Here is a 109071-nt window from a genome sequence, read left to right as displayed (position 1 = left end):
ACGACCCGGACTACGGCGGCGGCCACCTGCCGGACTACCTGGTCTATGCGCCGGTCTATGACGACGCCGGCGAGCTGATCCTTGTGCAGGTGCTGCAGGCCCACCAGGGCGACACCGGCGGCAAGGATCCGGGCGGCTTCACGCTGGAGGCCACCGACATCTTCACCGAGGGCCTGGCGATCCCCTGCCTGAAGCTGATCCACCGCGGCGCGAAGCGGATGGACAGCATCAAGCTGCTGGAGCGCAACAACCGCTTCGCCACCTTCGCCGGCGACCTGGCGGCGATGATCACCGGCGTCCAGCTCGGCGTGCGGATGCTGCAGGACATCATCCGCAAGTGGGGCGCGGACAAGGTCAAGGCGGCGGTCAACTACAACATCGACCAGACCGAGCGCCGCTTCCGCGAGGAGATCGGCCGCTGGCCGGACGGCACCTACGAGGCCGACGTCTTCATTGACCACGACACCCAGGGCACCAAGGACGTGAAGGTCCACGTGGCCTGCACCGTGAAAGGCGAGCAGCTCACCGTCGACCTCACCGGCACCGACGACCGGCCGAACCTGGTCGGGGTCTGGAACACCTTCGGCAACAGCCGCAGCTACATCATGACCCAGGTGGCGGCCTCGATCGATCCGTCGGTCATCAAGAACGAGGGGCTGTTCAACGGCGTCGAGATGATCATCCCGGAAGGGACCATCGCCCAGCCGCCGCCGAACAAGCCGGCGGCGCTCGGCTCCTTCCACCCGGCCTGCGAGATCACCGAGGCGGTCTGCGTGGCGCTGTCGCAGGTGGTGCCGGAGCGCTCCTCGCCGCAGGTCTACAAGATGGGCATGCCCAACGCGGTGATCGGCTTCGACGAGAAGGGCCGGATGTGGATGGACCAGGGGGTCGACTCGCGCACCCACGACGTCTCAGCGGTGCCCGGCATCGACGGCTGGGGCGCCTCGCCGGTGTCGCTCGGCAACCTGTTGCTGTCGCAGGCCGAGGACCTGGAGAGCCGCTTCCCGACCCTCAATCTCAGCCGGGAGATGGTCACCGACTCCGAAGGCGCCGGCCGCTGGCGCGGCCAGCCTGGCAGCCTGGCGGTGAAGCAGGTGCTGAAGCCGGTGATGGCGATGACCTGGATGGTCACCTCGCGCCACCCGCTGCGCGGCATGTGCGGCGGCGACGACGCCAGCCCCTACTCCAACCGCTTCCTGGTCGGCACGCCGGAGGAGCATCTGATCGAGCTGTCCGAGACCGCCCAACTGCCGGAGGGCGCGGTCATGGCCTACCAGTACGGCGGCGGCGCGGGCTTCGAGCCGGCGATCCTGCGCGACCCGGAGGCCGTGAAGGAGGACGTGCTCGACGAGATCGTCAGCGTCCAGCGGGCGCGGGACAGGTACGGCGTCGTCCTGCGGGGGACGCTCGAAGACTACGACCTCGAGGTCGACGTCGAGGCGACGGAAGCGCTGCGGGCGCAGCTGCGCGCCAAGGCCGCGTAAGTCGGGCCGGCTAAGTAAAGGGCGGAAATTCTATGGGTTATCGCGTCGGCATCGACATCGGCGGCACGTTCACGGACTTCGCCCTGCTGAAGGGATCAGAGGTCATCCTGCACAAGAACCTGAGCACGCCGGAGGACCGCTCCCTCGGCGTGATGACCGGCCTGGAGAAGCTCGCCGAGAAGGAGTCCCTGACGCTGCGGGACTTCCTCGGCCAGTGCGACGCGATCGTCCACGGCACCACCGTGGCCGACAACACCCTGATCGAGATGAACGGGGCGGTCACCGGCCTGATCACCACCGAAGGGTTCCGCGACGAGCTGGAGTACCGCCGGGGCTTCAAGGAAAGCATCTGGGACACCCGGCTGGAGCCGCCGAAGCAGATCACGCCGCGCCGTCGCCGGCTGACGGTGCCGGGGCGGATCCTGTCCGACGGCACCGAACACCAGCCGCTGGACGAGGCGGCGGTGCGCGAGGCCTGCCGCCGGCTGAAGAAGCAGAACGTCGAGTCGGTGGCGATCTCGCTGATCTTCTCCTTCGTCAATCCGGCGCACGAGAAGCGGGTGGCGGAGATCGTCGCGGCGGAGATGCCCGGCGTGCACCTGTCGGTCTCGCACCAGGTGCTGCCGCGCGGCCCGGAGTACGACCGGACCTCGACCGCGGTGGTGAACGCCTTCGTCGCGCCGCGCGTGACCTCCTATGTCGAGAAGCTGGTCGTCCGGCTGCAGGAGGGCGGCTACCGCAACCGGCTGATGGTCATGCAGGCCTCGGGCGGGGTGATGACCAAGGAGTATATCGAAGGCTCGCCGATCCGCGTGCTCGCCTCCGGGCCGGCCGGCGGGGTGATCGGCTCGGCCCACAGCGGGGTGGCCAAGGGCTATCCGAACCTGCTGTGCGTCGACATGGGCGGCACCTCCTACGACATGTCGATGGTGCTGAACGGGGCGGCTCCGGCGATCGCCGGCTGGAACATGCACCACCGCTACCTGGTGGGCGTGCCGATGGTCCAGGTGGAGACCCTGGGCGCCGGCGGCGGCTCGATCTGCCACGTGGCCGGCGGCGAGGTCCGGGTCGGTCCGAAGTCGGCCGGCTCCGCGCCGGGCCCGATCTGCTACGGCCGCGGCGGGACAGAGCCGACCATCACCGACGCCCTGCTGATGCTGGGCATCCTGTCGGCGGACTCCGAGTTCGCCGGCGGCAGCTTCTCGCTGACCCGGGCCGGGGTGGTCGAAGCCTTCCAGGCGATCGGCGACCAGATGGGCTACAGCGCCGAAGAGGCGGCCTTCGACTGCTGGCGGGTGGTCAACGCCAACATGAGCCAGGCGGTCCGGCGGACCACCGCGGGCAAGGGCGTCGACCCGCAGGACATGGTCATGCTGGCCTACGGCGGCAACGGCCCGGCCTTCGCCGGCGTCCAGGCCGACGACCTCGGCATCGAGAAGGTGCTGGTGCCGAAGGCCTCGCCGACCTTCTCGGCGCTGGGCACCTTGGTGGCCAAGCCGAGCATCGACGAGGAGCGCTCCTACATCGCCCCGGCCGATGTGCTGGACGGCGAGCGGATGAAGACGCTGTGGAGCGAACTCGACGCGCGGGCGGACCGCTATTTCGGCGAGGCCGGCTTCAGCCGCAACGAGATGACCGCCCGCTACCAGCTCAACATGCGCTACCCGGGCCAGAACTGGGCGATCAGCTTCGAGGTCGCCGTCCGCAAGGGGCCGCAGGACCTGTCCTTCGTCGATGCGACGCTGGGCCAGCGGGCGATCGAGCTGTTCAACGAGCGGCACATGGCCGACTTCGGCCACATCCGCGAGGACGAGGTCCCGGAAGTGGTCAGCCTGCGCCTGGCGACCTCGGTGGACACGCCCGCGCCGCCGGCCGGCCATGGCTTCACCGCCCCGGCGGCGGCCGCGACGCCGGCCAAGACCCGGCGCGCCAACCTCGGCGCCGGCTACCAGGAGACCAACATCTTCCGCGGCGTCGAGCTGACGCCCGGCGCGGAGGTCACCGGCCCGGCGATCATCGAGGAGACCTTCACCACCATCGTCGTCTATCCCGGCTGGAAGGCCCAGGTGGACGACGCCGGCGATTACGAACTGACCAAGGTGAAGTGATCGGGGGGCCGGGCGGCGAGCCCGGCCGTCGGCTCAGCGGGCTTCGAGCACGCGCTTGATGGCCTGGCAGCCCGCCTCGACGAGCGGCTCGACGGTGGACGCGGCGTCATCCGGCAGGAAGTCGCTGGTCCATACGAAGCGGACGCCGCCAGCTTCAGGCAGCAGCTGCATGGCTGCGCTGTGCTGGGTGAAGCCGCCGTCGACCACGGTGTAGGCGAGACGCCGCCGGGCCTCGTCCCGGCCGACCAGCCGCTCCTGGACCACCAGGTCGCTGGCGAAGGTGACGGTGCGCAGGCCCGCCGCTTCCTGGCAGTCGGTGAGCACGCCGGCGAACAGGCGGGCGGCCGCGCCGAAGTCTCGGAGCTCGCTCCAGGCCCGGTCCGGGTCGCAGGCGATGTGGATCTCGCGATGGATCGTGGCCATGGGGGTCTCCGTCGATGCGGGGCTGGATTTTCGCATGTCTCGCCATCGGCGGGCCAGCGCGCGGCTCAGACGCAGACGCCGCCCCAGCCGCTCTCCAGATGCAGATGATCCGCGTGGGCGGCGTTGTAGTCCGGCGACAGGGTCGTGCCGAACACCTGGCAGGCGTCGTCGCGGATGCGGCGAAGGAACCGCGCCTCCGGCGTGTCGCCCGGCCAGTGCCGCGCCACGCTCACCCGCCGCCCGTCGCTGAGCTGGAAGCCTGCGATGTCGATCGCCGCGGCGCGGGCGTGGGCGCTCGCCCGGCCCGCGCTCTGATTGTAGATGCGCCGGCAGGCGTAGACGCCGAGATGATCCATTCGGCGCACGTCGGCGCCGAGCAGCTCGCGCGCCGCCGGCTCCACCGATCCGCGCCGCCACACCGCCATCGCCGCCGCCAGCTGGCAGGTCATCATCGGCCGCCGCGGGGAGAGCCGGACGTCGGTTCCGGCGATCTCGTCGCCGAGGGTTCCGGCGTCGCTGACCACGCAGAAGCTGTCCTCCGCGCGGTCGGTGACCGGCGTGAACGCGACGCCGGCGTCCTCCAGCCAGGCGCGGCAGGCCTGCGGTTCGTCGACGTTGCGCAGCAGTCGCCAGCGCGTCAGCGGGCCGATCGGGGTGTCGACCGTCAGCGGTCGCCCATCCAGCCCCATGTCGGCCAGCCGCGAACATCCCGCCGCGCCAAGCACCGCAGCGGCGGCGGCCAGCGCTGTCCCCAGGCGGCGAGCTTTGGCGCAGCGATCGGGCATGCGGGTCCCGAACGAGAAGCGGCGCCGGCTGTTCCCCGCGGCGCCTAAAGCGCAGGCGTTTCGGTCGACGAAAGCGGCGCCTGCTCGGGATTCGAGCGGCCGGGCGGCGGTCCGAAACGGTTGGCAAGAAAGCGTTTACCGAGCCCGGCACGGGTGGTCGCTCACGTGTGCGAGGGCGGCCTCCGAATGATGACGGGACGATGGGGAAGGGGGCTTGCGGCGCTACGGCGCCGCCTGGGCCTTGGGCTACGGCGGGAACTCTCTCCGGCCGAGGCGCGCGCGGCCGTGGCCGAAGCGCGGCTGCGCGCGGTGCTGGAGGCGATCCCCGAAGGCCTGGTGCTGCTGGACGCCGAGGGCCGCTACGTCCTGTGGAACCAGGCCTACGCCGACATCTACCACCGCTCGGCCGATCTGTTCGCCCCGGGCCGGCGGCTGGTCGAGGTGCTGCGGATCGGCGTCGCCCGCGGCGACTATCCCGAGGCGGTCGGCCGCGAGACCGAGTGGGTCGCCGAGCGCGAGCGGCAACTGCTGGAGACCGGCGCGCGGCACGAGCAGCATCTGGCCGACGGCCGCTGGCTGCTGATCGAGGACCGCCGCACCGCGGACGGCGGCACGCTGGGGCTGCGCGTCGACATCACCGACATCAAGGAGCAGACGCTGGCCTTGGCCCGCGCGGTCGCCGCGGCCGAGGCCGCCAACCGCGCCAAGTCGGAGTTCCTGGCCAACGTCAGTCACGAGATCCGCACGCCGCTGCACGGCATTCTCGGCATGACCCAGGTGCTGGCCCGCGACGACCAGCTGACCCCCGACCAGTGCGCGCGGGTCGGTCTGGTCCGGCAGTCCGGCCAGCAGCTGCTGGAGCTGCTCAACGACCTACTGGACCTGGCGAAGATCGAGGCCGGCAAGCTCACCCTGCAGGCGGTGGACTTCTGTCCGGCGGCGATCGCCGAGGCGGCCTGCGCGCCGTTCGAGAGCCTGGCGGCGGACAAGGGGCTGACGCTGGAGCTGGACCTCGGCGAGCTGGCGGGCGCGAGGTGGACCGGCGACCCGCTGCGGCTACAGCAGGTGCTGGCCAATCTGGTGTCCAACGCGGTCAAGTTCACCGGCCAGGGCCGGGTGGCGGTGCGGGCCGAACTGCTCCCCTGCGGCGCGGCGGTCGAGTTTCGCGTCACCGACACCGGCATCGGCATCCCGCCCGAGCGGATGGCCGAGGTGTTCGAGAAGTTCGCCCAGCTGGAGAGCGCCAAGGATCGGCGCTTCGGCGGCACCGGGCTGGGGCTTGCGGTCTCGCGCGAGCTCGCCGAGCTGATGGGCGGGGCGCTGGAGGCGGAGAGCGCGCCGGGCGTCGGCAGCATCTTCCGCCTGCGCCTGCCGGTGACGGCCGCAGTCGCGCCGGCGCTGGAGCAGCCGGTGGCGATGGCTGAGCCGTCGGGGCCGCTCGACGTGCGCATCCTGGCGGCGGAGGACAATGCGACCAACCAGGTGATCCTGCGGGCGCTGCTGGAGCCGCTGGGCGCGCAGCTGACGCTGGTCGGCGACGGGCGCGAGGCGATCGAGGCCTACCGGGCCGGCGGCTTCGACCTGGTGCTGATGGACATCCAGATGCCGGTGACCGACGGGGTCGCCGCCTCGCGCGAGATCCGCAGCCTGGAGGCGCGCGAGGGCCGCCCGCGCACGCCGATCATCGCCCTGTCCGCCAACGTCATGGCCCACCAGGTCGCCGAGTACCGCGCCGCGGGCATGGACGCGGTGGTCGGCAAACCGTTCGAGGCCGAGGCGCTGTGGTCGGCGGTCGCCGACCTGGTGCTGCCGGTGACAGAGGCCGAGGCGCAAGTCGTCGCCGGCTGAGCACAACTTCCGCCCCGTCCGGTGGCGGAGTAGAAAACGGCATGGACCCAGCCGCCCGCGCCGCCGCGAACGCCGCCCAGATCGCCTCGCCCTCCTACCGCCTGGCCGCCCTCGACGAAGAGTTCCTGCTCGGCTCGTCGATGCGCGGGGTGCGCTTCCTGCTGGAGTTCGCCAAGGTCGACGAGGCGCTGCGCGCCTGGGGCGTGCGCTCGACGATCGTGGTGTTCGGCAGCGCCCGGATCCACGAGAACGGCCCGGGCCGGCAGCGCGCCTGGTATGCGGCGGCGCGCGAGTTCGGCGCGATCGCCTCGCAGCGCGGCGGGGCCTTCCTGGAGTCCACCGGCACCCGCGACAACGTCATCGCCACCGGCGGCGGCCCAGGCGCGATGGAGGCCGCCAACCGCGGGGCCGCCGACGCCGGCGCGCCGTCGATCGGCTTCAACATCACCCTGCCGCACGAGCAGGAGCCCAATCCCTATTCGACCCCGGAGCTGACCTTCCGCTTCCACTACTTCGCCATGCGCAAGATGCACCTGGCGATGCGGGCCAACGCGCTGGTTGTGTTCCCGGGCGGCTTCGGCACCTTCGACGAGCTGTTCGAGATCCTGACCCTGCGGCAGACCGACAAGATGCCGCAGATCCCGGTGGTGCTGTTCGACGAGACCTATTGGCGCTCCGTGGTCAACTTCGAGGCGCTGCTGGAGGCCGGCATGATCTCGCCGCAGGACCTGGACCTGTTCAGTTTCGCCGACAGCGCCGAGGACGTCTGGACCCAGCTCGTCGCGGGCGGGCTGGCGATCGGCGAGCCGGCGCTGGGCGCCGCGCCGGACGTGCGCGGGAGCTCCGTCGGACGGCCGTGACCGGTCCGGTCAGCGCGGGCCTGGTAGTCTGGCGGCCGGGGCCTTCCGGGCCGGAGATCCTGCTGGCGCATCCGGGCGGCCCCTATTGGCGCGGCAAGGACGCCGCCGCCTGGTCGATCCCCAAGGGCCTGGTCGAGGCGGGCGAGGACCTGCTGGCCGCCGCGCGGCGGGAGTTCGCCGAGGAGCTCGGCCAGGAGCTCGACCTCGAACTCGACGGCCCCTTCGTCCCGCTGACGCCGTGCAAGCTGCCCGGCGGCAAGTGGGTGCACGCCTGGCTGGTCGCCGCCGACCTCGACCTGTCGCAGCTGCAGAGCAATCTGTTCGAGATCGAGTGGCCGCCGCGCTCCGGCCGCACCCAGACCTTCCCGGAGGTCGACCAGGCGGCCTACGTCGCCGCCGAGGCGGCGCTGGAGAAGATCCACCGCGGGCAGCGGCCGATCCTCGAGGAGGCGCTGCTGCGGATTGGGGGCGAGCCCGGTCAAGATGGCGGTTGAGCCCAAGCCAGCTAGAGCGGCCGGACGGTCCGCGCTGGGGCTGAATCTGGGTCCCGGCCTTCGCCGGGATGAACGGGTTTTAGTCCGGTCTACGCCCGCTTCGGCAGCAGCCGTTCGTAGTTGCGGTGGATGACGCCGTAGCATTCGCAGGCGAGCGCCTCGAGCGCGGCGCGGTCGATGATCGCGAGCACGCCGCGGCGGTACTGGATCGCGCCCTTCTCCTGCAGGCTGCGGGCGACGGCGGTCACCGTGGTCCGCTGCACGCCGAGCATGTCGGCGAGGAATTCCTGGGTCAGGGCGATGGTGTTGGTCGAGATCCGGTCGTCGCAGGTCAGCAGCCAGCGGCAGAACCGCGCCTCCACCGAATGCAGGGCGTTGCAGCCGACCGACTGCAGGGCATGGCCGAACAGCGCCTCGGTGTGGCGCTCGACAAGCTCGCGCAGCCGCGCGCTCTTGCTCCAGGCGTCGTGCAGATGGGCGGCGCTGATGCGGCTGGCCTTCACCGGAGTCTGCACGATGGCGCGCGACAGCGACACGCGCGGCGTGACGGCGGTGTGCAGGCCCAGCGCGCCCTCGTGGCCGATGGTCGCGCTCTCGATCGCCGCGCCGTTCTCCATCAGGGTCATCATCGAGATGACCCCGTCGTGCGGGAAATAGACCGAATCGATGCGGTCGCCGGGCTCATACAGCAGCCGGCCGCGCTCGAGCTCGACCTGGGCGAGGTGCGGGGCCACTAACGCAAAGTCGTCGGCGGGCAGAGACACAAGCAGGCGATTTTGCAACGCGAGTAAGGGCCCTTGAAACCGCGAATCAAACGTCGCCGTCCGACGTTGGTTTCAAGTTATCGATCTGGCGACGCAAAGACTGTCGAGAACTCGACATTCATTGGTGGGTGCAGATAAAAATTTGCCACATGCAGTTGAGGTTCAGATGACCTGGTGATCTGCGGCGATCAGCCGGCAAGTCTCGCGCTGAAGAACTTTCAATAGTTGGTCAGGGTTGTGTCGCGGTCGTTACCACCCTGCCGCGATTTCCGGGCGCGCGACTGGTGACAGCGCCGCAACACCAGAACGCGGCTAATAGGCACGCGCTGCGTGCAATCGAAGATTGATCTTGGGCCGAGGCTCGGCTGTCGCGGTTGACGCTAGGTCAGCCAGCGGCGGGGGTAGCGCCAGCCCAGTTCGCGAACCTCGCCGCTCGCCAGGCCCAGCGTCGTCATGCGCAGGCGGGTCAGCGGCCGCAGCGCCGCGACCGGCTCGTCGCCGCCGATCGGGCTCGCGGCGACCTCGCCGGCGGTGACGGCGTAGTCGACCGCGGTCCATTCCGCCTTGGCGCGGTCGGCATGGCCGACGGCGTAATAGTGCCGCTGCATCGGCTGGCCGCCGGCGGCCAGCATCACGCCGATCACCCAGCCGGCCGGCGCGGTCTTGGCGGGGTCGCTCTCGCTCATGGACGGTGCTCTAGCCGCAGCATGGGGCGACGGTCTAGCGCCGCGCGCACCTTTCCGACCCGACCCGCGCGGGACCGCGCGCCTAGGCCCCGTTTACAGGCGACCTCCCCGGCCTTAGGGCTGCGCCCCAACTGGGCTGGAGAGGCGAGGTTGTCCGTATGCTGAGGTGGTTCCAGGCGCTGATGCCGCGCGAGGAAGCCTTCTTCGATATGTTCGAGGCGCATGCGCGGACGCTGTGCGCCGGCGCACGCTCGCTGCGCGAACTGCTCGAACAAGGCGGAGAGGGCGTGCCGGCGCGCTGCGCCGACATCGCCCGGCATGAAACCGAGGCCGATTCGATCACCCGCGAAGTGATGCTGGCGGTGCGCCGGACCTTCATCACGCCGTTCGACCGCGCCGACATCCGCGATCTGATCAGTTCGATGGACGACGCCATCGACCAGATGCACAAGACCGCCAAGGTGATCACCCTGTTCGATCAGCGGCAGTTTGCGCCGGACATGGTCACCCTCGGCGAGGTGATCGTGAAGACCGCCGACCTGACCGCCGAGGCGGTGCCGCTGCTGCGCGCGCTGCGGGTCAACGCCACCCGGCTGAACACCATCACCGAGGAGGTCACCCGCCTCGAAGAGGATTCCGACGGCCTCTACGACAAGGGCATGGCGGCGCTGCTCCAGGGGCCGGCGCGCGGCGATCCGATGGCGTTCATCGTCGGCTCGGAGATCTACGACCACCTCGAAAAGGTGGTCGACCGGTTCGAGGACGTGGCCAACCGGATCAGCGGCGTGCTGATCGAGCACCTCTAAGGGTCTCGTTCACGTGGAAATCGCCGGAATGGGGCTGATGCTCCTCTTTCTGATCGCCATCGCGCTGATCTTCGACTTCCTGAACGGCCTGCACGACGCGGCCAATTCGATCGCCACCATCGTCTCGACCCGGGTGCTGCCGGCGAACTACGCGGTCATCTGGGCGGCGTTCTTCAATTTCATCGCCTTCATGTTCTTCGGGCTCCACGTCGCCAACACCGTGGGCAAGGGGATCATCCACCCGGACATCATCTCCGACGCGGTGATCTTCGGCGCGCTGGGCGGGGCGATCACCTGGAACGTGGTGACCTGGCTGGCCGGGATTCCGTCGTCGTCGTCGCACGCCTTGATCGGCGGCCTGCTGGGCGCCGGCTTCGCCAAGGCCGGCCTCGACCCGATCGTCTGGTCGGGCGTGCTGAAGACGGTTTCCGGGATCGTCGTTTCGCCGGCGATCGGCTTCTCGCTGGCCTTGCTCCTGGTGCTGATCGTCTCCTGGGTGTTCCGCAGGAGCACCCCGGCGCTGGCCGACTCTACCTTCCGCAAGCTGCAGTTCGTCTCAGCCTCGCTCTATTCGCTCGGGCACGGCGGCAACGACGCGCAGAAAACCATGGGCATCATCGCCGTGCTGCTGTTCGCCCACGGCAAGCTGGGCGGCGAGTTCCATGTGCCGTTGTGGGTGGTGCTGAGCTGCCAGGCGGCGATGGCGATGGGAACGCTGATGGGCGGTTGGCGTATCGTGCACACCATGGGCTCGAAAATCACCCGTCTGTCGCCTCAGCAGGGCTTCTGCGCTGAGACCGGCGGCGCCATCACGCTGTTCCTGGCCACTCACATCGGCGTGCCGGTCTCGACGACCCACACCATCACCGGCGCGATCGTCGGCGTGGGCGCGGCGCGGCGGGTGTCGGCGGTGCGCTGGAACCTCGCCACCGGCATCGTCTGGGCCTGGGTGATCACCATGCCGATCGCCGCCGTGATGGGCGCAATGTTCTACGGCCTGGCGCGGCTGGCCGACCGGTTCTTCGGCTGATGGCCAAGCCGGGCCAAATTCCCGCCGAACCCGATCGGGAACCGCGCGCCCAGGCCGCCGCCCTGCCGTGGCGTCGCGACGCCGGCGGCGCGCTCGAGGTGCTGCTGATCACCTCGCGCGAGACCCGCCGCTGGGTGATCCCCAAGGGCTGGCCGATCAAGGGGCTGAAGGCGCCGAAGACGGCGGCGCGCGAAGCGCTCGAAGAGGCCGGCGTCGAGGGCGCGGTGGCGAAGAAGATCGGCGTCTACCACTACGACAAGCGGCTGAGCAGCGGCCGGCTGCAGAAGGTCCGCGTCGGGGTCTATCCGCTGAAGGTCGAGACCGAGCGGGAGAACTGGGACGAGGCGCATCAGCGCGTGCGGCGCTGGACCAGCCCGCAGGAGGCCGCCGAGCTCGTCCACGAGCCGGAGCTGGCGGAACTGCTGCGCGGCTTCGCGCCGGAATAGCCGCCGGCCGGCGCCTGACGCTATTGCGGCAGGACGTCGTCGTCCGCGACGATCAGGCTGTGTTCGTAGATCGCCGCGGCCATGCCGCGCAGGGTGCGGTTGGCCGTGCTCAGGGCGGTGCCGCCGATCAGGCTCGGGCCACGGGCCGTCATCTGGTCGAACTCGTCCGCAATCGCGACGAACCGCTGGTAGATTTCAAGGTCGCTGATGCCGCTCATCCGCGCTTGCTTATCGGATTCGCGGGCCGCGTCGCGCCTGCTGCGGCGCCGCAGTCCGCCGCGCCGGTCAGGAAACCGGCGACCGGCGCCTGGAACGACGGGAAATCAGCTATAAGCGGGCTCCCTGCCACGGGAGAGGCCCTCCGCCGCAATGCCGTTCTGGAAAGACCTGAAGCCGGCGCTGTACGCCGCCGCGCCGGCGACGGCGGCGGTGCTGACCCTGGCTGCGGGGATCATGCTGGTGGCCTCCGCGGCGACGCCCTCCGAGCCCTACCGCTTCATGCGGCTGCTGGCGATCACGCCGGTCTTCCTGATCGAGGTCAGCCACTTCGCCTCCAGCGTGATGGGCCTGGTGCTGGTGCTGCTCGCCTTCGGGCTGCGGGCGCGGCTGGGCGCGGCGTGGGCGGCGACCATGGCGGCGCTGCTGATCGCCGCGCCGCTGGCGCTGCTCAAAGGCTTCAACTGGGAGGAGACGGCGGCCCTGGTGGCGCTCGCCGTGCTGCTGGCGCCGTTCCGCGCGGCCTTCCCGCGCACCGCGCGGCTGTCGCGCATGGAGATCACCCCGGGCTGGCTGTTCTCCGCCGCCTGCGCGGTGCTGGGCGCGGGGCTGCTCGGGCTCTGGTCGTTCCAGCACGCCGACTACGCCGGCCAGCCCTGGTGGCGGGTGATGGCCGACGCCGACGCCGCGCGGGCGATCCGCGCCTGGGCGGGCGCGGCGCTGGCCCTGTTCATCTTCGGGCTCTGGCGGATGTTCGTCTCGGCAGCGACCCCGCCGGTGACCGGCGAGGCCGACCCGAAGTTCGCCCGGGTCCGCGCGATCCTGGCCAAGGCCGAGGCCGCCGAGCCGAGCTCCAACCTGGCGCTGCTGGGCGACAAGCGGTTCCTGTTCTCCAACTCCGGCGACAGCTTCCTGATGTTCGGCGTGCGCGGCCGCAGCTGGATCGCCCTGGGCGGGCCGGTCGGGCGTCGCGACGAGCGGCTGGAGCTGCTCTGGCGGTTCCGCGAGCTCGCCGACAGCCACGCCGCGCGGCCGGGCCTCTACGCCCTGACCGGCGAGGACCTGCCGGACATCGTCGAGCTGGGCTTCTCGATCCAGAAGGTCGGCGAATCCGCCGCCGTGCCGCTCGAGACCTTCTCGATCGAGGGCCGCAAGCGCGGCAACCTGCGGCGGGCCTGGCGCAAGGCGGCCGAGGAAGGCGCCACCTTCGAGGTGCTCGAGGGCGATGCGCTGGTCGCGGTCATGCCCGAGCTGCAGGCGATCTCCGACCAGTGGCTGAGCCACCACGCCGGCGGCGAGAAGGCGTTCTCGATGGGCGCCTTCCGGTCGAGCTATGTGGCGGAGTTTCCGGTGGCGGTGGTGCGCGACCACGGCAAGCCGGTGGCGTTCGCCAACATCTGGGCCACGGCGGGGCGCGGGGCGTTCTCGATGGACCTGATGCGCTACGCCGACGACGCGCCGAAGAACATCATGGACTACCTGTTCGTCGAGCTGATCGCCTGGGGCCGCGAGCAGGGCTACGAGGCCTTTGAGTTCGGCATGGCGCCGCTGGCCGGGCTCGACGACCGGCCGCTGGCCCCGATCATGTCCCGGGTCGGCAAGCTGCTCTTCGAGCGCGGCGAGGAGATCTACAATTTCCAGGGCGTGCGCCGGTACAAGGACAAGTACGACCCGCTTTGGCAGCCGCGCTATGTGGCGGCCCCGCACAAATGGACCATGCCGCTGCTGCTGGCCGACGTCGGCCTGCTGTCCTCGGGCGGGATGGCCGGCCTGACCAAGCGGCCGAAGCGCGAGGAGCCGAAGCCGGTGAAGGCGGCGGCTTAGCGACTATCGATCCGCCCATCCCGGCGAAGGCCGGGACCCAGATGGCGGGCTCAGAGTGGCGCGCGATTGGCGCCGCCTCCCATCCGTCGTTCGCTGCGGCTGGACCTGGGTCCTCCCCGGCCTTCGCCGGGATGAGCGGAGGAGTTAGCTCCCGGTCTTCACGCCGAGCAGATTGACCACGTGCACCAGCAGCACTACCGCGGCGCAGGCGGCCAGCGTCATCAGCAGGCTCCACGGCATCAGCCGGGGACCGCGCATCAGGTCGGGCGGGCGGGCGCCGCGCCAGCCGGCGAAGACCGCGAGCGCCACGCAGCCGGCGAGCAGCGAAAGGGTGAGCGTCAGGCCCATGGCCATCGCGGTAGCGCAGCACGCGCCGCGGTTGAAGCCCGCGCGGCGGATCCGCGGTCGGATCATCCACAGCTCTGTGGGTGAACCGCTAGATGTGGTGTTAAGGTCTCGTTTACACCCCTACCCATCGGCGCCTAGCCTCAAGGTGGCTGGGGAGATCGATTCGATGACGGCGGGGGCGCCCTGGAGCGTTAAGGGGATAGACCCCAAGGCTCGTGAGGTCGCGAAGGACCATGCCCGCCGTTCGGGCATGACCCTGGGCGAGTGGCTTAATCGCGTAATCCTTGAGGACGACGGGGCCGAAACCGCCGCGTCGGAGCCTGCGCCGTACGCCGCGCCCGAACCGCCGGCGCGCTTCCCGGATCCGCCGCCGCGGCCGCGGCTGGTGGCCGAGACGCCGGCCCCGCGCGGCGACGACCTGGGCCGCGTCGCCCACGCCCTGGACCGCCTGACCGACCGGCTGGAGGCGTCGGAGACCCGCACCGGCCTGGCGGTCTCCAGCATCGAGCATTCCGTGCGCCAGGCGGTGGCGCGGATCGAGGCTTCCGAGCGCGAGAGCCTGGCGGTCGCGACCCGCGTCGACGGCGCCGTCGACCGGATCAGCAGCGAAGGCGCGCGGCTCGCCGAACGGCTGCGCCGGCTGGAGAGCGAGGCGGCCGCCGGGCCGCGTTCGACCGAGGCGCTACGCGCGCTGGAGCAGTCGGTCGGCCGGGTCTCCGCACAGATCTATGAATCCGAGGGGCGGGCGCGCGACAGCGTCGCGGCCCTGGAGGCGCGGCTGGCGCGCACCGAGGCGCGCGATCCAGCGAAGTTCATGGACGAAGTCGTCCAGCGGCTGGGCGACCGACTGGCCAACGCCGAGCGCCACACCGCCGAGGCGCTCGACGCGCTGCGCCGCTCGCTGGCGACGCTCGACACGCGGGTCGGCGCGGTCGAAGGCGGCCGCGGCGGCGACGCCCAGAAATTCGAAGCCCTCGCCCAGGCGCTGACCGAACAGGTCGAGGCCGCCCGCACCCAGGTGTCGGAGCGGCTGAAGGCGGTGGACGGCGGCCGGGTCGACCGCCGCTTCGCCGAGCTGGCGGCCGAGGTGAAGGCCGCCGAGCAGCGCTCCGCCCGCGCGATCCAGCAGATGGGCCGCGACGTGTTGGGCATGGCCGACAGCCTGAACCGCCGGCTGCAGGATTCCGAGGACCGCAACGCCGCAGCGATCGCCCAGGTCGGCGGCGAGATGGCCCGCGTCGCCGGCGCCATGGAGGCCCGGCTGGGCCGCGCCGAACAGACCCAGACCGAAGGGCTCGAGCGGCTCAGCACCGAGCTCGGCCGGATCACTGACAAGCTCAGCGACCGGCTGCTGGTCTCCGAGCGTCGCGCCGCCGAGGCGATCGACGACGTCGGCGAGCAGGTCAGCCGGGTGAGCGAGCGCATGGCCCAGAGCCAGGAGCGCGCCGCCCAGGACCTCGCCGACAAGATCCGCGAGAGCGAGGAGCGCACCGCCCGCCTGCTGGAGGAGACCGGCGCCCGGCTGGAGCAGCGCTTGGGCGAAGCGCCGCGCGCCGTCGCGGAGCCCGTGCCCGCGCCGTCGATCGCGATCCAGCCGCCACCGGCGCCGTCGCCCGCGGCGTTCGGGCCGGAGCTGTTCTCGCGCGCCGAGGACGTGGCCGAGGACGAGGAGCTCGACCTCACCGACACCATGCCGCCGGCGCTGCCGCCTTTCGCGGCGGCGCGCTTCGAGCCGACCGACGATTTCGCGCCGATCCCGGAGCCGGAAGAGGACCTGTTCGGCCTCGAGCAGCCGGAGCCGCCGGCCGACGCCGAGGTGAAGCCTTCGCTGTCGACCCGCGAAGTGATCGAACAGGCCCGCGCCGCGGCCCGCGCCGCCGCACCGGCCGAGAAGCCCGAGCGGCTGCAGGCCAAGGCCAAGGCCAGCTGGCGCACCAGCCGGCCGGCGACGCTGGGCGGCGGCTTCTTCAGCGTGCGGCCGCGCCGCGCGCCGAGCTCGACCTTACAGACCGCGATCATGGTCGCCGGCGGCGCCGCTTTCCTGAGCGTCGGCGCGGCGGGCGTGGTGTTGATGCAGGGGCCGTCGCCGGCCCCCGCAGCCGAGATCGCCGCGGCCGACCAGGCCCAGCCGGCCCGCGCGGCGGTGGCCCTGGGCCCGCAGGCGCTGGGCGGACTGGAGCCGGCGTCGACCGCCAGCGGCCGCCCGCCGGCGCAGCTGGCCGACGCCTTGCTGGCCGCCTTCGGCAAGGCCGCACGCGGCGTCGAGGCCGGCGAGCCCGGCGCGCTGGCGAAGCTGAAGGCGATCGCCGAGGCCGGCCATCCGCCGGCGCAGTTCTATCTCGGCAAGCTCTACGAGACCGGTGAGCACGGCGTGACCCAAAACCTCGCCGAGGCGCGGCGCTGGACCGAACGGGCGGCGGAAGGCGGCGACGCGGCGGCCATGCACAATCTGGCGCTGTTCGACTTCCGCGGCGAAGGCGGGGCGCAGGACCTGACCGCGGCGGCCCGCTGGTTCCGGGCGGCGGCGGAGCAGGGGATCGTCGACTCCCAGTTCAACCTCGGCCTGCTCTACCAGTCCGGCAGCGGCGTCGCCCGGGACCCGGTGCAGGCCTACACATGGTTCACCATCGCCGCGGCCGGCGGCGACGCCCAGGCCCGCAGCAACGCCCAGGTCCTGCAGGCGCAGCTGACGCCGGCGCAGCGCGCCGCCGCCGAGCAGGCGGCGCACGCTTTCGCCGTCCGCAGCCACGCCGGCGCGGTGCAGCAGGTGGCGGCCCGTTAAGGGCCGTCTCAGGCTTGGGCCGCTGGGCGGAACAGGCTAGCTTCGCCGCACCCGGGGGAGGGATCGAGCTTGGTCACCGACGACAGCGCCATCGGCGCAATCCGCACGCGCGAGTCCGCGCCGATGTCGCTGTGGCTCATGGCCGGGCTGGCGCTGGCGCCGTTCCCGGTTTCTGCGGTGGTCTACGGCTTTGGCCCGGAAACGGTGGCGCGTCCGGCGATCAGCGTGCTGCTGACCTGGTCGGCGGTGGTGCTGTCCTTCCTGGCCGGCGTGCGCTGGGGGCTGGAGAGCGGCCGCCGCGTGCCGCGTCGCGGCCGCTTGGCCGGGGCGGTGCTGTTCGGCGTCGTCGCCTGGGGGCTGCTGCTGCTGCGCTGGCGGCTGGAGCTGCCGTGGACCCTGGTCGCCTACCTGGCGGCCTTCATGACCCAGTGGCTGTCCGACCACGCCGCGCCGCAAACCGCAGCGCGCTTCCCGCTGCTGTCGACGGCGATCACCGGCGCGGCCTGCGTCTCGCTGGCGGTGGCGCTGGAGCACGCGCTGCGCAGCTGAGGCGGCAACGCTTCATTACATTCGTCATCACCCGGCGTGTCCGGGTGATCCATCCCAGTGGCGTTCTGCAGCAACTGAGGCTGGCGGTTTGGGCTGGGTGGCCCGGACAAGCCGGGCCATGACGGGATGAAAACGGGCTGGAGCACGCGCTGCGCAGCTGAGGTAAACCCACCCGCTCATCCCGGCGAAGGCCGGGACCCAGGTCCAGCCTGAGCGTGTGGGAAGAGGCGAGGGTCCGGTCGCGCCGGCGCTTGCCATCTGGGTCCCGGCCTTCGCCGGGATGAGCGGAGTAAGGTTCAATCCGCCGCGAGCGAGCGCCAGCCGATGGCGTGGACGCGGTCGCGGCCGAGCGCGCCGGCCAGCAGCGGGCGGCGGAACAGGCCGGCGAAGGCCGCATCGCGCACATTGAGGCCGCCGGCGTAGGCGCCGAAGGCCGGCAGGATCAGCCGCTCGCCGTCGGTCGCGAAGCAGCGCCGCCGCACCGCGCCGCGCGGGCTGCGGACCTTGGCGGCCGGGTGCAGGTGGCCCGAGACCTCGCCGGCCTGTGGGCCGGCCCGTGGCTCGTGGCGCAGCTGCAGGCCGGCGAGGCTGAGGTCGTCGGCGCGCTCGCCCGGCAGCGCGCGCGGGCCGTCGGCGTCGTGGTTGCCGACCACCCAGACCAGCTGGCGGCCGCGCGCCAGCCCGACGAGCCGCGCGGCATCGGCGACGTGCAGGCGGGCCTCGGAGTCGCCGTCGTGAAAGCTGTCGCCGAGCAGCACGAGCACGCGCGGCGCGAGGCGGGCGACCTCCGCCTCCAGGCGGCCGAGCGTCTCGGCGGTGTCGTAGGGCGGCAGCATCTGGCCGCGCCGGGCGTAAGACGAGCCCTTCTCCAGGTGCAGGTCGGCGACGATCAGCGCGCCTTCCGCCTCGAGCCACAGCGCGCCGGACGCCCTCAGCGTCACCGTCGCGCCGGCCACGCCGGTGCGCAGCGAGCCGCAGGTCGCGAGGGCGAAGTCGTAGGCGAAGGTCTCAGCCGGTTCTTGCAGCATGGCCCCGTTCACAACGTCAAAGCCTCGGCGATCAGCTCGTCTTCCGCCTCAGCCAGGATGGCCTCGCCCGCCGCGCCTGGCGACCGTTCCTTGCCGATCTCCAGCAGGATCGGCACCGAGAACGGCGACAGGTGGTCGAGGGGCGCGTGCCGGATCCGGCCGCGGATCCGCGCCAGCATCTGCGCCAGCCGCGCCACGTCGATGAGGCCGGTCGCCGCATCGGCCCGCGCGCAGCGCAGCAGCAGGTGGTCGGGCTGGTGGCGGCGCAGGACGTCGTAGATGAGGTCGGTGGAGAAGGTGATCTGCCGGCCGGTCTTCTGCTGATCGCCGGGGAAGCGGCGCTCGATCAGGCCGGCGATCACAGCGCAGCCCTTGAAGGCGCGCTTCATCATGAAGCTTTCCGCCAGCCAGGCTTCGAGGTCGTCGCCCAGCATGTCCTCGGCGAACAGCTGGTCGAAGTCGAGCCCGTCGAGCGGCTTCAGCGCCCAGATCGCCAGCGCATAGTCGTTGCAGACGAAGCCCAGCGGCCCGGCGCCGGCGCGCTCTAGCCGCCGGGTCAGCAGCATCGCCAGGGTGGTGTGCGCCAGCCGGCCCTCGAACGGGTAGCAGACCATGAAGAAGCGCTTCCCGTGCGGGAAGGTCTCCAGCAGCATCTCGTCCTCGGCGACGATGCGCGAGCGGTCGCGCTGGGCCTCCAGCCACTCGCGCACGTCCGGCGGCAGCACCGTCCAGTGCCGCTCGTCGAACATCAGCTGCCGCACCCGGCGGGCGAGGAAGGTCGACAAGGCGAACTTCGAGCCGCCCCATGACGGCATCTTGGGGTCGGAGTTGGGGGCCGGGCTGACCAGCACGTCGAGATTGGTCACCCCCATCAGCCGCCAGACCTGGCCGGCGAAGATGAACGTGTCGCCGGGGTCGAGCATCTCCAGCATGCCCTCCTCGACCTCGCCGATCTTGCGGCCGACGCCGCCGCGGCGGCCGGCAAGCCGCACCGACAGCATGGCCGGCGAGACGATCGCGCCAACGTTCAGCCGGTGGCGCTGGGCGGTCTGGGCGTTGCGCACCCGCCAGAGCCCGTCCTCGCCCTTGATGATCCGGCGGAAGCGGTCGTAGGTCTTCAGCGCGTAGCCGCCGGTCGAGACGAAATCGACGACCTGCTCGAAGTCCTCCCAGGCGAGATCGCGGTAGGGGCCGGCGGAACGGACCTCGTCGAAGAGCGCCAGCAAGTCGAACGGCTCGGAGCAGGCGCAGCCCATGACGTGCTGGGCCAGCACGTCGAGCGCGCCGCCCCGCGCCGGCTCGCCGTCAAGCGCGTTCTCGGCGATCGCCTCGCGGGCGGCCTGGCACTCCAGCATCTCGAAGCGGTTGGCCGGCACGAACAGGGCGCGGCTGGGCTCGTCCAGCCGGTGGTTGGCGCGGCCGATCCGCTGGACCATGCGCGAAGCGCCTTTCGGCGAGGCGAGCTGGATCACTAGGTCGACGTCGCCCCAGTCGATGCCGAGGTCGAGGGTGGAGGTGCAGACCACCGCCCTAAGCTCGCCGCGGGCCATCGCCGCCTCCACCTTGCGCCGCTGCTCGGCGGCCAGCGAGCCGTGGTGCAGGGCGATCGGCAGAGCGTCGTCGTTCAGCCGCCAGAGCTCCTGGAAGGCGAACTCCGCCTGGAACCGGGTGTTGACGAACACCAGCGCCGTGCGGGCGCGGCGGATGACCTCGTAGACCTCGGCCATGGCGTGCTGGGCGGTGTGGCCGGACCACGGCACACGGCCCTCGGACAGCAGCACCTCGACGATCGGCGCCGCGCCGGCCGGGCCGGTGACGAGGTCGATGGTGGCGGGGTCTTCTGCAGCGCCGGGAGCGGCTCGGTGCTCAGCTAACGCCCCCTCAGTCGGCTTCGCCGACACCTCCCCCGCTTTGCGGTGGAGCATCTCCGACCCAGATCCTCCACCGCGCAGCGGGGGAGGTGGATCGGCGCGCAGCGCCGAGATGGAGGGGGCGTTCGCATGATGCCCCATCCAGCGCTTGATCACCGCCGGGTCGTCGACGGTCGCCGAGAGGCCGACGCGGCGCAGGGACGGGGCGAACTGCTGCAGCCGGGCGAGGTCGAGCGCCAGCAGGTCGCCGCGCTTGGAGGCGTGCAGGGTGTGGATCTCGTCGAGGATGACGCAGCGCAGATCCTCGAAGAACAGCCGCGCGCCCTCCCAGGCGCAGAGCAGGGCGAGCTGCTCCGGCGTGGTCAGCAGGATGTCCGGCGGCTTCACTCGCTGGCGCTGGCGGCGCGAGAGGCCGGTGTCGCCGGTGCGGGATTCCGCCGTCACCGACAGGCCCATCTCGAGGATCGGCGCCATCAGGTTGCGCTCGACGTCGACGGCCAGCGCCTTCAGCGGCGAGATGTAGAGGGTGTGCAGGCCGGGCCGGGTGTTGGCGGCTGGGCGCTCGGAGAGTTCGATCAGGCTGGGCAGGAAGCCGGCCAGCGTCTTGCCGCCGCCGGTCGGGGCGATCAGCAGGGCGTCGCGGCCCTCGCGGCCCTTCTCGACCATGGCCAGCTGGTGGGCGCGCGGCGTCCAGCCGCGGCGCTCGAACCAGGCGCGGAAGCGGGGTGGCAGGAGGTCTGCGGCGGGACCTGCGGCGTCAGCCATGGTCCGCGGCTATAGCACGTTCCCGTTCCGTTTCGCCGGGTCTTCTGGAGCGCTGCGGTCAGCAGGCGTAGCGCGACTTCACCAGCACGCGGCGGCCGATGTAGGGGTCGTACACCCAGTTGCGGCCGACGCAGGTGCGATAGCCGTAGCCCTGGCCATAGCCGTACCCGGGGGCGTAGCCGCGGTAGTAGCCCGAGCGCGGATAGGCGTAGGGCGCGCCGCCATAGTAGCCTCCGTTGTAGGGCTGGCCGTAGTAGCCGCGACCGTTATAGCCGCCGCCGTAGTAGCCGCGGCCCCCGTAGTACGAGCCCCCGTTGTAGTAGCCGCGATTGTTGTAGCCGCTGGCCAGTGCCGCGCCCAAGGCTAGGCCGACGACGCCGGCGGCGACCGCGACGCCCGCGTCGTTGTCGTGGTGACCGTGGTGATAGCCGCGGCCATAGCCGTAGCCGCCATAGCCGCCCTGGCCGTAACCGCCGTAGCCATAGCCGCCTCGGCCGCCATGGGGCCGCGCGTCGGCCGGGGTCGCCGTCGCGGCGAGGGCGCCGCCGAAGACCAGGGCGGCGGCGAGCGCGGTGAATGTCTTGCGCATCGTTCGACCTCCTGGGCCGCCTCTCGCCCCTCACAGAAACGACCGAACTAACAGATAGTTAATGCTCGCTCCCTGAACCCTCGCTGAACGGCTCTGTCATCTTCCCAATGTGCGAGGCCGGTTTCCGTTTCGTTCACCGGGGAATGGCGCTAGCAGTGGGGCGTGAACGCCCCTGCCGCCAGCATCGACCTCGCGCCCGCGCTCGTGGTGCTGCCCGGGCCGCGGGCGGCGGTGGCCGACGCCGCCGGCGCCCAGCCGCTGCGGCCGCCGGACGCCCGCGACCTGTTCGAGCGTGGGCCGGTGTTGCTGGCGCATGCGGCGATGACCGCGCGCCGGCTCGGCCTGCATGCGCCGCCGCGCGGCCCCGGCCTGTTCGACGCCATGGAGCTGTTCGCCTTCGTGCGGCCGGCGCGGTTCTGCGCCCCCTCGGCGGCGGGACTGGCCCAGGCGCTCGGGCTGCCGGAGCCGAAGGGCGCGCCGGCCCAGGCCGCGGCGCTGCGCGAGGCCTGCCGGGTGCTGCTGGCGGAGCTCGCCGCGGCGCCGGAGCCCTCGCGGGAGGAGGCGCTGGCGACCGCCGAGACCCTGGCCAGAGGCGGTTGGGCCTGGGGCCCGGCGACGATCGGCGCCCTGCGCTCGGCCCCCGTCGGCAACATGTTCCGCACCTCCGGCCTCGACGTCTGGACCCGGCTGGTCGAGTGGGAGGCCGAAGCGCCGCCGGGCGAGGCGGGCTCGCGGCCGATCGAGGCGGCGGACGCGGCCGAGCGGCTGAAGGCGCTGCTGGCCCAGGCCGGACTCGCCGAGGCCCGGCCGGCCCAGGCGACCTTCGCGGCCGAGGCCGCCTTCGCCTTCCAGCCGCGCGAGCGCGAGGGCGAGCCGCGGATGATGCTGGCCGAGGCCGGCACCGGCGTCGGCAAGACCCTGGGCTACCTGGCCCCGGCCTCGCTGTGGGCCGAGGCCAACGGCCCGGCGGTGTGGGTCTCGACCTACACCCGCGCCCTGCAGCGGCAGATCGAGCGCGAGAGCCAGGCGATCTTCCCCGACCCGAAGGTGCGGGCGAAGAAGGCGGTGGTCCGCAAGGGCCGCGAGAACTACCTGTGCCTGCTGAACTTCCAGGACGCGACCAACGCCGCGCAACTGGGCAATGGCGACCTCGTCGGCATGGGGCTGGCGGCGCGCTGGGCGCGGGTGACCCGCGACGGCGACATGACCGGCGGCGACTTCCCGGCCTGGCTGCCGACCCTGTTCCACGTGGCCCCGGCGGCCCAGGCCAGCGCGGCGAACCTCGTCGACCGGCGCGGCGAGTGCATCCACGCCGGCTGCGCCCACTACCGCACCTGTTTCGTCGAGAAGGCGATCCGCGGCTCGCGCCGGGCCGACATCGTCATCGCCAACCACGCCCTGGTGTTGACCCAGGCGGCGTTCGACGGCGCGCGGGCGGCGCGCGGCTCCAAGGCCGACAACGAGACCAGCCAGCTGAAGCGGATCGTCTTTGACGAGGGCCACCACCTGTTCGACGCCGCCGACAGCGCGTTTTCCGCGGCCCTGTCCGGCGCCGAGGCCGCCGAGCTGCGCCGCTGGATCCGCGGGCCGGAAGGCCGCGGGCGGCGGGGGCGCGGGCTGGAGGCCCGGCTGCTCGACGTGCTGGGCGGCGAGGAGGACGGCAAGCAGGTGCTGCTGGACGCCACCCGGGCGGCGGCCGCCCTGCCGGGCGAGGGCTGGTCCGGCCGGATCGCGCCGCCGAACGGAGAGGTGAACCCGAGCGGGCCGATCGAGAGCTTCCTGGTGGCGGTGATCGACCAGCTGCGCGCCCGGGCCACGTCCTCCGACGTCGGCATGGAGTGCGCGGCGCGGCCGGCGCTCGACCTGGTGCGGAGCACAGCGCGCGAGGCCGCCGCGGCGATCGCCAAGATCGAGGCCCCGATGCTGGCGCTGGTCCGTCATCTGGAAGACGTGCTCGACGCCGAGGCCGCGACCCTGGGCCCCTCCGAGCGGGCCAGGATCGAGGGCGCCTTGCGGGGGCTTGATAAGCGCGCGCGGATGACGCTGCCGGCGTGGCGCTCGATGCTGCGGGCGATCGACGAGGACAGCGAGGACGACCCCGACTTCGTCGACTGGTTCGAGGCGACCTTCCTCTATGGCCGGGTGGTCGACGCCGCCTGCCGCCGGCACTGGGTCGATCCGACCGAACCGCTGACCAATGCGGTGATCGCCCCGGCGCACGGGGTGCTGGTGACCAGCGCCACGCTCGCCGACCCGGCGCTGGACGATCCCTTCGCTCTGGCCGAGATGCGCACCGGCGCGGCCCGGCTGCCGGACCGGCCGAAGACGCTGAAGCTCGCCTCGCCGTTTGACTACGCCAACCAGGCGAAGGCGCTGGTCGTGACCGACGTCTCCCGCGACGACGCCCGGCAGGTGGCGGCGGCGATGCGCGAGCTGTTCCTGGCGGCCGGCGGCGGCGGCCTGGGCCTGTTCACTGCGATCCGCCGGCTGAAGGCGGTGCACGAGCGGATCGCCGCGCCGCTGGCCGACAAGGGCCTGGCGCTCTACGCCCAGCACGTCGACCCGCTGGAGGTCGGCGCGCTGGTCGACATCTTCCGCGCCGAGCAGGACGCCTGCCTGCTGGGCACCGACGCGGTGCGCGACGGCGTCGACGTGCCGGGCCGTTCGCTGCGGCTCCTGGTGTTCGACCGGGTGCCGTGGCCCCGGCCCGACATCCTGCACAAGGCCCGCCGGGCGCGGTTCGGCGGCAAGGGCTATGACGACGCCGTCGCCCGCGGACGGATCGCCCAGGCGTTCGGCCGGCTGATCCGTCGGGCCGACGACCAGGGCTGTTTCGTCATGCTCGACGCCCAGGCTCCGACGCGGCTGTTCTCGGCGCTCCCCGAGGGGGTGGAGATCCAGCGGGTCAGCCTGGTCGAGGCGATCGAGGCGGTGGAGGCGTTTTTGGGACCGCCGCAGCAATCCTAGCTGGTAGGTGCGCGGGGTTCTCCCCATCCCGCGCGTCCCCGCGAAAGCGGGGATCCTGGCGTCTTGCGTCATGCGCCGCCGCCGTCTCAGCAGAACAAAAGAACCTGGGTCCCCGCTTTCGCGGGGATGAGCGGCTTGAGAATTAAGCGCCGTGTTCATGGGGCCCGGTCTTTCGCTGCGCGAAAACCGGGATGACAGTGGGGTGGGGATTCACACCGTCGGCGGCTGCGGGGCCGGGGTGAGCTGGATCTCGTGCGTCCAGCAGCATGGATCCTGGGTGTGCAGCCACCAGAAGGCGTCGGCGATCTTCGCCGGGTCCATCACCGGGACGGCGCCGTAGACGCCGCGGATGCCGGGCGCGTCGATCACGCCGTCGATGATCACATTGGCCACGTGCACCCCGTGCGCGGTGTATTCCTCGGTCAGCACCTGGGCGAGGGTGCGCAGCATCACCCGCGGATAGTAGAGCGACTGGCCGGTCCCGCGCTTGCGGCCGCGGAGCGACTGCGGATTGTTCGAGAACAGCACCGAGCCGCGGCCGTTCTGACGCATGGCCGGCAGCACCTCCTTGGCGACCAGGAACGGCCCGCGGCAGGCGACGTCGATGGCGGTCTCGAACATCTCCGGCGGGAAGAACTCCAGGAGCTCCTGCTCCTTCGGCAACTGACGGCCCTCGAGGTAGCCGGCGTTGTAGACCAACACCTCCGGGTCGCCGGCGTCGCGCCGGATCTCGGCGAAGGCGGCGGTGATCGAAGCCGGCGAGGCCAGGTCCAGCTCGACGATCATGCCTTCGCCGCCCTGCTCGGCGATCGCCTGGGTGAGCGGCTCGGCGTTGGCCCGGCTCCGGGTGGTCATGACCACGAAGCAGCCTTCCCGGGCGAACTTCTGGGCGATGGCCCCGCCGGCCCCCCAGCGGGCGCTGACCGGCACGTCGCCGTCGTCGACCGCCGCGCCGCCACGGACGAGGCGGGTGTTGGCGCCGTCCGCCTGCCACTTCGAGGTGGCGCCGATCACCACCGCGACGGGGCGTCCGTTCGGGTTTTTTGCGCTCATCTGATCCTCCCGGTTGCCCAACCATAGCCGTCATCCCGGAAAGCCGCGCGAGCGGCTTGTCCGGGACCCAAGCACACGGCGGGGACGGAGAGGGCGCGACGACGCGTGAGGGATCTGCTGCGCCGTGTTCTCGGGTCCCGGTCTTCGCTGCGCGAAACCGGGATGACAGCCGAGGTTAGGGCGTCCGGTGGTCGCGGCCGAAGTTGGCTTCGGGGGTTTCCTGGCCGGCGGCGACGATGCCGCGGCGGATGGCGCGGGTGCGGGTGAAGAGCTCGAACAGCTTGTCCCCCTCGCCCCAGCGGATCGCCCGCGACAGCGCCTGCAGGTCCTCGGTGAAGCGGCCGAGGATCTCCAGCACCGCGTCCTTGTTGGCCAGGAAGATGTCGCGCCACATGGTCGGGTCGGAGGCGGCGATGCGGGTGAAGTCGCGGAAGCCGCCGGCGGAATACTTCATCACCTCGGCCTGGGTGACCTCCTCCAGGTCGGCGGCGGTGCCGACGATGTTGTAGGCGATCAGGTGGGGCAGGTGGCTGGTGACCGCGAGCACCAGGTCGTGGTGCTTGTCGTCCATCCGGTCGACGTTGGCGCCGAGGGCGCGCCAGAAGTCGACCAGCTGCTGCGCGGCCTCGAGGTAGGGATCGTCCTCGCGCGACAGCGGGGTGAGGATCACCCAGCGGTTCTGGAACAGCTCGGCGAAGCCGGCGTCGGGGCCGGAGTATTCGGTGCCGGCGATCGGGTGGCCGGGGACCAGGAAGACGCCATCGGGAATCAGCGGCGTCAGCACCTCGGCGACGGCGGACTTCACCGAGCCGACGTCGGTCACCGTGGCGCCCGGCTTCAGCGCCGGGGCGGCCTGAGCCAGCGCGCCGCTCATCGCCAGCACCGGCACCGCCAGCACCACCAGATCGGCGTCCTTGACGGCCTCGGCCGGGTCGGCGGTGACCAGGTCGGCGTAGCCGAGCTCCTGGATGCGCGCGCGATGCTCGGCCGAGGCGTCGGCGACGGCGACGTCGCCGACCACGCCCGCGGCGCGGGCGGCGTGGATCACCGACGAACCGATCAGGCCGCAGCCGATCACCGCCATCCGCGGGTACATGACGCCCGTTTTCAGGTTGCGGCTCATCGCTTGAAGAAGTCCGTCAGGGCGTCGATCACGGCGCGGTTGTGCTCTTCCAGGCCGATGGTGATCCGCAGGTGGTCGGGCAGGCCGTAGTTGGTGACGCCGCGCACCAGCAGGCCCCTGGCGGCCAGGAAGGCTTCCGCCTCGACGGCGGTGCGGCCCGCGACCTTGGGGAAGCCGACCAGCACGAAGTTGGCCGCCGAGGGGCGGACCACGTCGAGGCCGAGGCCGCCGAGCTGCTGCTCGAACCACGGCCGCCATTGGTCGACCAGGGCGATCGAGCGGGCCTGGAAGTCGTCGTCGGCCAACGCCGCGACGGCGGCGCGCTGGGCCGGGATCGAGGTATTGAACGGCAGGCGGATGCGGTCCATGGCGGCGATGATCTCGGCCGGGCCGTAGCCCCAGCCGACGCGCAGGGCCGCCAGGCCGTGCAGCTTGGAGAAGGTGTGGGTGACGACGACGTTGCTCGCCGTGCGGGCGTATTCCAGCCCGTCGTTGAAGCTGGGGTCGGTGACGAACTCGGAATAGGCGCCGTCGAGCACCAGCACGACGCTGGGCGGCAGCGCCTCGTGCAGCCGGCGGACCTCGGAGAACGGGATCCAGGTGCCGGTCGGGTTGCCCGGGTTGGCGAGGAACACCAGCCGGGTGCGCTCGTCGACCACCTTGAGGATCTCGTCGACGTCGATGCGATAGTCCGGCTCGCGGGCGATCTTCACCTCGGCCTGGCAGGCGTAGGCGCCGATGGCGAAGGCGGCGAAGGCGAACTCGCCCTGGACGATGTTGTCGCCAGGCTCGAGGAAGGTCTGGTTGAGGATCGCGAAGACCTCGTCCGAGCCGCAGCCGAAGATCAGCCGCTCCGGCTCCAGGCCGTACGTCTCGGCGATCGCGGTGCGCAGGATGGTGGTGCGGCTGTCCGGATAGACGTGCAACTCGTTCACGGCGCCGGCGTAGGCCTCGCGCGCCCGTTCGCTGGAGCCGAGGATGTTCTCGTTGGCCGACAGCTTGATCGGGTTCTCGACCCCTTCGGCCTTGGCTTTGCCGGGGACGTAGGCGTGGATGTCGAGGATGCCGGGCTTGGGAAGGGGGCGCGAGGCGCGCCCGCGGTCGCTGGGCGTGGGAGATCCGGACATCTGACGAACCGTAAGGAGAACCGAGCCTTGAGCAGGCTGAGGCTCGCCTCTTACACGTCCAGCGGCGCCGGCGCAGCCCCGATGACGCCGGAAAGCCGGCCCGGCGCGCGGGCCAGCCGCGGATCGTCGGGCTGGTAGAATCCGGAGAGGACGAACAGCTTCAGACCGCCGGCCTCCAGCATCAGGGTCGCGGCGACCCCGTCGCGGCTCAGCGCCTCGACGATCGCCCCGGCGCCCTGGGGCGCGTCGGTGACCCAGAAGGTGCGGTCGTCGCCGGTCGGCTCGATCTCGACGTCGGCGACGCCGAGCGCGGTCAACGGACCCCAGGCGGCGAGGCACGGCAGGGTGGTGAAGACCTTCAGCCGCGGCTCGGCCAGCAGCCGGCCCCACCAGGCGTTGTCGGGGGTCAGCGCGGCGACCGCGACGCCGCCGCGGCCGCGGGCGGCGGCCAGCGCATCCTCCGGCTTGGCGACCTGACTGATCGGCGGCGCCGCGCCGAAGCGCATGCGGGTCAGCTCCATCACCCGGCCGGGATCCTTGCCGCCCCAGACGCTGACGTGGAACGGGCCCTGCAGGCTGAGGCTGTCGGCCATCAGTTCGCGCCAGATGCGCACCACCAGCGGCGGACGGGCGGCGACGCGGCGGGTCCCGAGCAGCTTGCGCAGCACCTGAGTCTCGCGGGCCGGGCGCAGGCCGAAGCGTTCGGTGTCGCCGGCGGCGGCCTTGGCCGCGGCGACTTCGCGGGCCAGCGCCGAGCGCTCGTCGACCAGCTTGAGCAGTTCGGAGTCGATGGCGTCGATCCGCGCGCGGACGTCATCCAGCGACGGCGGCGCAGGCGTCTTCTCGGCCATGTTCTCCCCCGCATTGGCGGGGACCGCGGCGCCCCCGAAAATTCAGCGTTGCGGTTAGGTCATCGGCGGCGGGGGCGCAAGATGCGCGATCAGAAGCGTTTGGTCACAGCCACGCCGTAGGTGCGCGGGTCCAGGGTGAAGGTGTTGGTGAACAGCCCCGAGGAGTCGTCGGTCAGGTAGATGTCGGTGATCGGCGTCTCGTCGGTCAGGTTCTTGACGTACAGCAGCACCTCGAGGTCCCGGGCGGGGCCCTGGAAGCTGAGCGTCGCATTGACCAGCGGATAGCCCTTCAGCTTGTCGCTTTCGGAGTTGAAGATCCGCGCATAGCTGTCGCCCTGCCGGTAGTAGTCGCCGCGCAGGGTCGCGCGCCATGCGGCGACGTTCCAGCTGTACTGGGCGCCGAACGAGACGGTCCACTCCGGCGCGTTCGGCAGGCGGTTGCCGCGCAGCGACACCGGCACGCCCTGGCCGACCTGCACGATGGAGTTGGCCGCCGGCGCGTTGTTGACCGCGATCGGGGCGGTGACGAGGTTCGTGCCGGCGTAGTTGTAGAGCCCGAGCGCGGAATAGGCGCCCGAGCAGGCGGCGAGCAGCGCGCCCGGATTGCCGGTCACGCCGCGGATGGCGGGCGCGCCGGGCAGCCCCTGCTGGATGGCGACGAGCGTGGCCAGGGCCGCGCGGTTGACGACGCAGTTCGAGGCGTCCTGCGCCTTCATCACCGCCAGCCGCGGATCGCCCTGGGTGCGGTTGAAGGTGTCGATCACCGCCCCGTCGCGGATCGTCGTCTTCAGCCAGCCGGCGGCCAGGTTGAGCTGCAGGTCGGCGACGGGTTCCCAGACGCTCTCGAACTCGAGGCCGTAGATCTGGGCGTCGATGTTCTGGTTGACCGACGACTTGTTGATCGTCCCGGCCACCTGGTAGCCGTCGTAGTTGTAGTAGAAGCCGGTCAGATTGAGCGCGAGCCGCCCGCCGGCGAGGATGTTCTTGGTCCCCATCTCGAAGGCGTCGACGTGCTCCGGCGCGAAGGTTTGCGGCACCGAACCGCAGCCCGGGCTCTGCAGGTCGCAAGGGGTGTTGAAGCCGCCGCCCTTATAGCCGCGCGAATAGCTGGCGTAGACCATGCTGTGGTCGGTGAAGCCGAGCGTCGGCGTCCACTCCAGATTGAGCCGGCCGGTGGTCGAGGTGTCGTTCTCGGTGAGCAGCGGCGCCGGCGGATGGCCGCGGCCGCCGTTGAAGGCGGGATTGACCCGCGTGCCGGAGGCCGGCGGGGTCGCCGCCAGGGTCGGCGGCGCGAGCAGGGTGATCGGGCTGGGTTCGCTGGCCTTGCGCGCGTCGGTCACCCGCAGCCCGCCGGTCAGCTTCAGCGCCGCGGTCGGCCGCCAGATGAGCTCGCCGTAGACCGAGCTCGAGCGCATGCGGTTGGCGCTCTGGTTGTCGTAATAATTGTGTCCGGTCCCGTCCGGCGGGAAGGCCGGGTCGACGTAGTACGGGACCAGGCCGCTGGAGGCCGCGGCGGCGTTCTGCACCTTGGCGAAGGCGGTGAGCCCGTTCGACAGCACGTAGTAATGGCTGTCGACCGAGAATTCGCGGTGCGCCGCGCCGAGGGTGAAGTCCCAGGCCCCGTCGAAGTTCGAATAGAGCCGGACCTCCTGGAAGAACTCCTTCGACCGCGTCGGATAGTAGTCGAACCCGCGCAGGGCGTTGGCGCGGCCGACCTGGCCGTCGTCGACATAGCCGCCGGGGAACAGCGCCGCCGCCGGCCCGACCGGCGTGAACGGGACGCTCGGCGTGACCCGCAGGTAGTCCTGGTAGGAATAGGCGTGGTCGTAGTTGAAGGCGGTCAGCGACTGCAGCGTCAGGCCCGGTCGAAGGCGCAGCTTGGCGTCGATCTGGAAGAGGTTGGTGCGCACCGCATAGAGCGGATCGCGGACCGCTTCGATGTGGCGCAGGTCGGGATCCTGCACCCGGCCGGCGAAGACGTCGCCGGGGGCCATGCCGATCAGCGGCAGGGTGATGCCGGCGAGCGTCGCCAGCGAGTTCACCGCCCCATAGGCGTCCGGCGAATAGCGGGATCCCGGCTGGCAGCCCTGGCTCAGGTAGCCGCGGTTGACGCCCAGCACCGGCACGGCGCCGATCGAGGCCGGCCCCGGATCGTGGATGCAGAGTTGCTTGCCGACCCTCGTGCGGCTGTCCTTCTCGTTGAAATGCTCCCACATGACGTTGAGGTCGAGGACCTCGTTGGGCTGCAGCCGGAAGCTGGCGCGGAAGGCCTGGATGTCGCGGTCGTCGATGTCGTTGCCGGTCACCGTGTTGGTGGCGAAGCCGTCGCGCTTCAGCGCGAAGCCGGCCAGCCGCAGCGCCATCATCTCGTTCAGCGGCAGGTTCAGCGCGCCCTGCAGGCGCACCGTGTCGTAGTTGCCGTACTCGGCCGTGACCGAGCCTTCGAAGCGGTCGGTCGGGCGGACGGTGAGGACGTTAACTGCACCGCCGGTGGCGTTGCGGCCGTAGAGGGCGCCTTGCGGGCCGCGCAGCACCTCCACCCGCTCGACGTCGAAGAACTGGGCGTCGGCCAGCCGGCTGAAGGTCAGCGGCGTGGCGTTGACGTGCACGCTGACGCCGTACTCGCCCGACAGGCCGATGAACTTCGAGCCGATGCCGCGGATCGACAGGTTGTAGGTGCCGAAGTTCGAGCGCGAGAAGTTGGTGTTGGGGATCGCCCGGAAAAGTTCGCTGGGCCCGTCCAGCCGCGAGGCCCGCAGGGTCTCGGCGGAGAAGGCCGACACCGCCATGGGGACGTCCTGCAGCGCCGCTTCGCGGCGCTCGGCCGTGACGATCAGCTCGTCCACCGCGACCGCCTCGTCGGCGCGCGCCGCCGCCGGCGCGGCCCAAACGCCCAGAGCACTCGCGCACGCGCCCGCAATCAGCAGGCGCCGATAACCCAGACTCGAAAACATGCACTCCCCCATCCGGGGAACGCATACCCTCAGTTCAGCCAGAGGTGGAGCTTAACCTTACCGCCGGCATGCGCGACGCGACCACTGGTCGCGCGGCGGCCGCCTCCGCCACCCGCTCCAGCAGCGCGTCGGCGAGGATCGGCTTGGAAAGGTGGGCATCGGCGCCGGCGTCGAGCGAGGCGCTGACATGCTCGGGCATGGCGTTGGCGGTGAGCACGCAGATCGGCGTCGCATCGGCGCCGACAGCGTACTCGAGCTTGCGGATCTCGCCGATGGCGGTGAGGCCGTCCATCACCGGCATCTGCATGTCCATCAGGATCAGGTCGAAGGCCCGGTCGCGGAAGGCGTCGACGGCGTCGGCGCCGTTCTCGACGCAGGTCAGCTCGACCCCGGCGGCGCCGAGGATCAGCTCGACGACGCGGCGATTGGTCGGGTGGTCCTCGGCCAGCAGCACGCGCATGCCGAGCAGCGGATCGGCCGTGGCCTCCGGTTCGGCCTCCTCGCACCACAGGTCGAAGGCGCCGACGCAGCGCGGCAGCTCGATGGTCAGGATGAAGGTCGCGCCTTCGCCCGGCTCGGCGTCGGCCTCGAGCCGGCCGCCCATGGCTTCGGCCAGCGAGCGCGAGATCGACAGCCCCAGGCCGGAGCCGCCGAAGCGCCGGGTGATCGATCCGTCCGCCTGCTCGAAACGCGAGAACAGCCGGGCCTTGGTCTCGGCGTCGAAGCCGATGCCGGTGTCGCTCACCTCGAAGCGCAGCACCGAGCTGGTCTCGCCGCGGCGGGCGTCGACCTTCAGCCGGACCCGTCCGGAGGCGGTGAACTTCACTGCGTTGCCCAGCAGGTTCGAAAGCACCTGCCGCAGCCGCGCGGCGTCGCCGACGTAGGCGCCCAGGGCGCCCGGCGCGATCGCCACCTCCAGGTCGAGCCCCTTGGCCTGGGCCGCGGCGTCGAACAGGGCGGTGCAGGCGTTCACCGAGGCGGCCAGGTCGAACGCCTCGGGCCGCAGCTCCATCTTGCCGGCCTCGATGCGGGCCAGGTCGAGGATGTCGCTGAGCAGGGTCTCCAGCGTCTTGGCCGAGGTCTCGATCAGCGAGACCATCTCCTGCTGCTCGGCCGACAGCGTGGTCTTGGCGAGCGCGCCTGCCACGCCCATCACCCCGTTCAGCGGGGTGCGGATCTCGTGGCTCATGTTGGCGAGGAACTCCGACTTGGCGCGGTTGGCGGCCTCGGCTTCCTCGGCGGCGCGCTGCAGCGCCTTGGCCGACTCCCGCAGTTCGGTGACGTCCTCGGCGATCCACAGCAGCTGGCGACGCCCGCGGCCGTCGCGGAAGATGATGTGCTTGATGCGCGCGACGCGGCCCTGCGACGGGCCGTCGGTGTACTCCTGCTCGGTCTCGATCACGCCGCCGGCCGCCTCGGCCTCGCGGATGTAGTGTTCGAGCTTGGCGAGCCGTTCGGGCGGCAGCACCTCGCGATAGCGGCGGCCGACCGAGGCGCCGAGATGGTCGGCGGCGCCCTTGATGACGCCGGCGTTGAGCATGGCGATCCGCTCTTCCTCAAGGTCGAGCAGGGTGATCTGCGCCGGCAGGTTGTCGACCACGGCGCGGAGCTGGGCCTCGGACTCCGCACGCGCCTCGCGCGCCTCGACCTCGGCGCTCATGTCCTGGTGGACGAGCAGGGCGGCGAACGGCTGGTCGGCCTCGTCGCGCCACAGGGTCGCCTGGCTGCGCAGGCTGATGCGATGGCCGCTGGGAAGCTGCAGGGTGCGTTCCAGCTCGACCATCGGCTCGCCGGCCAGCAGCCGGTCGAGGATGTCGCGCATCGCCGCCGCGGCTTCGGGAAGGATGTCGGCGACCTCGCGGCCGATGACGTCCTGCGGCCGCACGTCGGTGGCCTCGACATACATCCTCACGAACGACGGGCTGAACTCCAGGACCCGTCCGTCCAGGCCCAGCAGCGTGAGGAGAATGGGTGCGCCAGCCACGAAGCGCCGCGCGGCGGCCGTCGGGCCCGACGAGGTGGCCTCGGTCATGGTTTCCCCCTGTCGGCGCGGAGATTTAAACGGATCTGCTTAATTTTTGGCGCCTGCCTAGTCGGCGGCCTAGAAGGTGTCCCAGTCGTCCGCGGGGGCTTTGGCGAGCTTCTCGGCCGCCGGCGCATAGGCCTGCCAGCGGGCGCAGCTCCAGCGTCCGGTCACGGCGCACTGCTGCGCCAGCGCAACCTCGCCGGCCGCGCAGTCGATGCGCTCGTCGGGGTCCCAGCCTTCCGACGCGCAGAGTTCGCGCGCGAAGGCTTCGATCTCCGGTGATAGGCGTGTCGCTTCCATCACGATCCTGGCTACATCAACAGGGTATGTGGAAGGTTTACGCGCGCCGGGTCGCTGCGCAGGGCCATTCGGTCCCGGTTTAGCGGGACGCGGGCCTAGTGGCGGACGGTTGGCCCGGGGGCGTCGTCCGGGGCGGGCGGCTCGCGATTGCGTTCCAGCCGTTCAGCAAGGCGGCGGAGTTCCGCCGCCTTGGCGGTCAACCACTGCTTGTCGGCGTGGTAGCTCACCACACGGGCCATCAACTCGGCCTCGGCGGCCTCTTTGCGGAGTTGCTCTGGGGTCACCCGGAGGAAACCCGTTCAACATTTGTCAGTTCCCGCGGCGTTCGGTCGCGGCGCCTCAGGCGTGGCCGGTGGGGTCAATGATCGCGTCGTCGTCCTCTGCGCTGCGGCGCGCCAGGGCTTCGGCGCGCAGCTTCTGTTCGATGCGCCGGCCCTCGGGGCTGTTGGCCAGTTCGATCGGATCGGAGAAGGGGCGGGCCTCCGGTCTGACGGTCTGATCGCCGCCGGTCTGCGCCGAGGCGCCCCGCAGGGCGTGATCATAGGGTTCGCCGCCGGTCGCGGGTCCGACTGGATGCCCCATCTTGCCGTCTCCTAATCGTCCATAAGACAAGGAACCTGAGGCGAGGCCGCGCTGTTCCCTGCTTTCGCGCCGCAGGTCGCGCCCGACGTCTTCCCCCGCGCGCGCCCAGCGCGCATATGGGGGCCGATGAACCAGACTTCGGGCGCGCTCGTGCTGTTTTCCGGCGGACAGGATTCCGCCGTCTGCCTGGCCTGGGCGCTTTCCCGCTACGACCGCGTCGAGACGGTCGGCTTCGACTACGGCCAGCGGCATTCGGTGGAGCTCGAGGCGCGCGACGAGGTTCGCGCCGCGTTCGTCCGGGCGTTCCCGGAGTGGCGCGCGCGGCTGGGCGAAGACCACATGCTGGAGATGCGCGGGTTCGGCGCGGTGGCGCAGAGCGCGCTGACCGCCGACCGGGCGATCGAGCTGACCGACAAGGGCCTGCCGTCGACCTTCGTGCCCGGCCGCAACCTCGTCTTCCTGGTCTACGCCGCGGCGCTGGCCGACCGGCGCGGCCTGCCGAGGCTGGTGGGCGGGATGTGCGAGACCGACTTCTCCGGCTACCCCGACTGCCGGCGCGACACGCTAGACGCCATGCAGCAGGCGCTGAACCTCGGGATGGCGCAGGACTTCGTGGTCGAGACCCCGCTGATGCGGCTGACCAAGGCGCAGACCTGGGCGCTGGCGAAAGGGCTGGGCGGCGAGCCGCTGGTCGAACTGATCGTTGGCGACAGCCACACCTGCTATCTCGGCGAGCGCGGCCAGCTGCACCCTTGGGGCCACGGCTGTGGGACCTGTCCGGCCTGCGAGCTGCGCGCCCGTGGCTGGGAGACCTGGGTCGCCGAGGGGCGGCCGGCGCTCTCCGCCGAGGAGGCCGCCCGGTGAGCTACGCGGTCAAGGAGATCTTCCTGACGCTGCAGGGCGAGGGCGGCCAGGCCGGCCGGCCAGCGGTGTTTTGCCGCTTCGCCGGCTGCAACCTCTGGTCCGGCCGCGAGGAGGACCGGGCCGAGGCGGTCTGCACCTTCTGCGACACCGATTTCGTCGGCATGGACGGGCCGGGCGGCGGCCGGTTCGCCGACGCCGAGGCGCTGAGCGCCGCGGTCGAGGCCGCCTGGCGCGGCGGGCCGGGCGACCGGCTGGTGGTGCTGACCGGCGGCGAGCCCTTGTTGCAGGTCGACGCCGACCTGATTGCGGCGCTGCACGCGCGCGGCTTCGAGATCGCCATCGAGACCAACGGCACCCTGGCCGCGCCGGCCGGGCTGGACTGGATCTGCGTCAGCCCGAAGGCCGACGCCGCCCTGACGCAGACCCGCGGGCAGGAGCTAAAGCTGGTCTTTCCGCAGCCGGGCGTCGATCCGGCGCGGTTCGAGGCGCTCGATTTCGAGCGTTTCCTGCTGCAGCCGATGGACGGGCCGGACCGGATCGCCAACACCGAGGCGGCGATCGCCTATTGCCTCGCGCACCCCCGGTGGCGTTTAAGCGTGCAGACGCACAAATATCTCGGCATCGCCTGAGGCTTTACCCAGGCCCTCGCCCAACACTCTCATGAGCCCAGCCATCTTCGAGATCACCAAGGCCGCCGGCTTCGACGCGGCGCACAACCTGCCCGACGGCGGTCCGGCGGGAAGCCCCTACACGCGGCTGCACGGCCATTCGTTCCGGGTGGAGGCGACGGTGCGCGGCCAGGCTGCGCCGCCGGTCGGCTGGGTCGCCGACCTCGGCGAGCTCGACCGGGCGCTGAAGGCAGTGGCGGCGGAGCTGGATCATGGCCTGCTCAACGAGAAGCCCGGGCTGGAGAGCCCAACGCTGGAGAACATCTGCGTCTTCTTCGCCGGGCGGCTGCAACCGCAGTTTCCGGGCCTGTGCCGGGTGACGGTGTCGCGGCCGACGATCGGCGAAAGCTGCACCTACCTGGTCAGCTGATCCCCGCGCGCGGGAGATTTCCGTCGGGCGTGGAACTGCACGCGCCGACGTCGGATTGGGACACGAAGATGCTGCAATGCGGCATCAGCGTGCGATGCGTTCAAGCCGGACCATCCCACCCGCCCCGTGCGGGCCTCTGACCGAGGAGCATCCCATGGCAGATTCCGACACCCCCGCGTCGAAGAGCGGCGCCGACGCCGCGATCGAGGCCGCCCGTGTGGCCGCCGAGGCCGGGACGCGGCAGGCTAAGGAAAGCGCCCGCGCCGCCGAGGCGGTGGCGGCGAAGACGGCGGAGGCCGGCCGCGCCGCCGCCAAGGCCAACAGCGACATCCTGCGCAGCCAGATGGAGACCGCCGAGCAGGCGGTGCGCTCCGGCCTGGAGGCGAGCGTGCGCAGCTTCGAAGGCATGAGCCAGAACTGGACCCGCGCGCTCGGGGCCGCCGCGCCGAACCCGGATCTGGCCGAGAAGTCGGCGCAGAACGTCCAGGTGGTGTCGCAGGCCTCCACCGTACTGGCGAAGGGCGCGCAGGACGCGTCGCGCGCCTGGCTCGAGCTGACCCAGCGGGCGATGCGCACCAACCTCGAAGCGCTGAGCCAGCTGGCGGCCTGCCGGACGATGCAGGAGGTGGTGACGCTGCAGAGCAACCTGCTGCGCGACAACCTTCAGCAGGCGATCGAGAGCGGCGAGATCATCGCCCGCGTCTCGTCGGACACGATCCGCGAAGCCACCCGGGCGATGCAGCCGGGCGCCTGAGCCCTTGATGCTCCCCCTCAGGGGGAGCTCCCGCGAAGCGGGTGAGGGGGTTCACGCGCACAGCGCAGCTGGCTTCAACCCCCTCCGGCCTGCGGCCGCCTCCTCCTGAGGGGGAGGATCTACGCTACCGCCGCGCCGTCTCGCCGGGGTGGAAGGCGCCGCCGCCGGTCTGGGCGCGGTGGCGCAGGAAGGCGTCAGCCAGCACGCAGGCCATCATCGCTTCGACCACCGGCACGGCGCGGATGCCGACGCAGGGGTCGTGGCGGCCCTTGGTGCGCAGCTCGAGCTCCTCGCCCGCCTCGTTCAGCGTCTGCCGCGGCGTGAGGATCGACGAGGTCGGCTTGAAGGCGACGCGGGCGGTGACCGGCTGGCCGGTGGAGATGCCGCCCATGACGCCGCCGGCGTTGTTGGCCAGGAACTCCGGGCCATCCGGGCCGGCGCGCATCTCGTCGGCGTTCTCCTCGCCGGAGAAGGCGGCCGAGGCGAACCCGGCGCCGAATTCCACGCCCTTGGAGGCGTTGATCGACATGAAGGCGGCGGCCAGCTCGGCGTCGAGCTTGCCGTAGAGCGGCGCGCCCCAGCCGGCGGGGACGCCGAGCGCCTCGACGGCGACGACCGCGCCGGTGGAGGAGCCGGCCTTGCGGACCTTCTCCAGGTGCTCTTCCCACACCGGGACCATGGCCGCGTCCGGACACCAGAACTGGTTGTTGGCGGTCTCGGCCCAGTCGATGCGCGCGGGATCGACCGCGTGCGGGCCGATCTGCACCACCGCACCACGGATCTCGACGCCGGGAATGATCTTGCGGGCGATGGCGCCGGCGGCGACGCGGGCGGCGGTCTCGCGGGCCGACTGGCGGCCGCCGCCGCGGTAGTCGCGCACCCCGTACTTGGCGAAATAGGCGTAGTCGGCGTGGCCGGGGCGGAAGGCCTGGGCGATCTCGGAATAGTCGCGGCTGCGCTGGTCGACGTTCTCGATCATCAGCGAGATCGGCGTGCCGGTGGTGAGCTGGCCGGGCGTGCGCTCGTCGCCGAACACGCCGGAGAGGATGCGTACGGCGTCCGGCTCCTGGCGCTGGGTGACGAACTTGCCCTGGCCGGGGCGACGCTTGTCGAGCCACGGCTGGATGTCGGCTTCGGTCAGCGGAATGCCGGACGGGCAGCCGTCGACCACGCAGCCTAGCGCCGGGCCGTGGCTCTCGCCCCAGGTCGTCACGCGGAAGAGGTGGCCGAAGGTGTTGTGCGACATGGTCCGGCTATTAGCGGAACCGCGTCGGCGGAACAAATCGCCCGGTGATCAGAAGGCCGGATCCATCAGGCCGAGCTGGGCGACGACCGCCAGCAGGGCGAACGCCAGCAGCTGCTCCGTCGCCAGCGACCACCAGAGGACCTTCTTCGCGCCGGCCGGGTTGCGCGCGGCGAGCGGCGTCAGCCCCCAGCGGTTGAGGCTGGCCACCGCGCCCAGGCCGAGCACCAGGGCGAGCTTGACGCCGAAGGCGGTCAAATAGGCCTTGCCGGGCGGGCCGCCGGCCAGGCTGACCACCACGGCGGCGACCACCAGGCCGGTGGTGGCCAGGGCGAAGACGGCGCCGATCGCCATCTTGCCGAAGGCGCGTAGGGTGCGCTCGGGCTCGGCGCCGGTGCGCAGGGCGGCGATCAGCGGGAATAGGCCGCCCAGCCAGACGCCGGCGAACAGCAGGTGCAGCGCCATCACCGCGACCCGGGTCGCCCCGGCGAAGCCGCCGATGGTCGAGGCGTGGCCGACGAAGGCCAGGCTGACCAGCAGGCCGCCGGTGATCAGGGCGCGGACCTTCGCCGGCGGCTGCGGCGCGAAGGCGAGACCGGTCAGCAGCAGGCAGATCGCCACGGCCGCCGAGAGCCCCAGGCCCGAGGGCGTGGCGAAGGCGAACAGGGCGAGGCCGGCGTAGTCCGCGGCCGCCGGGGTCTGGCTCCACAGGCCGAGCAGCCAGACCAGGCCGGCGACTGCGGCGACGGCGGGCACAGAGATGCGGATCGCGGTCGGCGCCCGCGGGCGCTCGACCCAGGGGACGTAGAGCGGAAAGCAGGCGGCGCCGAACAGGCCGACGGCGAGGGCGAGCATGCCGAAGCGCGCAATCACGAGATCCATGCCGCTCCTTGCGGTAGAGGTCGGGCGAGAGCAAGCCTCGACGGCGACGCAGCACTGGGCGGCGCCCGCGCCGATCCTGCGCTATATCCCCCGGATGACCGACAAGAGCCTGATCCCGCCGTCGCCGAGCGAGGACGAGTACGTCCGCCAGGTCGTGACCGCCGAGCCGCCGCCGCTGCTCTCCGAGGCCGATCCGATGGCGCTGTTCGACGCCTGGCTGAAGGAGGCCGGCGAGAAGGAGCCGAACGATCCGAACGCCGTGGCGGTGGCGACCGTCGACGAGGACGGCCTGCCGGACGTGCGCATGGTGCTGTTGAAGGACGCCGACGAGCGCGGCTTCGTCTTCTACACCAACATGGAGAGCGCCAAGGGGCGGCAACTGGCGGCCGATCCGAAGGCCGCGCTGCTGTTCCACTGGAAGTCGCTGCGTCGTCAGGTGCGGGTGCGCGGGCCGGTGTCGGTGGTCAGCGAGGCGGAGGCCGACGCCTACTGGGCGACACGGGCCCGGCCGGCGCAGATCGGCGGCTGGGCCTCGCAGCAGTCGCGGCCGCTGCCGGACCGGCTGGCGCTGGAGAAGCGGATCGGCGAGTACGGCCTGCGCTTCGGCCTGGGCAAGGTGCCGCGGCCGCCGCACTGGTCGGGCTTTCGCGTGACGCCGCAGGTGATCGAGTTCTGGCGCGACCGGCCGTTCCGGCTGCACGAGCGGCTGGTGTTCGAGCGGGCCGCCGGCGGCTGGACCACCCAGCGGCTCTACCCTTGAGCGCAGATCCGCAGGCCGAAGCCGGCGGCTGGCTCGAAGCCCGTTCCGAGCGGGTGGTGGAGACCGCGCTGGCGCGGGTGTTCCTGACCCCCGACGCCGCCTTCAAGCAGAAGCGCGCGGTGCGCTTCGACTATGTCGACTTCACGACGCCTGCGCAGCGCTTCGCGGCGCTGGCGCGCGAGCTCGAGTTCAACCGGGCGACGGCCCCGGACATCTACCGGGCGATCCGGCGGATCACGCGGGCGCCGGACGGCGGGCTGGAGTTCGACGGGCCGGGCGAGGAGCTGGAGCGGGTGCTGGAGATGCGCCGCTTCGCCGACGATGCGGTGCTGGCGGCCAATCCGGATGCGCTCGACGGGGCGATGGCCGAGGCGCTCGGTCGGACGATCGCGCGGATGCACGCCGAGGCGCCGCGGCGGACCGGCTCGGGCCTGGCCTACACGGTGCCCTCGAACGCCTCGGTGCTGCGCGCGCTGGCGACGGAGCTGGGCGAGGCGGCGGTCGAGGCGCTGATTGTCGCGACCGAGGCGGAATACGCGCGGCGGCGGCCGCTGTTGGAAGCGCGGGCGCAGGCGGGCTTCTCGCGCCGCTGTCACGGCGACCTGCACCTGGGCAACATCCTGGTCGAGCAGGGGCGGCCGGTCCCGTTCGACTGCATCGAGTTCAACGATGCGCTGAGCGACATCGACGTGCTCTACGACCTCGGCTTCCTGCTGATGGATTTGGACTTCCGCGGCCGGCGCGCGGCGGCGGTGCGGGTGCTGTCCGGCTATCTCGACGAGGCCGCGCGGCGTTTTCCGGAAACGTTGTGGGCGGGGCTGGCGGCGCTGCCGCTGGTGCTGTCGGTGCGCGCGGCGGTGCGGGCCCACGTCTGCGCCCACAGCGGCGAGGCGGCGCTGGGGCGGCGCTACCTGGCGGCGGCGCAGGCGCACCTGGCCCCGGCGCGACCGGTGCTGGCGGCGGTCGGCGGGCTGTCGGGCTCCGGCAAGTCGAGCCTGGCGCGGCGGATCGCCCCGGCGCTGGGCGCGGCCCCTGGCGCGGTGATCCTGCGCAGCGACGAGATCCGCAAGCGCCAGGCCGGCGTAGGGCCGACCGACCCGGCGCCGCGGAGCGCCTACAGCGCGCCCGCGGACGCGGCGGTGTTCGCGGCGCTGTTCGATACGGCGGAGATCCTGCTGAAGGCCGGGCGGGCGGTGGTGCTCGACGCGACCTTCATGCGCCCGGAGCTGCGGCGGCGGGCCGAGGCGGCGGCGCAGGCCGCGGGCGTCGCCTTTCACGGCCTGTGGCTGGATGCGCCGGCCGCGGTGCTCGAGGCGCGGGTGGCGGCGCGCAGCGGCGACGCCTCGGACGCTGATGTCGCCGTGCTGCGCAGCCAGCTGACGCGCGACCTGGGGGCGATGGACTGGCGGGTGCTCGACGCCTCCAGCCCGATCGAGACGACGGCTGAAGCCTGGCTGTCGGAGATCAGCCGCTGAGCCGGGCCGCCCGTCCGCCGAGCCGGTCGAGCGCGAGCGCGGCCATCCCGAGCACCCCGCCGAGGATGGTGGCCACCACCCGATCGCCCGCCACCAGCGGGCCGCCCAGCGAAAACAGCAGGATGATGAAGCTGGTGACGCCGGCGGAGAAGGTCCCGTAGTTCACCCATTGGGCGGCGTAGGCGCACCAGGCGGCGGCGGCGATCAGCAGGATGAGGGCCGGCGGCTCCGGCCGCAGAAGCGCCGCGATCAGGGTGGCGGCGCCAGCCCCGACCAGGGTGCCGACAATCCGTTGCAGGCCGCGGACGACCGTCTCGGTCCCGCCGCGACGCAGGACCAGCAGCACGGTCAGCGCCACCCAATAGCCGTGCGACAGACGCAGGTGCTGCTCGAGGAGCACCGCCCCGGCGGTCGCCAGCCCGAGGACCACGGCGTAGCGCATCTCAGGCGATCCCAACCGGAAGACCCGCCGGCCCTGGGCTTCCCATTCGACCCGTCCCTGCGGCGGCGGGGTGGCGTTGGGCGCGGAGAGCGGCGGAAAGCCTCGCGGCACGAGCGTGCGGAGCGCCGAGACGCTGAAGCTCTGGACCAGGCCGCCGCCGAGCACCAGCAGGGCGCGGTCGGCAGCGTCCTGAAGGCCCGCCGGCCGGGAGCTGGCCAGCACCAGGAAGACCGCGCCCTGCAGCAGCACCCACCAGGGTCCGGTCCCGAAGCTGGCCGCCAAGCCGAGGCTGAAGGCTCCGAGACCGACGGCGAGCGCATAGAGCGGAGGATCGACGCCCAGCAGCGTGCCCACGGCCGTGGCGAGCGCCATCACCAGCGACGCGAGCAACATCGGCGCGATGCGGAAGTTGGTGACGTGCTGAAAGGCCCCGAAGCCGCTGGTGAAGGCGCCGCCGGCGGCGAGCGCCGCGGGCCCAGGCTGGCCAGCCGCGACGCCGATGCTCAGCACCAGCGCGAGCGCGGGCATGCCGTAAAGCGCCGGTATCGGGTGGAAAGCGCTCCACCGCTGGCCGATCGCCGTTCGGGCCTGCCCTCTGAGGCCGGGGGGCGGTTCGGGATCCTGCGCGGGCGGCGGGGTGGGCATGCTAGGCCAAACGCCTTGCGGTCAGGCTTGCTCCTGGGCTTCCCTCGCGGGCCCGCCATCCCTAGATCACGTGCATGGCAGTCGCTTTCACCCGCGAGGAAGACTACGAGGCCCGCGCCGCGGACCTGCCCGATCGTCCGATCTCGCCGCATCCGAACCTGGTCACGGCCTCGGGGCTCGACGCCATCGAGGCCGAGCTGGCGGCCGCGCGCGCGGCCTACGCCGCGGCCCAGTCCGAGGGCGGCATCAGCGCCGACCGCACGGCGATGTCCCGGGCGACGCGCGACCTGCGCTACTGGTCGGCGCGCCGCGGCAGCGCCCAGCTGACCGAGCCGGAGGACGCGGCCGGGACCGTGCAGTTCGGCCGCACCGTCGAGGTCGAGCGCGAGGACGGGCGGCGGCAGAGCTTCCGCATCGTCGGCGAGGACGAGGCTGACCCGGCCCGCGGCAGCATCTCCTACGTCGCGCCGCTGGCCCGCGCGCTGCTCGGCAAGGCGGTGGGCGACGTCGTCGAGGTCAACGGCGGCGAGGTCGAGGTGATGGCGGTGCGCTAGCCACCACCCGGTCATCCCCGCATTCGCGGGGACGAGCGGAAGGAAGGGGGGGCGGGCGTTCAATCCGCCCCGCGCCGCATGATCGCCCCGGCGTAGTCGATCACGCACATGTCGCCCCAGCGGGCGTGGGCGCCGCAGGCGACGCCGGCGGCCTGGTAGGCGCGGCTGAAAACGTCACGGCGGTGGCCGCGATTCGGCACCCGGCTGTCGACCACCAGCTGACGGACCACGTCGCGCGGATTCTCCTGACCATAGGAAATGCCCTCCGCCGTGATGCCGGCGTACAGGCCCTGGGCCTGGATCCGCTGGCTCAGGCCGCCGGAGCCGCCGTGGCCGACGTCGCCGCGCGGACCTTGGCGGGCCACGTGCCGGCGGGCCGCGGCGGCGAGGCGCGGATCGTGCGCCAGCGGCGGCAGCGGCGGCTGGCGCATCAGGAAGTCGATCGCCTCCTCCACAGCGTGCGGGTCTTCCTGGGACATGCCGTAGCCGTCGTCGCCGTAGCGCGCGTCGCGGACCTGCTGGCGGCGCAGCTCGCGGGCGAGGGCGCGGGGATTGGCGCGCGCCTCGTTGATCTCGGCGAGGACGGCGTTTTCGAAGCCGCCGGCGCGGACCGGCGTCGGCGTGACGAACAGAAGCGGCAGAGCCAGGAGGCCCAGCCAAGCGGAGGTGCGCGCACGCATGCGTGAATGTCTCGCGGCAGAAAGCGTCCCCCGATCACCGGCTACCACAGTCAAGGTTTAGGCCGCCCTGCGGCCTATGGTTTCAGCGGGCTTCGGCATGTGTTTCGCGGTGATCGCCGCGGCGGAATGTACGGGCGAGGGCTAGCTCGCGGCCGGCGCGGACCTTAGGGTGCCGGCGAAGTTTTCAGCGGATAACAAAAGCTCAGGGAGGTCGGTCGATGGCTGTGAAGGCTGCGTACGCCAAAGGGGGCGCCGGCATTGACGCGGTGCAGGTCCGCGAGACGGCGATGCCCGCGCCCGGCGCCGGCGAGGTGCTGGTGCGGCTGGCTGCGGCGACGCTGAACTTCCGGGACCTGCTGTTCTCCAAGGGCGTGCTGCAGAACATGACCAAGCAGCCGGAGTACGTGCCGCTGTCTTGCGCCACCGGCGAGGTGGTCGCTGTGGGCGCGGGCGTCGACGGGTTCCAGCCCGGCGAGCGGGTCAACCCGACCTTCGTCCAAGGAGTGGCGCGCAGCGAGGGAATGTCGGCGCAGATGCTGGGCGGCACCGCCGACGGGGTGGCGCGCACGCATGCAGTGTTCCCGGCGATCAGCCTCTGCAAGGTTCCCGACGAACTGGGCGACCTGGAAGCCGCGACCCTGGCGTGCGCCGGGCTGACCGCCTGGAGCGCGCTGTTCGGCGCCCGGCCGATCCAGGCCGGCGAATGGGTGCTGGTGCAGGGCACCGGCGGGGTCTCGCTGGCCGCCCTGCAATGGGCGAAGGCGGCGGGGGCCAATGTCGTCCTGACCTCGTCCTCAGACGCCAAGCTGCGCCGCGGCGCAGCGCTGGGGGCCGACGTCACCATCAACTACAAAACGAACCCGGACTGGGCCCAGGCGGCGCGCGCCAAGCTGGGCGGCAAGGGCGTCGACATCGTCGTCGACGTCGCCGGCGCCCAGGACCTGGCGGGCTCGGCCGCGGTGGTCAACGACGGCGGGATCATCGCCGCCATCGGCATGCTGGGCGGGGAGTTCAGCTGGGGCAAGGACATCGGCAAGACCATCGTGCCGATCGCCGTCGGGTCGGCGGACCAGCATGACGCCATGCTGGCCTTCGCCGCCAAGCACCGCATCCGGCCGGTGGTCGATGTGGTCTACGACCTTGACCGCATCCAGGACGCGCTACGGCGCCTGGAGAGCGGCGCCTTCTTCGGCAAGGTCGGCGTCAACCTGCTCTGACGCCAGCATAATCCAATTCGTAATTTCCAACGTGGGTGAACAAATATGATCGGCGAAGATCCGCTGGACCTTGGCGGCCAGGTGGCCCTGGTGACCGGCGCGGGCCAAAGCGTCGGCCGTGAAATTGCGCTGACGCTCGCGCGGCACAACGCCGGCGGCGTGGCGGTCAACGACTTCGTGCTGGAGCGCGCCGCCGCGGTCGCCGCCGAGATCGAGGCGCTGGGCGTGAAGGCGGTTCCGGTGTCGTTCGACGTCGGCGACCTGGAAGCGGTGCGCGCGGGCTTTGCGACGGCGGCCGAGAAGCTCGGCCCGGTCACCCTGCTGGTGAACAACGCCGGCAACGCCGGGCCGAACGCGCAGATCGGCCTGTCCCCGGAGTTCTGGGAGACCGACGCCAGCGAGTGGGACCGCTACTTCCGCACCAACACCTTCGGCGTGATGAACTGCTGCCACGCCGCGATCCCGGGGATGATCAAGGCCGGCAAGGGCCGGCTGGTAACCATCGTCTCCGACGCCGGCCGGGTCGGCGAGCCGCGGCTCGCGGCCTATTCCGCGGCCAAGGCGGCGGCTGGCGGCTTCGTGCGGGCGATCGCCAAGGAGACCGGCCGCTACAACATCACCTCCAACGCCATCGCGCTGTCGGCCATCCTGCCGCCGATGGAGGAGGAGAAGGCGCGGGCGTTCGAGGAAAGCGACCAGGCCAAGCGGCAGGTGTCGCGCTACGTGATCCGCCGCTTCGGACGGCCGAACGACGTCGCCGGCATGGCCGCCTTCCTCTGCTCGGACGCGGCGGCCTTCATCACCGGCCAGACCATTCCGGTGAACGGCGGCTACACCTTCGCCGTCTAGGTCAAAAAGAGACCCCGACCTTCGGGGGAAGGTCGGGGCCATGCCGATGCTGACGGGGGCATCGGCGGAAGGCGGGGCACATTCGGGCTCGTCCCACCGCCTTCAACGGGGCCGTCCCGGGAGGAGACAACCCCGGGCCGGATGAGCCATGTGTTGCATATTGCGTTCCAGCCACGGCGGCGGCGCGCGAGTTGACGAATCCGGACGCGGGCCGGCTTTGTGCCCCTATGGCGCGGATCGTCTATCTCCTGCTCACCAACAACGGCGTCGCCGGCGGCCAGAAGGTGATCCTGCGGCACGTCGAGGCGCTGGTCGAACTCGGGTTCGACGCGGTCTGCCACGCGGCGCGCGACACCGCGCCGCCGACCTGGCTCGAACACCGGGCGCCCATCGTGCGTGGCGAACCGCTCCGCGACGACGACATTCTCGTCGTGCCGGATGACGGCGTGCCGGCGCTGGGCGTGGCGGCGCAGCGGGCGCAGCGTTCGGTCGTCTTGTGCCAGTCCTCGGCCCCCTATCTGGCGCTGGGCGGCCTGGCGACGCTCGCGCAGCATCGGGAGCGGCTGTCGACCTTCCTCTCGGTGGCGCCGGCGCATAGCGCCACGCTGCGGCGGCTGTTCCCGAAGGCGGCGATCGAGACCGTGCGCTGTTTCGCCGACGAGCGGCTGTTCCGGCCCGGCGAGAAGCAGTTCACCGGCGCCATGGTTTCCCGCAAGCGCGCCGCCGAGGCGGCCGCCATCCGCGCGCTGAGCCTGCACCTGCATCCGGCGACCGGAGACCTGGGTTGGGTTCGGCTGGAGGGCGCGACGGAAGCCCAGGTGGCCGGCGCATTCGCCAGCGCCAGCGTCCACCTCAGTCTCAGCCGGATGGAGTCGGTCGGGCTGACCACGCTGGAGGCGCTGGCCAGCGGCTGTGTCTGCGCCGGCTTCACCGGGATCGGCGGGCGGCAGTACGCGACGCCGGACAACGGCTTCTGGGTCGATGAGGACGACTGCCTAGCGGCGGCGGACGCGCTGGCGCAGGCGATTGCGCTGGTCCGCGCCGGCGGCGCGCCGCTGCGCCGCTACGTTGAGGCGGGGCTGGCGACGGCGCAGCAGTGGACCTACGCGGCGTTTCGCGAGGACCTCGAGGCGGCCTGGTCGCGCATCGCGCCCGACGCGCGGATCGGCGCGCGCTGAGGGCTCAGGCCAGGCGGTACTCGCCGCCCGGCTGCGGCGCGCCCTCGGTGCGGATCTTTCCGCGGCGGACCAGGTCGATCATGTGCGCCAGCATCGAGCGGGCGGCGGCCGGGTGCAGCCGCGGGTCGACGTCGGCGTACAGCCGCGGCACCAGGTCGGCGATGCGGGCCGGGCCGGCCGCCAGCGCCTGCAGGATCTGGGTTTCGCGCGCCCGGCGGTGGGCGACATAGGCGTCGAGGAAGGGTGCGACCTCGCGCACCGGCGGGCCGTGGGTCGGCCAGAGGGTGGAAAAGCCGCGGCCGCGGATCCGCTCCAGGCTCTCCATGTAGTCGGTCATGTCGCCGTCGGGCGGGGTGATCACCGTGGTCGACCAGCCCATCACGTGATCGCCGGTGAAGAGGGCGTTCTCTTCCGCCAGCGCGTAGCAGATGTGGTTGGAGGTGTGGCCCGGGGTCGGGATCGCCTCCAGCGTCCAGCCGGGGCCGGCGATGCCGCCGCCGGCGCAGGTGCTGACGTCCGGGGCGAAGGCCATGTCGGCCTCGGCTTCCAGGCGCACCTCGTCGGGGTCGGCCTCCGGCGGCGCAGCCACGGCGCAGCCGTAGACGGTCGCGCCGGTGCGCGCCTTCAGCGGGGCGGCGAGCGGCGAGTGATCGCTGTGGTGGTGGGTGATGACGATGGCGACGATCCGCTCGCCGGCGGTCGCCGCGAGGATCGCCTCCAGGTGTTCGGGCAGGTCGGGGCCGGGGTCGATCACCGCGACCTCGCCGCGGCCGACGATGTAGGTGCCGGTGCCGAGATAGGTGAACGGGCCGGGATTGTTGGCGATCACCCGGCGGATCAGCGGCGAGACCTGGTCGACGCGGCCGTACTCGAACTCGAGCTGGCGGACGTAGGGGATCATCGCGCTCAGCCGGGCAGGACGCCGCTGAGGTCGTAGCCGGCCTCGCGGCCCAGCTTGACCAGCTCGTCGCGGGTGCGTTCGCCCGCCAGCGCCTCGCCGATCGCCCAGGTGACGATCGAGCGGGTGCCGGAGCGACAGAAGGCCAGGGTCGGGCCGTCAGAGTCGGCGATCACCCGGCGCTGGGTGTCCACCTGCTCGTGCGTCGGCCCGCCGCGCACCGGGATGTGCACATAGGCGATGCCGGCCTGGGCGGCGGCGGCCTCGAATTCGCGGCTCGGCGGCTGGCCGGGCTCCTCGCCGTCGGGGCGGTTGTTGATGATCAGCCGGAAGCCCTGGCGCGCGGCTTCTTCGACATCGTCGAGCGCGATCTGCGGGCTGACGGAAAGCTGGTCGGTGACGCGACGGAACTGGGTCATGCGGCTCTCACATCTCTGGCGGGCCCGTATCGACAATCGGGCGCGTTCGGCCCGCAAAACCGGTGGCCGCTTTTGCGGAACGCGCCCCGGTTTGACATCAATCCGACGGGGAGGGAAGGTCGCCGGGCAAGCCCGCAACGTCAGGCCGCGAGGGCGACCGCGATGTCGAAACGCCCCCTCCGTCTCGCGCCTGCGGCGCGATCCACCTCCCCCGCTTCGCAGGGGAGGTGCGAACGCCGCAGCTCCCCCGCCTGCGGGGGAGCTGTCAGCGAAGCTGACTAAGGGGGCGCTCGGACCAAATGCTCCGCTTTATCGGCCGGCGATTGCTGGTCGCGATCCCGACGCTGTTCCTGGTGATCACGCTCGCCTTCTTCATGATGCGCGCAGCGCCGGGCGGGCCGTTCGACTCCGACCGCAAGCTCTCGCCTGAGATCGAGGCCAATGTGCTGGCGCGCTACGGCATGGATCGGCCGCTGGGGCAGCAGTACCTCGCCTATGTCGCCGGGGTCGCCCGCGGCGATTTGGGGCCGTCACTGAAGTACAAGGACAAGAGCGTCCTGCAGATCCTGCAGGAGAACGCGCCGGTCAGCCTGAAGCTTGGCGGGCTGGCGATCGCGCTGGCCGCGACCCTCGGCGTCAGCCTCGGCGTGCTGGCGGCCGCCCGGCAGAATGGCGGGCTCGACCATCTGGTGATGGGGGTTGCGGTGCTGGGGGTCTGCATCCCGACCTTCGTCACCGCGCCGCTGCTGGTGCTGGTGTTCGGCTCCAAGCTGGGCTGGCTGCCGAGCGGCGGCTGGAACGGCGGGGCGCCGCTCAACCTGGTCCTGCCGGTGATCGTGCTGGCCCTGCCGCAGATCGCCATCATCTCGCGCCTCACCCGGGCGGGGATGATCGAGGTGCTGCGCTCCAACTACATCCGCACGGCGCGCGCCAAGGGGCTGCCCGAGCGGCGGGTGATCACCCGCCACGCGCTGCGCGCGGCGCTGCTGCCGCTGGTCAGCTACCTGGGGCCGGCCTGCGCCGGCCTGCTGACCGGCTCGCTGGTGGTGGAGAAGATCTTCAACCTGCCGGGGCTGGGAAAGTTCTTCGTGCTGAGCGCCCTGCAGCGCGACTACACCGTGGTGATGGGGATGGTGATCGTCTACGCCGCCCTGATCCTGCTGCTGAACCTGCTGGCGGACCTGCTCTACGCCGCGCTCGATCCGCGGGTGCGGCTGTCGTGACCGTGCGGCTGTTCAATTCCAGGCGCGGCGGCGAGACGCTGGAACGCGCGGCGACCCGCGGCCGCAGCCTGTGGGAGGACGCCGGCCGGCGGCTGCTGCGCAACAAGGCCGCGGTCGGCAGCATGATCGCCCTGGCCCTGCTGGCGGTCGCGGCGCTGCTCGGCCCCTACCTGACCAGCTTCGCCTACGACGAGGTGCGCAAGGCCGACGTCTGGCTGCCGCCGCTGACCGGCGGCCACCTGCTGGGCACCGACGCGCTCGGCCGCGACCTGCTGGCCCGGCTGCTGATGGGCCTGAGGGTCTCGCTGGCGATCGGGCTGGTGGCGACCGCGGTGTCGCTTGTGATCGGCGTCGCCTGGGGCGCGACCGCGGGCTTCGTCGGCGGGCGCACCGACGAGGCGATGATGCGGGTGGTCGACGTGCTCTACTCGCTGCCGTTCATCTTCTTCGTGATCCTGCTGATGGTCGCCTTCGGCTCCAACCTGGTGCTGATGTTCGTGGCGATCGGCGCGGTCGAGTGGCTGACCATGAGCCGCATCGTCCGCGGCCAGACGCTGGCGCTGAAGCAGAAGGAGTTCGTCGAGGCCGCCCGCGCCGCCGGCTTGAGCAACGCCGCGATCATCGGCCGGCACATCGTGCCGAACCTGCTCGGGCCGGTGGTGGTCTATGTGACGCTGACCATCCCGGCGGTGATCCTGGCGGAGAGCTTCCTAAGCTTCCTGGGACTGGGCGTGCAGCCGCCGATGGCCTCGCTCGGCGGGCTGATCGCCGACGGCGCGCAGCAGATGGAGCTGGCGCCCTGGCTGCTGATCTTCCCCTCGGCGGCGATGATCGTGACGCTCGCCAGTTTCAACTTCATCGGCGACGGGCTGCGCGACGCGATCGATCCGAAGGACCGGTGAGCCCGTCATCCCGGACGGCCTGGAAGGCCGATCCGGGACCCAGGGGCCGTGCGCACCGCCCTGGGTCCCGGCTCTCCGCTTCGCTCCGGCCGGGATGACGGTACTGCTACTCGTCGCGGTGGACGCGGACCGGCGACTTGCCGCCGATCATCATCATATAGCTGCCGAGCACCGCCTTCTTGATCACCGCCTGGGAGCCGGGCTTGGGGTCGCGGCTGAAGTCGCTGCTGTCGATTTGCCGCCAGAGCTGGCCGCCTTCGAGCCGAATCAGCCACTTGCCGTTCGGCATGCGCCGCGCGCTTTCGACCGCGAGCCGCACTTCGGAGACCTCTTCCGGCTTGCCGCCGCGGTCGAGCAGGCTGAGCGAGGGCAGGGTGAAGCCAAAGGCCTGGCGGCGCACCTCCTGGGCCTGTTCGCGATCGACGGCGACCACCTCGCCCGCGCCGAGGGCCTGGCCGAGCGCGTCGACGGCGGAATCGTAGCAGGCCAGCCGGGCCTGGCCGTCGGCGATCCTGCGGCAATCGATCGTCTTCTGAATCGCCTGCGGACTGGGCGGCGGCGCCCCCGCCGCCAGCGCCGGGCTTGCAAGCGTGCAAAGCAGGGTGACGGTCACGAAGTGACGCGCTGCTCGAAATGTCACCATGTCTCCGCCCCAGTTCGCCGTCGCCCGAGCATGCATGGCCGCGCCCCGGGCGGATACGCTTTTCTAGCGAGATCGCCGGGCCGCGCGCAATCGACGTTGCCGTCAACAGTCACAGAACGCGAAATCTGACCCGAGATGCGCGCGGATTGAGAGAACCTGTTCCTCGAGGTCCAGTCTTGTGTGGCGCCTTTTGAGGGTCGGTTAGCCATACCTGTGACCAGAAAGTGACAGAGGCGGCGCCGTGGTGAAAGCACAGCCTGTTCCGCGTTGACGCTTGTTTCGGCGGGAACGTAACAAATCCGTAACCAAGGTCGCGTGACCTAGGGAACCGACACTCGAGCTGAGGCTGGTCCGCCGGGAACCCCCCAGGACGGACCGCTGGAGGGGAATAGCAAGTGAACAACAAACATGTGCGGGAGCGCCTTTTGGCCTCTTCCATGATCGGCGGGCTCGGCCTCGCCCTGGCCGGCCTCGCCGGGACTCAGGCCGTCGCGCAGGAAGCCGCCCAACCCGGCGCTGGGGTTGAAGTGCAGGAGCTGGTGGTCACCGGCTCGCGCATTCCGCAGCCGAACATGACCAGCATCAGCCCGGTGCAGGTCGTGAACTCGCAGGACATCGCCATGGGCGGCCGCACCGCCACGGTCGACATCATCAACACCCTGCCGCAAGTCAGCATCAACTCGACCCAGGACATCGGGCCGACGTCCAACCCGCTCGCGGGTCCGGGCGGCGTGGCGACCGCCAACCTCCGCGGCCTTGGTCCGACGCGCACCCTGGTGCTGGTCGACGGGCGGCGCCTCGGCATCGGCGACCCCAACACCGGCAACACCAACCCGGCCCCGGACATCAACCAGATCCCGTCGCAGTTGATCGACCGGGTCGAAGTGCTGACCGGCGGCGCCTCGGCGGTCTACGGCTCGGACGCCATCGCCGGCGTCGTCAACTTCGTGATGAAGCGCAACTTCGAGGGCCTGCAGTTCGACGCCCAGTTCGGCGTCAACCAGCACGACCAGCACAACAAGCTGATGAAGGGCCTGCTGCGCGATGCGGGCGAAACCGTCCCGGGCTCGCGTTGGGACGGCAAGTCGATCGACTACAGCGTGATCTTCGGCGCCAACGCGCCGGACGGCCGCGGCAACATCACCGCCTTCGCCACCCTGCACCGCCAGGACCCGGTGAAATTCTCGGCCCGCGACTGGGCGTCCTGCCAGCTGAACGTCGACCCGGTGCCGCGGTGCGCGGGTTCGCCGAACTCCAACCTGTTCTCGCGCGCCGACGCCGGCCCGCTCCTGATCGGGGGTGAAGAGGTCGACGAAGGCTCCGTTCTCGGCAACCAGTTCATCCCGTGGGGCTCGGCCGACACCAACCCGCCGGACTTCTTCAACTCCAACCCGTACGAATACCTGCTGCAGAAGAACGAGCGCTGGACCGGCGGCTTCTTCGCCAACTACGAGATCAACGACAACTTCAAGCCGTACACCGACTTCTCGTACATGCACGACGAGACGAGCGTGGTGATCGCGCCGTCGGCCGCCTTCCTCGGCGACGGCGTGCAGTCCAGCGGCGGCTTCAACGTCAACTGCGCCAACCCGCTCCTGAGCGCCCAGCAGGCGACCGCGATCGGCTGCGGCCCGGGCGTTGAGCAAGTCGAGCTGCTGATCGGTCGGCGGAACGTCGAAGGCGGCGGTCGCCAGCAAGACTACGTGCACGACAACTATCGCGTCGTCGTCGGCACCAAGGGCGATCTCTACGGCCCGTTCAACTATGACCTGTACGCCTCGTATTATTACACGTCGCTGTACCAGGCGAGCACCAACTACCTCAGCAAGAGCCGCATCCAGAACGCGCTGCTGGTCAATCCGGACGGCACCTGTATCTCGGGCGGCAGCTGCGTGCCCTGGAACATCTTCTCCGACAACGGCGTCACCCCGGACCAGATCGAGTATCTGAACACCAGCGGCACCAACCGCGGCACCGTCGTCGAGCAGATCGTCGAAGGCACCATCACCGGCAACCTCGCCGACTACGGCGGCAAGACGCCGTGGGCGACCGACGGCGTCGGCCTGGCGTTCGGCTTCCAGGTTCGTCGCGACCACCTCGAGTTCGCGCCCGACCAGGCGCTGTTGAGCAACGATCTGGCCGGCGCCGGCGGCGCGTCGACGGCGATCGACGAGACCATCCGCTCGACCGAGTTCTATGCGGAAATCCAGGTGCCGATCATCCAGGACATCGACTGGGTGCGTGACCTGAGCCTGAACGCCGGCTACCGGCGCTCGGACTACTCCACCGACGTCAAGGCCGACACCTGGAAGATCGGCGCCGAATACGCGCCGACCGAGGACGTCCGCTTCCGCGGCGGCTTCAACCGCGCGATCCGTGCGCCGAGCATCCTCGAGCTGTTCACGCCGGTGGCGGTGACCAACACCAGCGTGGTGTCGGAGGACCCCTGCGCCCGTGACGCTGAAGACCCGGCGAGCCTGGCGCAGTGCCTGAACACCGGCATCACCCCGGCGCAGTACGGCAACATCACGCAGTGCCCGTCCGGGCAGTGCGCGGTGCTGAACGGCGGCAACCCGGCGCTCGCGCCGGAACGGGCCAACACCTACACGGTCGGCTTCCTGCTGACGCCGCGCGGTCTGCCCGGCTTCAGCGCGAGCGTCGACTTCTACGACATCACGGTGAAGGGCATCATCAACACCATCCCGCTCGGCGTGGTGCTGGAGAACTGCCTGCAAACCGGCGACGACCAGTTCTGCAGCCAAATCGTCCGCAACCCGGTCAACGGCATCCTGTTCGGCAGCGACGTCAGCCAGGGCGGCTATATCGTCGGCACCAACGCCAACGTTGGTAAGCAGAAGATCCGCGGCGTCGACTTCCAGGCGGCCTACCGGCTGGGCTTCGACACCTTCGATCACGACGAGTGGGGCAACCTGACCTTCTCGTTCAACGGCACCTGGCTCGACAAGAACGAGACCACGCCGTACCCGGGTGGTGAGACCTACGACTGCGCCGGCCTCTACGGCACCCAGTGCCAGACGCTGAGCCCGGACTGGCGTCACAATCTGCGCGTGACCTGGAACGCGCCGCGTGACGTGCAGCTGTCGGCGCAGTGGCGCTACATCGGCAAGGTCAAGCTCGAGACCCTGTCGGACCAGCCGATCATCGGCACCCGCACCGGCCTGACCGACTTCAACAGCCAGATCAGTGCGGAAAGCTACCTCGACCTGGCGGCCAACTGGAACGTCAACGAGAAGCTGGCGGTCCGCGCCGGCGTGAACAACGTGACCGACAACGATCCGCCGGTGGTGCGGGCGGCGATCTCGGGCACGGGCGCGCCGAACTCCTACCCGGCCTACGACTACCTGGGCCGTCACTTCTTCGCGGCCTTCACGGCCCGCTTCTAAACCCGGCAGCCCCGGAGAGCAGGGAAGGGCGGCGAGAGCAATCTCGCCGCCCTTTTCGCGTCGGCAGGTCGCGCTAAGAAATCCTCAAGCACATGGAAGGATTAATCCCCGCCGGCCGCGACCAGGCGGCGGAGGATATTGACGTGAACACCACGAGCCTGCGGGCGCGCCTTCTGGCGACTTCCGTGATCTGCGCCCTTGCGGCTCTGGCGGCGGCGCCCGCCGCCGCGCAGGACACGTCCGCCGGCGAGGTGGCCGAGCTCGTCGTGACCGGCACGCGGATCCCGCGGCCGAGCGTGGAGCTGCCGACCCCGGTCACGGTCCTGACCCTGAAGACCATCGAAGACGCCGGCCCGCTGAGCCTGGGCGACATCATCAGCCGGCTGCCGCAGACCGGCTACGCCGGCACGCTGCGGGCCAACTCCAACAACTTCGGCACCGGCGCGGGGATCAGCGCGATTGACCTGCGCGGCCTGGGAGTCTCGCGGACGCTGGTGCTGGTGAACGGCCAGCGGCACGTGGCCGGCGACCTGTCGACCAATGCGGTGGACGTCAACGCGATCCCGCCGGCGCTGGTCGAGCGGGTGGAGGTGACCACCGGCGGGGCCTCGGCGATCTACGGGTCGGACGCGGTCACCGGGGTGGTCAACATCATCCTGAAGGACGACTTCGAAGGGCTGGCGGCCGACGCCCAGCTCGGCGGCTACGACAACGGCTTCGGCGCCAAGTACAGCGCCTCGATCACCGGCGGCCGCAACTTCCTCGACGACAAGCTGAACGTCGCGGTGACCGGCTTCTGGCGCAAGGAAGCCGGCATCGACGTGCGCAACGTGCCGGGGGCCAACAACTACGGCCTGATCGTCAATCCGGCCGACCTGGCGCCCGGCCAGTTCGACCCGAGCTTCCGCTTCTCTGGCGCGCCGACCCCCAACAACGGCATTCCCGACCGGCTCTATGTGCCGAACGTCGGCAGCGAGCTGACCACCCGCAACGGCGTGCTGATCAATGCGGTGAACGGTGCGGCGGTGGTGTTCGACGCCGCCGGCAACCCGGTCCCGACCCCGCGGCGCAGCGGCTACAACAGCTTCGGCTTCGGCCAGCTGCCGGCCGACTGCGCGGTCTGCTTCTTCCCGGAAGACAACAAGCAGCTCGCCTCGCCGATCGAGACCAAGGGCGCGGCGCTGAACGCCAAGTACGACCTCAGCCCGCGCCTGCGCGGCTTCGTCGACGCAAAGTTCGTGCAGAACGACGTACAGAACGACATCCAGCCGTCGATCTCGGCGGGCGAGTACCTGCTGCGGCCGGACAACGCCTTCCTGACGCCGGCGATCGCCGCAGCCCTGGGGCAGGTTCCCGGGCCGCCGCTGTTCGTGTTCTCGCGCTTCCTCAACGACGGTCGCCAGCAGGACATCCGTCGCCGGACCTACCGGATCGTCGCCGGCCTGAGCGGCGACCTCGACGCCGGCTTCGCCGACGTGAAGTGGGATGGGGCGATCAACTACGGCGAGACCGACACCCGCTTCGTGAATCACAACCTGCGGATCCTGGAGAACTTCGCCGCGGCGCTGGATTCGGTGATCGACCCGCGCACCGGCCAGCCGGCCTGCCGCATCAATGTGCCGTCGGCGCCGCAGACCGGCCTCGGCGCGGGCGCGCAAAGCCCGCAGTTCTGCGTGCCCTACAATCCGTTCGGCCAGCGCAACGGCGGCGAGGTGATGGCCTATTCGTTCGGGACCTTCGCCACCAAGGACAAGCTGACCCAGCAGGTCGCCAACCTGAACGGCGTGTTCGACACCGGCCGGTTCCTGAACCTGCCGGGCGGACCGGTGGCGGTCGCGGTCGGCGCCGAGTACCGCATGGAGCGGACCCGCGAGCGCAACGATCCGCTGGTCCTGGCCGGCGGAACGGAGAACTTCGCCTCGGATTCCGCGGGCGGCTACAACGTCACCGAAGGCTATCTCGAGCTGAACGCCCCGATCTTCCGCGATGCGGGGCCGGGGCTCGACGAACTCTCCGTCAACGCCGCCTATCGCGGCGCGCACTACAGCAGCGTTGGCGACGTCTCGACCTATAAGGTCGGCGGGGTCTACGGCCCGGCGTCCTGGCTGAAGCTGCGCGGGACCTGGTCGCGCGCGATCCGCGCGCCGAACATCTCGGAGGCCTTCCTGCCGACCTCGTCGGCGGCCTTCGTGATCGCCGACCCCTGCAGCGTCGAGAACATCGGCGCCAACGCCAACTACGCCGCCAACTGCGCGGCGGCGGGGCTGCCGCCGGGCTTCGTCGCGACCTCGAACCTGTCGATTCCGGGCACGCTGTCGGGCAACCGCGACCTCGATCCGGAGACCTCGAAGAGCTACACGGTGGGCTTCGTGCTGCAGCCGTCGGTGGTCGCCAACCTGGCGATTTCGCTCGACTATTATTCGATCCGCATCAAGGACGCGATCACCCTGGTCGAGGCCCAGGACATCGTCGACAACTGCTACGGCTCGAGCGCCGGGCTGGATCCGCAATACTGCGGCCTGTTCACCCGCGACCCGGCGCGGCGCAACAACATCAGCTCGGTCCACACGACCTATGTGAACGCCTCGAAGCTGTTCACCGACGGCTTCGAGCTGCAGGTGAACTATGCGGCCGACGTCGCTCCGCTGACGCAGCAGTGGCGCTACACGCGCGGGCTCGACGGGCGCGTCGCCTTCAGCCTGACGGCCGACTACGTGGTCTCTCTGCGGAACTACCCGTTCCAGCAGAACCCGAGCCAGGTGAACGTGCTGGAAGGCACCGCCAACAGCGTGTTCGGCAACAATCCGCAGCTGAAGGGCATCGCCGAGCTGGACTACAGCCAGGGCCCGCTGAGCCTCGGCTGGACGACGCGCTATATCGGCAAGCAGGCGCTGTTCGACCGCGATCCGTCGGCGGTCCAGGGCTCGGAGGCGCTGAGCATCCCCTACACCGAGCCGGTGTTCTACCACGACCTGGCGGTGACCTACCGGATCGAACGCAGCGGCGGCGACAGGGCGGAACTGTTCGCCGGGGCCCAGAACCTGTTCGACGAGCAGGTCCCGTTCACCGTCGTCGGCACCCGCCAGGGGCTGGCGTACGACCTGGGCCGGTTCCTGTTCGTGGGGGCCCGCTATCGCCGCTAGGCCCTAAGCGAGCGGCGGCGGCTAAGGCCGCCGCTAGGGCCCTGACCAAAACGGGCGGCGGCTAAGGCCGCCGCCCGGGCCGGCTGCGACGGGGGAGTGGGAACATCGCGGGGCTTGTAACCGGCTCGGGCGGCGGGTGCTGTGTCAGCGATTCAAAGTCTAATTAAAACTATATATCCGTCAAGACGGAAGTCCTAGAACTGCGTCCGGATCAGCGCGCGCACGTCGTACTCCTGGTAGTCGCCTTCGAAGGCGCCGCCGCCGTCGAGCGTGAACAGCAGGCTGCGCGAGGCGACCCGCAGGCCGAGCCGCGCGGTGACGGCATGGTCGAAGGGCTGTTCGGGATCGAGGGTGAAGGCCTCGCCGTCGGCGAAGCGCGCGGTGGTCCGGCCGGGATCGCCGGCCAGCCGCTCGCGCCAGCCGAGCTTGAGCTCGGGCGACCAGATCGTCTGGTCGCCGAAGTTCACGCCCAGCGCCAGCGCCGCCTCGCCGGTCAAGAGGTCGCCCTTGCGGTCCTCCACCTCGAGGTCGAATCCGGCCCCGCCGCCGCTCTCGCGATAGCCCTGCTCGCTGAGCCGCACATAGTCGATCGACACCCCGGGACGGGCGTAGAAGCGGCCGAGCTCGACGGCGTAAGAGGCGCCGGCGTGGGCGTCGACGGTCCAGCCGTTCCAGTCGGCGTCGGCCTCCATCGAGAGGTTGTCGGCGGCGAGACGCCGTTCGCCGTCGAACCACACGTAGCCGAGCCCGGCGCGGGCGTGGGCCTGCAGGCCGCCGCTGTTTATCCGCCAGTATAGGCCGCCGCTGACCAGGCTCATCGCGACCTGCTCGCCGGCGGCCGCGCCGCGATCCTTGTACTCGCCGGTGATCAGGCTGGTGGTGACGCCGAGCGCGTGATGGTCGCCCATAGTCTCGGCGCCGGCGGCGAGGCCGAAGCCGTGGGCGTCGTAGCCCTGCGCCTGGTCGCGGTCGCGGCGCAGCCCAAAGGCGATCTCCTGGGCCCAGAGGCCGGTGGCGGCGTCGCCGATGCGCATCGGCGTGGCGGTGGCCGCGGAGATGGCGGTGGAGATCGCCGCAGTCGACATCAGCGCGCCGCCGGAGTGGTCCGGCAGCATCTGGTCGTAGAGGGCGAGGAAGCCGTCGCGGCTCGTCTGGGACAGGAAGGCGTTCTCGATCCCGGCGTTGCGGTCGAGGACGTCGAACACCGCGGAATAGGCCTGGGCGCTGGAGCGGTTCAGGCCGATCTCGGCGGCGGTCTTCGGCCGCAGATCGAGGAACAGAGATCCGGCCTGGGCCTCGGTCCGCAAGGACGCCTGATAGAGGTAGGGCGCGCCGCTCAAGGCGGCGGAGGCCTGGCCGGCCTGCAGGCTCTGGGCGTGCAGCAGTTCGTAGGACTGCGAGCCGCGCAACAGCGAGGTCAGCGACACGTCGATCTTGGCGCCGTCCGCCAGGGTCGCGCCGCCGGCCACCTCGAAGCGCGTGAAGGCGTTCGCCGCCGGGTCGATGGTGACGCCGAGCACGCCCTGGGCGCCGAGGTTGAAGCTGGTGAGGCGGACGGTCTCGACGTTGGCGACGGTCAGGCGGCCGTTGCGGATGTCGAGACCGAGGCGGCCGTCGCTGTCGCTCAGCCGGGCAGCCGCCTGGGCCGCGCCGTCGATGGTCAGCGTGTCGGCGCCGGCGCCGAACTCCAAAGCGCCGGTGAACTTGCCGGCCAGCAACTCCAGCCGGTCGTCGCCGGCGCCGAACAGCACGTCGCCGGTGATCTCCGGAGCGTCGGCAGCGGCGACCTTGGCCTGGCGGACCAATGCGCCCGAGGTGTTGGCCGACAGGTCGATGGCGATCGCGCGGCCGGTGGTCGTCTGGCCGGTGGTCCCGACGATGGTGGTGCGGATCACGCCGGAGTTGTTGATCTCGTCCAGCGTGCCCGAGCGGTCGACGATGGCGCGGGCGTCGTGCTGGCCGCCGTTCTGGGTCGCGCTGACCGTGCCGGAGTTGCGCAGGCTCGAAACCACGCCGGTCGGGTTGACCAGCAGGGCGGTGGACTGCGCACCGTAGCTGACCGCGTCGATCGTCCCGCCGAGGTTGTTGATCCCGCCGGCGACGGTGGTCACGCCGCCGCCTTCCTGGCCGATGCGCAGCGCGGTGGCGGCGACGCCGTCGTTCAGGCCGCGGCCGAGCACCTGGCCCTTGTTGACCAGGCCGAACGCCAGGTCGCCGGTTCCGACGACGCCGAAGCTGGTCGCCTGGGCGCCGCCGAGGTCGAGCGCCGGCGCTGAACCGTAGCTGGTGAGGATGGCGGTGGCCTCCGACGCGTCGGCGACGCCGTCGTCGTCCTCGTCGGCGTCATTGGCGTCGCTGTCGGCCGGCGGCCGGTCGAGCAGCACCCCCTTGGCGACGGAGCCGGTGAGGCGGACCGCCCCGCCGCCCTGCTTCAGGTCCTCGGCGTCGAGCTTGGCGCGGGCGGCGTCGGCCAGCCGCTCGGTGTAGCGGTAGCCGGTGGCGGTGACCGTGCCTTGCAGCACCACCGCGCCGCCGACATCGCCGAAATGCACGCCGACCGCGCCCTCGCCCTGGGCGGTGATCGCGCCGCTCAGCCGCGCGTCGCCGGTGATCGCGGCGGCGGCGAAGCCCTTGGTCCGGTCGCCGACCACCGAGACGGCGCCGGTGTTGACCAGCGCGCCTTGCAGCGTGGTCTCCAGCGAGATGCCGGCGGAATCATTGCCCTTCACCGTGATCGTGCCCTCGTTGCGGACGTCGCCGGTGAAGGCGCCGGCGCCGGTGGCGCGGATGCCGTAGCGGTTGGAGCCCTGGGCGAAGACGCCGTCGAGTTCGCCGTCGTTGTCGCTGTCGGCAGCCGTGTAGGTTTCGCTGACGCTGATCGTGCCGGAGTTGGTCAGGCCGCCGCCGGCGCCGCCGACCAGCAGCACGCCGGTGGCGTCGTTGACGCCCTCGAAGCTGATCGCGCCCTTGTTCGCGACCGCCTTGTCCGCCGCGTCCATGGTCACCGCCGCGCCGGCCGCGGTCGGCTTGATCGAGCCGGAGGTGCTGATCGTCACGGCGTCCGGCTGGCCGCTGGCGGCGGTGGCGGTGCGGACCGGCGTCGTCACCGCGGTGGAGATGGTCGTCTCGGCGTGGGCCAAGACAGGGCAGGTCAGCGGCGCCAGGGCCGCTGACAGGAACAGGCGCTTCATTGCTTTCCCCCTCGGAGGCGCCATGTTACCAAAGCGCTCCGGCGTCGAATTGATGCTTGTTCAGTAATTACTGTAGTTGAGCCAGCGCTGACAAGTCGGCGCGTGAGGGAGCGGTCCATGTCGCGAGCAGCGCCCGATCCGGCGAAGGCGGCCCAGACCAAGGCCCTGCGGGCCCAGGCCGGGCGCTGGCTGAAGGCCGCGCGCGAGGCGGCGGGGCTGACCCAGGCGCAGTTGGCCGAGCAGGTGGGGCTTCGCTACTATACCTTCGTCTCGCAGGTGGAGAGCGGCGTCGGCCGCCTGCCGATCGAGACCCAGGAGGCCTGGGCCCTGGCGCTCGGGCTGGAGCCGCGCGAGTTCGCCAAGACGCTGCTGGAATATTACGAGCCGGAGCTCTACCGGCTGCTCTTCGGGGCTGAGCCCGTGAAGAGCCGGGCGGCCGGCTAGCGATCAGACGGGGACTTTGGGGCGTGGGCGAACTTCTTCCTTTCCTCCGCCGCGGCCGCGACAGCGGCCAATGGACGCCGGCCGAGCGCGCGCGGCTGGAGGCCATGGCCGGCCAGTACGGCGACGGCGACGGGCTTGAGCTGGTCTACGGCACCAGCGACGCGGGCGACCCCTGGTGCGCGGTCAAGGACCAGGACGACGAGGTGCTGGTGCACGTGGCGCGCATCGGCGAGCGCTTCGTGGCGCACTTCCCGCTGGAGGATGCGCTGGCGGAGGGTGGCGACCTCTACTCGACCCTGCGCGAATGGCTGCGGAACCACGAGGACGGCGTCGTGGTGGCGTTTGGCCCGGGCGGCCGCGAGGGCCAGGCGCTGATCGCCCTGCTGTTCGCGGCCGGGGTCATGGATCAGGAGCTGACCGCGGCGGCGCCGGCGCTCGCCGCGGCGGCCGCGCAAGTGGTGGCGGGGCTGGAGCTCGCGCCCGCGGCGCCGCTGCCCGAACCGCTGGCCGACGCCGCGCCGGCGGCCAGCGCCAGCGGCCGAGGCGTCGCTGGAGCCGGCGCCGCAAGCCGCGCCCGCCAGGCCAGCGGCGCCGGTCGAGCCCGCGCCGGAGCTGGTCGCGCCCGCTCCGGTTCACGACCACGCCAGCACGGCGCAGGCGGAGGCGCCCCCGCCGCCGCCGGTCGAGCCCCTTGCCCTCGAGGTCGCCGCGGCCGGACGGGCGAACCAAGTCCTGGAGATCCGCGGGACCGACGGTCACGATTTCCTGGTCGGCGGGGCCGGGGCCGAACGGCTGCTCGGCGGCGCCGGCAACGACACCCTGGTCGGCGGCGGCGGGCGCGACACGCTGGACGGCGGGTCGGGCGACGACGAGATCCACCTGGCGCCTGAGGCGCTGGCGATCGGCGGGGCGGGGGCCGACACCTTCGTGGTGCACGGGCCGCCGGTTCCCGGGCGGCCGGACACCCTGCTCGGCGTGGTGGTGGACTTCCATCGCGAGGAGGGCGACCGGCTGGTGACCTTCGACGGTCGACCGGTCGCGCCGCCGCCGGGCGAGCATCCCGGCGAACATCCTGGCGCGGCCGACACCGGCGAGGCGGCGGGACCTGCGGTGCGGACCTCAGGCGAGGATCAGCGGGTCGAGGTCGATTTCGACGACGACGGGGTATTCGACGGCTTTGTGCTGCTGCGCGCGCATCCGGAGCCGCCGTCGCATCTGGAAGGCGAGGGGCTGCTGACGCCGCCCGTCCCGCCGTCGCATGACTGGATCGGCGTAGGCTAGGCCGCCCCGGCGCGCTTTTGGGCGCGCAGCGCGTCGAGCGCGCGGATGGCGTCCTCCATGCTCTGCTTCATGGAGAAGTAGAACTCCGCCATTTCCTCCAGCCGGGTCGCGGCCTGGGCCTTGGCGACCGAGCCGGCGGAATCCTTCAGCAGACCGCCGATCGAGCCGAGCAGGGCGGTCTGCTCCAGCATCGGCGCGGCGTAGTTCTCCGTCGCGGCGTAGAGCAGCCGCTTGCTGCCGGGCTCGCCGTAGCGACGGACGTGGCCGCAGCGTTCCAGCACCTTGGCGGCGTTCCAGGCCCCGCCCTTGCTCAGTTCGAGATCCGCGCCGATCTTCTCGAGGCTGACCGGCGTCTGCTGCAGCAGCAAATAGCCATAGAGGCGCCCCGAACTCAGCGGCATGCCGCGGTAGGCGAGCAGGGCCGCGAAGTCGTCCATGAAGCGGCGTTCGGCATCGCTGAGGCGATCAGGAATATTCAGCATCTTGTGAATATTCCTGAAATATGGGACGCAATCAAGCTGAGTGACAGCGGCGCCCCGCCAGAGGGTCGCGCAAACGAGGTGGGAGGACCAGATGAGTTTCGCCGAACGCTACGGCCCGTGGGCGGTCATCGCCGGGGCCTCGGAAGGCACCGGTCGCGAGTTCGCCCGGCAGATCGCCGCCCAGGGCCTGAACTGCATCCTGATCGCCCGGCGGGAAGGGCCGCTGAAGGAGCTGGCCGAGCAGATCCGCGCCGAGAGCGGGGTCGAGTGCGTCACAGCCAGCGTCGATCTGGCCAAGCCGGACGCGGCCGAGCAGATCGCCGCCGTCGCCGGTGATCGCGAGGTCGGGCTCTACGTCAACAACGCCGGCGCCGACCCCAACGGCAAGCGGTTCCTCGACAACGATCTGCAGAACTGGGTCGATCTCGCGCAGCGCAACGTCATGACGACACTGAAGACCGCCTATCTGTTCGCCGGCCCGATGCGGGCGCGGGGCCGCGGCGGCGTGCTGCTGGTCAACTCCGGCGCCTGCTACGGCGGCAGCAGCTTCATGGCGACCTATTCCGCCAGCAAGGCCTTCGACCTCTGCTTCGCCGAGGGGCTCTGGGCGGAGCTCCGCAACCACGGCGTCGACGTGCTGAGCCTGGTGCTCGGGCAGACCGACACGCCGGCCTACCGCACCTTGCTGGCCGAGAAGGGCCTGCCGCTGCCGACCAACTGGGCCTCGCCGGTCGAGGTGGCGAAGGTCGGGCTGGCGCAACTGCCGCATGGGCCGGTCTACAACTGGGGCCAGACCAACGACGTCGCCGGCTATGCGCCGAACTCGCCGGACCAGCGGCGCGCCCGCGTGCTGATGATCGAGCAGCACAGCCGCAGCACCTTCGGGGATGACTGAGATGAGCGACGCCGACACCGTGAAGGCGCTGGCCGACCGCCAGGCGATCACCGACCAGATCTACCGCTACTGCCGGTCGATGGACCGGATCGATCACGAGCTCGGCTATTCGGTGTTTCATGAGAACGCCACGGTCGATTACGGCGAGGAGGTGTTCCAGGGCACCGGGCGGGGGTTCATCGACCACGTCTGCGCCCAGCACGCCGGGACGCTGATCCACCACCACGAAGTGACCAACATCCTGATCGAGCTCGACGGCGACCGGGCTGGCAGCGAGGCCTACGTCTTCTCCGACCTGCGGTTCCTGCACGGCGAGCAGCTGAAGCAGGTGACCACCTGGGGCCGCTACATCGACCAGTGGTCGCGCCGCGACGGACGCTGGGCGATCGACCGGCGGATCGCCGTCCGCGACTTCGCCGAGATCCGCGACGTTTCCGCCATGCCGCTGCCGGAGCGCGGCCGGCGCGACCGAAGCGATCCTTCCTACGCTGTCTTGAAAGGCTGACGATGAGCCAGATCCGCACCTCTGTGATGTTCGACATGCGTGCGCCCGCGTTCGGGACGCCGACGGCCGAGCTCTACGCCGCCGCCCTGGACATGGCCGCCTTCGCCGACGACGCCGGGGTCACCAGCATCAACCTGATGGAGCATCACGCCTCGGAGGACGGCTACCTGCCGCAGCCGTTCGTGATGGGCGGCGGGGTGGCGGCGCGCACCAAGCGCTGCCGCATCAGCCTGGGTGCGGTGATCCTGCCGCTGCACGACCCGGTGAAGATCGCCGAGCAGATCGCAGTGCTCGACCTGATGAGCAACGGCCGCCTGCAGGTAATCTTCGGCGCCGGCTATGTCGCCGAGGAGTTCGCGGCGTTCGGCGTCTCGCTGAAGGATCGCGGCCGGCTGTTGAACGAGGGCATCGACGTCATCCTGCGGGCGCTGCATGGCGAGCGCTTCCAGGCGCCGGACGGCCGGACGGTGTTCGTGCGGCCGCTGCCGGTGCAGAAGCCGGAAAGCATCCTGATCGTCGGCGGCGGGGTCGAGGCGTCGGCCAAGCGCGCGGCGAAGTTCGGGCTCGGCATCTCGCCGCTGCGCCCCGATCTGATCGACATCTACGATGCGGAATGCCGCAGCCTCGGCCGCGAGCCCGGAGCGAAGTTCAGCCCCGCGGGCTTGAGCAACGTCCACCTGACGCGGGATCCGGACGCGACCTGGGCTCAGGTGCTGCCGCACCTGAAGCACGTCATCACGGAATACGCCAAGTGGGCTGAGGCGGAGCCCAACTCCAACTCGCCGTTCCGCGGGCTGCTGACCAACGATGAGGCGCTGAAGCGCTGCGGCATGTTCAATGTCATGACGCCGGAGGAGCTGGTCGAACGCGCGCCGAGCGCGGTCAGCGAATTCGGCTCGATCAGCCTGATGCCGCTGCTGGGCGGCCTTGCGCCCAAGGCCGGCTGGGAGAGCCTGGAACTGCTGAAGACGGTGCTGCCGAAGCTGCAACGGCAGCCGGCCGCGGCCTGACGCCAACACCAAAACAGGGAGGCGCGCGATGAAGGCGGCCTATCTCGAGAACGGTCAGATCCACGTCGGCGACGCCGCCGACCCTGAGCCGAAGACCGGCCAGGTGCTGGTGCGCACCCATCGGTGCGCGCTCTGCGCCTCGGACGCCCACTTCTTCTGCTCCGGGCCGCACGTGGTGGAGATGTCGAAGAAGTTCGGCGGGCCCTACGCCAGCGTCGACCTCAGCCAGCCGATCATCATGGGCCACGAGTTCGTCGGCGAGATAGTCGACTACGGACCGGGCAGCCGCCGGCCGCTGAAGACCGGCACGCGGGTGACCTCGGTGCCGATCATGCGCCAGGGCGGCCAGACCGGCATCATCGGCTACGGCGCCGGCCTGCCGGGCGGGTTCGGCGAGTACATGCTGCTCGACGAGGACTTCCTGATGGAGATTCCGATCGAGCTCGACGACGACCAGGCGGCGCTGATCGAGCCGCTGGCGGTCGGGCTGGAGCACGCCCGGGCCGGCGCGCCGCAGCCGGGCGAGGTGCCGCTGGTGGTCGGCTGCGGGGCGATCGGGCTCGGCGTCATCGCCGGCCTGAAGTTGAAGGGGATCGGTCCGATCGTCGCGGCCGACTTCGACGCCGGCCGCCGCGAGCTGGCGCTGAAGATGGGGGCGGAGATCGCCATCGATCCGCGCGAGCGATCGCCCTACGAGCCGCTGCCGGAGATCGGCGGCCGCCGGGTGAACCTGGTCTACGAGAACGTCGGCAAGCCCGGCATGCTGAATCAGATCATCACCAGCCTGCCGTTCGGCGGGCGGATCGTGGTCGGCGGCTTCTGCCTGGAGCCGGAGGAGATCTACGTCGCCGCCGCCCAGTCGAAGCGGCTGCGGATCAACTTCGCCGCCGGCGAGGAGCCGCAGGACATGGAGCTGGCGATGCGCTCGATCGCCGACGGCCGAGTCGACGTGCGGCCGTGGCTGGGCGCTTGCATCGGCCTGGACGGCGTCGGCGACGCGCTGGTGAAGATGAACGACCCGGCGTCGGCGGTGCGCACGGTGGTGGATCCGCGGACCTAGAGAGTTCCTCCCCTGCTGCGCAGGGGAGGAGAGGACTAGTGCACCCGCTGCGGCGCCAGGACCATGGCGCCGCCTTCGCGCAGGCGGGCCTGGGCGGCCTGGTCGATCAGCGCTTCGGCCCGCGGGTCGCTGAACACCCAGGCCGCGGCCGCCAGGGTCCGGGCGGAGGCGGCTTCCAGCCCGAGCAGCTTCTGCAGCGCCTCGACCGAGGAGGTCGGCGGCGTCATGCGCTTGATGCGGGGTTCGCCGGTGATCCCGGCCAGGGCCTTGGCGCGGTCGATCGCGTCGTAGAAGCCGCCGAGCTGGTCGACGAGGCCGAGCTCGCGGGCCTGGGCGCCGGTCCAGACATGGCCGCGGGCGATCTCCTGCACCCGGGCGAGCGGCAGGTTGCGGCCCTCGGCCACCCGGGTGAGGAAGTTGGCGTAGATCTGGTCCATCCAGCCGGCGAAGGCGGCGCGCTCCTGCGGGGAGAATTCGCGGCCGGTGCCGAAGGCGCCGGCGTAGGAGCTGCCGACCCCGAGTTCGCGGATGTCGACGCCGTAGCGGGCCAGCGCCGGGCCGACCGCCAGCTTGCCGCCGAACACGCCGATCGAGCCGGTCAGGGTGGTCGGCTGGGCGACGATCGACGAGGCCTGCGAGGCCACCCAGTAGCCGCCCGAGGCGCCATAGGTCCCCATCGAGATCACCACCGGCTTGCCGGCCGCCTTGGCGGCGCGGATCGCCGCCAGGATCTGCTCGGAGGCGGTGTCGGAGCCGCCCGGCGAGCTTAGCCTAAGGACGATGGCTTTGACGTCCTTGGCCTTGATGGCGTCGTAGAAGGCCTCCGAGACGTCGTCCGAATAGATGTTGCCGCCGCCGGTGAACGGATTGCGCGCGCCTTCCTTGCCGGTGACGATCGGGCCTTCGGCCTCGATCACCGCGATCGTCGGCCCGGCGGCGACGGCGCGCCGCCGGCCCCGGCCGTAGTCGTCGATGTCGAGGGTTTCGGACCCGGCGCCGGCCTTGTGCAGGATCGCTTGCTCGGCCTCGCGCACCTGGCCGATGCGGTCGATCAGGCGCAGCTGCATCGCCCGCTCGGACAGATAGGGGCCGGCTTCGATGGTGCGGCGCAGATCCGCCGGGGCGAGCCGCCGGTCGGTCGCCGCCGCCGTCAGGTTGGAGGCGTAGACCGAGCCCATCCAGGAGAGCTGGGCCTGGCGGTGCGCCGGGGTGTAGTCGTCGTAGAGGTAGCCGTTGACCGCGTTCTTGAACTCGGCCCGCTGCTCGAAGTCGGCCTTCACGCCGAACTTGTCGAAGAAGCGCTTGAGGAACACGTCCTCGCTGGCCAGGCCGGTCACCTGGAACGACGAGGCCGGCTGCATCCAGAGTTCGTTCGCCGCCGCGCCCAGCATGTAGGTCGCGGTGACCATGCCGGACGGATAGAGGCCCTGGCTGTGGGCGATCACCGGCTTGCCGGCGGCGCGGAAGCGGTGGATCGCCTGGCGCAGCTCGTCGGCGGCGGCCGGGGCGATGCCGCCGTCAGGAAGGCGGATCAGCAGCCCCTTCACCCGGTCGTCGCTCTCGGCGCGGTGCAGGGTCTCGACGATCCCCATCACCGAGCGGGAACGCTGGCCGAAGCCGGCGAGGGGATTTTGCGGCGACTGGTCGGTCAGCGGATCGCGCAGGTCGAGCTCGAGCACGGCCTTGGCCGGCACCGGTTCCGGGCCGGCGGCGCTGGCGGCGATCGCCACCAGCACGACCGGCACGCCGACCAGGAAGAGGATCAGACCCGCGAAGACGCCCGCCGCGGTGATCAGGAACTGCTTCATCGTGGATCAGCCAAGCCTCGCGCATCCGCGCCGGTTCGCGGTCGTCGCACACATTGGCGATGGCGAAAAGGGATTGGCCGCCCGCGGAAATCTATTGAGGGGCGGCGGGGGAGGCCGGGCGCGGAGGCGGCTTCAGAATGATGCCGGAAAGGCGCGGCAGGCCTGCGCTTCGCCGACCTCGCCCGGCAGATTTCCGTTCGATGTTTGTTCTTGCTTGCGCGTTAAATCGTGCGAAGTTTCAAGCACTGGGTGCGGCGGCGGCCGTCCGCAGACCTAAAGATGCGAGGGGGTGCGTGATGGCGGAGATGCGAAGTGGGCCGCGGTCTATCCGTCTCATTCACAATCCTGCGGGGCGTCGCAAATGACGATCGAGGCGCTTATCAAGGTGCTTCCGCCGCCGGTTGAGCCATTTGAGGCTTTCAACGGTCCCTGGGAGCCGATTGAGGCTGAGTTGGGCGTGGTCCTGCCTGACGACTACAAGGCTTTCGCTCGCCTCTATGGGGTCGGGTATTTCATCGAGTTCCTCGGCGTCGACATCCCGAGGTCGCGAAATCCCAACAGGCGGCTCGAATACCAGGCTCGCGTCGTCTGCGAAGGCCTTGCCTCGCTCGAGTTTCTCGACGAGCCGCCCTATCCGTTCTGGCCGACCCCGGGCGGGCTGCTGCCGTTTGGGGGGACCGACAACGGCGACGACCTCTTCTGGCTCACCCGCGGAGCGCGCGGACTGGAAGGTCGTGGTCTTCGATCGCGGATTAGCCGAAGGCCTCAAGCGCATCCCGCTCGAAACTCCCCGGCGTGCTGGGCGGGGAGTTCGCGGGCTATTTTCTGAGGGGAGAAGTCACCCCGCCTTGGCGGGGGAAGATGGTCGGAGTGGCAGGATTCGAACCTGCGACCCCCGCGTCCCGAACGCGGTGCTCTACCAGACTGAGCCACACTCCGACTTGAGGAGCGGGCTTATAGGCGAGCATTTCGGGGCCTGCAACGCCCCTTTTTCATACTCACGTTATTCTTCTGAGGCGTTGCATCCCGCAGGCCGCTTTGCTATCTGAGCCGCCTCGCGAGGGGCTGCCCCTCTGCGCCGTTCCTGCTGGGGAATGGTGTAATGGTAACACTGCGGTTTTTGGTACCGTCATTCTAGGTTCGAGTCCTAGTTCCCCAGCCATTTCCTCCTGAAAAGATAAAGCTTTCTGCAGCGCCCACGTCGGGCGCCGCGCGCGGCTGTTTGCCGGCGATCAGCGGTTCGGCGTGACGAGCTCGGAAAGCTCGCGAATCCGTGTGCGGAACTGATCCTTCAGCCACAGCGCCGCCGGCGACAGCGAGCGGCGGTCGAGGCTGTACAGGATCATACGGAAGGCGAGCCCAGCCTGGCCTGGCGGCGCCGGCAGTTCGACCAGGCGGCCGTCGCGGATCTCCTCGGCCACGGCGAAGGTGGAGGAGAGCCAGATCGCGTCGCTGGCCTGGGTGAGCCTGGCCAGCGCGCCGTAGTCCTCGAGCACCACCTGCGACGGCCCGACGACCTGGGCGGCGGGCGCGTGATGCTCGCCGAGCTGGCCGGAGACGGCCAAGGGATAGTCGGCGATCGCGCCCTGGGCGTCCGGCGCCAGCAGCGGGTGGCGGGGGCGGACGATCAGCGAGCTGGGAAAGACGCCGAGGGCCGCGGCCTTCACCGGCGCGGCCTGCGAGATCTGGCCTTCGGCGCAGACGAAGAACTCGATCTTCTCGGCCAGCAGCAGGGCGAGCAGGGCGTCGGCGCTGCGCACTGCCGCCTGGGTGACGAGCTGCGGCCGGGCGGCGAGTGCTTCGGCCAGGGTCGCCGGCAGCAGGGCGGCGGCGGGCAGCGGCGCCATGCCGAAGGAGATCTCGCCCTCGGCGCCGCGCGCGGCGCGGGCGAGCATCCGCTCCAGGTCGTCGGCTTCGCGCAGCAGCACCGTGGCGCGGTCGGCGACGGCCCGGCCGACGCTGGTCATGTGCACGCCGCCGCGGTCGCGGTCGAACAGGCGGACCTTCGCGCGCGCCTCGACCGCCTGAATGCTGCGCGATAGCGCCGACTGGGAGAGGCCGAGCTCCTCGGCCGCCTTGGTGTAGCTGAGCCGCCGGGCGAGCACGACGAGGTGGCGAAGGCTGCGCAGATCCATTCGTCTTCCGCATAAAATTTGCCATCAAGATGCATTGGACGCGCAAAGGCGGCAAGCGCACCGTTGGGACGGCAAGCGCGTGGAGGTTCGTTCATGGAACATGCAGGACTGTGGGTGCTGGGCGTGATCGCCGGCATCCTGGTGGCGGAGATCGTCGCCGGGCGACATCGCGGGATCTACAGCCGCAACGATCTGGTGGTGACCGGGCTCTGCTTCCTGTCCGGCCAGGCGATCCGGCCGGTGGTGATGCTGGTCGCCGCCGCGGCGATCGGCTTTGCGCTGCCGCACGGCAAGGGCGCGCTCGGCGAGGTCCCGTTCTGGCCGGCGCTGATCGGGCTGCTGCTGGTCGGCGAGTTCGCCAACTACTGGATCCACCGCTTCTCGCACCGGCTGAAGGGCCGGTTCGGCGGCGACTGGCTGTGGCGGCTGCACCGCACGCACCACACGGCGGCCTATGTGAACGTGCTGCTGAATTTCCGCATCAGCTTGTTCTGGGCGTTCGTCTCGCCGCTGACCTGGGTGATGGGGACGGCGGTCTACCTGGGGCTGGGGCCGGCGGCGGCCGTGGCGGTGCTGATCTTCTCGCTCTGGGGCATCAGCACCCACAGCCATTTCCGCTGGGACGATCCGGTGCGGCGCCACCGCCTCTTCGGCCCGGCGTTCCGGGCGCTGGAGCATGTGTTCGTCTCGCCGGGCATCCACCACAGCCATCACGGCTACGGCCGCGACGGCGGCAACTACCGCAACTTCGGCATCTTCCTGTCGATCTACGATTGGATGTTCGGGACGCTGCACATCCCGCAGGGCCGGCCGTCGCGCTACGGCATCCCCGATGCGACGCCGCACTGGGCCGAGGAGGTCTTCTATCCGCTGTATCGCGGCAAACCGCGCGGGTGAGCGGTTCTGGGCCCGGCGCGAGACCGGGCCCATGGCCGTCAGACGGCGGGGATGGCGCCGAAGCGGCCGCCGTTGAAGTCGTCGATCGCCTGGCGGATCTCGGCCTCGCTGTTCATCACGAACGGACCGTAACCCACCACCGGCTCGTCGATCGGCTCGCCGGTCAGGACCAGCAGGCTACTGTCGGCGTCGGCGACGAGCGCCACGCCTTCGCCGTCGCGCTCGAGTCGCAGGGCTTCGGCCGCGCCGGCGCCCTCACCGTCCACCGTGACGTGGCCGGACAGCACCACGAGGATCGCCGTGTGGCCCTCCGGCAGCGGCAGGTTGGCCTGGGCGTCCCGCTCCAGCCGCACGTCCCACACGTTGATCGGCGTGAAGGTGCGCGCCGGACCGCGGACCTCGCCGAACTGGCCGGCGATGATCCGCGCCGAGCCGGCGCCGTCGGGCAGGGCGACCGAGGGGATCTCGGCGTTGAGGATCCCCTGGTAGCTGGGGCGGACCAGCTTGTCCTTGGCCGGCAGGTTGACCCACAGCTGCACCATCCGGAACGGACCGCCGCTGCGGGCAAACGCCTTCGAGTGGAACTCCTCGTGCAGGATCCCGCCGCCGGCGGTCATCCACTGGACGTCGCCGGGTCCGATGACCCCGCCCTGGCCGGTGGAGTCGCGATGCTCGACCTCGCCGTCATAGACGATGGTCACCGTCTCGAAGCCGCGGTGAGGATGCTGACCGACGCCGCGCCGCGAGGCGGTGGGGTCGAAGTTGTAGGGACCGGCGTAGTCCAGCAGCAGGAAGGGGCTCAGCTGCTCGCCAGGATCGCCGTAGGAGAAGAGCGAGCGGACGGGGAAGCCGTCGCCCACCCAGTGGCCGCGATCATTGCCGTAACGCTGCAGAACCTTCTTCATCTGAACTCTCCTTCGTGCGGCCGGCCGAGGCCAGCCGCCGTTGGAGCGGATATGCTGTCGCGGTGCGGGCAACGCCAGGGCGTCGAGCGGGCCGCAGTGTTCCGCGAGTGGAACGCTGGCTCAGGCGGTCGCGGTCATCTTGAAAATGCCCTGGGCGTTGCCGCTGTCGAAGCCGAGATCGAGGGTGACGCCGTCCTCTGGTTCGGCCAGCGGCGCGCGGGTGATGAACTCGTAGAATGAGCCGGGGACCAAGCGGCAGACGGTGCGGTCGCCGTCGGCGAACATCCGCTCGACCGGATCGGCCTTGAAGGCGGTCTGGCGCACGCCGCCGCTGGCGGAGCGCTCGACATGGTCCTTGATCGGCCGGCCGAGGCGGCGCTGGGCGTCGGCCAGGGCCTCGACGTCGGCGACGCGGTCGGTGGCGTGGTTGAAGGCGCAGCCTTCGGTGGCGATCCAGGCGGCTTCCGGCGACTCGGCGAGAAGGGCCTCGTAGGCCAAGAGGCTCGGCGGCGCGTGCCAGCGGCCGAAGGCAGCGACGAACACCGGCAAGGCCTTGGCGGCGAGCCTCAGGTCGCAGACGTCGCCGCCGGCGAAGGCCTCCAGGGCGGCGCGCGCGGTGGCGTCGAGCGGGTCGCGGGTGCGGCCGAAGACGTGTTCGGCGACCTTCTGGAAGGCCGGCGAGAAGCGGTCGACGTGCAACTCGCTGACGAAGAACTGCGGCAGGGCCTCGGGCAGGTCGCGGTGGCGGAAGGCGCGGCCGGTCATCATCAGCCGCTCGAGCGGATAGAGGTCGGCGACCTCGTAGCCGAGCGGCTCGAGCAGCCGGGTGAAGGCGAGATAGCCGGGCGGCAGGTCGCCGGTCGGACCGGCGGGGAGCCGGACGGTGCGCAGCGCGCCGTGGTCGAGCAGCACCTTGCCGCCGGCCCGGCGCACGTCGTCGACATAGGCCGCGCCGGTCGGGACGCGGGCGAGCAGGCCGTGGAACAGGGCGGCGTTGAGCGCCATGGCGAAGGTCGCACGCGAGACGAACGGCCCGCCGTTGGTCTGCAGCGCTTCGGGGATGACCAGGGTGTCGAGCGTCTCGTGGGCGGCGGCGACGCCGATCGCCGCGGCGACCAGGGCTTGCAGGTGATCGGGGCTGTGGTCGGACATGGCACGATCCTCGCCGTCAGAGGTCGAAGCTGACGCCCTGCGCCAGCGGCAGGCTGCGGCCGTAGTTCAGGGTGTTGGTCGCCCGCCGCATATAGGCCTTCCAGCTGTCGGAGCCCGCCTCGCGGCCGCCGCCGGTCTCCTTTTCGCCGCCGAAGGCGCCGCCGATCTCGGCGCCCGAGGGGCCGATGTTGACGTTGGCGATGCCGCAGTCGGAGCCGCGGGCGGAGATGAAGAGCTCGGCCTCGCGCATGTCGTTGGTGAAGATCGAGGACGACAGGCCCTGGGGCACGTCGTTCTGCCAGGCGATCGCCTCGGCGAGCTCCTGGTAGCGCATGACGTAGAGGATGGGCGCGAAGGTCTCGCTGCGCACGACCTCGACCTGGGCATGAAGCTCGACCAGGGCGGGGCGGACGTAGAAGGCGCCCGACGCGCTGTCGACGCGCTCGCCGCCGACCACCCGGCCGCCCAGGGCGCGGGCCTCGGCCAGGGCCGCCAGCATCCGCTCGTAGGCGGCCTGGTCGATCAACGGCCCGACCAGGGTCCCGGCGCGCCGCGGATCGCCGACGGGCACCGAGGCGTAGGCCGACTTCAGCCGCGGGACCAGGGCGTCGTAGCAGCTGTCGTGCACGAACAGCCGTCGCAGGCTGGTGCAGCGCTGGCCGGCGGTGCCCATGGCGGCGAAGGCGATGCCGCGCAGCGCCAGGTCGAGGTCGGTGCTGGGCGCGACGATCGCGGCGTTGTTGCCGCCCAGCTCCAGCAGCGCGCGGGCGAAGCGCTGGGCCAGCCGGGGGGCGACCGCGCGGCCCATGGCGGTGGAGCCGGTGGCGGAGACCAGCGGAACCTTGGGGTGGTCGACCAAGGCTTCGCCGACCTCGCGGCCGCCGATCAGCACGCAGGACAGGCCGGCGGGCGCGTCGCCGAACCGGAGACAGGCGGCCTCGAACAGCGCCTGGACGGCGAGCGCGGTGAGTGGAGTCTTCTCCGACGGCTTCCAGACGCAGGCGTCGCCGCAGACGAGGGCGAGCGCGGCGTTCCACGACCAGACGGCGACGGGGAAGTTGAAGGCGGAGATGACGCCGACCACGCCGAGCGGATGCCAGGTCTCCATCATCCGGTGCTCCGGCCGCTCGGTGGCGATCGTCAGGCCGAACAGCTGGCGCGAGAGACCGACTGCGTAGTCGCAGATGTCGATCATCTCCTGCACCTCGCCGAGCGCCTCGGAGACGATCTTGCCGGCCTCCAAGGTGACCAGGGCGGCGAGGTCGGGCTTGGCGGCGCGCAGCTCCTCGCCGAACAGGCGCACGAGTTCGCCGCGACGCGGGGCGGGAACGTCGCGCCAGGCGAGGAAGGCCTGGTGCGCCCGCTCGATCGCGGCGTCGGCCTCGGCGGCCGAGGCGTCGTACACCGCCGCGATCGTCTCGCCGGTGATCGGCGAGCGGATCGGGCGATTGCCGCCGACGTAGAGCTCGGCGGGCACGCCGAGCTGGGTGAGCAGTTGGTCGGCGGAACGGATGTCGCTGGGCGCTTCCATCGGGGGCGTCCTTTTCGTCAGGCCGCCACGCGGGCGGGGGTCGGCGCAAAGACCCGGCCGAACCGGTTTTCGAGAAAGGCCTGCAGCGCCACCTGCTCCTGCCGGACGAAGCCGTGTTGCGGAATGACGCCTTGCACCAGGAGATCTAGCACGGTGCAGATCGCCGAGGCGGTGGTGATCTGGATCGCGCTGCGCAGTTGGCCCTGCAGCGAGGCGGCGTAGATCTTCTGGGCGTAGGTCTCCTGCACCAGCCGGCCGCGGCGTTCGCCGCTGACGCTTGCATAGACGATGACCACGTCCTGGAAGGTGGCGGGCAAGGCGTTCTCCAGGATGTCCTTCAGCACCTCGCGCCGCTCGCGCAGGCGCAGGTCGTTGAGCAGCGCCTTCATGATCGCGGCGTGCCCTGGATAACGAATGGTCCGGTAGCTCAAGTTCCGCACCCGGCCGGCCAGGGTCTCCCAGAGCGTGCCGAGCCCGCCGGAGGTGTTGAACGCCTCGTAGACCACGCCGTCGAGGGCGAACTGTTCGAGATCCTCCAGCGGCTGGATCCGCCGCATCGCCCCGTCGACGATGGCCTCGCACGGCTCGCAGTATTCGTTGATCAGGCCGTCGGTGCTCCAGGTGAGGTTGTAGTTCAGGGCGTTGGCCGGGAACTGGGGCAGGGCGCCGACGCCCATCTTCACGTCGAGCAGGCTGTCGAAGCGGGTGGTCAGGTCGTGGGCGACGATCGAGATGAACCCCGGGGCGAGGCCGCATTGCGGGATGAAGGCGGTGACCGCGCCTTCGGCGAGCCCTTTGATCGTGTGGGTGGCGGCGACGTCCTCGGTGAGGTCGAGGTAGTGGCTTCCGGTCTGACGCGCCGCCCGGGCGATCCCGGCAGTGACGTTGTGCGGCGCGGCGCTCACGACGGCGAAGGCGCCCGCCAGCAGGTCGCGCAGCGCCGGCTCGTCCTCGACCGCCACCTGGCGGCGGATCACCGGGGTCGTGGTCTCCAGGCGCTGCAGGGCCTGGTCGGAGCTGTCGGCGACCACGACCTCGTAGTCGCCGGAGCCGGCGAGCAGGTCTGCAACGGTCGAGCCGATCTTGCCGGCGCCTAGGACGACTACCCGTTTCATCGCCGCCTCCTTGAGCAGCCTGGATGATGAAGCTTGGGCGTGTCGGATGGCAGTGGCGGAACCGTCGAAACGCAGGGTACTTTTCGGCAGATCGTCGGTGAGGCTTGGCGAAATGCAGCTCGACGCCATCGACCAGAAGCTGATCGCCGCCCTGCGGCGCAACGGCCGGACCCCGACGGCCGAGCTCGCTCGGCTGGTCGGGCGGTCGCGCACCACGGTGCAGGCCCGGCTGGAGCGGCTCGAGCGCGAGGGCGTGATCCTCGGCTACGCGGCGCGGCTGGCCCCCGAGCGCGAGCAGGGTGCGGTGCGGGCGCACGTGATGATCAAGGTCGAGCCCAAGAAGGAGGCCGCGGTCGGCGCGGCCCTGCGCACCATGGACGAGGTCCGGGTGCTGCACACCGTGGCCGGGCCGTTCGACATGATCGTCATCGCCGCCGCCGACACGGTCGGGCGGATCGAGGCGGTGATCGACCGGATCGGCAGCCTGGAAGGCGTCGAGCGGACCACCTCCTCGATCATCCTGTCGACCAAGCTGGAACGCTGAGCCCCGGCCGGCCGCGGCCGGATCGGTTCGATTTTGCGGCGAAGATGAGGCGCTCTGGAACTCGCGCCACAAGAGTGGCGCGGATGGCTGCCTCTCAACCGGGCGACGTGCACGTTAACCATAAAAAGCTATTGGTGCATTTGGTAACGCATGCTTAACCTTACCGGACGGTTAATCTTAATTGTTGATTTACCGTGTTTGGAAAGGATCGGAGGGGGTTATGGAAAAGGACATTCGTGCTCAGCGCGTCGCGGCCAAGGTTCATGCCGTCGAGCGCAGCATTGACGACACCCTGGCCCTGGCGGCCGAGTTGATGATCGAAATGCGCGCGGCGAACGCCGACTTCAATCTCGCCGCCCAGGCGAGCGACGGCGCCTTCGCCAAGCTGGTCGAAGCGATGACCGAACTGCAGGCGGCGCGCACCAGCGTGGTGGCCTCGCACAAGCGTATGGACAAGATCCGCGACGCGCTCGGCCTGCGCACGACCTCGGGTCTGCTCGGCAAGAACATCCTCGCCGACACCGAAGAGCCGGTGCGCATGGAAGCTTCGGTCGCCCGCATCCACGGCTGATCGCGATTCGCACTCGCTTAAGGACTGTGTGCTTCTGCTGATCGCGGAGGCGCACAGTCCATGCAGTTCGACGCCCTTATGGCGGTGGAATACGCTCTCATGTGGGCGTGCGCCGCTCTTGCCTACAAGCAAGGCGGCCGCGGTGAGCAGCTTGGCGCGTTGTGGTTCAGCCTGAACATGGCCGTGAGCGCCGCTGCCTACATGTCCGGACTTGCGTCGCCGGTCGTCCAACTCGTCGAGGATGGCATTTTCGCCATTGGTCTGCTGCCGCTGGCGATGATCTTCGTCAGCCATTGGATCGGGCTCATCACCTTCATTGCAGCTGCGCTGTTTTCGCTTGAAGCGCTCTACCTGCTGAACGATCGCCCGATCGACATTACCTACGTCTGGATCAACAACGGCCTCTGGCTTGCGGTGCCGTTGGTCTTCCTCTGCTGCGGCGTTACCAACTACCTCCGGAACCGCCGCGCCGCGCGCGCTGAGGCGCAGCTTCAAGCCGCTGCTGCCGCCGCCTGAGCGGGCTTACTCCGCCGCCATCCGCAATTCGCTGCTGAGCAGCTCCGTCAGGGCCAGGCAGGCCGTGCGCGCTTCGCGGCGCTCGAGGCGGGTCAGCACGGCGAGCGCCGCGCCGATCTCGGCCGGGCGGGCCGGGCGGTCGGGATCGGCGAAGCCGCGGGCGAAGGCCGCGCGCGCCGTCTCGCATTCGCCGGCATAGCCCAGGCGCTCAAGCGCGCGCAGGCCGACCAGGAAGCGGCCGCGCGGACTGGCGGCGAAGCGGGCGGCGCGATCGAGCGCGGCCTCGGCGGCGGCGCGGATCTCGTCCGGACTGCGCGGCGCGCGCGGCGGGGCGGCGCCGAGGCCGGACCAGGCGACCCCGGCGCAGCGCTTGACCTCGCCGTGCGCGTCGGTGGCGTGGGCCGACTCGCGCTGCTCCTCGAGCTTCAGGTAGGGGGCGAGGATCTCGCGGGCGTCATGCAGCGTGAAGCGGCCATCGGGCATGCAGGAATGGTATAAAATATACCACAAAAGTCAAGCCAGAGGTTTGTCGCGTCCGCGGGTCTTGGCTTCAGGCGACCTGGGCTTCGCCGGCGCGGCGGATGATCCGACGCGCCTGCTTCGGCGGGATGATGGCGGTGGGTTCGGCGGCCCAGCGCAGGCGGACGTCCTCGATCGGCGGGCCGGCCTGGCTTTCCAACACGAATAGCCCCGGCGCCGAGCCGCGCAGCAGCCGCTTGAACAGCACCCGGCCGTCCTCGATTTCGACGATGCAGTAATAGCCCAGCATGTCGGGCGTCGGCGGGTGGCGCTGGTCCTCGAAATAGATCAGCGAGCCGTCCTCGGCGACCATCCGCATCGAGTGGCCGACCACTTCGAGAGCGACCGCCGCCGCCGTCCCGCCCGGCGGAATCGGAACCATATCAAAACCTTCCTGGCCGTCTGTCTGGATCACCGCGCCCTCGGCGTCGGCCCCGACCCGACCGATGATCCGCACCATCGCCTCGCCGCCGGCCTGCACCGGACCGGTCTCGTCGTAGAGCCACTCGGCGCGCACGCCGAAGGCTGCGGCGTACTCCTTGGCCTTGCGGAAGGAGAAGGGCGCGTTGCCGTTCTCGTTCGACTTGTAGGTGTTCTCGTTCCAGCCGAAGCGCGCCGCCGCGTCGCTCGCGCGCTCGAAGCCGGCGGCGGTGCGCGCCTGGCGCAGACGGTCATGGCGTTCCATGGCGGGCACGCTAGCACGCCGAAGGGTATGAAAGCTACCAAATCGCTTGACTCCAATCCGGTATCAAAAATACCTTCACCCCCATGCCCTCACCTTTCCCTGCTGCAGATCGGGGCGGAAGCCCCGGCGCCCACGTCGGCGTCAAAAGAACAAACCATAAACATATAGCCCGCGCCGCTACGTCAGAAGCGGTCGCTAGAGAGCCTCGATCGGAGCCTTTCATGACCTGGACCGACGCGCGTATCGCGCAGCTCACGCGGCTCTGGCGCCAGGGGGTGTCCGCCGCCGGCATCGCCGAGGCGCTGGGCGACGTCAGCCGCAGCGCCGTGCTCGGCAAGCTGCATCGCCTTCGGCTGCTGCGCAGCCGCAACGCCGCCTCGGCGCCTCGGCGCTATGACGGCGCGGCGGACCTGCAGGCTGGGAGCGAAGGGCGCGTGCGCCCGGCGCCGGCCGCAGGCGCGTTGTCGAGCGCGCGGCTTGGGCCGCCGGAGCCGCCGCGGTCCCCTTGGCGCGAGACGGCGTTCGCCCCGTTGCCGGGAACGGCGCCGCGCCACTGGCTGTCGCGCGAGTTCGGCGAGTGCGCCTTTCCGGTCGGCGGCGAGGGCGATGAGCTGCTGTCGTGCTGTGCGCCGACCCACCCGCGGCGCGCCTTCTGCCCGACGCACCACGCGATCGCGTTCAAGCCAGTCTCGCCCGCGGCGCGCGCGACGGAGCAGCGTCGCTGGGTCGAGGTGGCGCAGCGGTGGGCGGCGTGAGCTTCAGAACAGCAGAGCAGGAGAGGCGCATGATGCGACTACGCAAGGGCGGCGGCCGGCCGCGCAAGGACGGGCCGCGGCATCCGTCGGGCCAGCTGGTGCAGAAGGTCGAGCCCAACGCAAAGGTGGTGGCCATCCGGCGCGCCCTGCTCGGCGAGGCGTCGGCCGCGCGCCTGGCCGACGCGGAGGATCCGATGTCGCTGGCGCTGGCGCGCGGCTGGATTACCGAGGCGCAGCACCGGGCGGGACTGCTTTACGCCAGCGCCTGGCGCAGATCGCATCCCCAGCGGCGCACGCCCGGGGTGAACGAGCTGCAGGAGTCGGACGCGCGCGATCGCCGGCCCCTGGCGGAGCTGTCCGACGCCGAGATCGCGACGGCGTTCGACCTAGTGTTCGGCGGCGGCGAGCGCAGCGGCCCGCCGAGCGAGGCCGAGCAGGCCGAGGCGCGACTGCGCTACAACCGCATGAGCCGGGCGTTGACCGCCGACGAACAGGCCGAGGTCTTCCTGTGCTTCTGCCTGGCGTCCTGGCCGCAGTGGATTCTGCAGCGATGCGCCGGCCGGAGCGACACCAGCTGGGAGCGCAAGCATCGGTTGCTGGTGAGCGGCCTGGAGACGCTGGCGGCCATCCGTCCGCGGCGGACCGTCGCCGCAGCCGTGGGCTAGGGGAGGGGATCGAGCGACGGGCGCGGCGGCGGCGTCAGGTCGCGCAGGTCCGGGAGGGCGGCGACCGCTTCGGTCGCCGCGTCGGCGGCGGCCAGAGCGGGCGTTTCGACGGTCGCCGGCGGCGTCTCGATCACCGGCGGCCGACGGGGTCGCGGCGGCGGCTCGGGCGGGGGGGCGAGCGTCGCAGGCTGGGCCGCCAGCGCCGCGGCGGCGAGCAGTTCGGCGGGCAGCGGCGGCGGCGCGTCGGTCGGCGGCAGCACCACCACGGTGGCGCTGTTGTCCGGTCGCGGCACGCGCAGCTGCCGCATCATGCTGGAGGTGAAGCTTGCGGTCGCCAGACCCAGCAGGGCCACGCCCACAAGGCCGACCGAGGCGGGATCGGAAAAGGGGCGGGCGTTGCTCATCAGATCTCGAACCGGCGGCGCGCGCACCCTGTTCCCGCGGCGGCGCTTGTGCGCCGCAAAACCGCGCTGACGATCCGCCGATGACTGACGGTCGCGTCAAAACGCCCCAATTTGGGCCCAAAGGCGCCACCATTGCGCTCAATTTCGCCGGAGTTCGCGCCCTGCGTTCGTAATGTCTTAAGTACGCCGGTCGCCAGATAAACTTCAGTATTGCGGTATTGGGCGGGGGCCTGACCCATGTTTCCAGTCGAACGAGACGCACACGCGGCGATGCGTGTTCTCTACATCGACGACAACGAGGTGAACCTTCGGGTCGTCGCCGCGATGCTCGAGGCGCTCCAGGTGTCGGTCACCTGCTGTTCGTCGGCCGAGCAGGGGCTTGAAGTACTGGCGCGAGAGTCCTTCAACATCGTGCTCACCGACATTCACATGCCGGAGATGAGCGGGTTCGACGTGCTGCGGGAGTTGCGGTTGCGCAAGGGGCCGAACCGCGGCGCGCCGGTCGTCGCGCTGACCGCCGACCTGTCGCGCGACGCGGCCCAATACCGCGAGCTCGGCTTCGACGGCTTCATTCCCAAGCCGGTGACCCTGCGGCCGCTGTGCGAGATGTTGCTGCAGATGATCCCGGCGGGCGCCCGCGCCTCGGCGGCCTGATCGGCCGCTCACTAATCTGACATAACCCTGGTTTTTTGCCGCCGCGGGGCGCAATCATTTGGCAACTTCCGCGGGCGCGCGCCGTTTCCTGCTGCGCTCCCCTCTTATCAGCGGACGGCCACGCCATGACCGAGACCCACTGCGAGACTGCGCTCAAGCACATTCAGCGCGTGGTGACGATCGCTTCGTCCGCCAATGCGCCGATCACCCTGGGCGAGGCGATGGAGCAGATCGCCGAGACCCTGGATCTGGCGGGGTTCGCGCCCGGCCTCGACGGCGCGGGGCCGCACAGCGCGGCCCCGGCGCCTTCACAGGCGACCCTGCAGTAGGCCGCCTGCGCATCAATACCGGTAGCCGCTGGAGCGGTAGTCCCGATAGCCGTGGCCCCGGTCGTACGGGTTGCCATAGTAGGGCGCGCTAGGGTTGTACCTGACGCGGCCGTAGTCGCGCGCGTCGCAGGCGGTCGAGGACTTGGCGTTGCTGCGGCCGACGCTGTTGCCGAGCAGCGCCCCGGCCAGCCCGCCGATCACCGCGCCTTCGGTGCGGTCGCCGCGGCCGGCGACGTTCGAACCCAGCACCGCGCCGGCGACGCCGCCGATCACCGCGCCGGCGGTTCCGTTGTTGGTCTGCTTCGTGCGGCAGGCGTCGTCGTAGTAGCCGTAGCCGCGGTAGTCGCGCGCCAGGCTGGGCGTGGCGACGGCGGTCCCGGCGGTCAGCACGGCCAGGGCGGTGGCGGAAAGGGCGACGATCTTTTTCATCGTTCGGGTCTCCTGTCTGGGGCGAGGCCGTAAGCCTCGACGTTGAGGGCAGTAGACAGCGCCGCCGCTGAACGGGTTTTGAGGTGCTCGTTGTGCAGCGTTCAGGCGCGAGCGGATCGGCCGGCGGCAGGGCTTGCGGACGGGTGCAAATCGACCCGTCATTCACGAAATGGCACGGTCGAAGTGGTGGGCGATGACGCCGGCCAGACGCGCCAGATCCAGCAGCCTTGTCTGGCGCAGTCGCTACGCGCCGCCGCCGGGGTTTCGCTTGAACCCTTGCAGCGCGCTGCAAATCACCGGAGCGGCAAGGCAGCTGTCATTCATGACTATCTTTACGCCACTCGCGGTCTGGGCGGCCGCTACAGCCGCGGCCAGGCGGACGGGATCTTTCGCGAGGCGCTGGGCGTGCTCGGCGCGCCGGCGTGGAAGCGGGCGCTGCTGTGGGCCGCGGTCCGAGTCTGCGGGCGGGGCGGCTGGGGCCACTGACCGGTCAGTGGCCGGAGAGGGTGAGCCCCACAGCGTCCGGCGCGCCGGCGTCGCCGCCGTTCAGCGCCTTCTGCATCCAGACGATGTCCACCCAGCGGCCGTGCTTGTAGCCGACGTTTCGGCCGACGCCGGCGGGCTCGAAGCCGAGCGCCCGGTGCAGGCCAATGGAGGCCGCGTTCTCGGAGTCGCCGATGACGGCGAGCGCCTGGCGCAGGCCCATGGCCTCGCAGGCGGTCAGCACCGCCGAGAGCAGAGCGCGGCCGAGGCCGCGGCCAGTCGCGTCGGGGGCGATGTAGACGCTGTCCTCCACCGTGTAGCGATAAGCGGCGCGCGCCCGGAACGGCGCGGCGTAGGCGTAGCCGAGGACCTGCCCGGCTTCTTCGGCGACGAGATAGGGCAGGCCGTGCTGCACGATGGCGCGGCGTCGATGGTCCATCTCGGCCGGGGCGGGCGGAACCTCCTCGAAGGTGCCGAACCCGTGCAGGACGTGATGGCCGTAGATCGCCGCCAGCGCCGCGGCGTCGGCTTCGGTCGCGGCGCGGATCAGCAGGGGGCGGCGAGCCCCTTCCACCGCGTCGCGGTCCGCCTCGCCCAGAGGGGGAGGAGAGGCGTCGGCGCTCATTGCTTCCAGCCCTTGTCGAGCGCCCAGATGGCGAAGGCGTAGTCGAGGGCGATCTCCTTGAGGAAGTCGAAGCGGCCAGAGGCGCCGCCGTGGCCGGCCTCCATGTTGATCTTCAGCAGGATCGGCGCCTCGCCGGTGGTGTGGTCGCGCAGCTTCGCGACCCATTTCGCCGGTTCCCAATAGGTGACGCGCGGATCGGACAGGCCGCCGGTGGCGAGCACCGCCGGATAGGCCTGGTCCTTGACCTGGTCGTAGGGGCTGTAGCTCTCGATCCGGTCGTAGGCCTCGGCATCCTCCAGCGGATTGCCCCACTCCGGCCATTCGGGCGGGGTGAGCGGCAGGCTGGTGTCGCTCATGGTGTTGAGCACGTCGACGAACGGCACCGCGCCGATGATCGCGCCCCAGAGGTCCGGCCGCAGGTTGGCGATGGCGCCCACCAGCATGCCGCCAGCCGAGCCGCCGTAGGCGGCGATGCGGCCCTTGGTTCCGTAGCCGGCGGCGACCAGGTGCTCGGCGCAGGCGATGAAGTCGGTGAAGGTGTTGGTCTTGGTCTCGCGCCGGCCGTCGAGGAACCAGCCCCAGCCCTTGTCCGACCCGCCGCGAATGTGCGCGACCGCATAGATCCAGCCGCGGTCGACCAGGCTGAAATTGCGGATCGAGAAGCTCGGCTCCATGGCGTGGCCATAGGAGCCGTAGCCGTACAGCAGCAGCGGCGCGGAGCCGTCGAGCGGCGTGTCCTTGAGCATCAGGACGGTGATTGGCACCTGCTCGCCGTCGGTCGCGGTCGCATAGAGCCGGCGCGCGACATAGCGCGACGGATCGTGGCCGGACGGGATCTCCTGGGTCTTGCGCAGCGTCCGCTCGCGGCTCTCCAGGTCGTAGTCGAACCATTGCCTGGGCGTGGTCGGCGACTGGTAGACAAAGCGGGTGGTGGTCGTCTGGTACTCGTAGCCGCCCTCGAGATGCAGGGCGTAGGCCTCCTCGGCGAAGGCGATCTCGTGGGTCCCCCCGTCGCGGGCGGTGACCACCAGCCTGTCGAGCGCATTGACCCGCTCGGCGCGCACCAGATGGCCGGCGTAGGCGGCGAAGCCGGTGATGAAGCGGCCCGGCTCATGGGCGATCCAGTCGCGCCAGGTCGCCTTCGCCGGCACGGCCGCCTCGGAGACGCTGAGCTTGAAGTCGACCGCGCCGTCGTCGTTGGTGCGGATCACCCAACGGTCGCTCCAGTGGTCGAGCTCGTACTTCACGCCGACGCGGCGCGGCTCGGCGACGACCGGGGCCGCCGTGGGATCGGCGGCCGGGATCAGCCACAGCTCGGTGGTCTCCTGGTTGCCGACGTGGATCAGGATGTGGCTGTCGTCGGAGGCCCGGGCGACGCCGAGGAACATGCCCTCGTCCTTCTCCTCATAGACCAGCACGTCCTCGCCGCCGCGGGCGGGCCGGCGGAAGACCTTGGACGGCCGGGCGTTCTCGTCGCGCCAGATCCAGAAGATGTGCTGGCTGTCGGGGGAGAAGGTGAAGTCGCCATAGGCGCTCTCGATCGGCTGGCCGATCTCCTGGCCGGAGGCGAGGTCCTTCATGCGGATGGTGAAGTACTCGGAGCCCTGCTCGTCGGCGGCCCAGGCGAACAGAGCGTGGTCCGGGCTGTGGCCGGCGGCGCCCACGTGATAGTAGGCCTTGCCTTTGGCCAGGGCGTCTTCGTCGAGCAGCACCTGCTCGCCTTCGGTCGCGCCGCGCGGACGTCGGGCGTGTCGCGGATGCTCCGCGCCGATCTCATAGCGGGCGTAGTAGTCCCACGGTCCGTCCGGGGCCGGCACCGAGGAATCGTCCTCCTTGATGCGTCCCTTCATCTCGGCGAACAGCTGGGCCTGCAGCGGCTCGGTCGCCGCCAGCATGGCCTTGGTGTAGGCGTTCTCGGCCTCGAGATGCTGGCGGACGTCGGCGCGCAGGACCTTGGGGTCGCGCAGCACCTGCTGCCAGTTGTCGTCCTTCATCCAGGCGTAGTCGTCGACGCGAACGCGGTCGAGCTGTTCGATCCGCTGGGGATCCTTAAGGGCGATCGGCGGGGAGGGCGTGGTCATCGCCGCCATAAATGCGTCGCCCGAGAGATGGGCTCAAGGCGCGGCTGAGATTCGTGGCGCGACGCGGCGCCCGCGTCGCTTGGGCGCAACTCTACCACGCGCTCTGTCCTTGGCGCGGACCTCAGTTTCTGAGACATTTAAGCTACATCGAGATCGCGCAAAGACGCGAAGGGCGTAGTTATTGTCAAGTCGTCGGGGTTCCAAATGAATATGGATCTCTCCGTCGAACTGATGCACGCGACGGTTCAGCTTGAGCAACCGCTCGGCAACGGCACGCGCACAGTCGGAACGGGGTTTCTCATCTCTGAAACGTCGCCCGATGGGCGGCCTCGGACGGTGCTGGTCACCGCCAACCACGTCTTCAAGCAGATGCCGGGCGATGTCGCCCGCATCGGCTATCGGGTCGCCAATGCGGACGGCAGCTGGAGCTACTCGCCCCAGTCGCTGAAGATCCGCGAGGGCGGCAAGGAGCTGTGGACGCATCACCCGGCGCGCGACGTGGCGGCGATCGTCATCTCCGCGCCGCCGGAGTTCGCCCGGGCGGCGATCCCGAAGGATTACCTCGCTGCTGACGACACCTTCGACCGCTACCGCGTCGAGGCTGGCGACGAGATGATGGCGCTGGGCTTCCCGCGCGGGCTGGCGGCGAACCAGGCGGGCTTCCCGATCCTGCGGTCGGGCCGGGTCGCCTCCTATCCGGTGGCTCCGGCGAAGATCTTCCCGACCTTCCTGCTCGATTTCTCGGTGTTCCCGGGCAATTCCGGTGGGCCGGTGTTCATGCGCAGCGGACTGCAACGGGCGGCGGCCGGCGGCCAGCCGGGCCAGGACGGGCAGTTCATCGCCGGGTTGCTGACGCAGCAGGTCGAACTGAACAACGAACGCCTGGAGATCGGCATCGTCACCCACGCGAAGTACATCCGCGAGACGATGGATCTGGTCGACAATCCGGCTGCGCCGGTGACGCTGGCCTACAGCCAGCCGGTCTCCGGCGCCAAGGCGGCCTCGGCCGAAGAGGCGGCGACGCCGAACTGAGGCGGGCGGGTCCGTTCCTGCGGCGCGGACCCGAATCCGCCGATCCCGACCGCTAGGCGGCGGGGAGGTAGAGGGTGATGGCCTCGGCGATACAGGCCGGCTTCGCTTCGCCCTCGATCTCGATGGTGTTCTCGGCCTTCACCTGCAGCCCGCCGGCCTTGGCGTCGACGGCGAGCAGCCTGGTGCGCATCCGCACCCGCTTGCCGACCTTCACCACGTTGACGAAGCGAACCTTGTCGGAGCCGTAGTTGAGGGCCCGCTCGACGCCCTGCACCTCCATGAGGCTGTCGCCGAGGAGGGGGATCAGGGACACCGTCAGATAGCCGTGGGCGATCGTGCCGCCTATCTCCCGCTCAGCGCGGTCGACATCGACGTGGATCCATTGAAAGTCACCGGTCGCTTCGGCGAACCTGTTCACGCGGTCCTGAGAAACCTCGACCCAGTCGGAGACCCCGACTTCTTCGCCGGCCAGTCTGGCGAGGTCCTTGTACTCAACCTTCCTCATCCGGTGTTTCTCCCCCCGCCCCAGCGCTTAGGGCCCGTCAAACAGTTCGCGCGGCTTCTTTAGCGAAGTCGGCTGCACGGAGCAGCTGCTTGTACAGCTTGTCGGCGGTATGTCGCGGCGGCGCGTGGGGCAAATCGCTGCGGCGTGGTGTCCCGACGCCCGCGCTGAGCGTTCGGCGGGCGGATGATAGGTCCGCGCTGCGGGGCGCAGGTCGTAAGACGCGAAGGCGTGGCCGTTCGCTTCACATGTCAAATGATCTTCTTGATACCTGGGTTATGCGTACTGCGGCCAACTTCCGGCAGAGCCAGAAATCGGTGACGTGCGTTACGGCGGCTTCTTGAGCGTGGGTCCATTGGACCTCAGCTTCCGCCTCTGATCTCGTTTTATTGTGCAATGGGTAAGGTGAATTCGTGCATAATAATCATTCTTGTGCTTGTGCTTGCTCCGAGTTGCCGTTAGGACCCGCTACTGATGATGTGAATCGCATCTGCGGCCTTCCGCTCGCAGATCCCATGGAATGACAAGAATGGACGAGAAGTCGGAAGTCATCGAGATGACGGCGGATATTGTCTCCGCCTACGTGGGCAACAATAGCGTTGCCGCGGCGGACCTGCCGGGCCTGATCCAGAGCGTGCATCGCGCGCTCGCGGGCGTGTCGGCCGGGCAAGAGGCGCCGGAAGCTGCGCCGAAAGAACCGGCGGTCCCGGTTCGGCGCTCGATCACCCCTGACTATCTGGTCTGCCTTGAGGACGGCCGGAAGTTCAAGTCGCTGAAGCGTCACCTCCGGACCAAGTACAACATGAGCCCGGAGGAATACCGGGCGAAGTGGAACCTGCCGAAGGACTATCCGATGGTAGCCCCGAACTACGCCAAGGCGCGTTCGGATCTAGCCAAGCAGATGGGCCTCGGCCAAGGCGGCCGTCAGGCCCCGCGCAAGAAGCGCTAAGCGCGCTCCTGCAGCTCTGATCTGAGGACGCCCGCCGTTTCGGCGGGCGTCCTTTTTTGTGCGCAGCGGCCGCACTGCGGCGGAAATCTGATCTTCGCCACAATTTTGACTTGCCGCCGATTCGCGCTTCAGGCGATAAATGAATCGTTATGATTCCAAGCGCTTGTTAAGGAATCTGAAGATGGCGGCGCAAATCGGGGCCCCCGCCGCGGCGGCCCGAGCGCACGAGGAATTGTTCGCCTATTGGGCCTCCTTGCGGGGGAGCGGCCGGCTGCCCGGACGTCGCGACATCGATCCTGGGCGGTTCAAGCGCCATCTGCCCACCGTCAGCCTGATCGACGTGCTTCCGGAGCAGCTCGACTTCCGCGTCCGCCTCGCCGGGACGGCGCTTTACGGCGTCTACGGCCGCGAGATCACCGGGCGGATGGTCAGCGAGGTCTATGCCGGCTCGGCCGCCGAGTACTGGCGCTCGGAGCTCGCCCAGGTCGTCAAGGAACGGCGGCCATCGGTTGGCGCGCACAACCTCGCCTGGCGCGGGGCCTCGCACCTGTCGATCCTGTGGCTGCGGCTGCCGCTGGCCACCAATGGCCGCGACGTCGACATGATCCTGGGCTTTGACGCGGTCGTCGGCATGGCGCCAGCCGCTTCGGGCATTCGCGCAGCCTAGACGTCGCGCCCTAGGCGGGGGCGAGCTCCGCGTCTCGACGGATGCGGGTGACCATTGAGGCCAGCCCGTTGGAGCGCTGAGCCGAGAGCGCGCCGACAATCCCAAGCTTCTCGAACGCCGCCTTGGCGTCGAACCGCAGGATCTCGCCGGGCGGGCGATCGGAATAGAGCCGCAACAGGATGCCGATCAGGCCGCGCACAATGTGCGCGTCGGAATCGCCGCGGAAGCGCAGCGTGCCGTCGGCCTGCGGTTCGGTGATCAGCCAGACCTGGCTGGCGCAGCCACGGACCTTGTTGCCGTCATTGCGTTCGGCGTCGCTGAGCGGCGCGAGCTCGCGGCCAAGTTCGATGATGTAGCGGTAGCGCTCTTCCCAATCGCCGAGCAGCTCGAACTCCGCGGCGAGGTCTTCCAGGGTGTCGTTGATCACATTCATTCTAGGGGCGACTTAAGATCGCCGGCCATGCTCCGCAACTGGCGTCAGGCGGCGGGCAGCTCAATATGCGCAGCGAAGCCCTCTCCAGGCGCCGAGACCAGCCGCAGCCGGCCCCCCATCGCTTGGCAGGCGAGGTTGCAGATCGCCAAGCCGAGCCCGGCGCCTTCGCCGTGGCGCGTCAGGGCGTTCTGGCCCTGTTCGAACGGGCGCAGCAGGCGGGGCAGGTCGTTCGGATCGACGCCGGCCCCCTCGTTGCGGACCACGATCTCCAGGCGGTCTTCACGATGCTGGGCGCTGATCGCGATCATCGCATCCTCCGGAGAGAAGGCGATCGCGTTCTGCATTAGGTTGGTCAGGATGGTGCGCAGCGCCCGGCTGTCGGCCAACACCTCGGTGCTGTCGCCCAATTCCACTTGCAGGCGGAGGCGACGATCGGTCAGCATCTGCTGCGAACTCTCGCCGAGGGCCTCGATGATCGGGCCGAGAGCCTGCGGTTGCGGGTTGAGTTCGATATCGCCCATCTGCAGCCGGGCGATTTCCACCACCTGATTCACAAGATTGAGGAGCTTTTCCCCGCTGCTGCGAATGATCTCGGCATACTGGCGATACTGCTCGGTCCCCAATGGGCCATAGAGCTCCGAGGCGAGGATCTCGGAAAAGCCCAGGATTGAGTTCAGAGGGGTACGCAGCTCGTGACTGACCACGCGCAGGAAGGAGCGCTTCTGGTCGTCGAACATCGGTGCGGGCTGCGCCGCGCCGCTGGCGATCTGGGTCGTCATGGCGAGGCGCTGGGCCTTCCGTTTCCGAGGACTGCAGAATGCCCGGGCCCACTTACGATTTCGTTTCCCCTGTCGCGTGCGCGTCGCAATCAGTCGCGTGGCAGGCGAGCCGCCTTACCGGGACTCATCTCTGGCGTTAGGGTCGGTCCAATGGAGGAGCAACCGCGGGTGCAAGAGCTTTGACTCCGATCCGCCGCACACGGCGGCCGCCGCTGAAGTCGAGACGACGTCTGGTCGGCTCGCGCTTTGCGGTGGGCTGGCACCTGGCCTGGGCGGCCGGCGTGGCGCTGTGCGGCGCGGGCCTGGTTGCGGCGGGCCACCTGACGTCCGGGCCGGACCTGGCGCCGCTGGCCTTGGGGGTCGCCTCGGGGCTGGCGGGCGCGCTGCTTGCGGGTGCGGGTGAACGGATCCGCGCCGCCGTGGTGGTCGCGTGGACGCTGGCGATGACCGCGGCGGTGCTGATGTCCGGCGGCGCTCTGGGACCGCTGGCGGCCTGGTGCCTGGCGCCCCTCGCCGCGGCTGCTGCGTTCCGCAAGCCCGACCTGCTGCCGCTCGGCGCCGCCGGCGCGCTGGCGGCGGCGGCGATTTCGGCTCTCAGCTCGGCCCTGCTGTCCCTGCCGGCGCCGCCCGCGGCGGCCGAGCCTTGGCTCAGCCTGGTCGGCTTGGCCGGCGTGGCGCTCGCGCTGGGGACTGCGCTGGTCGTGCTGCACGCCGAGCTGACTCAGGAGCGCCGCGCGCGCGACGATCTCGAGACCGGGCTGCTCGAGGTGCTCGACAATCAGCCGCAGCTGCTGCTCGACCTCTACCCCGGCGGGCGCATCCTCGAAGCTTTCGGCCAACCGCCGCCCGGTTGGCGAGCGCGCGACCTGGTCGACCGCAATTTCGGCGATCTGGCCAACGCCGACGATCGCGCCGCGGTGGAGGACGCCCTGCAGCGGGCGGTGAGCGCAGGCTCGGCCGAGATCGCCTTCCGGCCGGCCCACGACGCGGACGGCTGGTGGGAGCTCTCGCTGCGCCGGATGAGCAAGATCCGCATCGTCGCCGCCGTGCGCGATGCGCGCGGCCAGCGGGCGCGGGAGGCCGATCTGGAGTCCGCGCGGGTCGCCGCCGAGCAGCAGAACGCCGGCAAGAGCCGCTTCCTGGCCAACATGAGCCATGAGCTGCGCACGCCTCTGAACGCCATCATGGGCTTCTCCGACATCATGCGGCAGCGGTTGTTCGGGCCGATCTCGGAGCGGTACGCGGACTATGCGGAACTGATCCACGAGTCCGGCGCCCACCTGCTGGAGCTGATCAACGACGTGCTCGACATGTCGAAGATCGAAGCGGACCGCTTCGAGCTGGCGCGCGAGGCGTTCGACGCGCGCGACGCGATTTCGGCGGCGCTGCGGCTGATGCGCGGCCAGGCGGACCGGGCGGGCGTGAGCTTGCGCGGCGTATTGCCGCCGGACGCGATGCCGGCCTACGCCGACCGGCGCGCCGTCAAGCAGATCGCGCTGAACCTGCTGTCCAATGCGCTGAAGTTCACACCGCGCGGCGGGGCCGTCACGCTGACGCTACAGGCGGCGGGCGATACGCTGGAGCTGATCGTCGCCGACACAGGCGTCGGCATCGCGCCGGATGATCTGGAGCGGCTCGGCCGGCCGTTCGAGCAGGCCGGGGATCCCAGCCAGAAGGCGGCAGGCTCTGGGCTCGGCCTGTCCCTGGTGCGCGCTTTCGCCCAGCTGCACGGCGGCGAAATGAGCATCGAAAGCGCCCTGGGCGAAGGCGCGACAGTGATCGTCCGCATGCCGGTCCTGAGCGACGGCGAGATGGTCGTGCAGGCTGCAGCCGCTGGCGGCTGAGCCCCCGGGCCCGCTCAGCGGCGGGTGAGCGTCAGGAACGCCTTGCCGGCCGCGAAATCCCCGACCTCGATGTAGGCGCGCCGGACCTCGTCGCCGGCGAACAGGAATTCAACCGCGACCGCTTCGCGCGGATCCAGCTGGGCGAGCTCGCGCGCCGCGCGCGGCGGAAACCGGAACGCCCAGCCGGTGCGCCCGTACTTGGGCAGCAGATCGGCGCCGGCCTGGCTCCGCGCTTCGGCGGTGAAGATCCGTAGCGCCGCGCGCGGCGGCATGCGCCGCTCGAGCGGCAAGCCCTGGTTCGCGCCGCCGACGCGATCGAGATAGGGGCCGGAGCTGCGGGCATGGTCGCGCAGCAGCAGGCGCGCCCCATAGGGCTCCTGGCGGTCAGCGAACTCGGCGACCGCGAGCACGACGCCCAGGGCGTCCCGCCCCGCCAGCCCGAAGGTCATCTGGTCGCCGCCGAAGCGGCTCTGCTGGGCCAGCCGCCAGCGGATCGCGCCAGGGCCGGTGCGGTCGGCGCGCCAGCCGGCGATCTCGCCCGGGTAGTCGATCCGTTGAATGCGCGCAAAGCCGGCGAAGGCGTTGCGGACCCGGCCGGCGGCGATCTCGAGGTCGCCGGAGCGGCAGTTGGCCGACCAGCCCTGGTTCTGCGCCCGCCGTTCGAGCGCGTTCAGCGCGCTCGGATCGACGCCGCCGCGCAGCGCTGCGCCGCGGACCTGCGCCTGCGCCGCCGCCAAGGCGGCCGAAATTTCCGGCGCGAAGAGGCCGCACCGCTCGTCGGCGGCGGTCATGACCGTGCGCTCGTAGACGAGGTCCAGGACCTGCGCATGCGCGAAGTCCGGCGCCGCCGCCGTCAAAGCCGCGCCCAGCAACCCCATCCACCGAGACGCCGGCCGCGCTCTGCGCGTGCTGGTCAATGCGTCAATCTTCGTTCTGGCGGCTCCGGCGAGCCTCGGCCCACCCTAAGCGGGGCTCCTTGCCGTTCGGTTAGCGCCTCGAAGGGTGACAGGGGGCGCGGCTTCTGAGCATCTTCCGCCCCATGCTGCTCCACACCGAACTCTGGGTCGGCGCCTTGATCCGTCGCGCTGAACTGGGCGGCGCTTTCGCCGTCGTCGCCCGCAAGGGCGACACCCGCGCCGGCGCTGTTCTGGTGAAGGCGGTCAATCGCGGCGACGGGACTTCGCGACTCTATGCCGAGGCGACGCGCATGGACGGCGAACAGGTCTGGATGCAGCCGGCGAAGTCGGACCAGGAAGCGGAGCTCGACCGCTACATAGAGCGCGCGGTCCGCGTCGATCCGGACGTCTGGGTCGTCGAGATCGAGGACCGTCAGGGCCGTCACTTCCTGACCGAGCCGGTTGAGGCGACCTGACGCTTGCGCCCCCTGCACGGGAACGGGCGAGGCGGCGGCGAATTGGCCCTGGATGGGACTTTCCGACCTGCCCGTGCCGCGCGACCTGGCCGCCATGGAGGCCAAGCTCGTCGATGAGATCCCGCGTGACGGCGGCTGGCGCTTCGAGCCGAAGTGGGATGGGTTCCGGTGCCTCGCTTTCCGCGCGGGCGACGAGGTGGAGCTGAAAGCCAAGTCCGGCAAGCCGCTGACGCGGTACTTTCCCGACATGGCCGCGGCGCTGCGGGCGGCGCCGAGCGAGCGGTTCGTGGTCGACGGAGAGCTGACGATCGCGGTCGACGGCGAGCTGTCGTTCGAGGCGCTGCAACTGCGCCTGCATCCCGCCGAGAGCCGGGTGCGCAAGCTGGCGGCCGAGACGCCCGCCTGCCTGGTGCTGTTCGACTGTCTGTTGGATTCCCGCGGCCGGTCGATGGTCGATGCGCCGTTCACGCGTCGGCGCGCCGAACTGGAGGCGCTTTATGCGCGCTGGGGCCAGCCGCCGGCTGTCCGCCTGTCCCCGGGAACCGAGGATCGCCAAGAGGCCTGCGCCTGGCTGTCCGAGGTCGGGGCGGCGCTGGATGGGGTGGTCGCCAAGCGCCTCGATGGGCCGTACGCCGCCGGCGAGCGGGCGATGCTGAAGATCAAGCGGATGCGCACCGCCGACTGCGTGGTCGGCGGTTTCCGCTATGAGCAGGGCGGGCGCGAGGTCGGCTCGCTGCTGCTGGGGCTGTACGACGACGCCGGCCGGCTGGACCATGTGGGCTTCACCTCCACCATCTCGAACGCCGAGCGGGCGGCGCTGACGCGCCGGCTGGAGGCCTTGGCCGGCGGCGAAGGCTTCACCGGCGCCGCGCCCGGCGGACCGAGCCGCTGGTCCGGCGAGCGCTCCACCGAATGGGTCCCGTTGCGCCCGATGCTGGTCGTCGAGGTGCGCTACGACCACGTCACCGGCGAGCGCTTCCGGCACGGCACGAAGATCGTGCGCTGGCGGCCGGACAAGGATCCCGCGCAGTGCACGCTGGAGCAACTACGGCCGGAGGCCTCGCCGGCGCGGCTGGTGCGCGAGACGTCGCACTAGCGATTAACCGCCGCGGCGCATTTGCCTACGCCGCCCCCGCGCGCTACCTGCCGGGCATGAGCAACTCCCCCGCGGCCGAGGCCGCCCGCCGGCGCACCTTCGCGATCATCTCGCACCCTGACGCCGGCAAGACGACCCTCACCGAGAATCTGCTGCTGGCCGGCGGCGCCATCCGCGCGGCGGGCCAGGTGCGAGCGCGCGGCGAGAACCGGCGGACCCGGTCCGACTGGATGAAGATCGAGCGCGAGCGCGGGATCTCGGTGTCGGCGAGCGTGATGACGTTCGACCACGACGGCCTGATGTTCAACCTGCTGGACACGCCGGGCCACGAGGACTTCTCGGAAGACACCTACCGGACGCTGACGGCCGCTGACGCAGCAGTCATGGTGCTCGACGCCGCCAAGGGCATCGAGCCGCAGACGCTGAAGCTGTTCGAGGTCTGCCGGCTGCGCGACATCCCGATCGTCACCTTCATCAACAAGATGGACCGCGAGGCGCAGGACCCGTTCGCCTTGCTGGACGAGATCGCCTCCAAGCTGGCGCTCGACCCGGCGCCGCTCTACTGGCCGGCCGGCTCCGGCGGGCGTTTCCGCGGCATGCTCGACCTGCGCCGCGAGCAGTTCATCCCGTTCGCCAAGAAGACCTCCGCCAACGACGAGGGCCATCCCGAGCCGGTCGCCTTCCGCGGCAACGCCATGGTCAGCTACCTGGACGCGGACGAACAGGCCGAGCTCGAAGAAGGCTCGATGCTGGTCCAGGAGGCCGCCAAGCCATTTGACCCGCAGGCCTTCCTGGAAGGCCATATGACGCCGGTGTTCTTCGGCTCGGCGCTGCGCCATTTCGGCATCGATCAGTTGCTCGAGGGGCTGGGCGCCTATGCCCCGCCGCCGAAGGCGGTGCCGGCGGTGAAGAACGGCGACGAAACCCACGTCGCCCCCGGCGATCGCGAAGTCTCGGGGTTCGTCTTCAAGATCCAGGCGAACATGGACCCGAACCATCGTGACCGGGTCGCGTTCTTGCGGCTGACGTCGGGCCGGTTCAACCGCGGCATGAAGCTGAAGGTGCAGAACACCGGCCGCCAGCTGTCGGTCAACGCGCCGATCATGTTCTTCGCCTCGGACCGGGAGCTGGCCGAGGAGGCCTTCGCCGGCGACGTCATCGGCATCCCGAACCACGGCGTGCTGCGGGTCGGCGACAGCCTCTCGGAAAGCGGGACGCTGCGCTTCGCCGGCCTGCCGAACTTCGCGCCGGAAATCCTGCAGCGCGTGCGGGTCAAGGATCCGCTGAAGGCCAAGCACCTGAAGAAGGCGCTGGAAGGCCTGGCCGAGGAGGGCGTGACCCAGCTGTTCCGGCCGGTGATCGGGGCCGACTTCATCGTCGGCGCGGTCGGCCAGCTGCAGTTCGAGGTTATGGCCGACCGGCTGGCCAACGAATACCAGCTCGAGGTGATCTTCGAGGCTAGCCCCTATGCCGAGGCCCGCTGGCTGTCGGGTGAGAAGGCCGACCTCGAGGACTTCCAGAGCAAGCACCGGATGGCCATGGGCGTCGACATCGACGAGCAGCCGGTCTTCCTCGCCAAGTCCGCCTGGGAGATCGGCTACGTCACCGAGCGCTTCCCGAAGGTGACGCTCGAACGCTCGAAGGAGCGCGCCTAAGCCCCGATCGTATCCCGGCCGATTGCTCCACGGCGCGACGCTTTATTGTGGATGGTCACACTCTGTTAACCATACGCAAGAAGTTAAGGGATTGTTAAAGGTCTCAGCTCCGGCTTTGCTGGTCGCAGGTGATAGTCCAAGCGGATCGTCTCATCCCGAGACGGCTGCGTGATCGGAGCCGCGGCATGTTCGAGCTAGGTCGGGAGCTGAAGCGACTGTTCGGCGCGGAATCGGCTTTCGGTTCGGGCGAGGGACTGACCGGCGGCGACGGCGCTCTGCTTGAACTGCTCGACGTCAATTTGCTGCTGCAAGAAGGCCAGGCGGCCGACGCCGCGGCCGGCCAGCCAAACGGCCGCGACAAGTCCGAGCGGCGGATCGAGGCGGCCTTCGTCTGGCGCGAAGCGGCGCGGCGCACCGGCGATGTCGTCCATCTGCGCAAGGCGGCGGCTACGGCCGAGGCGGCGACCGCCGGCCTCGACGCCGGCCGCCGGCCGGAAGCCTGGGCCCGCGCCCGCTGCGAACAGGCGCTGTGCGCGCTCGCCGGCGCCGAGCTGTTCGGCGATCTCGGTCTCAATGCGGCGGCGGAAGTCGCCTTCCGCGAAGCCCGTGGGCACGCCCGCGGCGGCGCGCCGGCGGCGCAGGCCGACATCGGGCTGGCGGTGATCGCCGCGCGGGAAGCCCTGATGCGGGCGACCCCGGAGGAGGCGCACGCGCTGGCCGACCGGTTCTCCGCGCCGATCGCCGCCCTGGAGGTGCTGAGCCGACGCAGCGCGGCGGCGCGCAGTCTCGCCGCCGATGCGCGGCTGGATCGGGCGGACCTGCTCTGCAGTTTCGGCGCGCGACTCAAGGACGACAGCCTGCTGAAGCGCGCCATCGACGACGCCGCGGCCGCGGCCGCGCGCCTCAACCCCGATTACGAGCCGCTCAGCTGGGCGCGGGCCGAGGTCATGCGCGGCCATGCGTTGACGCTATGGGGCGGCCTGACCGGCGATGTCGAGGCGGTGGCCCGCGCGGCCGCCGTGCTCGCCGATGCGCTGGAGCAACTGCCCCGCGACCACAGTCCGTTGGACTGGGCCCGGGTCCAACTGGCGCTGGCCGAGACCCTGCAGATGCTGGGTGAAGCCTGCGGCGACGGCCGCGCCTTCGAGCAGGCGGTCACCTGCTACGACCGGGCGAACTTGGTGCTGAAGGACATTCCGGCGATGCCGCTGCGCGGTCTGGCGGCGAACGCCCGCGCCGTTTGCCTGGCGCGCTCGGCGGAAGTCACCGGCGACCTGGCGGTGCTCGACATCGCCGAGGCGGCGATGAAGATCGAGCTGGGCGGCCAGCAGGCGCGGCGCGATCCTGTCGGCTGGGCGGTGAACCAGCTGCACCTGGCCCGGCTCTACGAGGCCCGCCTCGAGCTGACCGGCCAGGATCGGGGCATGCGCGCCGCGGCGCTCCTGGCGCTGGAGGCGGCCTTCGAGGTGTTCGCCGACGAAGGGCTGCGCAGCCTCAGCGTCATGGCGTCCGACGCGCTGGCCCGGCTGCGGCTTCCCGCGCGGCAGGACCGCCGCGCCGCCTGAGACCGGCCGTCAGCGGCCGCGCCACCAGCGCAGGCCGACCCGCTCCACGGCCTCGAGAATGGCGTGGAAGGCGATCCCCATGACGCCCAGCAGCACCAGCGCGGCGATCATCCGGTCGGTCTGCAGCTTGTTGCCGGCGTCGAGGATCTGCCAGGCGAGGCCGCGGACGCCGCCCGAGCCGGCGCCGAACTCCGCCACCACGGCGCCGATCACCGCGAGGCCGGCGGCCACCTTGTGGCCCTCCAGCAGGAACGGAACGGCCGAGGGCAGGCGCAGGCGAAAGACGCGTCGCCAGCGGCTCGCGCCATAGAGGTCGAACAGCCGCTCGAGATCTGGATCGGCGGCGCGCAGGCCGGTGACCGCGCCGGAGAAGATCGGGAAGAAGGCGACCAGCACGGCGAGCGCGATGATCGCCCGTTCGGGATGGTCGATGCCGGCCCAGATCAACACCAGCGGCGCGATGGCGATCACCGGCGTCACCTGGATGACCGAGGCCAGCGGCCGGACCGCCTTTTCCAGCAGCGGATGCAGCCCGATCAGCACCGCGAGCAGCTGCGCCGCGAGGCTGGCGATGACCAGGGCGATGAGCGCGACGGAGAAGGTCTTCCAGGCCGCCGCCGCCAGCACCGGGAAGTTGGCGACCAGCGCGCGGGCCACCGCGCTCGGCGGCGGCAGGAAGTATGCGGGGACGTGGAGGCCGCGGCAGGCGAGCTCCCAGATCGCCAGCAGCACGGCGGCGAAGGCGAGCGGCGCGACTTTCTCGGCGAGGCGGGTCATCGGGCGCAGGCCTCCGCCAGCAGGTCGGAGACCCGCTCCGCGGCAGTGCGGAACTCGGCCGTCGCGCGAAACCCGTGCGGCCGCGGGGCGGAGCCGGGAACCCTGATCTCGCCGGCGATGCGGCCGGGGCCCGGGGTCATGACGATCACCCGCGAGGCCATGTAGACCGCCTCCTCGACATTGTGGGTGACGAAGACGATCGCCGGCTTCGAGGCGGCCCAGAGCTGCAGCACGTCATCGGCGAGCGCCCGGCGGGTGATCTCGTCCAGCGCCGCGAACGGTTCATCGAGCAGCAGCAGTCGCGGCTCGGTGACCAGGGCGCGGGCCAGCGAGACGCGCATGGCCATGCCGCCGGAAAGCTGCGCGGGCCGCGCCGTCTCCGACCCCGCCAGGCCGACGCGCGCCAGCGCCGCGTCGGCGCGGCGCGCCGCGGCCTCGCCCCCGACCCCGGCCAGTTCCAGCGGCAGGGCCGCGTTGGCCCGGGCGCTCAGCCAGGGGGCCAGCGTCGGCGCCTGGAAGACCACGGCGGTTTCGCCGCGGCCCGGCGTGCGGGTGACGTCGCCGCGGGCCGGCGTCTCCAGCCCCGCTAGCAGCCGCATCGCGGTGGACTTGCCGCAGCCCGAGGGGCCGACCAGGGCGACGATCTCGCCCGGCGCCAGCGTCAGGCTGAACGGGCCCAGGGCCCGCCCGCGGCGCGGATAGTCGACCTCGACGTCCGTGAGCGCCGCGACGCTCATTTCCCCACGAACTGCAGCGTGTAGGCGCGCTTGAAGTCCATCGTCTTCGGATAGACGCCCTGGCTCACGGCCATGTCGAAGAACTCGCGCCAGCGCGCATCGGTCATGGCCCCGATTCCCAGCGTCTTGGCGTCGCCGGAATCGACCAGGCCATAGGTGCGCATCTTCTCGCGCGCCTGGTCGAGCACGTCCTGGGTCATCTCGGGATTGTCCTTGCGGATCAGCGCATCGCCCGGACGCGGATCGCCGTAGAGGTAGTCCTGCCACCCCTTCGCCGTCGCCTCGACGAAGGCCTGCACCGCCGCCGGGTTCTTGGCGATCAGGCTGTCAGGCGCGAGCGCCATGTTGGCGTAACCGGGGTAGCCGTTGTCGGCGAGCAGGAAGACCTGCGGCTTCAGGCCGGCCTGCTTCTCGATGGTGTAGGGCTCGCTGGTCACATAGCCCTGCTGGGCGACGCGCTTGTCGGCCAGGAAGGGCGCGGCGTTGAAGGTGTACTTGCGGATCTGGTCGTCGGTGAAGCCGTACTTGGCGCGCAACCAGACCCAGAAGGCGCTGACCGAGGCGTCCGAGAGCAGGATCGGCTTGCCCTTCAGGTCGGCGATCGTGTTCACGCCCTGGCCCGGGTGGGCCATCAGCACCTGGGGGTCCTTCTGGAAGTAGGCGGCCACCGCCTTCACCGGCGCGCCTTGCTGCGCCAGGTTCATGACGATGAAGCTGTTCGAGCCCATGCCCATCTCGACCGCGCCGGCGGCGAGCAGCTGCGGCACGTTCACGCCCGGACCGCCCTGGATGATCCTCACGTCCAGGCCGCGCTTCTGGTACTCGCCGGTCGCCAGCGCCTGGTAGAAGCCGCCTTGCTCCGCCTGGGCGCGCCAGTCGGTGGCGAAGCGGATCAACGTCTGGCCCCCGGCGTCGCCTGAGCGGGCCTCCTGTTTGCCAGGCGAGCACGCCGCCAGCACAGCCGCCAAAGCGACGACGATCGGACGCAGGAATTTCATCGAACAGGCTCCCCCCGGGAACGGCGGGCGGAGGGTAGGGCGGCGGCGCGCCGGCGCCAATAAGGCGGCGCTCGTTTCGCGGCCATGGCTGCCGCGGCGCCCACAACGAAAAGGGGGCGGCGCTCCGGGATTGCCGGGGCGTCGCCCTCTCATCCAGATCCGTTGGGAGATCTGAGCCTTCAAGATGCTGCGACTTCAGTTTCGCGGGTCGCCCCGCTGGTTTCCGTCGCGATCGGTTCTCGATTTTGGTTCCTGGTTTCCCTGGTTCCGCTTCCGAGAGCTGGTCCGCTTGCTATCCGGTTTCCCGGGTTTGCTTGCGCGCCGTTCCTGTTGGCAAGTAGACGGTGCGCCTGGATTACGGATCCGGCAAGCGTCGAACAGCGCGTGCGAGTGCAACTGTCTGTGAACGAATGGTTAACACCCAGGCCTTCGATGAAAGCGAAGCAATTTCCGTGACTTGCGTCGGCCTGGCGCTGGCTCAGCGTCCGCTTTCGAGGGCCTCGCGGCGCTCCTCGAGCGCGAGCCATTCCTCTTCGGCAGCGCCCAGCTGGGTGCGGGCGGCTTCCAGCGCCTGGCTCAGCCGCTCGAAGCCGGCGGGATCGCGCGCATAGAGCGCGGGATCGGCGAGGCTAGTCTCCAGGGTTGAGATCTTGGCCGGCAGCTCGGTGGTCGTCATCGCCTCAAGCTCGGCGAGCCGCCGCTGGTCCTTGTACGACAGCTTGCTCGGCCGCGGCGGCGGCGGCTTTGCAGCGGCCGTCGCAGGCTTGACCGGGGTCTTGATCACCGGCGGAGCGAAGAAGCCCGGGTTCTGCGACAGGAAGTCCTGCCAGCCGCCCGGCGTCTCGACGACCCGCCCCTTGCCGTCGAGCCCGATGGTCGAGGTGGCCAGGCGGTCAACGAAATCGCGGTCGTGGCTGACCAGGATCAAGGTGCCTTCGTAATCGGCCAGCAGGTCCTCGAGCAGGTCGAGGGTGTCCATGTCCAGGTCGTTGGTCGGCTCGTCGAGCACCAGGACGTTGGCCGGCGTGGCCAGCGCCCGCGCCAGCAGCAGGCGGTTGCGCTCGCCGCCGGACAGGGTTCGCACCGGCTGGCGCAGCTGGCTGTCCCGGAACAGGAAGTCCTTGGCGTAGCCGGCGACGTGCTTGGGCTGGCCGCGCACCATCACCTGGTCGCCGCCGTGCGGCGTCAGGATGTCCTTCAGCGTCGCGTCGCCGGAGACCGCCGCGCGCGCCTGGTCGATGTAGGCGACCTCCAGGTTGGTCCCGAGCTTCACCTCGCCGGTGTCCGGCGCAAGCTCGCCGAGCAGGATCTTCACCAGGGTGGTCTTGCCCACCCCATTCGGCCCGACGATGGCGATCCGGTCGCCGCGCAGGATGCGCGTCGAGAAGGTCTTGAAGAGCGTCCGCTCGCCGAACGTCTTCGAGATCTCCTTGGCCTCGGCCACCCGCTGGCCGGAGACCCCGGAACTGGCGATGCCCATGTTCAGCTGGCCGCGGGAGTCTTTCAGCCGCTCGGACCTGGTTTCGCGCAGGGCCAGCAGCTTGCGGCGCCGGCCTTCGTTGCGGGCCCGCCGCGCGGTGACGCCGCGCGCCATCCAATGCTCTTCGCGCTCGAGCTCCTTATCGAGCCGGCGGGCTTCCTCAGCCTCCTGCGCCTCGATCTTTTCCGCCCAGGCGTCGAAGCCGGCGAAGCCCTGGTCCAGCCGCCGCACCTGGCGGTGCTCCAGCCAGAAGCAGCGGCGGGTCACCCGCTCCAGGAAGGTGCGGTCGTGGCTGACGATCAGCGCCGCTGCGCGCGAGGCTTCGAGCTCGGCTTCGAGCGTCTCGATGGCCAGGATGTCCAGGTGGTTGGTCGGCTCGTCGAGCAGCAGGACGTCGGGGTCCTCGGCGAAGGCCCGGGCGAGCGCCGCGCGGCGCGTCTCGCCGCCGGAGAGACCCTGCGTCGATTTCAGCGGATCGAGCCCGAAGGTCTCCAGCGCCGCTTCGGCTTCGTATGACTCGGCCCCGCCGGCGGTGGCGAAGTCCAGCAGGGTGGCGCCGGTGATGTCCGGCTCCTGGCGCACGAAGCTGATCCGCAGGCTGGGCGTGACGGTGCGCTCGCCCTCGTCCGCCTGGATCTCGCCGGCGAGCACCCGCAGCAGGGTCGACTTGCCCGCGCCGTTGCGACCGACGAGGCTGGCGCGCACGCGCGGCTCCAGGCCCAGGTCGACGCCGTCGAACATCATCTTCGGACCGTCGGCGAGCCGGACGTCCTTCAGGGCGACTATGGGTGCTCTCATTGGCGGGGTCAGATAACGGCTTACGGCCCGTTAGCAAGGCCGCGACGGCGCGATCACATTTGCACGTCGCCTATTGGGGCTGGCGGTCAGCGGGTCTAGATGCGCGCCATGACGGGCGAACCCTTCTGGCGCAGGAAGACTCTCGAGCAGATGACGGCTCGGGAATGGGAGAGCCTCTGCGACGGTTGCGGCCTCTGCTGCCTCGTCCGTTTCGAGGACGAGGAGACCGGCGAGGTCATTCCCACCCGGGTGCATTGCAAGCTGTTCGACAGTCAGCTCTGCCGCTGCAGCGACTATGCGGACCGGCATCGGCACGTGCCCGATTGCATCAAGCTCACGCCGCACAACATCGAGGCGCTGGAGTGGATGCCGAAAAGCTGCGCCTACCGGCGCCTGCATGAAGGCCGCGACCTGCCGTCCTGGCATCCGCTGATCACCGGGGATCCGGAGAGCACGCATCGGGCCGGCGTTTCGGTGCGCGGCCAGACCGTGAACGAGGCGGCGCTGGCCGATCCGGAGGACGCGCTCGACTTCACCGCCTGGGACCTGATCGACGAGCGCGGACCCACCTAACCGCGGCGCGCATACGGCGCTTGCATAGCTACACCGTATGTGGCATTTTTGTCACATTCGGCCTTGCGTGCATGTGATCCCGGGCCAATCTACAACGGCGAACTCACCGTCAGCGAAAGTAGAGGGCTGAAGATTTTGGCGCGCGACCCGTATCAGGAACTGGGCGTGACTCGTTCGGCGAACGCCGACGAGATCCGCAAGGCGTTCCGCAAGCTCGCCAAACAGCACCATCCCGACACCAATCCCGACAACAAGCAGGCGGAAGAGCGCTTCAAGCGCGTCAGCGCGGCCTTCGACATCCTGGGCGACGCCGAGAAGCGCCGGAAGTTCGACGCCGGCGAGATCGACGCGGACGGCCGCGAGACGGCGCGCGGCTACGCCGGCGGCCCGTGGGGGCAAGGGGCGGGCGGCTTCTCCCGGCGCGGCAACGGCGGGCCGCAGAGCGAGAACTTCGAAGGCGTCGACCTGGGCGACATCCTCGGCGAGATGTTCGGCGGCGCCCGCGGCGCGCGCGGCGGCGGCGCGGGGGGCGGCTTCGGCGGCTTCTCCCAGCGCGGCTCCGACGTGCGGGCCAAGCTCGAGATCGACCTCGAGGACTCGATCCGCGGCGGCAAGCGGCGGATCGCCTTCTCTGACGGCCGCACCATCGACGTGACGATTCCGAAGGGGGCCCAGGAGGGCCAGACCCTGCGGCTGAAGGGCCAGGGGCATTCCGGCCGCTCCGGTCCCGGCGACGCCTTCATCGAACTGGCCATCCTGCCGCATCCGATCTTCCGTCAGGAAGGCGAGGTGCTGGTCATGGACGTGCCGGTGACGGTCTATGACGCCGTCCTGGGCGGCAAGGTCGAGGCGCCGACTCCCGACGGCCCGGTGACGCTCACCGTGCCCCGGGGGGCCAACACGGGGACACGGCTGCGCCTGAAGGGGCGGGGGCTGTCGGATGCCCAGGGCCGCCGCAGCGACCTGTTCGCCAGGCTCACGGTGGTGCTGCCCGACGGCGCCGATCCCGCGTTGGAGGCCTTCGCCGAAAGCTGGCGGCGCGATCGGCCCTATACGCCCCGGCGGCGGAAGTAGCCCCCGCCGCGGGGCGAAATCATGCGGCGTCCCAACCCGCGGCGGATGACAGGCTAGCTTAGCCGTTTCATAACCCGGCATTCAGCCTCGGTTCAGTCCTGGGCGGCTAGGTGTGAGACTATGAAGCGCCTGCTCGTCATCATCGCCCTGTTCACCGCCGCGGCGACGGCGCCGCTGCCCGCCATGGCCCAGGACGGGCCGCCCGCGGCGGGGCGCCAAGCTCCGCTGTCGCGCGTTCTGGCGACGATTGCGGCGCGGCAACCGGGTCGTCATTTGAACACCACCATGGGTGAGGCAGGCGGGCGACCGGCCTATTTCGTTCAATGGCAGCTTGCGGACGGACGCGTCGTGATCTTTGTCGTGGACGCCGAAAGCGGTCAGATCATCGGCCGCCAGGGCGGCTGAACCATCAATAAAGGGACGCCTGGACGTTGCGCATCCTGCTTGTCGAAGACGATCCGGACCTCTCCCGCCAGCTGAAGCTGGCGCTGGCCGACGCCGGCTATGCGGTCGACCACGCCCCGGACGGCGAAGAGGCCCAATACCTGGGCGAGAGCGAGCCCTATGACGCCATCATCCTCGATCTCGGCCTGCCGAAGGTCGACGGCGTCTCGGTGCTGGAGCGCTGGCGGCGCGACAACATGGCCACGCCCGTGCTGATCCTGACCGCGCGCGCGGCCTGGAGCGAGAAGGTGGCCGGCTTCGACGCCGGCGCCGACGACTATTTGACCAAGCCGTTCCACACCGAGGAGCTGTTGGCGCGGCTGCGCGCGCTGCTGCGCCGCTCGGCCGGCCATGCGGCGCCCAACCTGTCCTGCGGCGGGCTGCGGCTCGATCCACGCGCCGCCCGCGCCAGCGTCAACGGCGAGCCGCTGCGGCTCACCTCGCTGGAGTACCGGCTGCTGCACTATCTGATGATGCACCAGGGCCGGGTGATCAGCCGGACCGAGCTGGTCGAGCACCTCTACGATCAGGATTTCGACCGCGATTCCAACACCATCGAGGTGTTCATCGGCCGGGTCCGCAAGAAGATCGGCGCCGAGCGGATCGAGACCGTCCGCGGCCTCGGCTACCGGCTGGCCTGCCCGCCGGAAGAGGCGCGCGAAGGGGGCGAGGCTGCGGGCGCCTAGGCTTCGCGGCCTGAAGCTCGACGCGCTGCGCCGGCCGTCGCTGGCCCGGCGGCTGGTGCTGCTGGCCATGGGCTGGAGCCTGGCGGCTCTGGTGATCGTGGCGGTGGTGCTGGCCTTCCTGTTCCAGGAGGCGGCGATCCGCCGCGTCGACCAGGGCCTGCGCGAGCTCACCGACAATCTCGTGCGCTATTCGACGGTGGACCCGAACACCCAGGAGGTGTTCGCCCCGCCGCTCACCGACGAGCGCGCGCTGGCGGCCTATTCCGGCCGCTACTGGGAGATCGCCGAGCCGACGTCGGACGGCAAGGTGCGCCCGTTGGTGCGGTCCTACTCGCTGTTCGATTCGGTCCTCAACACGCCGCCGGACCTAGTGAAGCGGTTCGCGGCCGCGCCGGGCAAGTCGATCGCCTTCGACACTCGCGGGCCGCTGAACGAGCCGCTGCGCGCGCGGGCGCAGCAGAACTGGCTGCCCGGGCGGCCGACGCCGGTGATCTTCCTGGCGGCCGAGGACCGCACTCCGCTGAACCGCGACGTGCGCGGCTTCGTCGTCGCCACCGCGGCCGCCTTCCTGCTGCTCAGCGCCGGGCTGATCGCCGCCATCATCATTCAGGTGCGGGTCGGCCTGCAGCCGCTGTTCGAACTCCGGCGCGAGGTGGCCGCGGTGCGGCGCGGCAAGGCCGAGCGGCTGGTGCGGACCTATCCGGTCGAACTCGTGCCGCTGGCCGAGGAGCTGAACGCCCTGGTGGCGCACAACCAGGAGGTCGTGGAGCGCCAGCGCACCCACGTCGGCAACCTGGCGCATGCGCTGAAGACGCCGATCTCGGTGATGCTGACCGAGGCGGCCCAGCGGCCGGGCCCGCTGGCCGAGGTCGTCGGGCGGCAAGCCGAAACCATGCGCCAGCAGGTCGACCACCATTTGCGCCGGGCGCGCGCCGCAGCCAGGGCGCAGGGCCAGGGCGAGCGCACCTCCGTCGCCGAGGTGCTCGACGAGCTTGCCCGCACCCTGGAGCGGATCTTCCGCGACAAGGGCGTCGAGATCGACTGGGACGCGGACGACGCCCTCTACTTCCTGGGCGAGCGACAGGACCTGCTGGAGATCGCCGGCAACGCGATGGAGAACGCCTGCAAGTGGGGCCGCGCCCGGGTCCGGGTTCGCGCTGCGCCGTCCGGGGACGAGCGCCTGCGTCTGAGCGTCGAGGACGACGGCCCGGGCCTGCCGGAGGAAGCGCGCGAAGCGGTGCTGCAGCGCGGCGCGCGGCTCGACGAAAGCGCGCCCGGCTCGGGCCTGGGGCTGTCGATCCTGCACGAGCTGGCGCGGGCCTACGGCGGCGCGCTCAAGCTCGACGCCTCGCCGCTCGGCGGCCTGCGCGTTGAAGTTGAGCTGCCGCGCGCCGAAGCCTGAATTTCCCCTCACTTGGGAAAGCCTTAACCGGAGAAAGCCATCTTCAACTCTGGCGGGCTTTCGGCGCGCAGGTGGAGCTTCGAATGGCCGCTCTTTCCGAGCGCAAGCTGGAGATCGTCCGGACGCTGGTCGAGACCGCGCCGGATCGGGTCGTCGAAGGCCTGCAGCAGGCGCTCGCCGAAGCCAGCGGCGACACTGCCCTGGCCAGCGTGCGGCGCCTCGTCGAGACCGAGGCGCGCGACCGCCATCTGCGCAACATCGTCCTTCTGCCGCTCGGCCCGATGTGCGTCGGCGACGGCCGCGACCCGTTGCGGCTGACCTTTCCGGCGCGGGTGATGGGGCTGATCTGGCGCGGGCTGAAGGCCCAGGCGCCGGCCATCGTCCACAACGCCGAGCTGGCGCTCTACGACTATCGTCCCGGCGAGACCTCGACCGAGCATTTCGACCGGCTGGTGCGGCTCGCGGCCAGGTGCATGCGGGCCGGCGAGGTGCGCGAGTTCCGCACGGTCAGCGAGATCTGCGACGAGGCGCGCCCGGATGGGGCGGCGACCTTGCTCGCCTGCCTGGACCTCGCGCCAGTGGTGCGCGGCGTCGCGCACAAGCTGCCGGAATGGACCAGCCAGCAGGGCGGCGACGCCAACATCGGCGCCCGTCTCGCCTACAAGGACGCCGTGGCCGTCTCCGACGACGCCGGGCCGCGGTTCTTCCAGATGCTGGCCGCCCAGCTGCAGCAGCATTGGATGATCCTGCGGATCATCTCGGCGGTGATGGAGAAGCCGACCGAACGCTACCTGGCCGAGACCGAGCTGGGCATGTTCGGCCAATGCATCCTGCGCGACATCGAAGAGGCGCTGAAGGGGATCGCCGGGTTCGACGTGGACGGCGGCGCGACGGCGGCGATCGAGGCGGCCCGGCTGGTCGACCACGTGACGATGGAGGCCAATGAGATGGAGACCTACATCTCCCTCTCGCGCGATCACGGCTGGGGGGCCGCGCTGGTCAAGCATCGCAAGATGCTGGCCTCGACGGTGGAAGGGCGCTTTCGCGAGGCCGAGAAGTATTTCGAACAGGCCCTGCCGTGCGGCCGTTCCAAGACCAAGCGCAGCGCCCGCAGCGCCGCCAAGCTCGGCGAGGCGCCCGATCGGGCGGTGGTGAGCCGCTGCGAAACCCTGCTGACCTTCGCCGGCGAAGTGCGGTTCAGCTCCAACTACGGAGGCTTCGCCGCGGCGCGCAGCGCGCTGCTGGAGGCGCTGGGCGACGAGCTCGACCTCTACGTCGAGGAGGTGCTCCACCTCCTGAAGAGCGGCGAGGCCGATAACGAAAGCCACGCCCAGGCCTATCTCGCGGTGGCCGCGGATTTCAGTCGCCTGGTGCGCGACGACAAGGCCGCCGACCTGGTGCGCCGCCGCGCCGCCGCCGCCGCCGCCGGCCCCGCCGTCGATCCGGTGCTGCGTCTGATCGCCCAAAGCTGACAGGCGCCCTCGCGCGCGCGCCGCATTTCGGCTAAAGCGCCCGCCATGATCGCGTTCTGGGCCGTCGCCGGCGTCCTCGCCGCCGCCGCGGCCGGTCTTGTTCTCCTTCGCGCCGCCCGCGCTGCGCGGGACGAAGCCGTTGACCCGACTCCCGATGTCTACCGCCGTCAGCTCGCCGAGATCGACGAACTGGCCGACCGCGGCCTGATCGGCGACTCTGAACGTCGCAGCGCCCATGCTGAGGCGGCCCGCCGCCTGCTGGTCGCCGCCGATGCGCCGCTCGCAGCCTGGCGGACCGGCGGCGACGGCCGCCGCGCGACCCTGGCGGCAGTGGCGGCGGCTTCCGCCGGCGCGCTGGTCCTCTATTTCGCCGTCGGCCAGCCGGGGCTGGGCGACCAGCCCTTCGCCGCGCGCCTCGCCGGCTGGCGCGACGCCGATCCCTCCAGCCTGGCCCCGCCCGAACTCGCCGCCGTGCTCAGCAAGCTGACGCGCGAGCGGCCGAACGATCCGCAGGCGTTCCAGTATCTCGCGATCGCCGAAGGGGCGTCGGACAATCCGGCCGGCGCCGTGCGGGCGATGCGTCAGGCCGTGCGCCTGGCCCCGGACCGCGCCGACCTCTGGGAGCTGCTGGGCGAATCGCTAGTCGCCGAGTCCGGCGGCGAAGTCACCTCCGAGGCCAAGCGGGCGTTCGGCGAGGCCGTGAGGCGCGACCCCCAGGCAGTCGCGGCGCGCTTCCACCTCGCCCGAGCCGAAGTGCTCGGTGGCGACCGCGCCGCCGGGATCGCCGCCTGGCGCGCGCTGCTGACGGAACTGCCGGCGGACGATCCGCGTCACCAGGCGCTCGCCGGCGCCATCGCCGAGGCCGAGGGCCGGCCCGCGGCTGCGCGGCCCGCCCTGCCGGAAGACCAGCAGGCAATGATCCAGGGCATGGTGCAGGGCCTCGCCCAGCGCCTGCAGTCCAATCCCGACGACCCCGAAGGCTGGGTGCGCCTGGTGCGCGCCTACGCGGTCATGGGCGACGCCGCCAAGCGCGACGCCGCCCTGGCCGAAGCCAAGTCCCGCTACGCTGGGAAGCCCGAGACGCTCGCCCAGCTCGAAGCCGCCGCGCGCGCGGAGCCCATGCGATGAGCTTTCTTCCCAAATCCCCCAAGGCGCGGCGCCGG

At 70.7% G+C, this 109071-nt stretch carries 105 protein-coding genes, 2 tRNA genes and 2 pseudogenes (2 of these 109 running past the window's edge); 60 read left to right on the top strand and 49 right to left on the bottom strand.

What is annotated here, in order from left to right; translation table 11 throughout:
• Together ACSQ14_RS15145 and ACSQ14_RS15140 are read left to right on the top strand one after the other, a co-directional pair.
• Positions 1 to 1484, top strand: partial view of a hydantoinase B/oxoprolinase family protein gene (locus tag ACSQ14_RS15145; protein ID WP_436014192.1) — the 3' portion only. It extends 328 nt beyond the left edge of the window; 1484 of the gene's 1812 nt are visible here — the last part of the coding sequence; its start codon lies beyond the left edge, outside the window; the stop codon is at positions 1482 to 1484.
• Positions 1485 to 1516: 32 nt separating this feature from the next.
• The gene (locus ACSQ14_RS15140) at positions 1517 to 3592 is read left to right on the top strand and encodes a hydantoinase/oxoprolinase family protein (protein WP_436014190.1); all 2076 of its coding nucleotides are present in this window, start codon (positions 1517 to 1519) and stop codon (positions 3590 to 3592) included.
• Between the two features lie 33 nt (positions 3593 to 3625).
• On the opposite strand, the gene ACSQ14_RS15135 is transcribed toward ACSQ14_RS15140, so the two are convergent.
• Positions 3626 to 4015, bottom strand: coding sequence for an SRPBCC family protein (locus ACSQ14_RS15135; RefSeq protein WP_436014188.1), 390 nt, complete (start codon positions 4013 to 4015; stop codon positions 3626 to 3628).
• A 65-nt stretch (positions 4016 to 4080) separates the two neighbouring features.
• Complete coding sequence (locus ACSQ14_RS15130; RefSeq protein WP_436014186.1) at positions 4081 to 4800, bottom strand: extensin-like domain-containing protein; 720 nt, start codon at positions 4798 to 4800, stop codon at positions 4081 to 4083.
• 285 nt (positions 4801 to 5085) lie between these two features.
• Between ACSQ14_RS15130 and ACSQ14_RS15125 the strand changes: the two genes are divergently transcribed.
• Genes ACSQ14_RS15125 through ACSQ14_RS15115 form a run of 3 tightly spaced genes read left to right on the top strand, consistent with a single transcriptional unit; the run spans position 5086 to position 8002 of the window.
• Positions 5086 to 6648, top strand: coding sequence for an ATP-binding protein (locus ACSQ14_RS15125; protein ID WP_436014184.1), 1563 nt, complete (start codon positions 5086 to 5088; stop codon positions 6646 to 6648).
• Positions 6649 to 6689: 41 nt separating this feature from the next.
• The gene (locus ACSQ14_RS15120; protein ID WP_436014182.1) at positions 6690 to 7508 is read left to right on the top strand and encodes a TIGR00730 family Rossman fold protein; all 819 of its coding nucleotides are present in this window, start codon (positions 6690 to 6692) and stop codon (positions 7506 to 7508) included.
• Positions 7505 to 8002: an NUDIX domain-containing protein gene (locus ACSQ14_RS15115; RefSeq protein WP_436014180.1), complete on the top strand. Its 498-nt coding sequence runs from the start codon at positions 7505 to 7507 to the stop codon at positions 8000 to 8002. The genes ACSQ14_RS15120 and ACSQ14_RS15115 overlap by 4 nt, the downstream gene beginning before the upstream one ends.
• An 89-nt stretch (positions 8003 to 8091) precedes the next feature.
• On the opposite strand, the gene ACSQ14_RS15110 is transcribed toward ACSQ14_RS15115, so the two are convergent.
• Together ACSQ14_RS15110 and ACSQ14_RS15105 are read right to left on the bottom strand one after the other, a co-directional pair.
• Positions 8092 to 8766: a Crp/Fnr family transcriptional regulator gene (locus ACSQ14_RS15110; protein WP_436014178.1), complete on the bottom strand. Its 675-nt coding sequence runs from the start codon at positions 8764 to 8766 to the stop codon at positions 8092 to 8094.
• A gap of 380 nt (positions 8767 to 9146) precedes the next feature.
• Entirely contained in the window at positions 9147 to 9452 is a 306-nt protein-coding gene (locus tag ACSQ14_RS15105; protein WP_436014176.1) for a hypothetical protein, read from the bottom strand.
• 158 nt (positions 9453 to 9610) lie between these two features.
• Here ACSQ14_RS15105 and ACSQ14_RS15100 point away from each other — a divergent pair, with 158 nt between their 5' ends.
• From ACSQ14_RS15100 to ACSQ14_RS15090, 3 genes are read left to right on the top strand one after another with little or no spacing between them, the layout of a single operon-like run.
• Positions 9611 to 10258 (top strand): DUF47 domain-containing protein, encoded by a 648-nt coding sequence (locus ACSQ14_RS15100; protein WP_436014174.1) that lies wholly within the window; start codon positions 9611 to 9613, stop codon positions 10256 to 10258.
• Positions 10259 to 10295: 37 nt separating this feature from the next.
• On the top strand, positions 10296 to 11288 hold the full coding sequence (locus ACSQ14_RS15095; RefSeq protein WP_436014172.1) for an anion permease: 993 nt from the start codon (positions 10296 to 10298) through the stop codon (positions 11286 to 11288).
• Positions 11288 to 11734: an NUDIX hydrolase gene (locus ACSQ14_RS15090; protein ID WP_436014170.1), complete on the top strand. Its 447-nt coding sequence runs from the start codon at positions 11288 to 11290 to the stop codon at positions 11732 to 11734. The genes ACSQ14_RS15095 and ACSQ14_RS15090 overlap by 1 nt, the downstream gene beginning before the upstream one ends.
• Before the next feature lie 20 nt (positions 11735 to 11754).
• On the opposite strand, the gene ACSQ14_RS15085 is transcribed toward ACSQ14_RS15090, so the two are convergent.
• Positions 11755 to 11952, bottom strand: coding sequence for a hypothetical protein (locus ACSQ14_RS15085; RefSeq protein ID WP_436014168.1), 198 nt, complete (start codon positions 11950 to 11952; stop codon positions 11755 to 11757).
• Positions 11953 to 12103: 151 nt separating this feature from the next.
• Between ACSQ14_RS15085 and ACSQ14_RS15080 the strand changes: the two genes are divergently transcribed.
• Positions 12104 to 13774 carry a GNAT family N-acetyltransferase gene (locus tag ACSQ14_RS15080; RefSeq protein ID WP_436014166.1) on the top strand — a complete coding sequence of 557 codons (1671 nt, stop codon included), beginning with the start codon at positions 12104 to 12106 and terminating at the stop codon, positions 13772 to 13774.
• A gap of 144 nt (positions 13775 to 13918) precedes the next feature.
• On the opposite strand, the gene ACSQ14_RS15075 is transcribed toward ACSQ14_RS15080, so the two are convergent.
• On the bottom strand, positions 13919 to 14188 hold the full coding sequence (locus tag ACSQ14_RS15075) for a hypothetical protein (protein ID WP_436014164.1): 270 nt from the start codon (positions 14186 to 14188) through the stop codon (positions 13919 to 13921).
• A 100-nt stretch (positions 14189 to 14288) separates the two neighbouring features.
• Between ACSQ14_RS15075 and ACSQ14_RS15070 the strand changes: the two genes are divergently transcribed.
• Together ACSQ14_RS15070 and ACSQ14_RS15065 are read left to right on the top strand one after the other, a co-directional pair.
• Positions 14289 to 16904 carry a Localization factor PodJS gene (locus ACSQ14_RS15070; protein ID WP_436014162.1) on the top strand — a complete coding sequence of 872 codons (2616 nt, stop codon included), beginning with the start codon at positions 14289 to 14291 and terminating at the stop codon, positions 16902 to 16904.
• 69 nt (positions 16905 to 16973) lie between these two features.
• The gene (locus ACSQ14_RS15065; RefSeq protein ID WP_436014160.1) at positions 16974 to 17453 is read left to right on the top strand and encodes a DUF3429 domain-containing protein; all 480 of its coding nucleotides are present in this window, start codon (positions 16974 to 16976) and stop codon (positions 17451 to 17453) included.
• Positions 17454 to 17749: 296 nt separating this feature from the next.
• On the opposite strand, the gene pdeM is transcribed toward ACSQ14_RS15065, so the two are convergent.
• Genes pdeM through ACSQ14_RS15050 form a run of 3 tightly spaced genes read right to left on the bottom strand, consistent with a single transcriptional unit; the run spans position 17750 to position 21706 of the window.
• The gene (gene pdeM, locus ACSQ14_RS15060; RefSeq protein ID WP_436014158.1) at positions 17750 to 18481 is read right to left on the bottom strand and encodes a ligase-associated DNA damage response endonuclease PdeM; all 732 of its coding nucleotides are present in this window, start codon (positions 18479 to 18481) and stop codon (positions 17750 to 17752) included.
• An 8-nt stretch (positions 18482 to 18489) separates the two neighbouring features.
• Positions 18490 to 21117, bottom strand: coding sequence for a ligase-associated DNA damage response DEXH box helicase (locus ACSQ14_RS15055; RefSeq protein WP_436014156.1), 2628 nt, complete (start codon positions 21115 to 21117; stop codon positions 18490 to 18492).
• Between the two features lie 58 nt (positions 21118 to 21175).
• Positions 21176 to 21706, bottom strand: coding sequence for a hypothetical protein (locus ACSQ14_RS15050; protein ID WP_436014154.1), 531 nt, complete (start codon positions 21704 to 21706; stop codon positions 21176 to 21178).
• A gap of 162 nt (positions 21707 to 21868) precedes the next feature.
• On the opposite strand from ACSQ14_RS15050, the gene ACSQ14_RS15045 reads away from it, so the two are divergent.
• Positions 21869 to 24673, top strand: a complete 2805-nt coding sequence (locus ACSQ14_RS15045) for an ATP-dependent DNA helicase (protein WP_436014152.1) — start codon at positions 21869 to 21871, stop codon at positions 24671 to 24673.
• Between the two features lie 210 nt (positions 24674 to 24883).
• Here ACSQ14_RS15045 and ACSQ14_RS15040 read toward each other — a convergent pair whose 3' ends face one another.
• The 9 genes from ACSQ14_RS15040 to ACSQ14_RS15000 form a co-directional block, all read right to left on the bottom strand.
• The gene (locus ACSQ14_RS15040; RefSeq protein ID WP_436014150.1) at positions 24884 to 25726 is read right to left on the bottom strand and encodes an SDR family oxidoreductase; all 843 of its coding nucleotides are present in this window, start codon (positions 25724 to 25726) and stop codon (positions 24884 to 24886) included.
• Between the two features lie 175 nt (positions 25727 to 25901).
• Positions 25902 to 26849 carry a prephenate/arogenate dehydrogenase family protein gene (locus ACSQ14_RS15035; RefSeq protein WP_436014148.1) on the bottom strand — a complete coding sequence of 316 codons (948 nt, stop codon included), beginning with the start codon at positions 26847 to 26849 and terminating at the stop codon, positions 25902 to 25904.
• On the bottom strand, positions 26846 to 27976 hold the full coding sequence (gene hisC, locus ACSQ14_RS15030; RefSeq protein ID WP_436014146.1) for a histidinol-phosphate transaminase: 1131 nt from the start codon (positions 27974 to 27976) through the stop codon (positions 26846 to 26848). Before hisC ends, ACSQ14_RS15035 begins: the two co-directional genes overlap by 4 nt.
• A gap of 50 nt (positions 27977 to 28026) precedes the next feature.
• Positions 28027 to 28827, bottom strand: a complete 801-nt coding sequence (locus tag ACSQ14_RS15025) for a chorismate mutase (protein ID WP_436014144.1) — start codon at positions 28825 to 28827, stop codon at positions 28027 to 28029.
• Positions 28828 to 28916: 89 nt separating this feature from the next.
• Positions 28917 to 31781, bottom strand: coding sequence for a TonB-dependent receptor (locus tag ACSQ14_RS15020; RefSeq protein ID WP_436014142.1), 2865 nt, complete (start codon positions 31779 to 31781; stop codon positions 28917 to 28919).
• A gap of 34 nt (positions 31782 to 31815) precedes the next feature.
• Positions 31816 to 33813 (bottom strand): ATP-binding protein, encoded by a 1998-nt coding sequence (locus tag ACSQ14_RS15015; protein ID WP_436014140.1) that lies wholly within the window; start codon positions 33811 to 33813, stop codon positions 31816 to 31818.
• 69 nt (positions 33814 to 33882) lie between these two features.
• Entirely contained in the window at positions 33883 to 34107 is a 225-nt protein-coding gene (locus ACSQ14_RS15010; protein ID WP_436014138.1) for a hypothetical protein, read from the bottom strand.
• 95 nt (positions 34108 to 34202) lie between these two features.
• A complete protein-coding gene (locus tag ACSQ14_RS15005) occupies positions 34203 to 34391 on the bottom strand; it encodes a hypothetical protein (RefSeq protein WP_436014136.1) in 189 nt (62 codons plus the stop codon).
• A gap of 55 nt (positions 34392 to 34446) precedes the next feature.
• Positions 34447 to 34689, bottom strand: coding sequence for a hypothetical protein (locus ACSQ14_RS15000; protein ID WP_436014134.1), 243 nt, complete (start codon positions 34687 to 34689; stop codon positions 34447 to 34449).
• Positions 34690 to 34815: 126 nt separating this feature from the next.
• Here ACSQ14_RS15000 and queC point away from each other — a divergent pair, with 126 nt between their 5' ends.
• The 4 genes from queC (at position 34816) to ACSQ14_RS14980 (ending at position 37345) form a co-directional block, all read left to right on the top strand.
• Complete coding sequence (gene queC, locus ACSQ14_RS14995) at positions 34816 to 35553, top strand: 7-cyano-7-deazaguanine synthase QueC (RefSeq protein WP_436014132.1); 738 nt, start codon at positions 34816 to 34818, stop codon at positions 35551 to 35553.
• Positions 35550 to 36182, top strand: coding sequence for a 7-carboxy-7-deazaguanine synthase (gene queE / locus ACSQ14_RS14990; RefSeq protein WP_436014130.1), 633 nt, complete (start codon positions 35550 to 35552; stop codon positions 36180 to 36182). Before queC ends, queE begins: the two co-directional genes overlap by 4 nt.
• A gap of 31 nt (positions 36183 to 36213) precedes the next feature.
• Entirely contained in the window at positions 36214 to 36591 is a 378-nt protein-coding gene (locus ACSQ14_RS14985) for a 6-pyruvoyl trahydropterin synthase family protein (protein WP_436014128.1), read from the top strand.
• Between the two features lie 154 nt (positions 36592 to 36745).
• Positions 36746 to 37345 carry a phasin family protein gene (locus ACSQ14_RS14980; RefSeq protein ID WP_436014126.1) on the top strand — a complete coding sequence of 200 codons (600 nt, stop codon included), beginning with the start codon at positions 36746 to 36748 and terminating at the stop codon, positions 37343 to 37345.
• Between the two features lie 124 nt (positions 37346 to 37469).
• Here the strand turns inward: ACSQ14_RS14980 and aroC are convergent, their stop codons facing one another.
• Both aroC and ACSQ14_RS14970 read right to left on the bottom strand, forming a co-directional pair.
• On the bottom strand, positions 37470 to 38591 hold the full coding sequence (gene aroC / locus ACSQ14_RS14975) for a chorismate synthase (RefSeq protein WP_436014125.1): 1122 nt from the start codon (positions 38589 to 38591) through the stop codon (positions 37470 to 37472).
• 48 nt (positions 38592 to 38639) lie between these two features.
• Positions 38640 to 39470 carry a CopD family protein gene (locus ACSQ14_RS14970; RefSeq protein ID WP_436014123.1) on the bottom strand — a complete coding sequence of 277 codons (831 nt, stop codon included), beginning with the start codon at positions 39468 to 39470 and terminating at the stop codon, positions 38640 to 38642.
• Between the two features lie 94 nt (positions 39471 to 39564).
• Between ACSQ14_RS14970 and pdxH the strand changes: the two genes are divergently transcribed.
• Both pdxH and ACSQ14_RS14960 read left to right on the top strand, forming a co-directional pair.
• The gene (gene pdxH / locus ACSQ14_RS14965; protein WP_436015436.1) at positions 39565 to 40230 is read left to right on the top strand and encodes a pyridoxamine 5'-phosphate oxidase; all 666 of its coding nucleotides are present in this window, start codon (positions 39565 to 39567) and stop codon (positions 40228 to 40230) included.
• Positions 40227 to 41705: an AAA family ATPase gene (locus ACSQ14_RS14960; RefSeq protein ID WP_436014121.1), complete on the top strand. Its 1479-nt coding sequence runs from the start codon at positions 40227 to 40229 to the stop codon at positions 41703 to 41705. Before pdxH ends, ACSQ14_RS14960 begins: the two co-directional genes overlap by 4 nt.
• On the opposite strand, the gene ACSQ14_RS14955 is transcribed toward ACSQ14_RS14960, so the two are convergent.
• Positions 41695 to 42675, bottom strand: a complete 981-nt coding sequence (locus ACSQ14_RS14955) for an FUSC family protein (RefSeq protein WP_436014119.1) — start codon at positions 42673 to 42675, stop codon at positions 41695 to 41697. The genes ACSQ14_RS14960 and ACSQ14_RS14955 overlap by 11 nt on opposite strands.
• Positions 42676 to 42866: 191 nt before the next feature.
• Between ACSQ14_RS14955 and greA the strand changes: the two genes are divergently transcribed.
• Entirely contained in the window at positions 42867 to 43346 is a 480-nt protein-coding gene (gene greA / locus ACSQ14_RS14950; RefSeq protein ID WP_436014117.1) for a transcription elongation factor GreA, read from the top strand.
• 59 nt (positions 43347 to 43405) lie between these two features.
• Here the strand turns inward: greA and ACSQ14_RS14945 are convergent, their stop codons facing one another.
• Entirely contained in the window at positions 43406 to 44026 is a 621-nt protein-coding gene (locus ACSQ14_RS14945) for a CAP domain-containing protein (protein WP_436014115.1), read from the bottom strand.
• A 218-nt stretch (positions 44027 to 44244) separates the two neighbouring features.
• On the opposite strand from ACSQ14_RS14945, the gene ACSQ14_RS14940 reads away from it, so the two are divergent.
• From ACSQ14_RS14940 to ACSQ14_RS14930, 3 genes are all read left to right on the top strand, one after another.
• Positions 44245 to 45243 (top strand): zinc-dependent alcohol dehydrogenase family protein, encoded by a 999-nt coding sequence (locus tag ACSQ14_RS14940; protein ID WP_436014113.1) that lies wholly within the window; start codon positions 44245 to 44247, stop codon positions 45241 to 45243.
• Positions 45244 to 45288: 45 nt separating this feature from the next.
• The gene (locus ACSQ14_RS14935; RefSeq protein ID WP_436014111.1) at positions 45289 to 46092 is read left to right on the top strand and encodes an SDR family NAD(P)-dependent oxidoreductase; all 804 of its coding nucleotides are present in this window, start codon (positions 45289 to 45291) and stop codon (positions 46090 to 46092) included.
• Between the two features lie 227 nt (positions 46093 to 46319).
• Positions 46320 to 47270: a glycosyltransferase gene (locus tag ACSQ14_RS14930; RefSeq protein ID WP_436014109.1), complete on the top strand. Its 951-nt coding sequence runs from the start codon at positions 46320 to 46322 to the stop codon at positions 47268 to 47270.
• A 4-nt stretch (positions 47271 to 47274) separates the two neighbouring features.
• Here the strand turns inward: ACSQ14_RS14930 and ACSQ14_RS14925 are convergent, their stop codons facing one another.
• Together ACSQ14_RS14925 and ACSQ14_RS14920 are read right to left on the bottom strand one after the other, a co-directional pair.
• Positions 47275 to 48171: an MBL fold metallo-hydrolase gene (locus ACSQ14_RS14925; protein WP_436014107.1), complete on the bottom strand. Its 897-nt coding sequence runs from the start codon at positions 48169 to 48171 to the stop codon at positions 47275 to 47277.
• A 5-nt stretch (positions 48172 to 48176) separates the two neighbouring features.
• A complete protein-coding gene (locus ACSQ14_RS14920) occupies positions 48177 to 48587 on the bottom strand; it encodes a TIGR01244 family sulfur transferase (RefSeq protein ID WP_436014105.1) in 411 nt (136 codons plus the stop codon).
• Positions 48588 to 48886: 299 nt separating this feature from the next.
• Between ACSQ14_RS14920 and oppB the strand changes: the two genes are divergently transcribed.
• Positions 48887 to 49810 (top strand): oligopeptide ABC transporter permease OppB, encoded by a 924-nt coding sequence (gene oppB / locus ACSQ14_RS14915; protein ID WP_436014103.1) that lies wholly within the window; start codon positions 48887 to 48889, stop codon positions 49808 to 49810.
• On the top strand, positions 49807 to 50712 hold the full coding sequence (locus tag ACSQ14_RS14910) for an ABC transporter permease (RefSeq protein WP_436014101.1): 906 nt from the start codon (positions 49807 to 49809) through the stop codon (positions 50710 to 50712). Before oppB ends, ACSQ14_RS14910 begins: the two co-directional genes overlap by 4 nt.
• Here ACSQ14_RS14910 and ACSQ14_RS14905 read toward each other — a convergent pair.
• Together ACSQ14_RS14905 and ACSQ14_RS14900 are read right to left on the bottom strand one after the other, a co-directional pair.
• Positions 50666 to 50809: pseudogene (locus tag ACSQ14_RS14905) on the bottom strand (hypothetical protein); the annotation flags it as partial. The gene ACSQ14_RS14910 and the pseudogene ACSQ14_RS14905 overlap by 47 nt on opposite strands.
• Positions 50810 to 50818: 9 nt before the next feature.
• Positions 50819 to 51355: a hypothetical protein gene (locus tag ACSQ14_RS14900; RefSeq protein WP_436014099.1), complete on the bottom strand. Its 537-nt coding sequence runs from the start codon at positions 51353 to 51355 to the stop codon at positions 50819 to 50821.
• A gap of 425 nt (positions 51356 to 51780) precedes the next feature.
• Here ACSQ14_RS14900 and ACSQ14_RS14895 point away from each other — a divergent pair, with 425 nt between their 5' ends.
• Both ACSQ14_RS14895 and ACSQ14_RS14890 read left to right on the top strand, forming a co-directional pair.
• Complete coding sequence (locus ACSQ14_RS14895) at positions 51781 to 54759, top strand: TonB-dependent receptor domain-containing protein (protein ID WP_436014097.1); 2979 nt, start codon at positions 51781 to 51783, stop codon at positions 54757 to 54759.
• A 143-nt stretch (positions 54760 to 54902) separates the two neighbouring features.
• Positions 54903 to 57902, top strand: a complete 3000-nt coding sequence (locus tag ACSQ14_RS14890) for a TonB-dependent receptor domain-containing protein (RefSeq protein WP_436014094.1) — start codon at positions 54903 to 54905, stop codon at positions 57900 to 57902.
• Between the two features lie 194 nt (positions 57903 to 58096).
• Here ACSQ14_RS14890 and ACSQ14_RS14885 read toward each other — a convergent pair whose 3' ends face one another.
• A complete protein-coding gene (locus ACSQ14_RS14885; protein WP_436014092.1) occupies positions 58097 to 61093 on the bottom strand; it encodes an autotransporter outer membrane beta-barrel domain-containing protein in 2997 nt (998 codons plus the stop codon).
• 117 nt (positions 61094 to 61210) lie between these two features.
• On the opposite strand from ACSQ14_RS14885, the gene ACSQ14_RS14880 reads away from it, so the two are divergent.
• The 3 genes and pseudogenes from ACSQ14_RS14880 to ACSQ14_RS14870 all read left to right on the top strand — a co-directional run bounded on the left by ACSQ14_RS14880 (position 61211) and on the right by ACSQ14_RS14870 (position 62818).
• A complete protein-coding gene (locus ACSQ14_RS14880; RefSeq protein ID WP_436014090.1) occupies positions 61211 to 61537 on the top strand; it encodes a helix-turn-helix domain-containing protein in 327 nt (108 codons plus the stop codon).
• Positions 61538 to 62086: 549 nt separating this feature from the next.
• Positions 62087 to 62362, top strand: a pseudogene (locus ACSQ14_RS14875) (hypothetical protein); the annotation flags it as partial.
• Between the two features lie 102 nt (positions 62363 to 62464).
• Complete coding sequence (locus ACSQ14_RS14870; RefSeq protein WP_436014088.1) at positions 62465 to 62818, top strand: hypothetical protein; 354 nt, start codon at positions 62465 to 62467, stop codon at positions 62816 to 62818.
• On the opposite strand, the gene ACSQ14_RS14865 is transcribed toward ACSQ14_RS14870, so the two are convergent.
• Positions 62815 to 63300: a GbsR/MarR family transcriptional regulator gene (locus ACSQ14_RS14865; protein ID WP_436014086.1), complete on the bottom strand. Its 486-nt coding sequence runs from the start codon at positions 63298 to 63300 to the stop codon at positions 62815 to 62817. The genes ACSQ14_RS14870 and ACSQ14_RS14865 overlap by 4 nt on opposite strands.
• A 91-nt stretch (positions 63301 to 63391) precedes the next feature.
• Between ACSQ14_RS14865 and ACSQ14_RS14860 the strand changes: the two genes are divergently transcribed.
• Genes ACSQ14_RS14860 through ACSQ14_RS14845 form a run of 4 tightly spaced genes read left to right on the top strand, consistent with a single transcriptional unit; the run spans position 63392 to position 66770 of the window.
• Positions 63392 to 64195: an SDR family NAD(P)-dependent oxidoreductase gene (locus tag ACSQ14_RS14860; protein ID WP_436014084.1), complete on the top strand. Its 804-nt coding sequence runs from the start codon at positions 63392 to 63394 to the stop codon at positions 64193 to 64195.
• Between the two features lies 1 nt (position 64196).
• Positions 64197 to 64700, top strand: coding sequence for a nuclear transport factor 2 family protein (locus ACSQ14_RS14855; RefSeq protein WP_436014082.1), 504 nt, complete (start codon positions 64197 to 64199; stop codon positions 64698 to 64700).
• A gap of 2 nt (positions 64701 to 64702) precedes the next feature.
• A complete protein-coding gene (locus tag ACSQ14_RS14850) occupies positions 64703 to 65710 on the top strand; it encodes an LLM class flavin-dependent oxidoreductase (protein ID WP_436014080.1) in 1008 nt (335 codons plus the stop codon).
• A 28-nt stretch (positions 65711 to 65738) separates the two neighbouring features.
• Entirely contained in the window at positions 65739 to 66770 is a 1032-nt protein-coding gene (locus tag ACSQ14_RS14845; RefSeq protein WP_436014078.1) for a zinc-binding dehydrogenase, read from the top strand.
• A 35-nt stretch (positions 66771 to 66805) separates the two neighbouring features.
• Here ACSQ14_RS14845 and sppA read toward each other — a convergent pair whose 3' ends face one another.
• Entirely contained in the window at positions 66806 to 68578 is a 1773-nt protein-coding gene (gene sppA / locus ACSQ14_RS14840) for a signal peptide peptidase SppA (protein WP_436014076.1), read from the bottom strand.
• Between the two features lie 361 nt (positions 68579 to 68939).
• On the opposite strand from sppA, the gene ACSQ14_RS14835 reads away from it, so the two are divergent.
• Positions 68940 to 69407, top strand: a complete 468-nt coding sequence (locus ACSQ14_RS14835) for an SMI1/KNR4 family protein (RefSeq protein ID WP_436014074.1) — start codon at positions 68940 to 68942, stop codon at positions 69405 to 69407.
• A 33-nt stretch (positions 69408 to 69440) separates the two neighbouring features.
• Here ACSQ14_RS14835 and ACSQ14_RS14830 read toward each other — a convergent pair.
• Positions 69441 to 69517: transfer RNA gene (locus ACSQ14_RS14830), tRNA-Pro, on the bottom strand.
• Positions 69518 to 69666: 149 nt separating this feature from the next.
• Between ACSQ14_RS14830 and ACSQ14_RS14825 the strand changes: the two genes are divergently transcribed.
• Positions 69667 to 69740 (top strand) — tRNA-Gln (locus ACSQ14_RS14825).
• A gap of 70 nt (positions 69741 to 69810) precedes the next feature.
• On the opposite strand, the gene ACSQ14_RS14820 is transcribed toward ACSQ14_RS14825, so the two are convergent.
• Positions 69811 to 70713, bottom strand: coding sequence for a LysR family transcriptional regulator (locus ACSQ14_RS14820; RefSeq protein ID WP_436014072.1), 903 nt, complete (start codon positions 70711 to 70713; stop codon positions 69811 to 69813).
• A 93-nt stretch (positions 70714 to 70806) separates the two neighbouring features.
• Here ACSQ14_RS14820 and ACSQ14_RS14815 point away from each other — a divergent pair, with 93 nt between their 5' ends.
• Entirely contained in the window at positions 70807 to 71610 is an 804-nt protein-coding gene (locus ACSQ14_RS14815; RefSeq protein WP_436014070.1) for a sterol desaturase family protein, read from the top strand.
• A gap of 38 nt (positions 71611 to 71648) precedes the next feature.
• Here ACSQ14_RS14815 and ACSQ14_RS14810 read toward each other — a convergent pair whose 3' ends face one another.
• The 4 genes from ACSQ14_RS14810 to ACSQ14_RS14795 all read right to left on the bottom strand — a co-directional run bounded on the left by ACSQ14_RS14810 (position 71649) and on the right by ACSQ14_RS14795 (position 76313).
• Entirely contained in the window at positions 71649 to 72515 is an 867-nt protein-coding gene (locus ACSQ14_RS14810; RefSeq protein WP_436014068.1) for a pirin family protein, read from the bottom strand.
• 120 nt (positions 72516 to 72635) lie between these two features.
• Positions 72636 to 73667 carry a 2-oxoadipate dioxygenase/decarboxylase family protein gene (locus ACSQ14_RS14805; RefSeq protein ID WP_436014066.1) on the bottom strand — a complete coding sequence of 344 codons (1032 nt, stop codon included), beginning with the start codon at positions 73665 to 73667 and terminating at the stop codon, positions 72636 to 72638.
• Positions 73668 to 73683: 16 nt separating this feature from the next.
• Positions 73684 to 75198 (bottom strand): L-piperidine-6-carboxylate dehydrogenase, encoded by a 1515-nt coding sequence (amaB, locus tag ACSQ14_RS14800; protein ID WP_436014064.1) that lies wholly within the window; start codon positions 75196 to 75198, stop codon positions 73684 to 73686.
• 17 nt (positions 75199 to 75215) lie between these two features.
• Entirely contained in the window at positions 75216 to 76313 is a 1098-nt protein-coding gene (locus ACSQ14_RS14795; protein ID WP_436014062.1) for a saccharopine dehydrogenase NADP-binding domain-containing protein, read from the bottom strand.
• A 97-nt stretch (positions 76314 to 76410) separates the two neighbouring features.
• On the opposite strand from ACSQ14_RS14795, the gene ACSQ14_RS14790 reads away from it, so the two are divergent.
• The 3 genes from ACSQ14_RS14790 (at position 76411) to ACSQ14_RS14780 (ending at position 77944) form a co-directional block, all read left to right on the top strand.
• Positions 76411 to 76857 (top strand): Lrp/AsnC family transcriptional regulator, encoded by a 447-nt coding sequence (locus ACSQ14_RS14790; protein ID WP_436014060.1) that lies wholly within the window; start codon positions 76411 to 76413, stop codon positions 76855 to 76857.
• A 220-nt stretch (positions 76858 to 77077) separates the two neighbouring features.
• Complete coding sequence (locus ACSQ14_RS14785) at positions 77078 to 77428, top strand: hypothetical protein (protein ID WP_436014058.1); 351 nt, start codon at positions 77078 to 77080, stop codon at positions 77426 to 77428.
• A gap of 60 nt (positions 77429 to 77488) precedes the next feature.
• Positions 77489 to 77944, top strand: a complete 456-nt coding sequence (locus ACSQ14_RS14780) for a hypothetical protein (protein ID WP_436014056.1) — start codon at positions 77489 to 77491, stop codon at positions 77942 to 77944.
• 6 nt (positions 77945 to 77950) lie between these two features.
• Here the strand turns inward: ACSQ14_RS14780 and ACSQ14_RS14775 are convergent, their stop codons facing one another.
• Both ACSQ14_RS14775 and ACSQ14_RS14770 read right to left on the bottom strand, forming a co-directional pair.
• Positions 77951 to 78427: a hypothetical protein gene (locus ACSQ14_RS14775; protein ID WP_436014054.1), complete on the bottom strand. Its 477-nt coding sequence runs from the start codon at positions 78425 to 78427 to the stop codon at positions 77951 to 77953.
• Between the two features lie 67 nt (positions 78428 to 78494).
• A complete protein-coding gene (locus ACSQ14_RS14770) occupies positions 78495 to 79148 on the bottom strand; it encodes a LexA family transcriptional regulator (protein ID WP_436014052.1) in 654 nt (217 codons plus the stop codon).
• A gap of 221 nt (positions 79149 to 79369) precedes the next feature.
• On the opposite strand from ACSQ14_RS14770, the gene ACSQ14_RS14765 reads away from it, so the two are divergent.
• Complete coding sequence (locus tag ACSQ14_RS14765) at positions 79370 to 79903, top strand: GcrA family cell cycle regulator (RefSeq protein WP_436014050.1); 534 nt, start codon at positions 79370 to 79372, stop codon at positions 79901 to 79903.
• Positions 79904 to 79932: 29 nt separating this feature from the next.
• The gene (locus ACSQ14_RS14760; RefSeq protein ID WP_436014048.1) at positions 79933 to 80568 is read left to right on the top strand and encodes a hypothetical protein; all 636 of its coding nucleotides are present in this window, start codon (positions 79933 to 79935) and stop codon (positions 80566 to 80568) included.
• Here the strand turns inward: ACSQ14_RS14760 and ACSQ14_RS14755 are convergent.
• Positions 80565 to 80972: a hypothetical protein gene (locus tag ACSQ14_RS14755; protein WP_436014046.1), complete on the bottom strand. Its 408-nt coding sequence runs from the start codon at positions 80970 to 80972 to the stop codon at positions 80565 to 80567. The two genes, ACSQ14_RS14760 and ACSQ14_RS14755, sit on opposite strands and share 4 nt — an antisense overlap.
• A 270-nt stretch (positions 80973 to 81242) precedes the next feature.
• On the opposite strand from ACSQ14_RS14755, the gene ACSQ14_RS14750 reads away from it, so the two are divergent.
• Both ACSQ14_RS14750 and ACSQ14_RS14745 read left to right on the top strand, forming a co-directional pair.
• Positions 81243 to 81626, top strand: coding sequence for a response regulator (locus ACSQ14_RS14750; protein WP_436014044.1), 384 nt, complete (start codon positions 81243 to 81245; stop codon positions 81624 to 81626).
• Positions 81627 to 81751: 125 nt separating this feature from the next.
• Complete coding sequence (locus tag ACSQ14_RS14745; protein ID WP_436014042.1) at positions 81752 to 81955, top strand: hypothetical protein; 204 nt, start codon at positions 81752 to 81754, stop codon at positions 81953 to 81955.
• A 12-nt stretch (positions 81956 to 81967) separates the two neighbouring features.
• Here ACSQ14_RS14745 and ACSQ14_RS14740 read toward each other — a convergent pair whose 3' ends face one another.
• Complete coding sequence (locus ACSQ14_RS14740; RefSeq protein ID WP_436014040.1) at positions 81968 to 82384, bottom strand: glycine zipper 2TM domain-containing protein; 417 nt, start codon at positions 82382 to 82384, stop codon at positions 81968 to 81970.
• 90 nt (positions 82385 to 82474) lie between these two features.
• Here ACSQ14_RS14740 and ACSQ14_RS14735 point away from each other — a divergent pair, with 90 nt between their 5' ends.
• Positions 82475 to 82870: a DUF1353 domain-containing protein gene (locus ACSQ14_RS14735; RefSeq protein WP_436014038.1), complete on the top strand. Its 396-nt coding sequence runs from the start codon at positions 82475 to 82477 to the stop codon at positions 82868 to 82870.
• Positions 82871 to 82874: 4 nt separating this feature from the next.
• Here the strand turns inward: ACSQ14_RS14735 and ACSQ14_RS14730 are convergent, their stop codons facing one another.
• Together ACSQ14_RS14730 and ACSQ14_RS14725 are read right to left on the bottom strand one after the other, a co-directional pair.
• Positions 82875 to 83492 carry an N-acetyltransferase family protein gene (locus ACSQ14_RS14730; RefSeq protein WP_436014036.1) on the bottom strand — a complete coding sequence of 206 codons (618 nt, stop codon included), beginning with the start codon at positions 83490 to 83492 and terminating at the stop codon, positions 82875 to 82877.
• On the bottom strand, positions 83489 to 85573 hold the full coding sequence (locus ACSQ14_RS14725) for a S9 family peptidase (RefSeq protein WP_436014034.1): 2085 nt from the start codon (positions 85571 to 85573) through the stop codon (positions 83489 to 83491). The genes ACSQ14_RS14730 and ACSQ14_RS14725 overlap by 4 nt, the downstream gene beginning before the upstream one ends.
• 204 nt (positions 85574 to 85777) lie before the next feature.
• Here ACSQ14_RS14725 and ACSQ14_RS14720 point away from each other — a divergent pair, with 204 nt between their 5' ends.
• On the top strand, positions 85778 to 86605 hold the full coding sequence (locus tag ACSQ14_RS14720) for a trypsin-like serine peptidase (protein WP_436014032.1): 828 nt from the start codon (positions 85778 to 85780) through the stop codon (positions 86603 to 86605).
• Positions 86606 to 86657: 52 nt separating this feature from the next.
• On the opposite strand, the gene ACSQ14_RS14715 is transcribed toward ACSQ14_RS14720, so the two are convergent.
• Positions 86658 to 87110, bottom strand: a complete 453-nt coding sequence (locus ACSQ14_RS14715) for a MaoC family dehydratase (protein WP_436014030.1) — start codon at positions 87108 to 87110, stop codon at positions 86658 to 86660.
• A 526-nt stretch (positions 87111 to 87636) separates the two neighbouring features.
• Here ACSQ14_RS14715 and ACSQ14_RS14710 point away from each other — a divergent pair.
• Positions 87637 to 88056 (top strand): MucR family transcriptional regulator, encoded by a 420-nt coding sequence (locus tag ACSQ14_RS14710; RefSeq protein WP_436014028.1) that lies wholly within the window; start codon positions 87637 to 87639, stop codon positions 88054 to 88056.
• Positions 88057 to 88237: 181 nt separating this feature from the next.
• Positions 88238 to 88723, top strand: coding sequence for a motility/cell cycle regulatory protein MopJ (gene mopJ, locus ACSQ14_RS14705; protein WP_436014026.1), 486 nt, complete (start codon positions 88238 to 88240; stop codon positions 88721 to 88723).
• Between the two features lie 10 nt (positions 88724 to 88733).
• Here the strand turns inward: mopJ and ACSQ14_RS14700 are convergent, their stop codons facing one another.
• Complete coding sequence (locus ACSQ14_RS14700; RefSeq protein WP_436014024.1) at positions 88734 to 89156, bottom strand: SufE family protein; 423 nt, start codon at positions 89154 to 89156, stop codon at positions 88734 to 88736.
• Positions 89157 to 89200: 44 nt separating this feature from the next.
• A complete protein-coding gene (locus ACSQ14_RS14695; RefSeq protein ID WP_436014022.1) occupies positions 89201 to 89935 on the bottom strand; it encodes a sensor histidine kinase in 735 nt (244 codons plus the stop codon).
• Positions 89936 to 90114: 179 nt separating this feature from the next.
• Here ACSQ14_RS14695 and ACSQ14_RS14690 point away from each other — a divergent pair, with 179 nt between their 5' ends.
• Entirely contained in the window at positions 90115 to 91779 is a 1665-nt protein-coding gene (locus ACSQ14_RS14690) for a sensor histidine kinase (protein WP_436014020.1), read from the top strand.
• Positions 91780 to 91793: 14 nt separating this feature from the next.
• Here the strand turns inward: ACSQ14_RS14690 and ACSQ14_RS14685 are convergent, their stop codons facing one another.
• Complete coding sequence (locus ACSQ14_RS14685) at positions 91794 to 92657, bottom strand: hypothetical protein (RefSeq protein ID WP_436014018.1); 864 nt, start codon at positions 92655 to 92657, stop codon at positions 91794 to 91796.
• 161 nt (positions 92658 to 92818) lie between these two features.
• Here ACSQ14_RS14685 and ACSQ14_RS14680 point away from each other — a divergent pair, with 161 nt between their 5' ends.
• From ACSQ14_RS14680 to ACSQ14_RS14665, 4 genes are all read left to right on the top strand, one after another.
• On the top strand, positions 92819 to 93151 hold the full coding sequence (locus ACSQ14_RS14680; protein WP_436014016.1) for a DUF1491 family protein: 333 nt from the start codon (positions 92819 to 92821) through the stop codon (positions 93149 to 93151).
• Positions 93152 to 93203: 52 nt separating this feature from the next.
• A complete protein-coding gene (locus ACSQ14_RS14675; protein WP_436014014.1) occupies positions 93204 to 94247 on the top strand; it encodes an ATP-dependent DNA ligase in 1044 nt (347 codons plus the stop codon).
• Between the two features lie 56 nt (positions 94248 to 94303).
• A complete protein-coding gene (locus ACSQ14_RS14670) occupies positions 94304 to 95902 on the top strand; it encodes a peptide chain release factor 3 (RefSeq protein ID WP_436014012.1) in 1599 nt (532 codons plus the stop codon).
• A gap of 185 nt (positions 95903 to 96087) precedes the next feature.
• Complete coding sequence (locus tag ACSQ14_RS14665; RefSeq protein WP_436014010.1) at positions 96088 to 97467, top strand: hypothetical protein; 1380 nt, start codon at positions 96088 to 96090, stop codon at positions 97465 to 97467.
• A 9-nt stretch (positions 97468 to 97476) separates the two neighbouring features.
• On the opposite strand, the gene ACSQ14_RS14660 is transcribed toward ACSQ14_RS14665, so the two are convergent.
• From ACSQ14_RS14660 to ACSQ14_RS14645, 4 genes are all read right to left on the bottom strand, one after another.
• The gene (locus tag ACSQ14_RS14660) at positions 97477 to 98244 is read right to left on the bottom strand and encodes an ABC transporter permease (RefSeq protein ID WP_436014008.1); all 768 of its coding nucleotides are present in this window, start codon (positions 98242 to 98244) and stop codon (positions 97477 to 97479) included.
• Positions 98241 to 98981 carry an ABC transporter ATP-binding protein gene (locus ACSQ14_RS14655; protein WP_436014006.1) on the bottom strand — a complete coding sequence of 247 codons (741 nt, stop codon included), beginning with the start codon at positions 98979 to 98981 and terminating at the stop codon, positions 98241 to 98243. The genes ACSQ14_RS14660 and ACSQ14_RS14655 overlap by 4 nt, the downstream gene beginning before the upstream one ends.
• Positions 98978 to 99979: an ABC transporter substrate-binding protein gene (locus ACSQ14_RS14650; protein WP_436014004.1), complete on the bottom strand. Its 1002-nt coding sequence runs from the start codon at positions 99977 to 99979 to the stop codon at positions 98978 to 98980. Before ACSQ14_RS14650 ends, ACSQ14_RS14655 begins: the two co-directional genes overlap by 4 nt.
• A gap of 478 nt (positions 99980 to 100457) precedes the next feature.
• Positions 100458 to 102269, bottom strand: coding sequence for an ABC-F family ATP-binding cassette domain-containing protein (locus ACSQ14_RS14645; RefSeq protein ID WP_436015434.1), 1812 nt, complete (start codon positions 102267 to 102269; stop codon positions 100458 to 100460).
• A 96-nt stretch (positions 102270 to 102365) separates the two neighbouring features.
• On the opposite strand from ACSQ14_RS14645, the gene ACSQ14_RS14640 reads away from it, so the two are divergent.
• From ACSQ14_RS14640 to ccmE, 8 genes are all read left to right on the top strand, one after another.
• Positions 102366 to 102830, top strand: coding sequence for a YcgN family cysteine cluster protein (locus tag ACSQ14_RS14640; protein ID WP_436014002.1), 465 nt, complete (start codon positions 102366 to 102368; stop codon positions 102828 to 102830).
• A gap of 135 nt (positions 102831 to 102965) precedes the next feature.
• Complete coding sequence (locus ACSQ14_RS14635) at positions 102966 to 103904, top strand: DnaJ C-terminal domain-containing protein (RefSeq protein WP_436014000.1); 939 nt, start codon at positions 102966 to 102968, stop codon at positions 103902 to 103904.
• 120 nt (positions 103905 to 104024) lie between these two features.
• Entirely contained in the window at positions 104025 to 104309 is a 285-nt protein-coding gene (locus ACSQ14_RS14630; RefSeq protein ID WP_436013998.1) for a PepSY domain-containing protein, read from the top strand.
• Positions 104310 to 104335: 26 nt separating this feature from the next.
• Positions 104336 to 105034, top strand: a complete 699-nt coding sequence (locus ACSQ14_RS14625) for a response regulator transcription factor (protein WP_436013996.1) — start codon at positions 104336 to 104338, stop codon at positions 105032 to 105034.
• A gap of 67 nt (positions 105035 to 105101) precedes the next feature.
• Positions 105102 to 106436, top strand: a complete 1335-nt coding sequence (locus ACSQ14_RS14620) for an ATP-binding protein (protein WP_436015432.1) — start codon at positions 105102 to 105104, stop codon at positions 106434 to 106436.
• Positions 106437 to 106519: 83 nt separating this feature from the next.
• A complete protein-coding gene (locus ACSQ14_RS14615; RefSeq protein ID WP_436013994.1) occupies positions 106520 to 107908 on the top strand; it encodes a hypothetical protein in 1389 nt (462 codons plus the stop codon).
• Positions 107909 to 107953: 45 nt separating this feature from the next.
• On the top strand, positions 107954 to 109036 hold the full coding sequence (gene ccmI / locus ACSQ14_RS14610; RefSeq protein WP_436013992.1) for a c-type cytochrome biogenesis protein CcmI: 1083 nt from the start codon (positions 107954 to 107956) through the stop codon (positions 109034 to 109036).
• Positions 109033 to 109071: the 5' portion of a cytochrome c maturation protein CcmE gene (ccmE, locus tag ACSQ14_RS14605; RefSeq protein WP_436013990.1), read on the top strand. The gene runs 462 nt beyond the window's last position; the window shows 39 of its 501 coding nt (coding positions 1-39); the start codon lies at positions 109033 to 109035; its stop codon lies off the right edge, out of view. The genes ccmI and ccmE overlap by 4 nt, the downstream gene beginning before the upstream one ends.

Source organism: Phenylobacterium sp. LjRoot219, assembly GCF_964252995.1.
Taxonomy (GTDB): domain Bacteria; phylum Pseudomonadota; class Alphaproteobacteria; order Caulobacterales; family Caulobacteraceae; genus Phenylobacterium.
This window is presented reverse-complemented; position numbering and strand designations above follow the sequence as displayed.

Bases quoted from the DNA above. Each gene is read 5' to 3' on its own strand.
- ACSQ14_RS15130 (WP_436014186.1), bottom strand. From the start codon at position 4,800: ATGCCCGATCGCTGCGCCAAAGCTCGCCGCCTGGGGACAGCGCTGGCC.
- ACSQ14_RS15010 (WP_436014138.1), bottom strand. From the start codon at position 34,107: ATGGAAGCGACACGCCTATCACCGGAGATCGAAGCCTTCGCGCGCGAA.
- ACSQ14_RS14855 (WP_436014082.1), top strand. From the start codon at position 64,197: ATGAGCGACGCCGACACCGTGAAGGCGCTGGCCGACCGCCAGGCGATC.
- ACSQ14_RS15095 (WP_436014172.1), top strand. From the start codon at position 10,296: ATGCTCCTCTTTCTGATCGCCATCGCGCTGATCTTCGACTTCCTGAAC.
- ACSQ14_RS14935 (WP_436014111.1), top strand. From the start codon at position 45,289: ATGATCGGCGAAGATCCGCTGGACCTTGGCGGCCAGGTGGCCCTGGTG.
- ACSQ14_RS15020 (WP_436014142.1), bottom strand. From the start codon at position 31,781: ATGTTTTCGAGTCTGGGTTATCGGCGCCTGCTGATTGCGGGCGCGTGC.
- ACSQ14_RS15105 (WP_436014176.1), bottom strand. From the start codon at position 9,452: ATGAGCGAGAGCGACCCCGCCAAGACCGCGCCGGCCGGCTGGGTGATC.
- mopJ (WP_436014026.1), top strand. From the start codon at position 88,238: ATGGCGGCGCAAATCGGGGCCCCCGCCGCGGCGGCCCGAGCGCACGAG.
- ACSQ14_RS14925 (WP_436014107.1), bottom strand. From the start codon at position 48,171: ATGATCCCCTACGTCCGCCAGCTCGAGTTCGAGTACGGCCGCGTCGAC.
- ACSQ14_RS15025 (WP_436014144.1), bottom strand. From the start codon at position 28,827: ATGGCCGAGAAGACGCCTGCGCCGCCGTCGCTGGATGACGTCCGCGCG.
- ACSQ14_RS15040 (WP_436014150.1), bottom strand. From the start codon at position 25,726: ATGAGCGCAAAAAACCCGAACGGACGCCCCGTCGCGGTGGTGATCGGC.
- ACSQ14_RS14970 (WP_436014123.1), bottom strand. From the start codon at position 39,470: ATGGATCTCGTGATTGCGCGCTTCGGCATGCTCGCCCTCGCCGTCGGC.
- ACSQ14_RS14985 (WP_436014128.1), top strand. From the start codon at position 36,214: ATGAGCCCAGCCATCTTCGAGATCACCAAGGCCGCCGGCTTCGACGCG.
- ACSQ14_RS14630 (WP_436013998.1), top strand. From the start codon at position 104,025: ATGAAGCGCCTGCTCGTCATCATCGCCCTGTTCACCGCCGCGGCGACG.
- ACSQ14_RS14620 (WP_436015432.1), top strand. From the start codon at position 105,102: ATGGGCTGGAGCCTGGCGGCTCTGGTGATCGTGGCGGTGGTGCTGGCC.
- ACSQ14_RS14765 (WP_436014050.1), top strand. From the start codon at position 79,370: ATGACCTGGACCGACGCGCGTATCGCGCAGCTCACGCGGCTCTGGCGC.
- ACSQ14_RS15015 (WP_436014140.1), bottom strand. From the start codon at position 33,813: ATGACCGAGGCCACCTCGTCGGGCCCGACGGCCGCCGCGCGGCGCTTC.
- ACSQ14_RS14660 (WP_436014008.1), bottom strand. From the start codon at position 98,244: ATGACCCGCCTCGCCGAGAAAGTCGCGCCGCTCGCCTTCGCCGCCGTG.
- ACSQ14_RS14900 (WP_436014099.1), bottom strand. From the start codon at position 51,355: ATGGTGACATTTCGAGCAGCGCGTCACTTCGTGACCGTCACCCTGCTT.
- ACSQ14_RS14685 (WP_436014018.1), bottom strand. From the start codon at position 92,657: ATGGGGTTGCTGGGCGCGGCTTTGACGGCGGCGGCGCCGGACTTCGCG.
- ACSQ14_RS14710 (WP_436014028.1), top strand. From the start codon at position 87,637: ATGGACGAGAAGTCGGAAGTCATCGAGATGACGGCGGATATTGTCTCC.
- ACSQ14_RS15100 (WP_436014174.1), top strand. From the start codon at position 9,611: ATGCTGAGGTGGTTCCAGGCGCTGATGCCGCGCGAGGAAGCCTTCTTC.
- ACSQ14_RS14650 (WP_436014004.1), bottom strand. From the start codon at position 99,979: ATGAAATTCCTGCGTCCGATCGTCGTCGCTTTGGCGGCTGTGCTGGCG.
- ACSQ14_RS14700 (WP_436014024.1), bottom strand. From the start codon at position 89,156: ATGAATGTGATCAACGACACCCTGGAAGACCTCGCCGCGGAGTTCGAG.
- ACSQ14_RS15120 (WP_436014182.1), top strand. From the start codon at position 6,690: ATGGACCCAGCCGCCCGCGCCGCCGCGAACGCCGCCCAGATCGCCTCG.
- queC (WP_436014132.1), top strand. From the start codon at position 34,816: ATGAACCAGACTTCGGGCGCGCTCGTGCTGTTTTCCGGCGGACAGGAT.
- ACSQ14_RS14755 (WP_436014046.1), bottom strand. From the start codon at position 80,972: ATGAGCAACGCCCGCCCCTTTTCCGATCCCGCCTCGGTCGGCCTTGTG.
- ACSQ14_RS15000 (WP_436014134.1), bottom strand. From the start codon at position 34,689: ATGGGGCATCCAGTCGGACCCGCGACCGGCGGCGAACCCTATGATCAC.
- ACSQ14_RS14775 (WP_436014054.1), bottom strand. From the start codon at position 78,427: ATGCCCGATGGCCGCTTCACGCTGCATGACGCCCGCGAGATCCTCGCC.
- ACSQ14_RS14930 (WP_436014109.1), top strand. From the start codon at position 46,320: ATGGCGCGGATCGTCTATCTCCTGCTCACCAACAACGGCGTCGCCGGC.
- ACSQ14_RS15075 (WP_436014164.1), bottom strand. From the start codon at position 14,188: ATGATCCGACCGCGGATCCGCCGCGCGGGCTTCAACCGCGGCGCGTGC.
- ACSQ14_RS14750 (WP_436014044.1), top strand. From the start codon at position 81,243: ATGCGTGTTCTCTACATCGACGACAACGAGGTGAACCTTCGGGTCGTC.
- ACSQ14_RS14805 (WP_436014066.1), bottom strand. From the start codon at position 73,667: ATGTCCGACCACAGCCCCGATCACCTGCAAGCCCTGGTCGCCGCGGCG.
- ACSQ14_RS14640 (WP_436014002.1), top strand. From the start codon at position 102,366: ATGACGGGCGAACCCTTCTGGCGCAGGAAGACTCTCGAGCAGATGACG.
- sppA (WP_436014076.1), bottom strand. From the start codon at position 68,578: ATGAAGCAGTTCCTGATCACCGCGGCGGGCGTCTTCGCGGGTCTGATC.
- ACSQ14_RS14945 (WP_436014115.1), bottom strand. From the start codon at position 44,026: ATGCGTGCGCGCACCTCCGCTTGGCTGGGCCTCCTGGCTCTGCCGCTT.
- ACSQ14_RS15135 (WP_436014188.1), bottom strand. From the start codon at position 4,015: ATGGCCACGATCCATCGCGAGATCCACATCGCCTGCGACCCGGACCGG.
- ACSQ14_RS15055 (WP_436014156.1), bottom strand. From the start codon at position 21,117: ATGGCTGACGCCGCAGGTCCCGCCGCAGACCTCCTGCCACCCCGCTTC.
- ACSQ14_RS14835 (WP_436014074.1), top strand. From the start codon at position 68,940: ATGACGATCGAGGCGCTTATCAAGGTGCTTCCGCCGCCGGTTGAGCCA.
- ACSQ14_RS14725 (WP_436014034.1), bottom strand. From the start codon at position 85,573: ATGACCACGCCCTCCCCGCCGATCGCCCTTAAGGATCCCCAGCGGATC.
- ACSQ14_RS14955 (WP_436014119.1), bottom strand. From the start codon at position 42,675: ATGCCCGCGCTCGCGCTGGTGCTGAGCATCGGCGTCGCGGCTGGCCAG.
- ACSQ14_RS14940 (WP_436014113.1), top strand. From the start codon at position 44,245: ATGGCTGTGAAGGCTGCGTACGCCAAAGGGGGCGCCGGCATTGACGCG.
- ACSQ14_RS14865 (WP_436014086.1), bottom strand. From the start codon at position 63,300: ATGCTGAATATTCCTGATCGCCTCAGCGATGCCGAACGCCGCTTCATG.
- ACSQ14_RS15090 (WP_436014170.1), top strand. From the start codon at position 11,288: ATGGCCAAGCCGGGCCAAATTCCCGCCGAACCCGATCGGGAACCGCGC.
- ACSQ14_RS15140 (WP_436014190.1), top strand. From the start codon at position 1,517: ATGGGTTATCGCGTCGGCATCGACATCGGCGGCACGTTCACGGACTTC.
- ACSQ14_RS14715 (WP_436014030.1), bottom strand. From the start codon at position 87,110: ATGAGGAAGGTTGAGTACAAGGACCTCGCCAGACTGGCCGGCGAAGAA.
- ACSQ14_RS14670 (WP_436014012.1), top strand. From the start codon at position 94,304: ATGAGCAACTCCCCCGCGGCCGAGGCCGCCCGCCGGCGCACCTTCGCG.
- ACSQ14_RS14675 (WP_436014014.1), top strand. From the start codon at position 93,204: ATGGGACTTTCCGACCTGCCCGTGCCGCGCGACCTGGCCGCCATGGAG.
- ACSQ14_RS14730 (WP_436014036.1), bottom strand. From the start codon at position 83,492: ATGAGCGCCGACGCCTCTCCTCCCCCTCTGGGCGAGGCGGACCGCGAC.
- ACSQ14_RS14845 (WP_436014078.1), top strand. From the start codon at position 65,739: ATGAAGGCGGCCTATCTCGAGAACGGTCAGATCCACGTCGGCGACGCC.
- ACSQ14_RS14980 (WP_436014126.1), top strand. From the start codon at position 36,746: ATGGCAGATTCCGACACCCCCGCGTCGAAGAGCGGCGCCGACGCCGCG.
- ACSQ14_RS14850 (WP_436014080.1), top strand. From the start codon at position 64,703: ATGAGCCAGATCCGCACCTCTGTGATGTTCGACATGCGTGCGCCCGCG.
- amaB (WP_436014064.1), bottom strand. From the start codon at position 75,198: ATGGAAGCGCCCAGCGACATCCGTTCCGCCGACCAACTGCTCACCCAG.
- aroC (WP_436014125.1), bottom strand. From the start codon at position 38,591: ATGTCGCACAACACCTTCGGCCACCTCTTCCGCGTGACGACCTGGGGC.
- ACSQ14_RS14740 (WP_436014040.1), bottom strand. From the start codon at position 82,384: ATGAAAAAGATCGTCGCCCTTTCCGCCACCGCCCTGGCCGTGCTGACC.
- ACSQ14_RS15080 (WP_436014166.1), top strand. From the start codon at position 12,104: ATGCCGTTCTGGAAAGACCTGAAGCCGGCGCTGTACGCCGCCGCGCCG.
- ACSQ14_RS14920 (WP_436014105.1), bottom strand. From the start codon at position 48,587: ATGACCCAGTTCCGTCGCGTCACCGACCAGCTTTCCGTCAGCCCGCAG.
- ACSQ14_RS14810 (WP_436014068.1), bottom strand. From the start codon at position 72,515: ATGAAGAAGGTTCTGCAGCGTTACGGCAATGATCGCGGCCACTGGGTG.
- ACSQ14_RS14680 (WP_436014016.1), top strand. From the start codon at position 92,819: ATGCTGCTCCACACCGAACTCTGGGTCGGCGCCTTGATCCGTCGCGCT.
- ACSQ14_RS14770 (WP_436014052.1), bottom strand. From the start codon at position 79,148: ATGGAACGCCATGACCGTCTGCGCCAGGCGCGCACCGCCGCCGGCTTC.
- ACSQ14_RS15070 (WP_436014162.1), top strand. From the start codon at position 14,289: ATGACGGCGGGGGCGCCCTGGAGCGTTAAGGGGATAGACCCCAAGGCT.
- hisC (WP_436014146.1), bottom strand. From the start codon at position 27,976: ATGTCCGGATCTCCCACGCCCAGCGACCGCGGGCGCGCCTCGCGCCCC.
- oppB (WP_436014103.1), top strand. From the start codon at position 48,887: ATGCTCCGCTTTATCGGCCGGCGATTGCTGGTCGCGATCCCGACGCTG.
- ccmI (WP_436013992.1), top strand. From the start codon at position 107,954: ATGATCGCGTTCTGGGCCGTCGCCGGCGTCCTCGCCGCCGCCGCGGCC.
- ACSQ14_RS14655 (WP_436014006.1), bottom strand. From the start codon at position 98,981: ATGAGCGTCGCGGCGCTCACGGACGTCGAGGTCGACTATCCGCGCCGC.
- ACSQ14_RS15035 (WP_436014148.1), bottom strand. From the start codon at position 26,849: ATGAGCCGCAACCTGAAAACGGGCGTCATGTACCCGCGGATGGCGGTG.
- ACSQ14_RS14720 (WP_436014032.1), top strand. From the start codon at position 85,778: ATGAATATGGATCTCTCCGTCGAACTGATGCACGCGACGGTTCAGCTT.
- ACSQ14_RS14665 (WP_436014010.1), top strand. From the start codon at position 96,088: ATGTTCGAGCTAGGTCGGGAGCTGAAGCGACTGTTCGGCGCGGAATCG.
- ACSQ14_RS15050 (WP_436014154.1), bottom strand. From the start codon at position 21,706: ATGCGCAAGACATTCACCGCGCTCGCCGCCGCCCTGGTCTTCGGCGGC.
- pdxH (WP_436015436.1), top strand. From the start codon at position 39,565: ATGACCGACAAGAGCCTGATCCCGCCGTCGCCGAGCGAGGACGAGTAC.
- ACSQ14_RS14820 (WP_436014072.1), bottom strand. From the start codon at position 70,713: ATGGATCTGCGCAGCCTTCGCCACCTCGTCGTGCTCGCCCGGCGGCTC.
- ACSQ14_RS14815 (WP_436014070.1), top strand. From the start codon at position 70,807: ATGGAACATGCAGGACTGTGGGTGCTGGGCGTGATCGCCGGCATCCTG.
- ACSQ14_RS14780 (WP_436014056.1), top strand. From the start codon at position 77,489: ATGCAGTTCGACGCCCTTATGGCGGTGGAATACGCTCTCATGTGGGCG.
- ACSQ14_RS14785 (WP_436014058.1), top strand. From the start codon at position 77,078: ATGGAAAAGGACATTCGTGCTCAGCGCGTCGCGGCCAAGGTTCATGCC.
- greA (WP_436014117.1), top strand. From the start codon at position 42,867: ATGGCAGTCGCTTTCACCCGCGAGGAAGACTACGAGGCCCGCGCCGCG.
- pdeM (WP_436014158.1), bottom strand. From the start codon at position 18,481: ATGCTGCAAGAACCGGCTGAGACCTTCGCCTACGACTTCGCCCTCGCG.
- ACSQ14_RS14860 (WP_436014084.1), top strand. From the start codon at position 63,392: ATGAGTTTCGCCGAACGCTACGGCCCGTGGGCGGTCATCGCCGGGGCC.
- ACSQ14_RS14760 (WP_436014048.1), top strand. From the start codon at position 79,933: ATGATGCGACTACGCAAGGGCGGCGGCCGGCCGCGCAAGGACGGGCCG.
- ACSQ14_RS14885 (WP_436014092.1), bottom strand. From the start codon at position 61,093: ATGAAGCGCCTGTTCCTGTCAGCGGCCCTGGCGCCGCTGACCTGCCCT.
- ACSQ14_RS14880 (WP_436014090.1), top strand. From the start codon at position 61,211: ATGTCGCGAGCAGCGCCCGATCCGGCGAAGGCGGCCCAGACCAAGGCC.
- ACSQ14_RS14615 (WP_436013994.1), top strand. From the start codon at position 106,520: ATGGCCGCTCTTTCCGAGCGCAAGCTGGAGATCGTCCGGACGCTGGTC.
- ACSQ14_RS14695 (WP_436014022.1), bottom strand. From the start codon at position 89,935: ATGACGACCCAGATCGCCAGCGGCGCGGCGCAGCCCGCACCGATGTTC.
- ACSQ14_RS15085 (WP_436014168.1), bottom strand. From the start codon at position 11,952: ATGAGCGGCATCAGCGACCTTGAAATCTACCAGCGGTTCGTCGCGATT.
- ACSQ14_RS14795 (WP_436014062.1), bottom strand. From the start codon at position 76,313: ATGAAACGGGTAGTCGTCCTAGGCGCCGGCAAGATCGGCTCGACCGTT.
- ACSQ14_RS14745 (WP_436014042.1), top strand. From the start codon at position 81,752: ATGACCGAGACCCACTGCGAGACTGCGCTCAAGCACATTCAGCGCGTG.